Raw genomic sequence first — 115,343 nt, 5'->3', positions numbered from 1 at the left:
CTCAAATGAATATAAGCAAGACCATCGAATTACAAATTACAAATATCGTCACACACGGAAACACGGCAGCAACGAATGGAGTTATAAAACTTGAGAACGACAAAAGTTATGCTTTTTGTACTATGTATGTGTTTAGCAGCGCCTCCAAACAAGCAAAAATAAAAGAAATGACCTCATATGTAATTGAAGTATCATAAACTCTAAGAGAAACTTTCCAACGGCTTCACAAGTTTTCTCCAGTTCTCAGGTAATCCATTATCATGATCAGCATAAATGACCTGTACATATTGATTAAGATTAATAACTTGGTCTTTGAACAGCAGCTCATGTATTTCAGAAGCTTTCACAGGAACCGTGTTATTCCGTTTTTTCTGGAATTCATCTAAAGAAAGAAACATCTCTAAACTTTTCTTATACTTGCAGCTCTTTGGAAACCTTGGTGAACTCCCCGAATCGTATTTGGACAATTTAACGGCCGAATAATGATCCATCAATAATGGAAATGCTTCGAACTGTAAAATAACAAATGCTTCATCCTGTTCTCTTCGTTTGTATGTATCCAACATTTTGCGACAATCCTTTAATGTGGGCCAAAAGAACACATGTTGATCAAGATAAGCCCGAAATTGTTCATGTGTACAATTCGCATCCATCATACTCTCAACAATCCTTAAATGCGCATTAATGACAACCGTATGTTCAAAATATTTAACTTCTTTGACCTCTGATCGCCGCTCGCCGATATGAAATGGATAAAGATGTTTGCTCGACCAAAGTGCATTATGATGTACGATCGCAGGCAAGTTCCTTACTCGTGTAAAATGGTAAAGGCTTTTCCTGCCTTTTGATTTTGTTATCGCTGAAACGATCGCTTTCTTATCCACTATGCCCCCACCTTCTGCCCATATGATTTCACGAATCCGATTGAATCATTCCCATCATTAGAATAAGAACATAGATACAAAAAAAAGGTTGCCGATGGCGACCTTTTTTAAGAACCAAATTTATTATGAAAATCAATTGATTAATATCGAATTTTTAGCTAGTTATACTTTCATCCGCTGCAAACGAAGTGCATTTAACACAACGGATACGGAGCTAAGTGCCATAGCAGCGCCAGCGACCCATGGGGCTAACAATCCGATTGCTGCAATAGGAATACCCAACGAGTTGTAAGCCAGCGCCCAAAATAGATTTTGTCTAATATTGCCCATCGTTTTACGGCTCATAAAGATGGCATCCGGGATGCTATTCAGATCACCGCGCATTAGTGTAATATCAGCAGCCTCCATCGCAACATCTGTACCTGTACCAATAGCCATTCCAATGTCCGCCATTGCTAAGGCCGGTGCATCATTTATCCCATCACCAACCATCGCTACTTTTTTGCCTTGTGCTTGTAATTTTTTCACTTCTTCAGCTTTACCTTCTGGAAGTACTTCTGCCAGCACATGATCAATGCCAACTTGCCGTGCGATAGCTTGGGCAGTACGTTCATTGTCACCAGTAATCATAACGACTTGAATCCCCATTTGCTTCAAACGAGAAACGGCTTCTTTCGAAGTCTCCTTAATGGTGTCAGCAACAGCTACCATGCCTGCATATTGACCATCAATCGCGAACAACATCGTTGTTTTTCCTGCTTGCTCTAGGTTGGACATTTGTTCAAAAGCATGCTCTGCTTGAATATTATATTTCCCCATCAGCTTCCGAGTTCCGGCTAAAATCTCTTTGCCATCCACAATTGCCCGAATACCATACCCAGGAATCGCTTCAAATTCATCAGCGTTTGGAAGCTCAATGTCTTTAGCCAATATGCCAGATACAATTGCTTCCGCAAGCGGATGCTCTGAATTTTTCTCAGCAGCGCCGACGAGACGCAAGAAAGCATCTTCATCCATCGACTCCACAAATACATCCGTTAATTCGGGTTTGCCTTTAGTCACCGTTCCTGTTTTATCCAAAATAATTGCATCAATTTTATGCGTTGATTCGAGATGCTCGCCGCCTTTAAAGAGAACTCCGAGCTCTGCAGCACGACCAGAACCTGCCATAATCGACGTAGGTGTTGCGAGACCGAGAGCACACGGACATGCGATGACAAGAATCGCGATCGCAATCTCTAAAGCATTAGCGAAATCGCCAGGACTTATCCAGAAGTACCATACAACAAAAGCTGCAAGTGCGATTCCAACAACAATCGGTACAAAGATACCTGAGATAACATCAGCAACACGCTGAATTGGTGCTTTTGAACCCTGCGCTTCTTCTACAACTTTAATAATTTGTGCTAAAGCCGTTTCTTTGCCGACCTTTGTCGCTTTCACTTTCAACCGACCATTTTTGTTAATCGTCGCTCCGATTACATGGTCGCCAATTTTTTTATCCACTGGAATGCTTTCTCCAGTCAGCATGGACTCATCCACCGCTGATGTACCTTCGATGACTTTACCATCCACCGGAACCTTCTCACCCGGTTTTACCAGCACAAAGTCTCCAGTAAGCACTTCCTCGACAGGAATCGTTAGCTCTTGACCATCACGAATGACTAACGCCGTCTTGGCTTGCAATCCCATTAGTGTCTTGATTGCTTCAGAAGTACGCCCTTTCGCCAAACCTTCAAATAATTTACCGAGAATAACGAGTGTAATTAAAACTGCGCTTGTTTCATAATACATGGATGGACTGTGGTGCATATTTCCAGACATCGTTGCCCAATCTATTGTCAGGTATAGGCTATAAAAGTAAGCAGCTGACGTGCCTAGAGCTACCAGAACATCCATATTGGCACTATTGTTGCGTAGTGCTTTGTAGGCTCCAACATAAAAATGTTTTCCGACATAAAATTGAACCGGAGTGGCAAGTGCAAGCTGAAACCAAGGATTCATAAAAATTTCTGGCATCCAAATCCATGATGTAAATGAAAAATGAGTCACCATGGACCAAAGCAGCGGCAGCGACAAGATGGCAGATATGAGAAGCTTGCGCTTTTGTTGTTTAATTTCTTTTTGACGATGCTCAGACGGATCGCCAACCTCTTGTTTTGGCACTGCTTTGTACCCGAGTTTCTCGACTCGTTTTTGCATATCTGACAAAGTTACATCTGAAGGATTGAATTCTACATGAGCAGTTTCTATTGCGAAATTAACGGTAGCATTCGTGATACCAGGCAGTTTATTCAATGCTTTCTCGATTTTAAGTGCACAAGCTGCGCAAGTCATCCCAACTAGCTGCAAATCAACGCTTTCTTTAGCAGTGCTGTACCCAAGCTTCTGTATGCTTTGTTCCATATTTGCAATGTTTGTTTTGCTTGGATCATAAATAACGGTAGCGCGTTCCATTGCAAAATTTACATTCGCTTCCGAAACACCTTCAAGCTTATTTAATCCTTTCTCAATCCTATTCGCGCAAGCTGCACAAGTCATTCCAATAATTTGCAGGGAAGTTTGCTTCGTATCTGAGCTAGTCGCTTCCATGATGATCACCTCTTTTTTTCTCGATTAATGAACTTCATATCCTTGTTCTTCTATGGTTTCCTTGATCGTTTCAAGTGTTAGCTTACTTTCGTCGAACACAACTTGAACCGATTCACTCGCCAGATCCACTTTTCCTTGTGCACCTATCGTCTTTAATGCTCCTTCGATGGAATTAACACAGTGATTACAAGACATTCCTTCAACATTTAATGTTACATTTTTCATTGTTCATATCTCCTTTATGTGAATCATTTATTTTTATCTTCGTATTGAAAATACAATGTTTAAGAAGTTTATTGCTCTTTCTCATAAACACACTATACCCCCCTACCGTATATTGTGTCAATCATTTTCTCTATTTTCTTTCTATATTGTGTCATTGAACATTTGCTTACTCCTTCTGAAACAGAGAAATTTGCACAAAATGCATAGTATGTTATCCATTTCGATTAATTCATTTAAAAGTTAAACTGGAAGAAATCAATAAAACGCTTCTAATCTAAGCACCATGATGTAATGCCAAACCCTGGCTGCTTTAAACCTTTTGCAATATCCTCTTTCGATGGCTTCCATTTGTTCACGATAACATCATGAGCTGATGGCTTAGGCGCCTGCGGTGTCATCCAAAATAAAATAGCAGTCATGAAACCAACCTTACCGTCCGCTGCGACGATTTCAGATTGCTAAGAAGGACAATTTTGTCTCCATAAATAATAGAGCTGAACAAGCCGTAGTTGAAATTCCAACTCAACATGATCGGTCCACGTCCATAATAACGTTTGCCCGTTACGCCCGGATAGAGAGCACTGCTTGCTTCATCCACGAAAGCGGATTCATTTACACCCGTTCTTCCAGCAATATTTTCATTCCAGAACAGTCCCCACTTCAGTTCACCGCCAGGTGCTGTAGCCCAGCCTCCGCCAGTCTCATGTGCAAGTTTGGCAAGAAATGCGGCGAGCTCACGCTTACGATCTTTCTTAAAACCCTCCTTGAGGAATGTGCCAAAATCGATGATAACCGTTTCAATTTCTTTCTTCAAATTGTCTGGCGAATTAAACTCGGCCGAACGGGAGATCAATGTCTCGATTCTAGCATCCTTATCCAATCTATGTATTTCCTGAGCGCTGTTGTCTCCTTTGCGTGTGCTAACCTTTAACTTATGATTTGACACCTCAGTTACAGCAGCGATCAAATGATCATAAGAGAAATAATCAGATTGGTCTTCTTTAAAATACTCCTTGCCTTTAGCTACTTTATACCATTCAGGAGAACCTAAGCGGTTTGGAAACAGTTCTTCGTATATTTTTTGAGGAAGAACTGCTTTAACCGCGTCTACAGCTTTTTCAGGCGTATATTCTAGATCAATTCCATCCCATGCCCTTTCAATCTCCTTTAATGATAAAAAATGGTTTTCACCAACCGCAAGTGTGCTTCCTTTGTAAGGAATAGCATTATGAATCGATTGTAAATAGTTCTTGCCTCCTGTACGAAAATGATTTCGTTGATTATTTATGATAATTATTTTAAAACAGCTTGATTTTTCAAGTGTTCTGTCAGATTAAATCTTTGTCATGGATAAAAAAGTTGGCTTCAGGAAACATTAATCGACGAAAGCGATCAAAGATTTTTCACATGCAATTCATAAAGAAACAAACGAATTTAAAAACAATAGTTGGAGGTTCTTATGACTTACCTGTATAGCTTCGCGCTTTTATTTGGAGGATTGTTTGTAGTTAATTTTATTTTTTCTTATCAAGGGAAACATATTGAGCCCCAATTTTGGTCAACTTTAAAGTTTCAATTGCTAATGTTACCCTTCTTTTTAATGGCTAATTTATCTATTGGTTATGGTGTAAAGTATGGTCTCAAATCTTCCGGGAATCTTAGCTTTACTTTAGTAGCCGCTAAGTGTTTGGAAATTTTGATTTCGTTAATTATGGGGTACTTGTTTCTAAAAGAATTCCCCAATTGGAAAAACTGGGTTGGCTTAGTGATTATCGTTATTGGGCTGTTCCTTGTTAAACAAAAGTAGCCACTTCCATAAAAAAGAAAAATTTATGACTTCAATAACAGGAAAATGGGGTTTTCTGTCGAATTGTAATGACGTCTATGGAAGAGGAGGAGATTTTCATCAAACAATTTATGATCGGGCAATACGGAGGATTCGATGACCGTAAATATGAAAAGGATTTTAGAGATAGTTTTTACGGGATTGAAGCATGTTTGTTCCATACCCATGAAGATTATTTAAAGCTTGTTGAAGAAGCAAAAAAAAGAGGGTTTCATATCGGAGTACATTTTCCTATGCGAGCTAATGCTTCAAGACTAAGAGATGCATTAATTTTATCCTTAGATGATAAGATTAGAACTGACGCATTCAACAATATCGAAGAAGAGCTGAATTATTTAGCAACAGCCCCACTTGATTATATTTTGTTCCATTATCCTAAACCAGTCCTATTGGATGACAGCGTCAACTGGGATACATGGAAATTTACGAATAGCACGGAATACATTTTAGAAAGCAATTATTGTTTTGAGCAATTTGTTGAAAAAAGCGAATACCTTTTCAACTGGCTTACGGAAAAAAGCGAGCAATATCATTTCACCCCATTACTGGAGTTTGACGCACTAAATAAGTATATCTATGATACGGATTTCTTGGAAAATTTGCTTTTAAAGTACCCGAAAATTAAGCTGTGCCTGGATACGGCAAGACTATTTCATCAAGAGAGGTTAGATCCTTCGTTAGATGCAAGAAAAATATTTAGAAAGTATACGAAATATGCTGCTTCGATTCATTTGTCAAACATGCAAATTAACGATACCATTCAAAATAGACATCATCCGGCACTCCCCGAACTCAGTCCCGTTGAGGGATGGGCACCGATAGAAGATTATTTGAACATTATTAGAGAAGAAAATAATAAAGTAAGGATCATGTTCGAGCACAGGTCTGATCGTATTAGCGAACAACAATTAGAAAGCTGTTATTTATGGGTAGACAGCATTCTCAATAAATAAGATTCACCTATAAGCTGCCATACTAATTAGAGGCAGCTTTTTCATTTCCTTATGGAATGACATATGTACGCAAATTGAAAACCTGACTAGAAGCCATCGTTATTTTCAGCATCTGCCGTGAAATTTCTTCCTCGGTTTGCCGCATGCCATTTTGCAGCCAGTATTTATATATTCCTATAGCCCCTCCAACAATCCAGTTCACAAGCAGGTCCGATTCAATTTCCGGATTCTGCTGCCCCATCCGGCGTACTAATTGAAGCAAAGATTCAAACATTTGATCATGAAGTCGATCCGAGAAGTTAAGAACGCCATTTCCAAGCAGCATGATGCTATAGAAATCGGAATGTTTTTTTATATGACCAACGGATAGCCTGATCGTCTTCATATATTCAATGGACGGTCGCTTTGACGCTGGAAATTCTGTAACGCCTTCAATAATATCGGCGTATTCAGTTAGCACGTCTTCAATAAGCTCCATAAGGAGCTCATCTTTCGTTGAGAAATGATCATAGTAGGTAACGCGGTTTACACCCGCTATTTCTGTAACTTCTTTAATTTTTATTTGGTTATAGCTTTTGACAGCCATCAGTGATAACAGCGCTTCTTTGAGAAATGTACGGGTGCGGACACCACGTACATCTAAGGTATTGTACACTTTTGTCATTTGCTCAGCCCCTCGTTCATTCACATGCTTGTTGAACTAATTTATACCTTAAACGACATTTTGACTCGAAATGTCATAGTAATAATCACTTAACTTGTTATCCTAAGTATATACGACAGGACGTCGTCAAATAAAGAAAGAACCAATCTGCCTAGTCGAGAGGATGATACAAATGAAATTACAAGGAAAAACAGCCGTAATCACAGGCGCAGCGTCAGGTATGGGCAAGGAAATGGCATTATTATTCGCACAAGAAGGTGCTCAAGTAGTTGTAGCCGATATTAATGAAGCGGCAGTAACTTCTGTTGTTGAGGAAATTAATTCATCTGGTGGACAAGCCAAAGGCGTAGTTACAAACGTTACAAAGGAAGAAGACGTTGCTCGAATGATTGACACTGCAGTAAATGATTTTGGCAAACTTGATATATTAGTAAATAATGCAGGTATTATGGATCAAATGCTGCCCGCAGAATCCGTTACCGATGAAATGTGGAACAGAGTAATGGACATTAACGTGACTGGTCCTATGAGAGCTATTCGCAAAGCTATTCCCCTCATGTCGAAGCAAGGCCATGGCGTCATTATTAACACAGCCTCTGTCGGCGGTCTATTTGGTTCACGCGCAGGCATTGCTTACACGGCTTCCAAGCATGCTGTTGTTGGCATTACCAAAAATGTAGGGTTCCAATATGGCAAGCTCGGCATTCGATGTAATGCTATCGCGCCTGGCGCTGTTGCTACAAACATTGGTGCAGGTATGACACATGCTGATCCATTTGGTATCGAACAAGCTATGGCTGGTATGTCCTTACAACGCGGAGAAGCGGCAGATCCGAAACAAATTGCGAGCGTTGCTTTATTTCTAGCTTCAGATGATTCTAGCTTTATCAACGGCACTGTAGTTACCGCAGATGGCGGTTGGTCAGCATACTAAAACACTTAATGAACAGCAAAGGAGCCATCACTTGTGATGGCTCCTTATTTTGTTATTAACGATAGATATGAAGATTACGAAATTATGTTTACTCTAGTACACCTTAGTTAAACCCAGGAAAATCAGATAAATCGGATAGTCGGATAAAAAATAGTACAAATGATAAAACACCTACGAGGATGATCGGGAAAGTTTGTTTGAAAGAATCTTTTACACGTACATGAGTTAATGTACCTCCGATAGCTGTAATGCCAAGCAATAACGCGCCAGCTGCTGCCCAGCTGTGCTCCCAGTATCCAATAATTAAAGCAATGGCAGCGATTAATTCAACAACACCCGTTACAACTCGGAACCATTGCGGCAAGCCCCATTGTTTAAAGCCGTCAACGTGCATCTTCGACCCCGATACTTTACCGAATCCCGCCATCAAAAACATCAAACCTAATAGTCCCTGCAATACCAACGCTAATATTTCCATTGTAGACTCTCCTTTTTTTCTCGGTTAATGCAACCTATGAAGGCACATTATAAAACAGACTATTCTTTTCAAATATTTAATGCTTACTGTTGTTATTTCCGATTTAGGTCATACCCCCATAATCTTCAAAGTTAACTGTGCTTGTAATAAGCACATATAATACAAAAATAAAAGTGCAGTTTTAACTGCAACTCATTTAAGCACATTATAATTCGTTTCAAAACGTTTGACTAGTACTTTGTTGAAAAAATTAAACGACAAAAAAATCTACACGCTCCATCACATCATTAATAGTATACTGACGAAGGTAATCAATCGTTTTTTGCTCAGCTTCAAACAGAATTTTTTCCAGCTCTACGTCCAGTTTATGGCCTGTTTCTCCACAATTACCATCACCTTCTGGTTCAGCTGTACATGTATTTACTGCCGCGTAAATGTCGCCTAATGTAATTTCATTCGCCGTTTTTCTTAAAATATATCCGCCTTCTCTACCGCCCTTTGACTCCACAATGCCGGCTGCCGCTAATGCTTGCATAACTCTTCTCATAAAAGTTGCATGCGAATTCACCTGATTTGCAATCATCGCACTTGATAAGATGCTGCCGCTCTGCGCTAACCAGACAATGGAATGAACCGCTATTTTAAATCTAGGAGGTCCGATATTAACTCCACGATTTGCAGTACTCATATCAATCACTCCTTCAGCCACTTATGTGGCTTAAACATCATATTATGAATTGTATTTCTATTAAGCACATTATAAAGTAATGCATTTTCATGTTCAAGTTTGTCACCCCCAAGACAGTCATACTTCTTTTTCGCTTCTGTCTAACTTATAACTAGGCTTATGACATGATTCATTTAGCTAGGTAACAAACACCCAATCAACAAATACCCATCCAGCATAAATTACACAGTACACAGAACGTAAGGAGGTGCATTGAAAAATGTCTGGTCACGTTGGTGGAGCTTTCTCGAGCTTAGGGATCATCTTAGTCCTCTTTATTCTCTTGGTGATTATCGCTTGCAGTTGCGGATTTGGCGGAGTTGGCGGATACGGTGGATATGGTGGAGTTGGCGGAGTTGGCACTGGTCATGGTAAAGGATACTAAAAAGAAGGTCTAACCCGTATCGGTGCGAGTATATAGACGTTTATATTATCCACAAGGACCATTTCGTGGGCCTTGTGGTCTTCCTTTTTTCCATTACATAAATCAATAATAATAAGGAATTAATTCCATTTTATTAGTCTGCTGTAGCCTTTTATCATGTACAATAAAAGAAATACCGATCAACTATTTTTAACTTTCTTAATTCCTTCATTTAATCGCGAATACACAAATAAGGGGCTGATCCTTGTGGTATTGTTTGTTATCCTATTTGTCATCATTGCATTCCTTAATATCTTCTTCCCTAAGTTCGGTTGGTACATGAGATACGGCTGGATGGTTAAAGGAAATTCAGAACCTAGCGATGCTTACATACTAATGAGCCGGATAAGCAGTATCATCATTCTTATTGTTTTTCTATTTGTCATCCTGCCTAATCTTTTCTAAAATAACATCTTAAATTTTCAAAAAAAATTTGATTCCAGACCATCTAATGATACAATTGGAATGAAAATATTGGAGCAATAATGAGCCAATAATCATGAAGGAGTGAATAAAATGGCAGTTGATGTTTATTTGAATTTCAATGGGAATTGTCGTGAAGCGGTCGAATATTATGCGCAAGTGTTTGGGGCTGAAATTACAAATTTCACTACTTTCAGCGATATTCCACCAAACCCAGAATATCCCCTTCCTGAGGAAGCAAAAAACTTAGTCATGCACGCTCGCTTAAACATTTTAGGCAGCAATGTTATGTTTTCTGATGTATTCCCTGGAATGCCCTTTATTGAAGGAAACAATATAAGCCTTTCGATCGTCAGCAAAGATAAAGATGAAGTAACATCACTATTTCATAAGCTGAAGGAAAACGGTACGGTTCTAATGGAACTCCAAGAAACGTTCTGGAGCAAATGCTACGGCCAAGTAAAGGACAAGCTTGGCATCTTGTGGCAACTGAACGTTGAAGATGAGGCAGATAACGGTTAACAAACATTAAGGTTAAAAAGGATCGGGGTCTATTCTTTTCATAAGAATAGTACCCTATCCTTTTTTTTCGTTCTAACACTGTACTTATTTTAATGCTTTTGCCATCGCATCAAGCTTCATAATTGTTTTCCAGTTTCGAGCTGTAGCTGGCAGTAAATTTTGAAATTTTTTGGGCAGCTTGGAATCAAGAATACTGTTTCGATAAAGCACATAAATTTCTTTGCCGCTTATGTAATATTCATCATTGCCTAGGTCTACATCAGGCAAATTATTAATTTGTTCTTGTGTAGGCGCCTCTTTTAGTAAAGTGAGATGTATACTCTGACCTTCGGTCAACTCAGCCGCATTGAATGGTGATTTATCAATAATGCTTACAAGTTCATCCGACGTCCTCAGTATTACAGCGATATTAAATCCAAACACTTCACTAATCTGCTTCTCAATTGTCTCTTCTAGTTTGTTTGCATTCTCGTTTGATTCGAAAATGACATTCCCGCTGTTAATATACGTCTGCACACGTGCAAAGCCAAGCTCCTCAAACATTCGTTTAAGCTCAGCCATTTTTATCATATTATTGCCGCCAACATTAATTCCTCGTAAAAGCGCAAAATAAATGCTCATCTACAAACATCCTTTCTTTCAACTGCTGATGTTATTTGACATTTATAGTATAACTGATTTCACCATATATCAAGTACGCCATTATTCGTCAAACAATCCTATAAATCGTTCCTACCGTTTGACATACTTTTCTGATAAAATCGTATATTCTTGTCTTGTTCTTATGCGAGCATACACGCTAATATGACAATTATTTTTATAAAGAAAGAGGAGATGAACCATGTTGATCAAAAAGAAAAATGATATTGCATTTATTTTAGAAAACTTCAAGCAACTAGCCCAGTGGGATGCAACCGGTCAAAAATTTTATTTTGTATTCGCAGATCGCAAACGTGGAGGACAATGGACTCTAATGAATAACAGTGAGGATCGATTCAGCGTACATGGATTAGGTGAAGATTACATGGATGAGCAGGAGCATTTCTTTGATGAGTCAAGCCAAATTCACTCATTCTTATGGGAAAATCGTGCTGCTTTTAATGCCGCCTTAAAACCTGCCACGATGTGCAGCTAGACGTAGATTAACATAAATAACACAAAACACACCTTTTTAAGCGTGTGTTTTGTGTATTGATTCTATAGATTATTTCTTAAAGCTCAGCCGCTGCTGAAGCAGCGCAGCAAGCTCCCCCGCATCATCCCATATCATTGGCCTAATGGACTCCGGCTGAACGCACAGCTCGTCCTCCTGTGTGCTATTCATCGTCCACACGACCTCAACATTTGCGCCAAGCGCATACCCAGCTGCAAAATAAACCTCCGGTGAATGGCTTGTAATATCCGCAATGATAAGCTTGCTTTCAGCTAGCTTCGTTATGGAATAATTTTCATTGCCGCCTGTATCTGATTGTTGAAACATAAACGGCAAATAACCAAACTGCTCTAATTTCGGAAATACATGCTCAAACCATTCCGCTCGCAATGGCTGATTGTCTGGGAGCAGCACACCGCAGGTTTTCAACTTCCTTCCCCCTGCTCTTGCTGCTGCTTCGTTCCATCCCTTCTCCGTAAGCTTAAAAGTAATCCCTTCTCTAACAATCAATTGAGCTTCCCTTAGTTTCTCCACAATGTACACGAGCTCTTGCAGGTTTGGAGAATAAGTTAAATTAAAATTTTGCGAAAGCGGCTGAATGACGATCGGTTGTCCAGGATCATCGGAATGACGATATAAATATTGAAGAAGCCGTGCTTCTTTATCTTCAATTGTTAGCGGAATATGTGGTGCTTTCTCAATCGTTTCCAAGTCATCAATTGTAAGAGTAATCTTTTCACCACAATCTAATTGTTCTCTAATGTACCCCGATATAATGGGAAAACGTTTATTTTTTATAGGATAGGACAATGAGTTAATAGCAAGGTAACTATCTCTTAATAAACTGTAATAACTTCCCGGTGCGCAGTTGCAGCCCAAATAGCGCTCATACTCACCTTTTTGTTCGATGGGTACGATCTCAGAACAGAATAAGCAGCGTTTCTTTTCCATGATCATATAACCTCCCTGTTTACATATCTTTCGCATATCTTATATGAATTCAGGGGCATAACGTCATTAATATTTATTAATATGGCTGGTAATATTTTCTGATCATCCATTTCACTGCTTTTCCCATTCTAATCATCATGCCTATTTCCGCACTTATTCTGCTTGCATGCTGCGCATCGTTCAGTACGATCCTCCGAGTAATTAGCTTGTTCACGATTTCGAATCATGCGGTATAATGCCTCAGATTCCCCATTCCAACAATCAATTTCACGATAAATGTCCACAAGTGGTGGCGGCGATTCTTTTTCATATGACCACTCACTAAATATTTCGGTTTCTCGCCTATCTAACTGATATTCATGATTACCTTGTGATAAAGAATGCGAGTAGCCGCTAATTTTCACAATAACATGAAGGATCAACGCAGAAATAAGCATAACCATTCCGGATTTCACATTATCCGTCAAGCATAGCACCAGAATGGAGAACAAAATTGCGGGAAAAATAAAAAGAAGCGAAAAGAGATTTAAGATCAGCTTCAAAAATAAAGTCCCTGCATTATGCATCGCATGCTCCTTTGAACGAATTTTTGCTCGTTATAGGATATGCGGCAACAGGTTATCCTTATTTTCAAAACAATTTACCACCTTGAATAAGAAAAACTGCTGTAATCAATTACAGCAGCTTAGTGAAACCAATTATGCGTTTACCAGTCCGAACCCCAAGCAGATTCGTAACCTTTATTAATGGAATGCTGTGGGACTGATTTGGATTGCGTTTCTTTAAAAGCATAATCTGTTCCCATGTAGTTGGCAAAATGCTTACTCTCTTGTCTTCGTATACGTCTTGCCTCTTTCCTATCTGGTGCAGTAGAGAACAATAGCCGCTCTTCATCTGATTCGGCTAATACGCCAGGCACTACTGTTGGTTTATCGTCATCACCTAATGCAACAAACGTCAGGAATGAGGTAGCGCACACCTTGCGACCGCCTGTAAGCAAATCCTCCGTCACTACTCGGACAAACACCTCCATAGACGTTTTATGTGACCAAGTAACGAAAGCTGATAAGCTTACTGCATCGCCTTTTCTTACTGGATGAAGAAAATCAACGGAGTCCGTAGAAGCCGTAACGACGGGACGACGAGCATGCTTCGTTGCGGCTATCGTAGCCACATCATCTATATATGCCATAAGCTTTCCACCAAAAATCGTTCCGTGATGATTGGTATCTGGCGGCAGAACAATCGATTCCTTAATGGTTAGTGATGCTGATGCTGGTCTTGATGATAAAGGGACAACTAATTTTTCTAATACGTTCATGGTAACACCTTTTTTCTTCATAAAATTTTTCGATAACGCTAAGTTTACACCCATCTTATATATAGGTAAAATACATATATCGCATAGTTTTCATTCCTTTTCACTATAGGTGCTCATAAAGCAGATTATCAATTGATTCCTGCTCTAAAGCTGAAGGAGCAATATAAATGGATCTTAAACATTTAAATTATTTTGTCGCGGTTGCTGAAGCGGGCAGCTTCACACAAGCCGCACGCAAGCTGCATGTAACCCAGCCCTCATTATCAAAAATGGTACGGTTGCTTGAAGAGGATCTTGGTGCACAGCTGATAGATCGCTCCTCCAAGCAGATCGAATTGACGGATGCTGGCCTATCGATTCTCCGTTCAGCGAAACAGATTATACAATCCTTTGAGGATATGTCGAGTGAACTTGAGGAAGTTGTAAAATTAAAAAAAGGAACGCTGCGCTTAGGCATTCCTCCCATGGTAGGCGGATATTTTTTACCGCTCATTATTGAGAAATTTTTGTCTCATTATCCTCAAATTCGATTGCATGTCATTGAACAAGGCGGGAAAAGCTTGGAACAAGATATTCTCCATGGAGAACTGGATTTCAGTATGGTCATTCTTCCCGTTAAGGACGTGGAACGGTATCATGTCCTTCCCTGCATCAACGAGAATTTACGCCTTGTTGTTCATGCTGAACACAAGCTTGCTGGTCAGAGCATGATTGAGATGAAGCAGCTAGAATCAGAGCCATTTATTATGTTTCGCAAAGATTTTACGATCCATCATTTAATTAAAGAACATTGTGAAGCAGCAGGCTTCGAGCCCAAAATCGTGTTTGAGAGCTCGCAATGGGACTTCATGACGGAAATGATTGCAGCAAAATACGGTGTAACGCTTTTGCCTGAGGGCATATGCAGGCAGCTGGACAAAAAACGTTTTGCTTCGGTTTCCGTTGTTCAGCCTGTAATCCCATGGCAATTGTCGATGATATGGCGCAAAGACAAGTACTTATCCTTCGCTTCGCGCGAATGGATTCGTTTTATAGAAGCAGAGCTTCAGAAGAAATAAGAAAAAAAGTTCGCAGGGTATTCACTGCGAACTTTTTTATGCTTTTTCGATTTGATTGCCTTTCCATGAGAACTGCCTTACTTCGGTTGGTGTCTTCCCCATCTGCTTTTTAACCATCCTTGCAAAATGGAAAGTTGATTTAAAACCGCATCTAATTGCAATCTCAGTAATGGATAAACCAGTATGGGTTAAATATTCAACAGCCTTTAACACCCGATAATGCCACAGGTACTTAATCGGAGTCGTTTTTTCGCTCATTCGAAACAATCGAACAAGATGTTCTGGCGAGACACCTGCATGCTCCGCGAGCATAGTCAAAGTTATCTCCTCGTGGTAAGTACTATGAATCAGACTTTTCGCTGTTAGAATAGACGGATGAATTTCCTCAAGTGCTCGAGTCCGCGACATTTCAGAGACATATAACAGGATCGCCGACATACCCAAGCTGCGAAGCAGATCACTTTCGGATGGATGAGCATATTGCACTGAAAGCATTAAATCTGTTAATCGATTCATCTCCTCCGAGATGCGCTGACATAGCGGAAGTTCCTCGAAGTACTCTTTTTCCGTCTCAGATAAGTCCTCAATATGAATAGATATCCAGCGATGCCAGGTTTCACCCTTCCTCCAGAATGTAAACTGTTCATGGTGCCCTGGCTTTAGCAGCACGACAGACCCAGGCGTTATCTCATGAAACTCATCATCAATCTCAATGCTCATCTCGCCCGAATGCAGCAGTACGAGCTGTATATCCTCTTGTACACGAGGACCATAACGACCGTTAGCCGGATAAATAACTGTGCCTGCGTAAGCCGATCTGATTCTGTTGATCGATACAGTATTAGCCATTAAATCAACGCATATTTCTCGCGCAGATCTTCACGCAATGTAACTGCTGAATCCTCACGAATGTAATGACAAACATAAGAACGACGCCAGCGGTCAGTGCTCCGATTACGGTTAGAGGAATGAATTAACAGCTCATGGAAGAAAAGAATATCTCCTTTTTCCATAATAACAGGAATCTGTTGATTTAAATCGATGCCCTCTGTCTCGTCCGTCCATTCTTCATGCTCATCGATATTTTTCACTTTGCCATGCGGCAGAAGCCCAAGCTTATGCGTGCCAGGAATAACCCATAAGCAGCCGTTTTGTACATCTACCTGCTCTTCCATCGCAATCCAAGCGGCAACCATGGTCATTGGATCGTTTTTGATATAGTAGTAGTCCTGATGCGCAGCTTGACCAGGCGAACCCGGCTCTTTATAGAAGAACATACTTTGTACGCAAACGGCCTCCTTTTTCATCACCTGAGCTAGAGCACCCCTAACGATCGGAAGCTTCATCACTTGTCGCGAGAAGCTGTCATGCTGGTGCGGGTTGAATAGACGAGTAGAATAGCGTGCTTTCTCGGAGGTGCGTGCCCAATCCGGCGTTTCATCAAGCGGCGTAGAACGCAGTTCATAAATATGTCTATTAAAAGCATCGATTAAATCCGCACTGCAGCCTTTTTTGATAATAACAAATCCGTCTTTATGATATTGCTCCAGTTGTTCGTTAGATAGCGGCTTTAAAAGTTCGCTTTGTGTTGTAAGCATAATGATAATCCCCTCTCCATTATTCGAGTGTGATTGACGCTGCTTGCAGATGTTTTGCTATACTTGTATATTACTGCGCCAATCCATCTTCAACAATGGCTCTGATTATCATCTTTGTGTCTAGAATTGATATATACGTCATTATAAAAAAGACTGCTAACCTCAGCATTACCTGCATGGTCAACAGTCCTTGCTTATTTGACTTCAAATTTATAAGCGTCTATTTCTATTCCAACCGCTTTCTTTCACTGAAATCTGAAAAAAAATCGTTTATATTTCAGCAACCGCTTCCACATTGTAAAATGCCAGCATCGGCAAATAAGTCCCCGTATCAATCAGCATCTGAGATGCCGGATTCGTCTGATATGCACCATGAACACTAAGTTTGCCGCTAGGCTTTCTCGATAATTTAAGCAACACTTCATTGCTCGATATAATGGTCCAGCCATTCAATAGAATAGCACCCTCTTCGTCCTCTATACCAAACAAATCCGCTTGTGGATTTATCGCAAATAGTCGTTCCGATACATGCTTAAAGCGCAGCTTAATGGCATGTGAATTCGATTCATGTTCCTGTATGTAAATGGCATGTTCCAAATTAGGCGAGTACGCCTGCCGCTGTAAACCATAAACCGCTTGCAATGCTATATTCGCCGCACGGCTCCCAATTATTAAATTTCCTGCAGGGCTGTTGTGAATATCGTCAGACATTGGACAATCAAGTGAAGGTATGACAGAAACCGAAGGTATGGATATTGCAGCTTGCCGCTGTGCTTCGCGCACCTTCCCCCATTGTTTGTCGTGATGCTCTTTGTCTTCTTGAATATTGGTGAAGCGGTTAAGCTGGACCGTTATAAAGGGAAGCTCAGTTATGTTCAAATCCTTACGCCAATATTGAACAACCTTTGTAAAACGCTCCAAGTAAGTATCGGCGCTTTCAGAATTGCAGTCGGAACTGCCTTGGTTCCATACCACGCCAGCCACTTTGCCGCCGCAGCGCTGCACCGTTTCGATCATATTTCGATAAAGATGACCTTCTTCATCAGGATTCCAAGCACGAAGCGCAGAACCGCCAAGAGCCGTTTGTACGAAACCAATAGGATAATGGAGCTCATTTTGCAACAACTTGCCAAAATGCAGCCACGGACTATGTGCTGGATTTACCCACTCCATATTCACCTCATGGATCGTTGCCGTGGAGTCGTTGAACGGATGCGTTGCGAGATCCCACAATCCGTTATTTCTTAGCAAATGAACCCCTAGCATCGGACTATCTTCTACCGTTCCTCTTCCATAACCTGCCGCATTGCTTTGACCGGCTATGATCCATAAATCTCCGACACCGATATGATGGATCATATCTCCGCGTATCGCTCCTGAACCAAGTACCGCATTCTGATCATGCTGCAAGCAAGTTTCCAAGCGGTATAAACCACCAGTCGGAACATGTAAGGTAACTCGCCATCCATTCTCACTCACCATTTCACATGGTGTCCAGCTTAATACATCTCTACCGTTATTCTCATGAACCACTCTTGCAAACACTTGGAATGGACCAATGTGCACTGCCTGGTCCACTTCCCAAGTGCCCGATAACGCAAACTTACCTCTTCCGTCTACTTGCTGAATAATTTCCCAAGCCACAGGACCTTTCTCCAAAAAAACGCCAAATGACATGATCAACAAAACCGCCTTTCCTATTTCGTTCTCCTTACAATAGTACTCTTCTTCTTGAATGACTTATATAACAAGTTGGCAATTATTTATTCATTAGCTATTTTTTTATGCGCGGCCAAAAGTTTCGAAAAAAAAGTGAAACAAAAAATGGAAATTTATCGTTTAGAATGTAACATACATCATCGGCATCTATACATTAGGACCAATTAAATACCCATTCAAACAATTGTAATCGCCTAAATGCAAAAAAAGGAGTGCTAACCTTTGAAAAAACGTATTTTCACGAAAGTATGCCTTGCGGTTTTATTAGCATTATCACTAACACCTCTCAGTAATTTAAAGGCTGCAGAAAGCAGTTCCAATTCGCTCACAGGATTTACTCAGGTCGAAATGGCTGGTAACGTAGCATTAGCGTTAGACAATCAAGGAATGGTATGGGCATGGGGCAATAACTTTGCTGGTCAACTGGGAGATGGAACAATTGGTTTCAAATCGGCTGCGGTACCTGTATTCAGTGACGTTGCTAAAGTTCAAGTCACAGGCTTTTACAGCCTCGCACTCAAAAAAGATGGTACAGTGTGGTTCTGGGGCGGGAACGGTGATGGCGTAAGCGGTTTTGATACCTATGATACAAACGCACAAGCTATTGTAACAAAACCTAAAATGGTTAATGGTCTTACAGATGTCATCGATATTGCTGCAAAAGAAGACCATAATCTAGCATTAAAGTCAGATGGCACGGTATGGTCATGGGGGAACGGCGGTTTGGGTCAATTGGGTCGCATGGACATCAGCGCCTATAAGCCTGAAGATTATCGCAAACGCGTCAGTGAACAAAATATTCCAAAGCAAGTTGCTGGACTAAAAGATATTGTCTCCGTCCACGCAGGAAGCTTCCTTTCAGCAGCAATTAATGCGAAAGGAGAAACTTGGATTTGGGGTCATTACAATGGATGGGGCAGCGATACAGGAGATTTGATGAGTCCATTTAAGCTACCTGGCATTTATGCTAAAAAAGTTTCTGCCACATGGGAAAAATCGATTGTTCTCGACATGGATGGTACAGTGTGGGAAATAAACAAAGGTTTAAAACTCAATAAACTTCTAACATCGGCTTCTGATATAAGCTGTGGAACATTTAGCTGCGCAGCACTTCATTCCGATGGAACGTTATGGGGTTTATATAATAATTCTAAAGATTTAGTTGATCCATCACCCATTGCAGGCATTTCAAATGTGAAACAATTTGCGATCCATTCACTTAATCAAGATTTTTTTATTATTTTGAAGGTAGACGGAACTCTATGGTCTAAACAACCATTCGGATATGGAACAGGCAGTGAAACCATTATGGACTATTACAATCAAATGAATATTCCTTCAAGTGAAATGGTTTCAAAGCTGCGCCAAGTGAAGAAAGCCATAACAGTAAAGCTCGACGGAAAGACGATAACGCTCACTTCTAATCCCTATATTTACAAAGGCGTTACTTTCGTTCCGCTTCGCAGTACATTTAATGAACTAGGCGCAAAAGTGGAATACGTAAAAGGGAAAATGACCATATCGAATGCTAACCATACACTGAATCTCACCATTAGAGAGAAAGAAGCGTTTATCGATGGCAAGCAGATAACGTTAGACTATCCTCCGATGATTATTGATACAATGACCATGGTTCCCTTGCGTTTTGTTATTGAAGGCCTTGATCGTAAAATTGATTGGGATCCTGATAATCGAGTTATTTCCATAAGCAAATAAACAAAAGCCACCAGACCTATTGATCTGGTGGCTTTGATTTTCCATTGTCGTTACTGTAAATAAAAAATGCTAATTAATTTGGTCTAACAATCCTCTTCGCTTTCGCAGCTTCCAACCAGCTCGGAAATTCGTTTAATAGCTGATCATACAATAATTCATCAGATACAGCTGCTATATCATCCAAATGTATAAAGTTTGCGTTATCGACAATCCGGCCTTCCATGGTGTCTAGATGCTTCAACACCTCAAAATCGGAATGACCAATGCCAACGAACTGCCAGAAAATCGGCTGAACCGCTGCGGCAGTAATGACCTTTTTAATCGGTTTTACGACTCCGCCATCATTAATGAATATAATAAATACTGGCGTGGCCGCTTCCTCTTCCACCGTATATTTACGAATGACATCTTCCATAACTGGAGGTTCATTGTTGCGCCCAAACTTATGTATGTTGTTATTATCCAATATTTTTCGTTGGACGTATTGATCAAAATCTTTTTCTGAAACAGAAGGCAATCGGCTAAAATGAGTATCATAAACCCAGACATCGAGCATCCCGTTATCATTAAATTTACTGGCAACCGCGAGAATTCGTTCCACTACTTCCTGCACGGTGCCATTTCTGTATAATGACTGCATAGAACCTGAAATATCAAGTACAATACCTACTCTAGCCGCAACACTCGTTAATTTTTTCTTCTCCAACGTAATTTGGACGATCTTTTTCCGCAAATCAATGGATGATAAAGTCATTTCGGCTGCAGCAGCTGCTACCTCTGCTTCTTCCCTCTCAATCTCTAGACCAAAGCTTGTACATAACGCTTCAAGCCCTCCGTAAAAACCGCTCCCAATTGCATTAAACTTCCACTCACCGTTATATCTATACAATTCACCGACAACTACAGCCGTTTCCTTTGTAAACGCCAAGCCATAATCAAATCGGAACAACTCTTCATCTGTACTTCCATTTACTAGTCGAATATATAAATGCGATGCGTTTTGCATAAAATGGCCAAGCCGTTCGCCCTCATGAATCGTCACTGTAAAAGCTATTTTTTCCGTATTTTTACTCAGCCGCTTCAAGTGTATCGTGATTGCCTCCTTATCACCGCTCTTCTCTGTCACATCATGCGAAATCGAACCATCGTGTGCTTGTGGATTGCCATAAAATATAAAATGTTCATCTCTCTCGCAGATATTTCGATCAGATAATAGAAAAGCAGCAGCATCGATGCTCATCGATGATTCTCTAGACGTCCAACCAAATTGAACTCTCACAGATGTAAGTTCGCGTCCTCTAGTGATATCTACCTTTTGACCCTTCGACAATAACATACATCCCGCTCCATTTCGATTTAACTAGTATTCTTCACTCTATTATCTACGAAACTATGGCTAAAGTCCTCCTCCAAACTATCCATTTTTTTCAAAATGTTCGTTTACAAAAGGATATAATTATTATAAAATTCTTTATAACGAACATTAAGTTCGCAATTAGAGCGGGGACGGGAGGTGTTGATGTCATGTCCAAATTCAAAAAAATCTTATCACTTACGTTGCTGATCACCATCTGTATGTATCCTGCTTCCGCATTTGCTGCATCCAGTAAAGAACCATACGATGAAAAGAAAGGTTTCTTATCAAGTATCTTGTCTGTGTTCTCCATTACGAAAAGTACAATCAACAGCAACAACAACAGCAACAACAGCAATAATAATAAGCAAAACAACAACAAGAATACTAATAACAATAATCATTCAAACCAACCAAGCAAAAATAAGAACGACAAAGATTGGGACAAGAAAGGCTGGTTTGACTGGTTCGACAATGATGATTGGTTCGACAATGATGATTGGTGGGATGATATCTGTTGGTGGGATAAGCATAAGGACGATTCATTCAAAATTTGGGAGCGTTATTATTGTTATTGATACCAGCTTGTCCGGTAACCGTTGGTTAAAACCAGCGGTTATTTTTTATTTATGCTCCTTAAGGAAATTTATATGGCATTTATTGTCGAAATAGATTCGCTTAAATCGTATAAGCTTTCCGATAAGAGGACGGGTTCATGCCAAACGATTTCTTGAAGCTTTTGCTCAAATGATGCTCATCCGTAAACCCGCACTGCTCTGCTATTTGCGCAAGCGTTAATGAAGAATTAACTAACATAAGCTTAACCTTATCCATTCTTAGATTAGCGGCGTACGAACTTGGTGTCGTTTGAAATTCCTGCTTAAACAGCCTGGTCAATTGCACTTGGCTGAGGCCAAGCTCCATCGCGATCGCCTTCAAGGAAACGCCCTCTTCCGCTTGTTGCTGAAGCATATGTACCGCGCGCTGCAGGACCTGGTTCTCGCTATATAAATAATTTATCTTACGATTCATGCTTTCAATCTGATAGACATACATCAAATCCCTTAACAGATGTTGCTTGTATTTCAGCGCCAGACTATCCTTCACATAACGAGCTTCGCGAAGCAACGAAAGTGTAGAACTCATTCTTTTTTTGTTCAGCAGAATAAGCTTTCCTGTAGGGGGCAATGTGGTGTTGTCCTCCCCGGCAGCGCTATCTGCATTCCGCCACTGAAACCCGATGAGATGAAATGACAAGCCATCTGTTTTACGGTAAAAGGTCATATGGGGCGGACAAAGCACCATCTCCCCTTTTACAGCTCTCTCGCTCCTCGAATTTCCCATTCTATACTCAAAGCCGCCTTCTTCAACAATGAATAAAGCCCAGTGATCGTAAGTATCCTCTGTCTTCTGAAAATGCGCAGCATCCTTCACGAACACATGGTAAATCAGCTCGGGCTCGCGAAACCAAGGCTTGTCCAATTCCATCATCCCTTTTATGAAATTATTTACAAGAAAGTTGATTAATCTATACATTATACAACGAAAATTTGTCGCATATAATAAAATTAATTACAAGAAGGAGGAGAGGCTAATGCGTACAGCTTCGCTAAATATTCCAGAATTAATGAGCCGTTTTCATGAACAAGGATACTTGGTTTTACCCGATATACTTTCACAGAAAAAGGTATCCCTCCTGAATTCAGCTATCGATGAGGTCCTTGCAGAGGAGGAAGATACGTTCGCTCATAATATTTATAACAGCGTCTCTCGGCACACTGAAATTGCCTCATTGATCGATCACGAAGAAATCCTTCCCTTAATCGTTAATTTGCTTGGACATAATATTCAGCTGCATATTTCTCATCTAACCGTGAGAAAACCTAATCCAAATGATATAAAGACGGCTTCCCACAGCTTTATCGATTGGCATCAAGACGGCCCTCATCCACAGTTTCCGGTTATTGCAGGCTTAACAGCTACTTATTATATAAAAGTCTGTTATATTTTGAGCGATATGGCACAGCCGAACCGCGGCAATACAAAGGTTATTCCGGGCAGCCACAGGCAGCCCTATAATCCGAACCATAAGGATGTGCGCCAGCAATTGGATGGCGAGGTACAAGTGTGCGGAAAGCCGGGTGATGTATTTATTTTCGCACAAAATTTATGGCATGCCGGATCGATCAATCAATCCGAATTTACAAGAAGGCAGCTCTTTCTCGGCTATAGCCCGATCTGGATGCGTCCAATTGACTATCATCAGGCAGACGAGCATCTATTAAAGGATGCCGATCCGATCCGCCGTCAACTGCTTGGACAAATCAGCGACAATAAATTCAAATTTTATGTCCCGGAAGAATCGATGGTACCGCTCAAAAAGATGGTTATCGACAGCGTCTGATAAAGCCGAAGCTGGGCACACATAAGGACCGTTTGCTCACCTCATCGTGATGCAAACGGTCCTTTAACAATCAGCTTGAGATGTCCGATAGCTCCGACAGCAGCATAAGTACGAGTCCCTGCCCATAAAGCGTTGGATAACAAGCGATCTCATTGTAAGCTTCGATTGAAGGCATGATAGGCGTCCCGCCGGACACGCCCATGACTTCCCCGCTCGGCTTTATTTTAAGAAGAATAGCATCTGCCGCAAGGTAGGCAGCATTCAAATAATCAGCATCGAGCAAGCCTTGACGTACCGCTTTCACAATGCCGCAAGAAATGCCGGCGCTGCCCGACGTCTCCGAATAAAATTCAGGACGGTCAAGCACCGTTGCCCATAGGCCTTCCTCATGTTGAAAGCGAATAAGGCTGCGCATGAGCAATTGATAACGTTCGAGTGTTTCCTTCGGAACAACTGCTAAACCTTCCAGCTCAACTACTATCATTGGCACCGCCACCGCTATCCACGCATTAGCTCTCGTCCAGCGGGCAGCCGAAAGATGGTTCCGTGCCTCCGAATTCCAGCCATGAAACAGCACACCCGTATCCTTATCTTGCAGCAGCGTTAAATGCAGCTCCACCTGACGTACGGCCTCTTTCGCATAATCCACATTCCCAATGAGTTTCGCAAGTTTAGCCAAGAACAAAACCGCCATAAAAATAGTATCCGCCCATACCTGCTCCGGGAATTTCACATTTTCCGTAACCGTATGCTCGAAGGCACCTTCCCTTGTACGGGGCGCCTCCTTCATCATCCATTGTCCAATTCGCTCTGCTGTCTCCAAAAAAACATTGTCATGCGTATGCTCATAAAGCGCTGGAAAAACCGTATATGGCGCCATCGCATTGATGACTCTGACCTTCTCCGCAAGGTGTAAATTATTTTGCGACCATTTTATTAACTCCGTCATCGTCTCTGCTTCACCTGTGAGCTCATAATAAGACAGCATGGCAATGACGCCGACTCCCGGCACCCAGTCCCAATGGTTCAAATCCATGCCCCAACTACCGGAATGATCCTCCAGCATATAGTGATATACACGATCAGCCGCCTGCTTCACTATTTCCCGCGATAACTTCGTTTTCATGCCTGCTCCTCCACCTCCATAAAATGATGCAGCTTCACCGTTTTATGCTGATGGTGATGCTGCAGGCTTCAATGCTAAGGATAGCTTAATAGGATCATCACTGGTTGCGGCAGCATTCTGTTTGCTTGAAAATCTAGCTGCTACAGCATCATCATAGGTCTCTACTATAATTTCCGGCTCTGCTTCACCAATTACTAGAGAAAAAAGAAAAGCTGCTTTGCCCATCTTCTCAAAATCAATTGTACTGTCCTCTACTGCATGTAAAATATGGTCGAAGCAAAAGCTGCTGCTGTTCCTCGCGAGCTCCCACTTCCAATTGTCTTTTTGTTTATCGTCATGCTCCTCCGTCCCTGCACCAAATGCCGTAAACAAAATACGCAGAGCAACTTTGCAGTCACCGATTCTAACCTCCGCTCTTTCCCCGCTCACTTCCGCGTCTACATTATCCAAGCAACCGCCAAGCTCTACCCGAATTCGCAAATCAGATGCAGCTATGCAGCCATTTATTCGATCAAGGCTCGGATGAGTATCTCCTCCATCAGTTAGAAAACGGATACCGAGCAGCAGTCTGCTCCCCTCTACTCTACTGTTCAGTACAGCTGAGCAATAATCATAGCCGTCATGCAGGACACGCAGCTTCAAATAGGCCGCCTCTCCACCATTATCTAAGAAAACAAGCAGCGGCCTTGTTTGATTCCACATAATTTCCTCGCTGGACACACCAATCGCAAAGGAAGGGGTCATGTAGGTTGTTGCCCACTTTTCCTGCCCAGTCTGTTCATTTCTAGAATAGAGCTGCTGGAGCAGCCTTTCCTCAGACTGTGTGAAGAACGGATCATACTTGTGCGGACAGCAAATCCCGCTCCCAAACCACTCCGCATCATACGGCTGTTCATTCTTAAATGTAAACACAACCCTATTGTTTGTAGCGATTTGCAAAAACGACTTCGCCATATCCGTTAGCAGCGTACTGTAGCTCCGGCTGTGCGGGCCGGACCACTGCTTCGTCGCCGGATGAAAATGCTCTGCTACCATGCGCCATGCGCTATCGAGCAAATCTTCCGCAAGCGCTTTAGCCTGAGCGCTCGCCGTCATCGTATAAATTTTGGACAGTTCGGTGATGGCGATAACCGTATAAGTCGGACTGTTAAACTCATGAAACGTCCCTAGCTGATTCGTAAATGCATGGAGCTTTTCCAGCCTTCGAATACCATAATCGGCCAATTCTGGCTCAGCGTATGCTTCGCCCGCGATAAGCGTGACCAAAGCACCCATTAGTGCGATATTCGTATAATTTGGACCTACATCCCGCTTCATAATGGCATCGCATGCGCAGAATACAGCCTGACGGATCAGCTCTCGCAGTTCCATAGGTAATCTGTCCCCATGCCGGACTTCGATTTGAACGAGCTGTTTCCCGCAAAAATCAGCCCAGTTCCAATCTGGCGGGGACATTTTCGCAAGCGGCTCCTCGTAAAACCATGACCATATGCCATAGGTTTTGTGTGCAGGATTTTGGTCTTGCAGTGAAATCACTTTGCGTATGACTTCATAAGCTCGTGTGTTATAATCCGGCAAACCGCTGTCAAGCAAAGCCAGTGCATAAAGAAGAGAAGGATATGTAGGGTGAACAAGCGGGAACTCCTCAGCCGTAAGCGTCGTATGGTAGCCGGGACTATGAAAGGGCAGCTCAAGCATGTTGACTTCCGAGTCAAAAAACGGCTCCCAGTGATGGATTTTTCCGAGCAGCAGCAGCTTATGATCCATTGGATTGTTCGTCTTATCCATATATCCCATCCTCTCAATAACGGTATCCTAGTTGGCGCCAATGAAGTAACAGAGAGCAGACCGCCATTAAGGCGAACTGCTCATCTCCTGCCTTTCAACCTGTATCTATTAAGCTCCGTTCTCTGGCGCTTTAGTCAGTTGGCGCTTTAGTCAGTTGGCGCCGGAGTCACTGGATTCGGAGCAGCTTCAGAGCTTCCCGGCTCTGGCGTTTCACTAGGTACTGGCACTTCCGTTTCACTTGGTTCTGGCGTTTCTGTTGACCCCGGCTCCACGATTTCAGTAGGCACAGGTGTCCCAACCTCCGGGTCAACAACTGGAGCAGCTGTGACTGTAACGATGCAGCTGGCTGTAAATAAACCATCCATCGTCGTTACCGTTATCGTTGACGTACCCACTCCGACAGGCGTAACTTCCCCTGCATTTATTGTCGCAACATTCGGATCGCTTGTTGTCCACGTTACCTCTTTACTCGCAGCATTCACTGGCGTCACCGCGGCAAGAAGTGCAACTGCAGGGTCACCTGCAGTCATCTCAAGTAGGCTTCTGTCAAGCGTCACACCGCTAACGCTTGCTGATCCAGCCCCGCCGATCAACATAGGCTTAAATAGTTTAGACTGTTTATTGGACCCGATGCCTCCGCCCCACTCCAGCCATCCTTTGCGTCCATTGCCGTCATTCTCATTCACAAGAGCAGACAAGCTTAAAATCCCGTCACTCGGAGCAATCGGCGACAATTCCTTCCAAGGCAATGCGAGCCGGTAGATCGTATCCTTGTTTGTTTCATCTCTCGTAATCTGGAGCTGGCGATTTGTAACCGGTCCGGTCAATACGCCACTCATCGCCATCCACCGATATAATTCCGGTCCATCTGGTGTCAGCGCCATTCCGTATTCATACCATTCCGCCGCCTCTCCCGGCGTTCCCAAAGAAATAGCGAATTGAATGCTGTCTCCGCTCCAAATCGCATCTCCTGATTTGGTTTGCGAGAATAGATCGTCATGGATCTTTGCTGATAGATAGAGGTGGTCATTATCATACGTAACCCACAGCTTACCGCTCAAATCCTCCGGCCCATTATGCGGCACCACTCTTGAATGGCCTTCCTCAAACAGGTTGATGCCAGGGAGATCGGTTACATCGTCCAGCGACCCATCCACCTGCACTGTGCGGTTAACGATGGGCGTCATACTTGCGACAGCGATATTGTTCAAGTTGCCTGAAGAAGACAATACGGTGCCATCATCCAAATAGACGGTAAGCTGGTGAGGCGTTAAAGTTCCATCGGGCAGTGCCGGTATTGGAAGATCAATTGTATAATCCGTAAAACCAGGCAGCACCGTATTATAAGTTTCTGATTCGGTGTTTGCACCCACCTGCCAATCGATCTGTGTCAACCGCCTATCGACCGGTTTTGTATTATCGATTCGAACTCTCAGGAAGTTGCTGCCCTCCTTCAGCACATGTTTGACAGAAAGCTCCTCCGATTGCTTGATCACCACTGTATTTTTTAACGCTCCGATTTTTTTGCCGCCAACGACAAGCTCCGCCGTCGCTGTGTAGCTGCCAGGTTGACCTATTCCTAGAAATACGACAGGATAGGTGCCGACCGAAGAAGCCTGTATATTTTGAATGGATCCTTGCAATTGAATGCGGGCGCTTAGCGGATTCCAAGATGATGCTTTGTATACGGATAACGTTACGCTGATAGGATCACCGGTAAAGGAAGGTTCGCTCTTAAGCCTATATTTGCTTCCTTGAATGACTTTATCGATTTTCCCTTGGATGAATAGAGGCTCGCTTGAAGCCGTAATGTAAATTTCCCCGTCCTTCGGTGTATAGGTAGCTGAACGGCCCATCATGTCCGTTACGACCAGCGGTCCATTTGTTTTCAAAGTCAGATCGGTTTCGGTATCCGTCCCTGACCAAAGCACATGAATCGATTTCTGGTCCTTCTTAAATTTATAGCGATAGATGCCGTTCGTAATCTCCTGACCGGTTAAGCTTGCGCCAGTCAACTGCCGCGCTACCGTCGCTAACGCCACATAACCCGGTTTTGGCGTATACGCGCCGAGCGGATCACCGCCATTATGAATAATACCGAAGTTATGCTCGTTATATTTCTTATCCGTTCCGTCGTCCATCAGATCGTACCAGAAGATTTTCTCCACTCCTGCTGCCATGCCAAGTACATAGGTGCGAATCAAATAGGCAGCCTGCATCTTCTCATCCACCCCGCGGGGGTCAAGCTGCGTCGGCCATCCAATTTCCGAGAACCAGATGGGTTTCGTCTGTCCGTTGTTATAGGTTTTCACCAGTTGATTTAACGAGTTTACCTCGTTAAGCAGTCCTTCCGGCTTGTCGGGATAACGGTAAGGATGTACGGATAAGGTGTCCATGTAGTTTAACCCTCCGAGCTGGAACAAATCTTCAAGCCACTCGGTTGGAATGCCTGCGGTCGCGCCTCCAAGCACATTCAGATCAGGGCGCACCGATTTGGCAGCCTCATAACCTGCTTTCATTAGATTGAAGTATACATCGGGCTGTGATGCAGCCGGCCCATTCCCTCCAAATCCGGGCAGGTTGAACTCGTTCCACATCTCGCCCCATTTGATTTGGCCGCCGAATCGGTTCAGTACGGATTTCGTATAATTCGCATAGGCGGCGTGAGCTTCTGCCGAATAAGGCGTTTGAAAATTATCATAAAATTGATTGGAAAAAGCGAAGGTCATCAGCGGATCGATGCTGTTCTCCAGCAATCCTTCCATATAGAGTGTAAATTTCGGGTTATAGGTGTAGATGCCTTTTTTTAGCTCGATCTCAGACCAAAACATCGCATCCCTCACGCTTTTGGCTCCTGCATACTTGACCAAAGGAAGCATCTCACGGTTCCAGCTATGTGCAAAATGCGTCTGTACGCCAAACGGTGATGCCGTCACTGCTGCCAAATCAAACGTTGGCACAGCCGCGAATGTCGTCTCTGTTGTTTTAAGCAAAGTTCCCGCTTGATAAGTTGATAGTTTTAAACGATAATAGCCATCTGATTGTACCGGCACCTCAAGCCTGATCTTGCCTCCGGTAACCGGCGCGCTTCCAGTTGAACCGGGCTCTCCCCAAGCATCATAGGTTTGCCATGTGACGGTGTCTCCCGTCGTTAATACATCAAAAGTGCCTTTGTTTGCACCAGCAAATACGTTGCCAACCTGCGTTTGAGCGATGGCTAAATCAGGTACAGTCACCATGATTCGGAGATCGTCAAGCCATACCGAGCCGCTCTTAAGCCCCGTGCGCAGTCCCGCCCGTGCTACCTTGATCGTCATCTTCTTAAGTGACGGATGAAAGGCTCCGTCATTGGCGCCTCCCCAGTGCGTATATTCGCTGCCGGCATTAAAAGCATTCACGGTAACTTTCTGCCAATCCGTTGTCGGCTGAAGCACCAGCCTTTGCGAGTGGTTTTGGTTCGTTCCGTCCATTAGTACAATATAAATCGATGCAGCATCCGCAGTTTTCACCCAAAAGGATAAGCTTACCGCATCCGCCGGAACTATTCGTTTCGTCAGATACCGCTCCAGTGCAACGTAAGAGCCGCCGCCATTAAAATCGCCAGTCACCTTGGCCGCAGAAAGACCTGTTTTGAATACAGACTGATCTCTTGTAAAGCTTCCTTGCGCCCCGGGAAATTCGGCGCCCAGCAGGAAGTCCCATACTTCGTCGGAGCTTTCATAATCGCCTGCTTGCAGCTCTGCGACCACCGCTTCTGCAGCCGCTGCATGTTCATTTTTGCCAAGCGTACCAGATGCTGTCATGATCAATGCAAAGACGAGGAATAATGAAAAAACTTTTTTCATGGTCATCATTTTCCATCCATCCTTTGCTACTCGGATCGGCGATTAACCCTTCCCGAAAAAGTAACTCCCGCATTCGGGAAGGGCCTTCCCCTCTACTTCAGATGCTCTTTGTTCGTTTCATACCACTCCTGCACTAACTTCTCTACATTTTCACCGCCCAAACGATTCCATTCCTTGCGAATATCCTCCATTCCAGCCTGCGGCGTAAGCGCGCCTCCTCCAGTTACGATCTTGGCTTCAATTTGCTGCGCAATCGGAGCGAAGGTAGCAATCAGTTGGCTTACCTCAGGCAGATCAGGATTATAGGCAATATCCCGTCTGTATTTATTTTTCATTGCAATCTCAAGACCAGCTGCTTTAAGCACGGCCTGCTCTTGAGAAATCGGATCCTGCGCCGCCATCACCGCATACCATTCTGGCTTCGGATCCCATTCGTTCAAGATCGCATACTCTCTAGCATAAAACACTTCCTTCTTGAACTTATCAGCGTCGGTCTTCTGCGGAACTTCTCCCACGAGCTTATAATGAACGTCCTTCTCTCCGATTCTGAGCGGCTCCCAGCCCTTCTCCAGCATCCAGTCCAAAAATTTGACGCCTGCTTCGATTTTGTCCTCTTTCATATTCGTATTAAAAGCGATATACATATTGGCCGGAACTTCCTGATAAAGGCCATTTTTTCCATACTTCGAAGAGACAGGCTCCAATGGCACCACTTTTGCATCCGGCACATTTTTCTTCAAATCAACAAACTCTGCGCCCATTGACCATGAGCCAAGATAAATACCCGACTTGCCTGTCGTCCAAAGCTGCAGCGAGCGCTGAAAATTCGTATCCGTAATGTATTCCTTATCGATTAACCCTTCGTCAAAAAGCTGCTTCTGCAAAGCAAGCGAATCGGTATATCGATCCAGTATCCGTCCGAACGTGAGCTTGCCATCTTCCAGATACCATTGGTTCTCGTTATTGAAGAAAAGGGCTCTTAAAATTTGCACTCCGTTGTAATTAAAGGTGATTGGAACCGTGTCTGCCGTGCCGTTGCCGTCCGGATCGCCCTCTTTGAACTTTCGTGCAACCTCAATTAATTCTTCAACTGTTGTCGGAGCTTTCAAACCTAGCTTATCCAACCAATCCTGACGAATCATAATGCCATGATTGGCTATCGTTTCTTGTCCACGCGCACTTGCAACCGCATACATTTTTCCATTTATCGTTAGGAAGGGTTTAAGTTCTGGATGCTTAGCCAAATAAGCTTTGTACGTTGTGCTGTATTTTTCGATATATTCGTCGATCGGCTGGATCGCGCCCTGCGCAGCGAGCTGGCTGATATAGCTGCGGTCATATTCCCATATGAAATCCGGAGCCGTGCCCGATGCAATCAGCGTGTTTAATTTTTGCTGTACCTGCGTACGCGGCACGGGTACCCATTTCACCTTTGCAGGAGCATTCTCATTGATCCACTTCGTCCAGCGGTTGTTTTCATAGCTGCCTTCCTCCGATGACACTTCGCCCCGATCAAGGATAGATACGCTAATCTCTTTCTTTTGCTCTACCACTGGTGCTGGCGCATCAGTCTTATTCGGTGCAGCAGAAGGTTTAGTCGGCTCGGATTTCCCCGTGCAGCCAACCAGCAGTACAACAATTAAGCTAGCCATCATGATCAAATTACGAATTTTGTTCCATTTCATCAAATACATCATCCCCTTTTCCTTATTAACCTTTAACCGAACCGATCAAGACACCTTTTACAAAATGTTTCTGAAGGAACGGATATACGCATAGAATCGGCGTGACCGCAATGACGATGGCCGCAGCTTTGATGCCTTCGGGCGTTAACAAGATTTGCCCCGCACCCTCGCTTCCCCCAGTATTGTTAAGCAGGCTTGCATCCACTTGATTAATCATCTGATACAGCTTCACCATCAAGGACTGTGACGTCGTTTTTGTTATATAAAGAAGAACGCTGAAATAGGAGTTCCACCAGCCAACGGCGTAGAACAGCGACAAGGAGGCGATAATCGGCTTGCAAAGCGGAAGCATGATCTGCATTAAAACCCGCCAATCTCCAGCTCCGTCCATAGCAGCCGACTCTTCAATTTCATCCGGAAGGCCTTCCATGAACGTTTTCATCACAAACATGTTATACGTGCTGATCAGCCCTGGCAGCCATAATGCCCAGTAGGTGTCCATTAAGCTCAGTGTCTTGACGAGAATGAAGCTCGGAATGATCCCAGAAACGAATAACATCGTGAACGTAACGAACATTAGCAGTCCGCTGCGTCCCATCAAGCGGCGTCTTGAAAGCGGATAGGCAGCCAGTATCGTCATGATCATGTTCAACGCGGTACCAACAACCGTGATCAAGACCGTATTTCGCAAGCCGATCAAAATTTGTCCGTCATCAAATAGCCGATCGTAAGCATGCAGATTGAATTCAATTGGCCACAGCATCACTTCTCCGGCTGTAATTGCCCGGCTGCTGCTAAAGGATGCCGCCACCTCATACCATAGCGGGAACAGGGCGATTAAGGACGAGAGGCCAAGAAACGTATAAAGGATGATTTTGCTAATCGATGACAGCACAAAAGCTGCGGCAGCATTCCTTTTCACAGTTACCATAACCCCCTTTCGCCGAACTTTCGGATGAGCCCGTTAACGCCTACGACTAGAATAAACCCAATCAAGGACTGGAATAATCCAAGCGCTGTCGTGTAGCTGTAATTCATATTTTGCAAGCCGACCCGGTATACATAGGTGCTGATGACATCCGCTACATCCAGCACGGATTGGTTTTGAAGCACCAGCGTTTGTTCAAGACCAACATCCATCATATGCCCCATCCGAAGGATCAATAAGATAGCAATCGTGCTGCGAATGCCGGGAAGTGTAATATGCCAAATTTGCCGCAGCTTGTTTGCACCGTCGATTTTGGCTGCTTCATAAAGCTGGGGATCAATCGAAGCCATCGCTGCTAAATAGAGAATCGTCCCCCAGCCCGCTTCGCGCCAAATACCGGATAACGTATACACAACAGGCCACCAAGTCGAATCCGCCATAAAATAGACGGGCTCGATGCCAAATTGTTTTAGAATCAGATTCACGACGCCTGTGCTCGGCGATAGGATCGCAATAACGATACCGCCCAGCACAACCCAAGAGATGAAGTGAGGCAAATACAACAGGTTCTGGACCGTCCTTTTGTACCATTCTCTGCGCACCTCGTTAAGCAGCAAGGCAAGGAGGATAGGTACCGGAAAACCAAACACGAGACTATAGATGTTCAGCAGCAGTGTATTTCTAAGAATTCTCCAAAAATCCAAGCTTGCGAACAGCATTTGAAAATGATGAAAACCGGCCCATTCGCTTCCCCATATTCCATCAATAAACCGGTAATTTTTGAATGCGATAATTTCGCCCGCCATCGGTGCGTATTTAAAGATGACATAAAACAAGATGACAGGCAGAAGCATCAAATATAAGTGACGATCCCGCTTAAGCCGTATCCAAATCGTCCTCCCCCCCCTTTATGTTCCGTCTACAATTCGATCGTACACAAAGCTCGGGAAGCTGAATATAGACATGTTCTGTGCCAGGTGTCTTTTATTGTGAAATGGCCCAGTCACCTTTCTTGACCAGGTTCATTCTTTTGCTGTGACACGAAAGAAATCCCGCCATTACAAGTAAAAACCCCTTCAACTTCTGGATGTTGAAGTAGCTTTGACGGAGAAATGTAAGCCTTTTATAAGCTAACAAACTTATAGATTCTTATAGTACAAGGAAAAAACCGGGGCAACGCCTCCGCTTAGGAAGTGTGCCACCGGTCTTACGTTCGCTCTGTGCCTTGCCCTGTTTGTTTGCTGATGGCATGTTCTCGGTACTCTGTAGGTGTCATCCCTGTAAATTTTTTAAACGTCCGCAAGAAGCTGCGGGTATTCATATATCCAATCGCTTCGGCGATATCGTTCACTTTTTTATCCTTGTTAGCGAGCAGTGCTTTCGAGGCGTCAATTCGAATTTCGATAAGATAGTCGATAAAATTTCGCTCGGTGTATTCTTTAAACTGCTTGCTAATATAGGTTGGGCTCAAATGAAACTGTTCAGCGAGCCGATCGAGCGACAAATCATTTTCATGGTAATGGGCTTGAATGTAGGTAAGCATTCGCTCAATCGTGTCATTTTTCCCTCTCAGGCTTCGTTTGCTCGTAAGCTTAGCAGCTAGCTCCTCAAGAACAGCGAGGACGAGGGCCTCTGCTTGCTTCCAATCCTCACTGTGCTCAATCTTCTCATAAATGCTATCCAAGTTGCCCATCGACTCCTCGGGACCGATTCCGATTGCATCAGCAACCTGCAGCGCCTTCACGATTAAATCGAACGAAAACTGGCGGATGAGGTCAGGAGGCAAGCCTAGTCCCACCGCCTTCTCAAAGGCTTGGTGCACATCCTCCTTTATTTTATCCGTATCCGTCTGTTTGAGCGCCTCCATAATTCGAGTTGCCTTCCGATTCAAACGGTAATAGTCTTGACTGTCCGGCGGTTGCAAATCCTCGATTGAAATGACGGAATGGCTGCCAAAAAGCATCTTGTAGCGGAGCGCCTTGCGCGACTCGCCGTAGGAGCTTTGAATATCGCCGAGTTCCTTGACTCCTCTGCCTACACCCACCGTAGCGACTAATCCGAATTGCTTCTTAATCACCTCAAGTATCCATTCCAAAATTGCGAGCGCGCGCAAATGGTTTTGTTCCGCTTCGCCTTCTGCGAAGCTAAAGACAAGCGCCGCTCGTCCGCCGCCTAAATCGATTGCGACTCCAGCATCCTCTTTGCCCATCATCTCCTCCGCCACGTTGCAAAACACATACGTATACAACGTTTCATCACGCAGGCTTAAGCAGCCTTCTGGTTTCGCAATTTCTGCCGTACATACAAGGTAGCGCTCTGAATAGAGCTTAATGCCTGTAAATTCAAAGTGATGCCGCAAAGCTTGGTAGTCCGTTCGGTAGCCGGTCAGCATATCCATAATCAGTCTCCATTTGAGCACGGATTTGGAATCCCGCACATGCTTCTCCAAATGCTCCCGATCCTCCATCATTTGCTCAAACACCGTCTCCAAATAAGTGAATCCCGCCGTATCAAATCCGCGCTTCTTATCTGGCTGGTAGGTCCCTGAAAGCTTGCTGACCAGTCGATCAAGCGGCTTAAAGGTTAATCGATTGATGTAGAACAATACAATTAGCGCTAGAACGATCATTACGCCAGCCAATATAAATAAAAGATTGCGGGTAATCTGAAGCGGCTCGTAAATTTGTGATTCCGGCATGATGCTGACCATTTTCCACCCCGTATAGGCGGAAGTCCTGTAAAAAACAGTTTGCGGGATCCCGTCCAGCTTGACTGATAGGGAGCCGCTGCCTTCTGCTGAGAGTACGTTTTTCATATAGGGTAATTGCTTTAAATTTTGGTAAAGGAGCGTTTTGTCATCGTGGCTGACGACTTTTCCATCTGCGTCGAATATAAACAGATGGCCAGCCGAGCTTTCCTCATAGACCGATTTAATCATATCGTAGAGAACAACCTCGTTAATGTTAACGGCAACGATGCCGTTGCGATAACCGGGACTGCTGAGCGTCGGGTAGGAGCGCACCAGTGTCACAACGTTTTGAGTTGTCGTTCCATCCCACACCGGATGGGTCGTCATCCACTTGAAGTAACCCGGCATGTCCATATAATCAGCTAGCCAGTTGTCTACCGATGAAATATCATTCATATAAGCCTTTTCGGTCAAAATATCGCCGTTTACAGCAGAGTAAACAAAAATGGATGAGAATGTGGGATTCGCGTTAATAAAGTTTTTTAATTTTGTCGTAAGCCCATAATAGTTGCTGTATTTTTGGGCATCGTCATTGTAGCTATCCAGCATGAAGTAGACAAATTCGAGTTCTTCCATAAGCGCGAGCAAATCTTTCTCGGTTTGACGGAACGCCACTTCAATCTTTTGGTCTACTTGCTTGAGTAGCGCGAGATTCGTATTGGTCAGATCCGCCTCAAGCGGACCAACCGTACCCCGATAGGACAACCAAAAGGTTAAGACAATAATCAGCAGAAATGTGCTTCCGTAAATGACCATCACTTTTCCCGAAATGCTGGATTTCATTCAAAACCTCCTCACGGGATGCAGCTTGTTCATTACTATATGCATCATATGAGTTTGGCATTATACATTCATAGCCAGTATCATCATTTCTACTAGTGTGCTTCTCATATTCATTATGACTTTCTCGTCTACTGCGTTAATGATGATATTTATAAAAATTGTATTATCAAAATATGAAGATACCATTTTATTATTGTTAGCAACTGCGGGTGTCGCATCAGGTATCATCTGGGGTATCATCAAATCCACTGGATTAATAAAAATCGGCTAATACCCTTTTGATATGCTTGCTGCTTTTCTCAGATTTGCTGCTTATTGGTTTAAGCGTTATTTTCAAAATGCCGATCGTATGATCAAGCTTGCAAAAGGCTGATAAAACGAAAGATGATTTTTGGTGAATACTTCTTATGAGCTGCGAACTCCCCTGCGAGACGCAATCCATCATGGAGCGCTCAGATCAGGCTGCCGATCACAAAAATACGAATCAATTTGTATCTATTGCACATGAGCTAGAGCTCGTTCAAGCTTACTTGTATATCGAGAAGGAACGTTTTGCTGAACGTTTAGAGATTGTCTGGGAAGTACATCGAAATATCGATTGCAGATGATGGAATCAGAATGGACGAAGAAGAATTGGGGCAACTGTTGAATGGGAAGTATAACGAACAAAGTGGAATTGGTTTATTGAATACGGATCGTCGATTAGAACAGTTATATGGCTATGGGCTTGTCATTACAATCAAACTTAATTTTGGAACCACGGTATCATTCCAGATTCCCTAAAATGAATAAATAAAAAAAGCGACATTGCCCGCCAAGGGTAAGTCGCTTTCTGTTTATTTGCCAAAAGTACCTGGTTTGATTTTTTTTACATCATACATATTTACCGATGAATCAACGATATATGAAGGACGCTGCTCATCTTTTTTGTTCCGATGGCCAGCAATATGGACGGGATCTTTCTCCCAATTTTTCCAAGCTTCATCAGACTCCCAACGGATCATAATAAAAACTTCTTCCGTTTCTTTTGCTTTTCTATTCACCATAATATTAATATCGATAAGACCTTCCTTGCCGTCAATATAGCCCTCTTGCCCAAAATTGTCGACAACTTGCTGTGAATTTCCCTTTTCCACTACAATTGATCTCAATTGAATGAACACAGAAATCCCTCCTATATCATTTTAAAAACTACCATTTAACTATATCGATAACGATTCTCATTGTCAAATAAACATTGTTAAAATGTTCCTATTCAGGTGGCTTATTTTTCTCCCCTCCCCTTCTTATTTAAATAAACGACTAAAATTTTATTAATCGTCAGCAAGTAACGACTAACATGTCAAAAAAATGATAAAATAGATGATGATAATACCAAAAAGGCGGAGATTACATGGGACATCCATTCATTATTGAACCGATATCGTACATTAGCTTCGAAAACGAGGCAGAGCAAATAGAAAAATGCAAGGAATGGGGTTTGCTTTCTGAGAAGGCTGCCAAAACAAAAGTATTTTTCTATAAAGGAAACGGCGTGAATCTCGAATGCACTATTATTGGATATGTGGATAAAATGACTGCTGTCATTTCATTTGAAAATGAACAAAAGCATTGTATTCACCCTTCCTACTTAAAGGAAATGCAAGCTTCTAGTTATGGCCAGAAGACTTCCAATGCAGTTGAAGAGATTGCACCTGCACAAGAGATTGAAGCTGATAAAAATGACGTTCTGCTAGAAACATCACAAAATAATGATGCAGCAGTGATTTCGGAGACGATACCAGCGCCTGATTCAGTAGAAGAAGTACATAAAGAACCTAAAACAGCAGCAGCTCCAAAGGAAAAAACAAAAAAAGAAAAGGCGCCAAAACTGCAGCTTCCTGAAGATAAGATCAAGATGGTCGCAACAGTAAAAGAATTTACGACTGTACCTAACAATTTTTCTGATACAGATGACGAGGTTGTTATTTACAATGCTGTAGCCATTCAAGATCCTGCTTTGGAGATCGGCGATGCGTGGTCTAGCCATAGTGCTACCCTCAAAAAGCTTGAGCTGGAAATCGGCGACATCCTTCATTTTGAAGGAAAAATAGTCGCTAAAAAGCTTACTAAGCACCCTATTCCTTACAAAATCAATAACCCTGCGAAAATTCAAAAAGAAAAATCAGAATAAACCCATTCATAGTTGAGGTATACCATGAGCTTTGCTTCTAACCAATAGGAGTAAAGCTTTTTTCTGATCGAACTTTATAACTTTAAACTATAAAGCAGATAGGAATAATATATTTTACTTATATACAATCTTTGTGTGAGAATAGGGTTACCAATAGTTAGGGGATGATATTATGCCTTCCGGCCAATTTTGGAAAACCGAATTATATGACAACAAACTGGGTTTTGTATCTGAGTACGGGAAGGAAGTTGTTGAATTATTAAGTCCTGCCCCAGGCGAGAAAATATTAGATGTAGGGTGTGGCACCGGAGATTTGGCCTATGAAATATCGAAAACGGGAGCAACAGTTGTAGGCATGGATTTTTCTACGGAAATGATTGAAAAAGCACGAGTGAAATATCCAACCATTCATTTTTTCACTGGAAATGGTGAACAGTTTCAGTTAGATGAATCATTTGATGCTTTATTCTCTAATGCGGCATTGCATTGGATGAAAAATGCGAAACAAGTGGTTGAAAATGTGTGGAATGTGCTAAACAGCGGCGGCAGATTTGTTGCTGAGTTTGGCGGCAAAGGAAATGTTAATCGAATAGTAAAAGCAACAACAGCTGTGCTTGATGAGGATTATGCTATTGATGCAGAAAAGTTAAATCCTTGGTTCTTTCCGAGCATTTCAGAATATAGCGCTCTACTTGAACAACAAGGCTTTCGAGTAACTTATGCCGTTCTTTTTGATCGGCCTACGAAGATGGAAGACGGTGAAGAAGGACTAAATCACTGGTTATCTGGTTTCGCAAATCATTTTTTCGCTAATGTATCGGAAGAAGATAAAAAGTTGCTATACGCTAAAATAGCCGCAAGAGTAAGAAATGATTTATTCCATGATGGTACATGGTATGTGGATTATGTGCGGATTAGAGTAAAAGCTATTAAGCCATAACTTTAAAGCCCCTATAAATAGAGAAAAAGACTGCTGCTTAACCTTGTACGGTTTTAAGCAGCAGTCTTCTCTATTAAGAAGCAATCAGATGATAGGATGATTAACGAATACGATAGCTGAGATCGTTCCAACGAAGCTCGTTGCGAACACTGCGTACCGTTGAATGCTTATCGATTACTACGGTTTCAATGCCAACTTGATCCGCCCAGTCTACAAGCTGCTCAGTCGTTACGACATATGAGAATACGGTGTGATGAGCGCCGCCAGCGTAAATCCAGCTCTCTGCTGCATCTCGAAGCGATGGTTCTGGTTTCCACAACACACGAGCTACTGGAAGCTTCGGCATTTCATGAGTAGGCTTCACTGCATCCACTTGGTTAATGATCAAGCGGAAACGATTGCCTAGATCGATGAGTGAAGCATTAAGCGCAGCACCAGAGCGTCCATCGAATACAATCCGTGCTGGATCCGCTTTGCCGCCGATGCCAAGCGGATGAACTTCGATTTTTGGACGGCTATCCGCGATTGTAGGACATACCTCAAGCATATGTGATCCAAGTACGAGCTCGTTGCCTTCTTCTAGATGATAAGTATAGTCCTCCATAAATGAAGTACCTTTGTTATTGGCAATCAACTTCATCATGCGAGTAAGTGCAGATGTTTTCCAGTCGCCCTCGCCGCCAAAGCCGTATCCTTGCTCCATCAAGCGCTGAACTGCAAGACCTGGAAGCTGCTTCATGCCATGCAAATCTTCAAATGACGTAGTAAATGCGGAGAAACCGCCCTCTTGTAAAAATGCTTTTAAGCCAAGCTCAATGCGAGCTTGCTCGCCAATGGAAGCCCATGAAGCCGCATTGCCTCGTGTCTCTGACGAGATATCGTACTGCTCGTTATATTCCTCAAGCAGCTGCTTCACTTCTGAATCTGAAACCTCATTCATACGAGCAACAAGATCACCAATACCATAACCATTAATCGACCAGCCAAACTTGATTTGCGCTTCAACTTTGTCGCCTTCCGTAACCGAAACTTGACGCATATTGTCACCAAAGCGAGCTACTTTAAGATGACGGCCTTCGTTTACTGCAATTGCAGTACCCATCCAGCTAGCAATGCGCGAACGAGTAACGCCATCCTCCCAGTGACCCGTAACGACTTTGCGCTCAAGGCCTAGTCGGGCGAAAATATGGCCGTATTCTCGGTCGCCATGCGCGGATTGATTCGTATTCATAAAGTCCATATCAATCGTTTCCCAAGGAATATCACGGTTGAATTGAGTATGAAGGTGTAGTAATGGCTTACGCAGCTCAGACAAACCATGAATCCACATTTTTGCCGGTGAGAAGGTATGCATCCAAGTGATGATGCCTGCACAGTTCTCATCCGCTTTCGCTTCTAAGCAAAGCTTATAGATTTCTTCTGGAGTTGTTACTACAGGTTTAAATACAATTTCGGATGAAATAACAGAATCATCATTCAACGCCGCAGCAATAATACGCGAATGCTGTGCAACCTCTTCTAATGTTTCTGGTCCGTACAAGTGCTGGCTTCCGGTAACAAACCAAAATTGATAGGGCTTAACTTGTAACATGGAATGGTTCCTCCTCAAGTTTTGCGAATGCAAAACAGCTACGTAAGCATCCGCTTCAAGTTTTGCGAATGCAAAACAGCTATGTAAGCATTCACCGAGTATTAAACGTATTTTTAGAGATAACGCCTCTTCTCAACTTGTACGGACATTAGCGCTAGTTATCACTGGTATGACGATGCACTTGTACATACAACTTGACTCACGTTTATCATACTCCGAACCATAAATGTTTTCAATATGCAGCCCCTATAAAATTTCTAAAGAAAATCAAAATTGTTCCAGTCGGTATGTATAGCCGCAAAACGAACAACGAAATAATACGCTTTTATCGCCTACTTTAATAGTAAGCCTCTCGTCGTCCTCGATTTCAATATACTCTCTGCCCTGCTCGTCCCGATCTCCCGTAGCAAACATTACTGTTTTATTCCCGCACTCGCACTCAAAACTCATCATGATATTGTTGCTCCTCTATTATTGTAGATTTACTAAATTATGCTCTTTTTTACACTGATTTTTGCTCTGTCAGCAACAGCATTTACTTATTTGCTGTAATAAACAGCCATTTTCATAACTTACGAATAAATACCAGCCTCTAAATGCGTCGGTTTCATTGCTTCATTGTGTTAGCTTCGATATAATTATCGTTGACATTATTATATTACAAAAACAAGGTCAAGGAAGGGTTACGAATAACATGTACATAGCAGATAAATGGGTAGACTACGAGGTTATAGATACAGGAGACGGAGATAAGCTCGAACGTTGGGGCAATTATACACTCCGCCGTCCAGATCCACAAATTATTTGGCCGATCACAAATGAAACAGGTCTTTGGAAAAAAGCCGATGGCCATTACCATAGAAGCAATTCCGGTGGCGGTCAATGGTCGATGAGCGAATCATTGCCTGAGCGCTGGACCATTTCTTATGGCGAACTAAACTTCCATATCAAGCCGACAAACTTCAAGCATACAGGATTATTTCCTGAGCAAGCCGTTAACTGGAGCTGGATGATGGACAAAATCCGTAATGCAGGACGTCCTATTCGTGTCTTGAATCTCTTTGCCTATTCGGGCGGTGCCACTGTTGCAGCCGCAGCAGCAGGCGCTGAGGTATGCCACGTTGACGCAGCTAAGGGTATGGTCCAATGGGCAAAAGATAACGCCCAGCTGTCTGGACTTGAGTCCGCTCCAATTCGCTATATTACGGATGACGTGTTCAAATTCGTTCAACGCGAACAACGCCGCGGCAAGCAGTATGATGCGATTATTATGGATCCACCTTCTTATGGACGTGGCACGAATGGTGAAACATGGAAGCTCGAAGAAAATTTGTTTCCATTCTTACAATCCTGTACATCGATTTTGTCTGACAATCCATTGTTCCTACTCATCAACTCCTATACAACTGGATTATCGCAATCTGTTCTGCACAACCTGCTGCATATGACAATGAATGCCAAGTATGGCGGCGAGATCAACTGTGGAGAAATCGGATTGCCGATTACGAAATCCGGCCTTAATTTGCCGTGCGGAATACTGGGACGTTGGGAGTCTAAGTAATGACGATCAAGGTTCTGTTCGAGGACAATCATGTAATAGCTGTCGTTAAGCCGCCTGGCGTCCTCTCACAAGAGGATGACACTGGCGATGCTGATATGCTTACCCTGCTTAAACAGGATATAAAGGAACGATACAACAAGCCGGGAAACGTCTTTCTCGGCCTCGTTCACCGTCTTGACCGTATGGTTGGCGGCGTTATGATTTTTGCCAAAACCTCAAAAGCTGCGTCCAGATTATCCGAATCGGTTCGCAGTAGACATTTTGGCAAAACTTATGTTTGTGTTGTACAAGGTACGCCAAAACAATCTCAATCGCGTTTGACTCATTATATTGTTAAGAACAGCAAACAAAATCAAGTAACCGTCTATAACAAACCCACGAATGAGGCTAAAGAAGCGATTTTGGATTACGAGGTAGCAGCTGTATCTGGCCGTTATTCATTGATTGCGGTGAAGCTGCATACCGGAAGGCCTCATCAAATCCGTGCACAGCTGGCTCATATCGGCTGTCCGCTCGTAGGCGACCTGAAATACGGCGCGAAACCAACAAGCGGCATATCCGAAATTGCGTTATGGTCAACCTCGGTTTCAGCCCCTCATCCTATAACAAAGGAATGGATGAGTTTTCGTTCCGTCCCAACCGGCTCTGATGTTTGGAATTGGTGGACTAGTTCGCAGCTTGAAGACGCCTCCAGTATGCTGAGCAATACGTAACAAGGAAGGACGAAATACTAATGCGCCGTAAAAGGCACCGAAAAACAAATTCTATACTATTATTACTAAGTTTACTTGGCTTACTGGTTATTTTTTTAATGCCCTCCATTTACGAGAGGGCTTCTGCACCTGCCAGCTCGCTTCCTGCAGCTTCAATTGACCCCACTCCTACTGAGCAAGCAGTCGTAACCCCTTCACCATCTCCTAAACCGACAGCACCACCAGAGCCTGTTTTTGCCGATGCCGTATGGATGGCCGTAGGCGACATCATGATGCATACGCCCCAGCTGCCCGGAGCTTTTGACAAGAAGACGAATCGATATAACTTCAAGTCGTTTTTTGCAGAGGTTAAACCGATTTTGAAGCAAGGAGATTGGGTTATTGCCAACTTAGAAACACCAATTGCTGGTGTGGAATATGGCTATACTGGATATCCAACGTTTAATGCGCCAACCGAACTTGGAGAAGCAATCAAGGATGCTGGATTTAACTTAATAACAAATGCCAACAATCATTCACTTGATAAAGGTGAGTCAGGTGTGCTTCGCACTCTTGAGAATTTAAAGAAACTTGGTCTTCCAAGCAAGGGAACAGCCGCATCGCAAGAAGAAGCAGACCATCCTGTCCTATCCGAGAAAAATGGCATCGTTATGGGATTGTTAGCTTACACCTATGGTACAAATGGCATTCCAATTCCAGAAGGCAAACCTTACCTCGTTTCGCTTATTGATGAAGAGAAAATTAAGGCAGACATCATTCGGCTGCGTGAAGCAGGTGCTGACTTTATTACTGTTTCTCTGCATTTCGGAACTGAATATCAGATTATACCGAATGAAGAACAAAAACGTCTCGCTCGTTCGCTTGTCGCTGCGGGTGCTGATATTATTGCCGGTTCTCATCCCCATGTTGTCCAGCCATATGAAGTGCTTGAAACAACCGATGAGAATGGTCATGTAAAAAAGGGACTTATTATTTATTCTATGGGAAATTTTATTTCTAATCAGCGGGGCGAATCGAAGGATTACGGAGTTATTTTTAAAGTTAATGTTCGTAAAAATATGACAGAAGGCACAGTTACTATTACTGATGTTGAATCCATTCCGACATGGGTGCATCGCTACAAGCCTGATCGTTCCTTTCGATATCGCATCTTGCCAATCGAAGAAACATTAGCTGCTTCAAATGATACCTTGCTAACGCAAGCCGACTACGAGGTGCTCCAAAAAAATTACGATATGCTGCGCAATCGGCTCGATTCTATGAAATAAGCGTTGAATGGCGAAATCAGATTACAGATTTGCTACTTTACCCAACAAGTAAACCAGCAGCTGCTGGTTATGAGAGGAAATGCGGTCCAGCGATTGTTCGATCATTTGAGTCCGAATCGTTGTACCGCGCTCCGCCTCAGCTTTGCCCTTCTCCGAAACAGAAACCCACACAATTCTTCGATCATGATCATCTCTAGTACGTTCAATGAGCTCATTTCTTTCCATTCGATCCAACAATGTTGTAATTGCAGCAGGCGTAGTCGCTAAATATTGGAGCAGATCAGATGGCTTCATCGGTTGGTGCTGAAGCATCAGCTCTAATACATTCAGCTGCCCTTCTGTCAAAGGAGCTAGCGATTGTTCCAAGTTGTTTTTCCATTCACGCGAAAGCTTCGTCCATAGTCGAGTAAATTCTCCAGACACCATACTCCCACACTCGCTCTCTGTCAATTTCCATCTATTTGCTATTTATTATAGCAGTCTTTATTGTCGAATAAAAGATTAACCCAATTAATAATTTGCGCTATTAATCGATATATTGTTGAACATTATGACAGCGTTAGACATACAATAAGGCGAAAGCCCAGCGCTATGTCTATTCATGCTTAAATAGTAAGGAGCGTGCACCCAGTGGAAGAAAGAAAAGCTGTAATCATTCAAAAAATTAAAAATTATGGCATTATAAAAGACCCACAATGGCTGGACCGCCCGGATGAGCTGGTACCATTGTGGGTCATGCTTGAAGCTATTTTGGAAGTCATTGAACGGTTTGATCCGCCTAATCGACCTTTTGATTAGTGTCTGTTATGGAACGTGCAAGCGTGCTCGTAATAACGTCGGTTTTCTCTACTGGGAAAATAAGCTTGCCTATCGATTTGCGATCTTCAATTGGTGCTTTCTCCGATGTAGCAGAAAGCTTCGCTCCAGATGAGGTAATCGCTACGATCTCTTTGGCTGCCTTGCAATAATAAGCCCCAATCAGTGACGAACCGTTTGGACGCACTCGTTTGCCTTCTTTAAATTCGAACGTTTGTACACCCTTGCCGCCTCTGCCCTGAATTGGATAATCCAGCAGCAAAGTACGTTTGGCGTAACCGATATCGGTAATGACGAGTAATTCGCCTTCATCCTCAGCAACCCATTCCGCGGTGACAAGCTCGTCTCCATCCTTAAGCTGAATACCTCTTACGCCTGTTGCAACTCTACCCATCGAATTAACTTCGGATTCTGTAAACCGAATACTCATTCCCTGCTTAGTAATAAGCATGATTTGCTTCGAACCATCACTCAAAACAACCCGAATGACTTCGTCGCCCTCTGAAACTTTGCAGGCTGCAACCGCAGTGGATCTTGTAGTTGCGTATTCCTTAAGCTCCGTACGCTTGACTTGGCCACGTTTCGTTACGAAAACAAGTGATGCTGTAGATGCCAAAATATCTTTAATTGGAATGACGCTTACGATCGAATCATCCTTCGGAATAGGTACAACATTCACTATCGCTGTTCCGGTATCCTTCCATTTGAATTCTGGAATTTGATGGACCGGCAGCAAATAATATTGACCTTTGCGTGTAAAGAGCAGCAAATTGTCAATCGTATTGACTTCAAGCAACTCTCGTACGAAGTCACCTTCCTTGACGCCTGCGTTTTGCAGCTCGCCTCCCGATCTCGTAAACGAGAGCATGCTTGTCCGTTTTACATAACCATCCTGGCTTAATGTAACTAGAACATCCTCTGGTGTAACAAGAACTTCGAGGTTAACTTTCAGCTCTTCGATTTCACCGCGCAGAACAGAACGGCGATCAATGCCATATTTGGTTTGAATCTCAAGCAGTTCATCCCTAATAACACCAATCAGCTTCTTCTCGCTAGCCAAGATCGATTTCAAGTAAGCAATCTTCTTCATCGCTTCCTTAAGCTCTTTCTCAAGTGTCGTAATTTCCAAGTTCGTTAAGCGATAAAGCTGCAAAGTAAGGATGGCATCTGCTTGACGAGCGGAGAAATCGAACTTCGCAACCAAGTTGTCTTGTGCATCCCCGCGATTTTTGGATGCTTTGATCGTCGCTATAACTTCGTCTAATATGTTGAGCGCTTTGACAAGTCCTTCTACAACATGAGCGCGATCTTCCGCCTTCTCAAGATCATATTTCGTGCGGAAAGTTACTACTTCCTTCTGATGATCGATATACGCCGATAATATTTGTTTAAGACCAAGCTGCATCGGTGTTTTGTTCACGATTGCGACCATATTGAAGCTGTAAGCTACCTGCAGATCCGTTTTCTTGAACAAATAAGCCAATATACCTTGTGCATCGGCATCCTTCTTAAACTCAATGACGATGCGCAGACCATTGCGTCCGCTCTCATCACGCACCTCCGCAATGCCTTCGACCTTTTTCTCTAGCCGAATGTTTTCCATTGCGGTAACCAACCGTGATTTAACGACCTGATATGGAATTTCAGTAATGACAAGCTGCTGCTTACCTCCGCGCATATCCTCGATAGCCGTCTTAGCACGAATGTATATGCGGCCTTTACCTGTAGCATAAGCGTCTCGAATGCCTTCTTCGCCCATAATAATGCCGCCAGTAGGGAAATCCGGACCTTTCACATAGGTCATAAGTTCTTCTTGCGTCAGCTCTGGGCTTCCCATAAGGGCGATACACGCATCAATAACCTCACGCAGGTTATGAGGCGGGATTTCCGTGGCAAAGCCGGCAGAGATGCCGCTGGTCCCGTTTACGAGCAAGTTGGGGTACCGCGACGGCAGCACAACCGGCTCCTTCGTTGTATTATCGAAATTATCCTTGAATTGTACCGTTCTTTTCTCTATGTCACGAAGCAGCTCCATCGCAATTGGCGATAGACGCGCTTCCGTATAACGCATAGCTGCTGCTGGATCATCATCCTGAGAACCCCAGTTTCCGTGTCCATCAACGAGCGGATGTCCCATTTTCCAAGGCTGTGCCATCCGTACCATACCCTCATAAATCGATGAGTCACCATGCGGATGGTAATTACCCATAACGTCACCGACAGTTTTAGCCGATTTGCGGTATTGCTTGTCCGGTGTGTTTCCTGAATCATACATCGCATATAGAATACGACGCTGCACGGGCTTCAAACCATCGCGAACGTCAGGAATGGCACGGTCCTGAATTATATACTTTGAATAGCGTCCGAAGCGGTCGCCTACCACTTCCTCCAAAAACGCCGGTAAAAACTGTTCCAGCATACTCATGCAGAAATCCCCCTATTCCTCATATTCCATAAAATCGACATTCTCGACAATCCAACGTTTACGCGGATCTACCTTATCTCCCATAAGCGTCGATACTCTGCGTTCTGCTTTGGCTGCATCCTCGATTTGAACCTGAAGAAGCGTTCTTTTCTCTGGATCCATCGTCGTTTCCCACAATTGATCAGGATTCATCTCACCAAGCCCTTTATAACGCTGAAGCTCATAATTTTTACCGTATTCCTTCAAATAGTTTTGAAGCTGCTCATCTGTCCACGCATATCGAATCGTTTCCAGCTTGCCAGATTTACGTGTAATTTTGTAAAGCGGCGGCTGAGCGATATAAACGCGTCCCAAATCGATTAACGGCTTCATATAACGGTAGAAAAAAGTAAGAAGAAGCACTTGGATATGAGCGCCGTCTGTATCCGCATCGGTCATAATAATAATTTTATTATAGTTGCATTCCTCAGCGACAAACTCAGAACCCACACCTGCGCCTATCGCAGAAATAATGGCCTTGTACTCGTCGTTTTTCAAAATATCGATGAGCTTGGCTTTCTCTGGATTCATCGGTTTTCCCTTAAGCGGCAGCAGCGCTTGATATTTCGAGTCACGGCCCTGCTTAGCTGAACCGCCAGCTGAATCCCCTTCCACAATAAACAATTCCGTGCGAGTAATATCTTTTGACTGCGCAGGAGTTAGTTTGCCATTTAGATTAGAGCTCTCGCTCCGCTTCTTGCCGCTGCGGATTTCTTCACGCGCTTTGCGCGCTGCTTCTCTCGCTTTCGAGGCTTGAAGTGATTTTTTTAACAGCATTTGTGCGATTTGAGGGTTTTCCTCAAGAAACACCTGCATCTTCTCCGAAACAATTGCGTCAACAGCGCTTCGCGCAGATGAGCTTCCGAGCTGGTCTTTTGTTTGTCCGACAAACTCAACCTCAGACATTTTGATATTAATAACGACCATCATGCCTTCGCGCAAATCGTTGCCTTCAAGGTTTTTGTCTTTCTCCTTAAGCATCGCTGCTTTACGGGCATAGTCGTTCATGACGCGAGTATAAGCGGTTTTAAAACCGGTTTCATGCGTACCGCCGCCGCGTGTCGGAATGGAATTGACGAAGGAAGCGATCGTCTCCGTGTATCCGTCATTATATTGGAGGGCTACCTCCACCTCAATATCATCGCGCTCACTGGCAAAGTGAATAACATCATGCAGTACGGTCTTTTCTTCATTCAAAAACTGAACGAATTGACGAGCGCCGCCTTCATAATGAAAAACATCCTGCTTACCGCTGCGGTCGTCTTTAATTGTTACCTTTAATCCAGAGTTTAGAAAAGCAATCTCTTGCAAACGCTCTGCCAGCGTATCATAACTTAATGTTGTGCCATTCTGGAACACGCGGCCATCCGGCTTAAAAGTAACCTTAGTGCCTGTCCGATTCGTAGTGCCAATAATCTCAAGTCCGCGTACCGGCTCACCAACATGCTCACGTCCCGCTTCATCGATCCAATATTCAAAGCGTTGTCTGTGAATTTTGCCGTCTCGGTAAATATCAACCTCAAGCCATTCTGACAAAGCATTTGTAACGGATGCGCCAACGCCGTGCAGACCGCCGGATTTCTTATATCCGCCGCCACCAAATTTACCGCCCGCATGCAAAATCGTAAATACGACTTGCGGTGTAGGAATACCGGTCTTATGCATGCCGGTAGGAATACCACGCCCGTTATCGTGTACCGTTACTGCTCCGTTCTTGTGCAGCGTCACTTCAATGGCCGAACAAAATTTAGCCAAATGCTCATCGACTGCATTATCGACAATTTCCCAAACGAGATGATGCAATCCCGAACTGCTTGTACTTCCTATGTACATGCCCGGTCTTTTACGAACTGCTGTTAACCCTTCAAGCACCTGTATATCATCGGCCTCATAATTTCGGTCTGCGGCCGCTGTATTTGCGAAGAGATCTGTTTGCTCAGACATGAGCGTCCCCCTATCTTTAATCACGTTTCCGTATCTTCAAGCTATTTTAATTCAATTTGTCATGTTTCGTAAAGTCTCCAAAAAAAACGATTAGTGCAATTACACGATCTTCAAGCCTTATTTTGCTAATGGTCATAAGAGATACATTTAAGGATAACACACTATCCTTGCTTAACAGAACCTTCCAACGATTAGTTTGGAGGGGTTCTATAGTTTCCTGTCTTGTTTCAACAGCAGCACTACTTATTCATAACCTACAGCTCAGCGTATGTAATAATCGGAATAAGCGCAAGCATAATTAACACAATAACAAAAAAACTTTTTTTGTTCCACAAATTCTACAACTCATTTTCAATAAAACGCTTAAAGTTATTCGTGTGTATCCACGCTTTGAGCGTTTCTACCAGCTTCGACCACGAAACATTGCGTTATACGCTTGTCGTACATGTAGAATTTACTGCAATGACATTAGCTAAATCCTTCGAAAATAAAATGGAATGCACATACATCGCTTTAATAACTGTTGTTAGCATGTTTTGCAGAATCATTAGATTTATGTATGCGTGGTAACAATTTGTATTAAAAAAGGCGATTGTGAGGCACAGCTTTGCCTATTTAATCGATTAGGATTGACTTTAATGCTCAACCTTCGTAATATGGTTTACGATTCAAATTCACACCCAAAATCATATTCGAGGTAGCCGAATGAATACGAATGAACGCATTGATTGTTTGAAATGCAAACATTATTTTATTACATGGGAGCCAAGTGCACCTAAAGGCTGCAGAGCTTTTGGATTTAAAACAAGCGTACTGCCGAGCATAATGGTTTTTCGCTCATCTGGCAAACCCTGCATGCATTTTGAAACAAAAGAAAATCATAAAAAATAAGATTATATCAAAAGTTTTGAAATTAGTGAATTAGGGATATTCCGAACAAAAAAAAGCACCCTAAGGTGCTTTTTTGAGAACAATGCGAACTGAGACTTTCTTCCTATTACTTATGCTTCGACCAGTTAGGGTCGCTATTCTCAAGCAAATAAGAAAAATCGTTTTCCAAACGCTTTTGCTCCTGCTTCTTCTTTTCTTCTTCCTGTTTGCGAAGCTCTTCTTTACGTGATGCTTCAGCCTGCTTCATATCATCCGCTTGTGCTTTTAGCTTGCCAAGCACCTCATTGCTTAATAAATCCTTGAGCGTCAAGCCGTTTTCCGACTCATTTTTTGGAGCATTTTTTGATGATGATCTAGGAGCTGAAGACGTTATTTTTTTCTGTTTTTTACCCATTGCTGCTGCACCTGCCTTAAAATAAACTTTCTATTCGTTAGTATACGATACGTAAAGAGCTTCTGCAGCTTTACGAGCTAAATCTCGTGCTTGTTCTACATCAGGAGCAGTGCTCAGCGCAACGGCCATTCTTCGTCCAACCTTCGTTTCTGGTTTTCCAAAAACGCGAACCTGTGTATTAGGAACCGACAAAGCTTCTTCAATACCGCCAATGCGGAAATCGGAAGATTCACGGTCTGCTTTCAACGTATGTGATGCACCATGTGACAGCAACCGAATAGTTGGAATTGGAAATCCTAAAATAGCTCTTACATGCAGGGCAAACTCTGAAAGATCCTGAGTCGCCATCGTTACCATGCCTGTATCATGTGGACGCGGCGATACTTCACTAAACAAAACGCCATCCTTTGTAATGAATAGCTCCACACCGTAAATACCAAAACCGCCCAGCTCATCGGTGATGCGTTGCGCTATGGACTCTGCTTGAGCAATTTGGGCCTCAGTCATATGATGCGGCTGCCAGGACTCGATGTAATCGCCATCCTTCTGCACATGTCCAATTGGCGGACAATAGCTTGTACCCGAAACCGATCGTACAGTAAGCAATGTAATTTCAGATTCAAATGTTACAAAGCCCTCCACGATAACACGCTGCTTCTTGGCACGTCCACCTTCCATCGCATAGCTCCAGCATGCTTCAAGCTCCGCTTCAGATCGGCAAACGCTTTGTCCTTTGCCTGAGGAGCTCATAATTGGTTTGATGACACATGGGAAACCAAGCGTTTCGGCCGCAAGAGCAAGCTCTTCAAACGTGTCTGCAAATCGATATGGCGCGGTAGGCAGCTCCAATGTCTCAGCAGCTAAACGGCGAATGCCTTCGCGGTCCATCGTCAACCAAGCCGCGCGTGCTGTAGGAATAACGCGATGTCCTTCCTTCTCAAGCTCAAGCAGCGTTTCTGTAGCTATTGCTTCGATTTCCGGAACAATATAGTCAGGCTGCTCCTTCTCAATAATACGGCGAAGCTCTGCCCCATCCAGCATATCTGTTGTATAACTGCGATGTGCAACCTGCATAGCTGGTGCTTGATCATAGCGATCTACTGCAATGGTCTCGATGCCAAGCCGCTGAGCCTCCAATACAACCTCTTTACCAAGCTCACCAGAGCCTAGCAGGAGCAACTTGCGAGCATTCGTTGTTAAGGGTGATCCATACATAAAGAAAAAGAACCTCCTGGAAGCAAATCGAATCGTCAGCTCTGTCCTAAAGGCAGAGACTAGCGTTTCGGTTCGTTTTTTCTTCCATTGTGGAGGTTCTAAGCTTAAAAATCAACTATTTTATAAGCATTTGCTGAAATGAATTGTGCTCACGTTTTAAAGAAAACGGTACTGTGCTTCGATCAAGCCGTTGTACACGCCGCGCTTTGCAAGCAACGCTTCGTGATTGCCTTGTTCAACGATTTCACCGTGGTCAAGCACGATAATTTCATCCGCGTGACGAATCGTCGACAATCGGTGAGCAATCATAAAGGATGTACGGCCTGCTAGAAGAATTTTAAGAGCTTCTTGAATTTTCAGCTCCGTTTCAGTGTCAATGCTGGCTGTTGCTTCATCCAAGATAAGGATTTGCGGATCAGCTAGCAATGCTCTAGCGAACGATAGCAGCTGACGCTGACCCATGGAAAGTACATTGCCTCGCTCTTCAACTTGCGTATCATAGCCATCTGGCAGCCCCATGATGAAATCATGCGCGTTAACGGCTTGAGCTGCTGTTACGATCTCCGCATCGGTTGCATCCAAGCGTCCATAACGGATATTGTCACGAATCGTGCCTGCAAAAATAAACGTATCCTGGAGCACGATGCCAACCTGTGAGCGCAGGCTTTCAATCGTCACATCACGAATATCGATGCCATCAATGAGGACACGGCCTTCAACCGGATCATAGAAACGGCATAATAGGTTGATGATTGTACTTTTTCCTGAACCAGTATGCCCTACGAGCGCTATCGATTGGCCTGCTTTTACATCGATCGTGATGCCCTTGAGTGCTGGCCTTCCCTTCTCGTATTCGAACACGATATGGTCGAACTTTACGGCGCCAACAATTTTCGGAAGCGGCTTTGCAACCTTTAGTTCCGCTACCGTCGGTTCTTCATCAATAAATTCAAAAATCCGTTCTGATGAAGCCATCGCAATAAGCAGCTGAGAGTACATTTGTCCTAGTCGGTTGATCGGGTCCCAGAAGTTACCGATATAGTTGGCATAACCAACAAGCAATCCAACGGTAATCGCACCTACTTGAATGAGGTGGGAGCCATACCAGAATAGAATAAAAGTACCGATTGCTGAAGTGATCTCGATTACAGGGCCGAACGTTTGGTTAAGCGATGACGCTCGGTTCCATGATTTATTGTTGATTGTATTCATATGATCGAAGAAGCTCATATTGTCTTTCTCTTGCACGTACGCTTGCGTTACCTTCATCCCTTGAATACTCTCATTTAAATGAGAGTTAATACGGGACTGCTTAATGCGCACATCCTGCCATGCAAAACGAATCTTTTTGCGCAGAGTCGTCGATACAATGAACATTAACGGTACGGTTATCATGACCGCAAGGCCAAGCTTAAAGTTCCATACGAGCAAAATAATGACGATACCGAACAATTGCACACAGTCCATCAATAAATTGACGACACCGTTTGTAAACAAATCCTGCAGCGCATTTACGTCATTCGTGACACGAACGAGTACAGAACCTGCTGGGCGCTTGTCGTAAAAACGGAAGCTTAGCTTTTGAATATGCTGGAATAAATGATTTCTGAGATCGTATATTACCTTTTGTCCAATGATATTCGTATATTTGATCCGGTACGTATTGGATGCCCATTGAATAACATATAAGACCAGCATGATGCTTGCGATCGTAATTAACTTCGGTACACTTGTTTCACCTTGCTCAGGAGCAATCGCTTCGTCAATTGCCAGAATGACGAGCGCCGGCACGCCTAGGCGTGTCAACGTACCAAGAATCATCATAACGATGACAGGCATTAATTGTTTTGTGTAAGGCTTCATATATCCGAATAGGCGGCGCAATTGCCCCCAGTTAAAGGGCTTTTCAATCAGCTCATCGTCTTGGTATATGAAACGTTCATTTTTATTGCTAGCTTTTGCTTTGGCACTCGTACTCATTATACGGTACTCCCTTTCCGCTCATTCGCTTGCGCAGCTATAGCAGCATCATCAAGCGGATAGTCAGCATATTGAATGTTGTAGGTGTCGCGGTATGGTCCTTGCTGCTTAATCAGCTCTGCGTGTTTACCACGCTGAACGACATGGCCCTTGTCTAACACGATGATTTCATCGGCATGTCTAAGCGAAGAAATCCGATGTGCAATAATAAAGGTCGTGCGGCCAGCCATCAGCTCCTTGAAGCCCGCTTGAATTTCATGCTCGGTTTCCATATCTACCGCGCTTGTTGCGTCATCCAAAATTAAAATTCTAGGATTTTTTATAAGTGCTCTAGCAATGGCAATCCGTTGTTTTTGTCCACCGGACAAGCCCATTCCTCTTTCGCCGACAATCGTATCGTAGCCTAGCGGCAGCTCCAAAATGAAGTCATGCGCTTTAGCCAGCTTAGCTGCGTGCTCGATTTGCTCTGGTGTTACATCCCGCACGCCATAAGCGATATTATCGCGAATCGATGCCGAGAATAAGAACGTTTCTTGAAACACGGGAGCTATTAATGAACGAAGGCTTGCGACATCCAAATTTTTAATATCGATGCCGTCTAGCGTAATTGAACCTGTTTTTACATTATAGGCTCTCATTAACAATTGAATAATCGTTGATTTGCCTGAGCCTGTCGCACCAAGAAACCCAATGACAGAGCCTGCTGGCGCATCAATGACCAAATCGGTTACCGCCGGCGTTTTGTCAGGATAACTGAACGTAACATGATCGAAGCGTACATGGCCTTTTACGGTATCGCTGCTAACCTCAATCGCGTGCTCAATATTTTTTACATGAACATGTTCATTCAGCAGTCCTAGTACACGCTCTCCTGAAGCTTTGAACTGCGTGTAGTTATTAATATGGAACCCAAGGCCCCACATCGGACCGATAATGTACCAAATCAAGCTGAAAAATGCGACAAATTCACCGAGCTGCAGTGATCCGTTAATGACAAGAATACCGCCTGTTACAAGCAGGATTACTGCGCTTAAGTTCGCTACAAGCTCCATTACAGGGAAAAATTTCGCCCAAATCTTTGCTGCGCCAACCTGATTCGTTTGATAGGCTTCACTGCGTATGGAAAATTTCGATACCTCATGCGATTCACGTGCAAAAGATTTAACCGTGCGTACGCCCGTAATATTCTCTTGAACCGCTGTCGTTAAATTACTCATCGCTTGACGCATTTCGCGGAACGCTGGATGAATATTGCGTTCAAAACGAATGGCTGCGAAGCCTAGCAGCGGTATCGTTACTAATGTAATCAAAGTTAGCTGCCAATGAATAGAGAGCATCATTGCGCCGCCGAACAAGATCATCAACACCATATTCAAGATTTGTGCAAAGCCAAAACCGATAAAGTTGCGAATAGCTTCTAAATCAGCCGTTAAACGTGACATCAAATCGCCTGTTTTTGCTTTGTCATAATATTGAAACGACAGCGTCTGCAGCTTGTCGTACAAAGCATTCCGCATGTGGAATGCCACTTTGTTACCAAGTCGTGCACCAAAAAAACCATGTAAATACTGCATGCATCCTTTAATGATAATGACTCCGACTACTGTAAAAGAAAGCGTTGGCACTAACTCGAATTTTTTTGGAGTAATGACATCATCAATCAAGAATTTCAGTAAATTCGGATAGACAAGTCCGAGCGCCGTAGCGCACATTAAGCAAAATATCGAGGTGAACATAAACTTTCGTTCCGCCCAATAAAATGCTTTCAACTGCCTTAGTACGTCCAAGTAAATCCATCTCCCCGTATCTATTTTGTAAGCATGAATGAATATTATCAGCATCATCAAATGCGAGCAAACAGTATAAATATGCATATACCTGTTATAAACCGCTTATTGACTCGTTATCTAAATTGGAAACGGTTAATACTCCCAATTGGTCGCAAATCATGACAAATATGTGCCTATTACTCAATTTTTGCACAAAAACACACTAAATTAAAAAAAGCTTTTGCAAGCGTTTTACACGCTCGCAAAAGCATTCAGCTGTTAATGCGATAGAACAATCCGTATTCATTGACAATTAGATATGAATCAATTGATTATACAGCTGCTTCAGCTCAGCCGTGTCCGCACTGCCGGACAACGAGATTCGTTTGCCGCTTTCATAGGCAAGCATATCGTCTTGCAGCTGTTTACCAGCTTGATCAGCGGCTTTCTGCCAAATTTGCTCGTAAAGCGATGTCCACAAGAACGTTTGCTCAGACATCCATCCATTTAATGAAGGAGCAAGCAGCGCTTCAAGCTCTTTGCGAAGAATCGACTTGCCCTCGCCTTCAAAAAATTGACGCGGTGATTTGAAACGGCTCCAAAGCAGCTTCGCATCAACGTTATCCGCTTCCCAAGCGGTCGGCTCATCTGGCGTTGGCAAAGCAGCTGGCGCATAAGGAACAGCACTATATGCGGAAATTGAATTTTCTAAACGCTGCGCAGTATGAATATATTGCTTTTGCAGCTGAGTATGAATGCCTCGTTCCATCCGAAGCGAGGTTGCCAGCATCTCCTGTGACAGCTCCAGTTGGACGAGCCGCTGCAGCTCCAGCCAAGATGTCCAAATGGCTTTGCGCAAGTCACGTCCATCATCCTGCAAGGAGGCCGGATTAAAGGCTAAGTTATAAAACTCACCAAAACGGTATTGGATACGCTGAACGACATAATACAATAGCTCACTAAGCTCCTGCTTTAGCTGCTCTGGTATCGTTCCGGTTTGAAGCGCTGATATATCGATCTTCGCTTCGTTCACCGCTTGCAGCAGTGCTATAAGCTCAGCTTCACGCCCGGCTGCGTCGCCCTCTGCACTTTGAAGCCAGCCTGCAACTGTCGCTGCCGCTCGTTTCAAGTCCTGCTCTGCGGCATCAATAGCTAGCCGTCCGAGATCGTTCTGAATAAAGGAAAGGAATGATTGCTCGAAAGCTTCAATGCCGGAGCGTTGCAGCAGCTCTGCATTTCCATCTAATTTACCATCCAGTGCCTGCAAGCTCGATACAGGAAATAAGCGAGGCGAGCGAATCGCATGCTGCAGCAGATTCGTCTCAACATGCTTTAACACACCTGTAAGCTCCTCCTGATCTGCAGCCAAATCGGCAGCGTTAACAAGGAAAAACATTTTATCAAGCTCAAACTGATCCTTCACCCTGCCAAGCTGCATCAGAAATTGACGATCAGCTTGCGAGAAGGCGTGATTGTAATACGTGACAAACAAAACAGCATCAGCGTTTTTAATATAATTGAAGGCTACGCCCGTATGTCTAGCATTTACAGAATCCGCTCCTGGCGTGTCAACGAGCACGATACCCTGCGCCGTCAACGCGCAGTCATAATGCAGCTCGATTTCACTCACGAAGCACGAACGAGATTCCTCAGCGACGTACTTTTCGTATTCCGCTTGATCGACCGACAGCTGCTGACCGAGCAGCGGTTCATGCTTTGCCCAGCCTGCGCGGGCTGCGCGCAGGAAGCTGAAATGCGGGCGACCGCCAGCTCCGATGGAATCCGGAGATAGGCGATCAATCGCCCGCATGAGAGCAGCGTCATCAGACTGCTGCTCTTTTTCACCGAGGAGCGCTAGGGAATAGCGCACATCATCGATAATGGCAGCGCGCGTCTTCATGACAATGCGCGCTGTACCATGACCGTGCTCCGCCGTAGGGGGCACGAGTCGGTTGATCGCTGCCGTCGTCGGATTAGGAGAAACCGGCAGCACCGGTTCTCCGATCAGCGCGTTCGCAAGCGATGATTTGCCGGCGCTGAAGGCGCCGAATAATGCGATGGTGAAGCGGCTGTCCTGCAGCCGCTTCGCCTTATCGCTCATCGCTTGCGCAGCAGCCGCAAGCGCAGCATGCGGCGCCAGCAGCTCCGCGGCGCTGGCTAAGCGCGCTGCAGCACTGTGCTGCTGCGCCAAAGCTGCACCGCCAGCTAGGGCGCTTCGCCCCGCTGCCGCATGATGCTGCCCCTCTCGCGCGCTTCGCCCGCTCTCGCTCGCAAGCACACCCCGCGCTTCAGCAGCGTCGCCGCCAGCTTGCGCGGAAGTGCCACCGCCAGCCACAGCTATACGCGGTGCTGGCAATGCCGGCCTTGCCGGCGCCTCAGGCAGCGCGGCAGTTAGCCGCGCCTTATGCTCCTCGGCGCGCTTCGCCAGCGCCGTGAGCGCATGAAGTGCACCAGCCTGCGCGCGAAGCGCAGCAAGCTGTGACTCTGCCTCAGCGGCGGCGGCTTCGCCTACCGCCGCTGCATGATCTGCCAGCGCATCGATGATCTCAAGCGCGCGCTGGCGATAAACGGCCTTCACATCCGCGGCTAGATCGCGGCTAAACGTCATCGTATATTCGTTGCTGATGACGGCGCCGGGTTTCACTCTCGCGATAAGCCACTCCGAATCCGGCAGCCAAGCCAAGTTCCGCGCGAGCTCCGATTCCAGCAGCTCGCCATCGTATGATATACGCTCTGCTTCCGTACGCAGCAGATGCTTCACATGCCAGTCGATCGAAGCGCTGATTAAACTGTTTAATTCCTCGCTGAACGCCAGCAAGCGCCGTTCCTGCTCAGCAGCAGTCTTAGCTGCCGCAAAAAGCAGCCCTGCTTTAAAACCAGGCTTACGGCTCTCCAGAAACGTTTGAGCCAAATCACGCAGTCCCGCTGGCGTAATATTCGCATTATCCAGAAGCGTTTGCAGTTCTTTGCGAAGCTGCGCGCGGTAAACCTCTTTCTGCTCCGAAACTTGCCTAATCTTCTGTTTCAGCTGATCCATTTGTGTTGTGACAAGGGCAACAGCCTCAACGCCGCCTGCCTCAGCAAGAAGCCGTTCACGTTCAGGCTCCGCTTGCTGCTCACTCCATTTCAAATGTCCATCAGCTACATGGCGCAATGACGCATCTACACTGTACACACAAAGCGGTTTGCGGATCGTTTGCAGTTTATCTAGCAGCTCAAGCAGCTGCTCCCACTCTTGATGAGGGTGTTCTGGCTCGCGCAACGACAAATAAACGATCCCCGCCGGCTCCAAGTGCCAAGCGTGAAACGCATCCTCAACGCTTTGACGATAGCTTGCGAAAGAAAGCTCGCGATCACGATGCTTATCAATCTGATTCACAATAAAATATAAGGGCTTTCCCCAATCCTTCAATTGCTTCGCAAAAGAAAAATTGATTTCAGACTGCACATGATTATAATCCATGACATAAAAAACAACGTCTGCAAGATGCAATGCGGATTCGGTTGCCATCCGGTGCGCATCATCAGTTGAATCAATGCCAGGCGTATCGAGGAGCACGGTATGATCTCCTAAAAGCTCAGACGGATACACGATCGATACAGAAGTAAATTGCTCGCCATCGACACAATAGCGGTCAAGCTGGTCGATTGGAACTTCCGCTTTGGAAGCAACACCATTCTTTACGGTTTCAACAGCTGCATAAGCCCGATCCCCGCCGCGAATAGACACAACGTTCGCGCTTGTAGGAATTGGACTAGAAGGAAGTAGCTTAGTCCCGCATAAACGATTAATGAGAGTTGATTTGCCAGCTGAAAAATGTCCACAAAAAGCGACAGTAAGCCGACCATCGGTCAGCTTACTGTTTAGCTCCTGTGCTTGCTTGGCATGTAATGTATCTCCTGCAGCTGACATTAAACCAGCTGCTTCGGATATAGCTCCTGCTATGCTTTGCACGGTTGTTTCTGTCATTTGCTTCTCCTTAAACGGCTTGCTCTTCTTCAGACGGCAAACAAATTTCAAATACGTTGCCATGTTGCAAGATCATAATGTTGCGCTCTTTATCTCTCATCACAACAACCTCAGGTTTAATGCGCATACGCTCGATGTATTGATCAGGCACGTCGCCTGAGCCGCTAACTGTAATGCCTTCTACAAGGATATCCTCGTGCTCCTCTGGCGGAGACTCAAGCACTTGCTCATAAATATCAGAAAAAAGCTCAAAATTGTTTGTGTACACGGAAATACAGTTCATGTTCATCATCCTTCACTGGCTATTTTAGGTTTTATACTCTTATTTTTGGTTTTAAAACCTGGCTTCATACGTTGTTTACCTTCTTTGCACAAATCAAGCAGCGGACAAATTGGACACTGCGGGCTTTGCGCTTTACAGTGATAGCGGCCGAAAAAGATGAGTCTGTGGTGGGTTAATGTCCACTCCTCGCGCGAAACGAGTTTCATCAGCTTCTTCTCTACCTCTAGGACACTGTCTTCGGCCTTAGCGAATCCCAGTCGCTTCGTTACACGATCCACATGCGTATCGACAGCGATGGCAGGCACACCAAATGCATTAGACATCACGACGTTAGCCGTCTTCCGCCCTACACCTGGCAGCTCGGTAAGACCTTCATGACTTTCAGGCACTTTCCCGTCATATTTATCTATGACAATACGGCAAAGCTTTTGTATATTTGATGCTTTACTTCGAAACAAGCCGATGCGGCGAATGTCCTGCTCTAGTTCTTCCAGCGGTACGCTCAAATAATCCTCGGGGCACTTATACTTTTGAAATAAGTTCACCGTCACCTTATTGACCGTCTCATCCGTACATTGCGCAGACAGCAGTACTGCTATTGTAAGCTCAAACGGATTGCTGTGATTAAGCTCACAGTGTGCATCTGGAAACATGTCCGCAATAATGTCTAGCACATGACGCATTTTTTGTTTCGCAACCATCGTCCTCTCCCCTAATCAAACACTATCGTTCAAAGTGTAGCGAAATTTGTCACGCTTCGCAACCGTAAACAAGCATATTCTATAAAAAAACTGCCCCTAAGGGCAGTTTTTTCACAAAAAATGAATATCTCAGCCTATAATTGATGAAAATTTCGTTAAACAGCTACTTGACGATTGCAATTGCATAGTTTCTAAAGCCATAGATTGTAATCGTGTCGCCTGACTTGAAAGCTGTAACTGAAACCGAATTTCCATTTAAAATGTATTTGGTCTGGCTGTTTACATTAAAATAATTCCGGTTATCCGCATCTGTTGTTTTTTCCGTCCACACTTGTGATGCAGTCGCATTGAAGTTCGTAAATACGCGGCTCTCGCCAACTGCTACAGTCAGTTGTGTTTTGTTGCCTTCAAGCTTCTGAACCTCAACATAGTCCCCCACAGTAAGCAGGCTCGTTGCTGTTCCTTGCGTGGCTCCTTTTACGATTACGAACCCAGCATCGCCATTATAAGCAACAGTTTGACCTACAAGGTCTACAATAGTGACACTGTTTGCTGATATGGATTGTACTTTGCCATAAGTAACAGCTAAAGTACGGGCTCCCACTACTTGCCTACCTATATAACTTACGCTTATTAGGGAACCTGGTGTAATTTGATCAATTGAAATCTTAGCCCCAGCTTCGTTTGTAAGCTCTGTGTCCACCATGTTTATTTCAAGTGGGGAGGTCATTGCATTTTTAACACGAATTTTCTTGCTGTTTACATCAACAGAAATTACTTCATATTGTGCATTCGAATGCACCTTGATCGTCGAAACACGATCTTGGTTCGCATTTAAATCCAGCGTAAGCTTATCGCCTGTCCTAAGATCGCTTGTTGTTGCATTCGCAATCGTGGAGTGCTCTACAGATGCAGTATTATAAGGCAGTGACAATGTAGCTCCGTTATCTAATCGAATGTTCATCAAATTGCCAGATGAGTTCATTGATACGAGTGTACCCGTATATTTAGTTAGGAACTGCAAGGATACGATAGTATTGCCAGTATAACTAATTACTATTTTCCGGTTTGCTGTCAAAAGGTTTGTAGCAGACGCAAGTGATAATGTGTTACCGCTGAATTCAATGCGAGTTTTATCCGTAAAATAAAGTGCCTCGCCATTGTTGCCATTGGCATCAACAATAGTCAACAGCTTTTTGTCGTAAACGTAGCCGACTATCTGTGCACCAGCTAACATTTTGACATTTCGGTTAACCACTTTCACTTTTGTTACAACATCTTCAGCGTTAAGTGTCAATTCCACTTGGTCAGCTTCTTTAATCAATTCATTTACTGTTGCACCGACAAAGCCATCAATTTCCACGTTTACCGTTTCTGACATTAATTTAGTAACAAGACTTGTTCCTTCTTTAATTGTGATCAAATCACCGCTCGCACCATAAAACGTACCCTTTAAGCTCGTTGCCGCCGCCTGAGTCGATGCAATAATTTTTAATGTTGCCGGCGCATCACGGAAGCTGTCTTGTACGATGCTTATTTGGCTGTCTCTCTTAATTGAGGTTAATGCTAGCGGTTTGCCATCCGTATCAACGACTACTACTGAATCATTATAGAAAAATTCAACAGGCTTATTGTTAATCCATACATATAACTTCTTCTCATCTGCGATAACACGATCCAACGTTCCAGACGTCGTTTTAGTGTAAGTCTTATCGCCTTTCACTTCAACGTAAAGCGCCTTTCCATCCTTCGCAATGACCGTTACATCTCCGTATTCTAGAAGCTGCTGTCTCGTAATCGGTGTTTCTGTATTGTAGTGATAAAATAAAGTATCTGAATTAATGCTATAGTTGATTTCCTTCTTGTCACTGTAAACAGTAATTTGAGTATCTGTTATTTTAGTTGCAATCCCGTTTACTTGACCTTCATATGCAACCGGGAACAGCTTCTCAGCACGGCTGAACATCGTAGCCAGACTCGCACGATCCACATTCGCTTTAGGAACAAATTTGTCTGCTGTTACACCCTTTACGAGCTCAAGCTTGGAAGCGGCATTCACATAACCCTTATAAATAGAAGTGATTTGCGCTGCATCCGCGAAAGTCGAGGCTGTATTTTGCAAACGTACCGCTTCTTCCTCTTGCTGGATTGCACGAACCATAAGCTTCGTTACCCATTCACGGGTAGCTGGCTTAGTCCCCCAGGCGATTTTAGGATCTTTAGCTGCGAGTCCGAACTCTTCCACCTGATCAAGCAGGCCTTCTTGGAAAGCCAACGTTACATAAGGTTTAAAATAAGTGCTTACGGAAAAAGAATTAGGAAAACCGATAATTGCATCTTTATCTGCCTTTTTATCCAATCCTGCGAATCGAAGAGCCATAAGCACAGCCTCTTGCTGACTCACATTTTCTTTCGGACGGAATATAGCAGCTCCGCTTGATGTCTTATTTCCTTCAATAATTCCTTGCAATGCAAGCTTAGCTATATGCTTCTCTGCCCAATGACCACTGCTTACATCGGTAAATGGTGTTGTATATCCGGAGGCTGCTGAGGCATATGAAGCAGGTATGATTACACCGCTTCCTGCAACTAGAGAAAACGCTAGCGCTCCAATCAAAATCTTTTTGCTCGCAAATTGCATTGTCATAAGTAGATATTCCCCCTGATTAGTATGTAATAACTCATGCAGAACGGCTTCGCCAACCTATTGCTAGGATGGAACGAAGCCATTCATAATTTTTGCTTATTGCTTATTCATTGGATATTCGAGCTCGACATGACCCATGAGCGTTTCAACCTTTTGTCCATCGACAAGCAGATCGATTGATTTTACAGCATCGAATTGAAACAATGTTTTTTGAAGCGTCTGAATGACAAACGTCTCGCCTGGCGCACCAAGCCGCGCTTCATCAGGCAAATGAATATCCAGTGTAACAAGCCCATCTGATAGTTGTACGGATTTAACCTCAATTCGTTTCCATAAAGATAATTTATTCTCGTCAGCATCTTTTTGCAGTTCAGCAATTGCTGCTTTGACCAGATCAAGATCCGTTTCATAGGTTAGCTTGACTGGATGCTCTACTGTTTCAGTTAGCTCAGCATCGGTTAAATAAATAATAGCATCTTGTTCGTTTAATACGGGAGTTGGCTCAGGAGAAGGCGAAGGTGAAATTGTAGGCGATACCGTGCTGCCTGGTTGATTTCCCTGCTTATCCTGAACTCCGCATCCTGCAAGCGCTGCGGATAATATAATGACAGCAAGCAGCCCGCGTGCTTTGAAAGTTTTCATAACACTGAACACCTGCTTTCTATTTTACATTTAGGTACTCTTTGATGCCTGCAACCAGTTCAGCAGCTATTTTGTTTTGTGCCGCATCATCAAATAACATTTTTGCATCGTTTGCGTTGGATAGGAAACCTGCTTCGATTAGTACGGCTGGCATCGTCGTTTGTTTGATCACTTTATAAGCTTCTTTCTTGACACCGCGGTCTTTAAGACCGGTTGCCGCAATTAGATGCTTGTGAATGACACTAGCAAACGCTTTGCTGTTATCGCGATAATAGTAGGTTTCAGTTCCTGTTGCGGAGCTTACACCACTATTGGCATGAATAGACATAAATAAATCAGCTTTTATGCTTTCTGCAAACTTGACGCGATCATCTAAAGTCGGGTAAGTATCCCCCGTTCTAGTTAAATGAACTTTAATTTTGCTTTCTTTGTCAAGCAACGCTTTCATCTTAAGTGCGATACTAAGCGTAAATTCTTTCTCTGGTTTCTTCAATACACTCGCTGCACCCGGATCTGAGCCGCCATGTCCCGCATCAAGAACAACGTTGTAGACTTTGGATGATGGAGGAGTTACTGGATCTGTAATCGGCGGAGTACCAGGAACGTCTGCAGCAGACATTAAGCTAAACTGAATTTTTCCTGCTTCCTCAGTCATCACATAGCCGGTATTATCGCCAATAAGAATGACTAAGCGAGCGGTAGCCGGCGTGTTCGAAAATAGGGAATAACGATAACCTTGCAAATAAGTGCTGTCTGTTACATTAACCTCAACTTGTCCATTCAAAAACTGTGAAGATAAGTTTGATGAATAGTTAGCATTCGGAAAATCGAACACAATGCGCTTTGGGTTCTCGAGCAGCATTGGCTTGTTGGCCTTAACTGTTCCTTCATAATTAAGGGTCATGCTGCTTCCGCCAGAGTAATAAATGTCTGTTATCTGGCCTGCTGCTTCCACAGGAAGATTCGGGTCTGGATCAATAGGTTCTGTCGGATCTGTTGGTTCTTTGTTCTGCTCGTACATATGTACTTCTTTCTCAACAGCTTTCCATTCAAAATCCAATCCAAACTGCTCACCAATAAAGCGAAGTGGAACTAAAGTGTAGCCTTTAATGATAGAAACTGACGTGTCCATTTTAACCTTTTTGTCATTGACTACTGCCATATTGTCATTCAGCTTTAGCTTTATGACATTATTGGCATGTGTTACTGTCGCTGTTTTGGTCGTGTTATCCCAATCAATCAGGTAGCCTAATCCTTCTGATACCGTCCGCACAGGTACAACGGTTGCATTATTAATGATTTGCGGATTAACATCAGATTTCAATTGCTGACCATTCAAGAAAAGCTTGGGTACGACCTCTGCAGCTTGTCCTACTGCGGAGAACATCGTGAAAAAAATCGACATAAACATTAATACGGATACAAATCTTTTCATTTCCCACCTCGATGACTGAAATTGCCCGCATCGAATGAGTGCATTCGACTTTAACAGACGCAAATATAGACGCAGCTTGTCAGAAAAAGTTGCGTTTAAAGGAAAAAAGAGGACGAATCATCCGGAGTGGCTGATTCGTCCTCTTCATTTCGTTTTAATTACACAAGACGAGCAATATGTTTTTGCTCATAAGCTGTAATTTTGTCTTCATGTTGAAGAGTCAAACCGATATCGTCAAGACCTTGCAGCAAAAATTGACGACGGTGCTCATCAAGATCAAATGCGATCGTTAGTCCATATTCATCCGAAAGCTGTTTGTTTTCCAAATCAACAGTAAGCTTGTAACCATCATGCTTCGCTGTACGCTTAAATAGCTCTTCCACTTGCTCTTCGCTAAGCTTGATAGGCAAAATACCGTTTTTGAAACAGTTGTTATAGAAAATATCCGCATAAGACGGAGCGATAATAACTTTGTATCCATAATCAAGAATAGCCCAAGGAGCATGCTCACGGGATGAGCCGCAGCCAAAGTTAGCACGGGAAACAAGTACAGATGCGCCCTCGTACCGCGGTTTGTTTGGTTCAAATTCAACGTTCACATCACCATTTTCGTGAAAACGCCATTCGAAGAATAGAAATTGGCCAAAGCCGCTGCGCTCAATACGCTTCAAAAATTGTTTCGGTATAATTGCATCAGTGTCGACGTTGACCCGGTCGACCGGGGCTACGATGCCTGTAAGTTGTTTAAACGGTTCCATATCTTATATACCCCTCTCGCGTTCAATTCGTTCTACACTACGGATTTAATTTCCCAATCGCGTACATCTGTGAAATGACCTTTTACTGCTGCTGCAACTGCCATTGCTGGCGATACAAGATGCGTGCGTCCGCCGCGGCCTTGACGTCCCTCGAAGTTACGGTTAGATGTTGATGCACAACGCTCGCCCGGTTTCAATACGTCAGGGTTCATTGCAAGACACATCGAGCAGCCAGCATCACGCCATTCAAAGCCCGCTTCAGTGAAGATTTTGTCCAAACCTTCTTTTTCGGCTTGAATTTTTACGCGGCCTGATCCTGGTACGACGATAGCCGTTACACGATCGCTAACTTTGTAGCCTCTAGCGATTTCAGCTGCTGCACGCAAATCTTCGATACGGCCATTTGTACATGAACCGATGAATACATAATCAATTGGGATTTCGTTCATTGGTGTTCCAGGCTTAAGATCCATATATTCAAGTGCTGCTTCAGCAGCTTTACGCTCGTTCTCCGTTGGAAGATCAGCAGGGAAAGGAACTTTAGCTGTGATGTTGGTACCCATACCTGGGCTAGTTCCCCAAGTCACTTGCGGGATTAGAGCGTCAACGTCGAAGTGAACGACTGTGTCATACTCTGCACCTTCATCCGTAGTAAGCTGTTTCCAAGCTTCAACTGCTTCTTCGTAGTTAGCTGGCGCATATTGACGGCCGCGAAGATAGTTGAATGTTGTTTCATCTGGCGCGATGAGGCCAGCGCGTGCGCCTGCTTCGATTGACATATTACAAACTGTCATCCGCTCTTCCATAGTCAAGCTTGTGATGGCTTCGCCAGTAAACTCAATAACATAACCTGTTGCGAAATCTGTGCCGTATTGAGCAATAACGCCAAGAATCAAATCCTTTGCTGTTACGCCTGGCTTGCGAGTGCCGTTAAAGCGAACCTCAAGCGTTTTTGCTTTCGATTGCTGCAAGCATTGAGTAGCCATAACGTGCTCAACCTCACTTGTACCAATACCGAACGCCAATGCGCCGAAAGCACCGTGAGTAGATGTGTGGCTGTCTCCACAAACGATTGTTTTACCTGGATGCGTTAGACCAAGCTCAGGACCCATTACGTGAACGACACCTTGGTCAATGCTGTCAAGATCAAACAACGTTACGCCAAAGTCTTTACAGTTTTGTGTAAGCGTGTCAATTTGTTGTTTAGAAATTGGATCTGTAATGTTGAAGCGATCTTTCGTTGGTACGTTGTGATCCATCGTTGCGAAAGTAAGATCAGGACGACGCACTTTACGGCCTGATAGACGCAAGCCTTCAAACGCTTGCGGAGATGTTACTTCGTGTACAAGCTGCAAATCGATATAAATGACGCTTGGCTTGCCTTCTTCTTGATTAATGACGTGATTATCCCAGATCTTTTCAAACATTGTCTTTTTCGTCATTATGTTCACCCCACCGTTTCATTAAATCTTCTGCTTTTCTTAACTGAAACTACTATAACATTTCTTTCTTCATTGATCCAAGATATAATATCTATAACGTCTATAGGTAATAACTATAATAGTTATTCCTTACATAATAAACAGTTGAAAGGAAAATTTATATGGAATTGAGACAATTAAATTATGTTATTCAAATCGCCTCAGAGAAAAACTTTTCAAGAGCAGCGGAAAAGCTTCATATCGCTCAGCCTTCGCTAAGTCAGCAGCTCTCCAAGCTTGAGCAAGAAATCGGCGTACTTCTATTCCGGCGTACAACAAATTCTGTAGAACTAACGCAAGCTGGACAAGTATTCGTTCATAAATCACAAGCAATTCTTGACGCTGTTGAGCAGTTAAAGCAGGAAATGGACGATATGGCGCAAATGCGGCGCGGACGACTTGTTGTCGGTACATTGCCGCTAACTGGCTCACATATACTGCCGCTTGTTTTGCCAGTATTCGGTGAACAATATCCGCAGATTGAAGTCGTTCTAGTTGAAGAAACAACTGCAAAGCTTGAGCAGCTTACTGCGAGCGGCGGTACCGATTTAAGTCTGCTCTCGCTGCCGCTTATTGACAACTCTCTCGCTTGGGAACCATTCTTGGAGGAAGAAATCTGCTTAGCCGTCCCTCCACAGCACCCTCTTGCACTAAGAGAAGGCTCAATCTCGATTTCCGAACTAGATAAAGAGCCGTTTATTGGACTTAAGCGCGGACAAGGCTTTCGGCAAATTACAGTCGAACTGTGTGAGCAATCAGGTTTCACTCCGCAAATCGTATTCGAGAGCAGCAATATGGAAACCATTCAATCCTTAGTGGCAGGCGGAATGGGAATAGCCTTTGTCCCGCAAATGCTTACGCGAGTCAAAGGCTCTGATTTTATGCCTGTTTACCTTCCCTTGTCGTCCAAGCCTACAAGAACATTAGTCGTGGCGAGCCGCAAAGGCAGATATTTATCCAAAGCTGCTGAAGCATTTATCCGTACACTCAATATGACTATAAGTAGCTATCGGTAATCAAGCTTCATAAATAGAAGGTCTGCGATCTTCAAAAACAGGAATTTTTGTGCGTACAGCATCAACTAAATCCAAATCGATGTCTGCGTATATAATCGTTTCCTCTTCGCCCGCTTCCGCTATCGTCTCTCCCCAAGGATCAAGCACGAGCGAGTGACCAAAGAAATTAGTGTCACCGCTCGAGCCCATCCGGTTGCATGCGATCACGAACATTTGGTTTTCAATTGCACGTGCCGTAAGCAAAGTACGCCAATGATGAAGTCTTGGATTCGGCCATTCTGCTGGAACGAATAGCAATTTGGCTCCATCCAGCGCAAGCTTGCGAGCTAGCTCAGGGAAGCGGATGTCATAACAAATCATCATACCTGCTTTTGTCCCTTCTATCTCAAGCTTGCCAAGCTTATCTCCTGCAGCCAAATATTTCTCTTCATCCATAAGACGGAATAAATGAATTTTTGAATAATCGGATACAACATGGCCTGAACGATCAAATGCATACATTGTATTCAGCACTTTGTCTTCCTTAAGTTCCGCGATTGAACCTCCAATAATATGAACGCTGTGCTTCTTGCTGAAATTAGATAAAAAAGCACGAGTGCGTTCGCCTTCACGATCTGCAATCGTTTTTATTTCAGTTAAAGCGTAACCTGTGTTCCACATTTCCGGAAACATAATGACATCCGGTTTATTCGTTTGGCTCACCGCTTCTTCAAGCATGCTCGCCAGCTTCGTGAAGTTAGCTTCTGGATTTCCTGCTTCTATATGCATTTGCAGCAATGCAAGCCGCAATGGTTTACTCATATGCCGTTCCTCCTGTTGATCCTTTTTTCACCTAATGATACCCTGTCATGGTTCTGTGTCAAGATGGGAAACGTAACAACGAGGGATTTACTACTTTACGAACATAAAGGAGAATGTCTGTTATGCTTCCAAAACGAATAGCTGCAATGCTTCTTGCTTGCTGCTCGATTTTCCTGTTTGCCAACTTCGCTTCTGCTCATCAAGCACTTAGCGGCGCTCCTAACCCAGAAACAGGGCTTAAGCCAGTTCAAGTATTCGATGTAGCCGCCGGTAAAGTAACAAAGACAATCCCAAATGACGCCAAATATCAAGAAATGGCTTCTTCATGGGTTGGTTCCATCACTGGTCTTGCACCACAAATGACAAATGATTCAAGCTGCAGCTATGTGTATCGAGTTCCTCTTGAGAAGGCCGTTACCATCAAAGCAAATGACGTTTCCGTTTCATCCGATGATCTTTTTCTCTTTTATTGTAAGGAAAAGCCTCCTCTCTTGCTCGTGTTTGATGAGAAGCGCAGACCTTTTTTATTCCTGTTCAAAGCCGATATTAAACCCTTTATTGACAGGGTAGGCATTCCGGCTGCATAACCAGCCGCTTCTCATCTCCCGCTATTCATGCTACATTAAAGCTATTGCCTAAATAGATAGCGATTTTGTCATGTGGAGTGTGAGGTATGGAAACACAAATCGGTCAACACCTTATTCAACCTGCGGAACGGATGAATGTACTTCCGACGCAATTTTTTGCCAAGCTGGTCGCCAAAGCAAATGCTCAAACGGCCAAAGGACGCGATGTCATCAATTTGGGACAAGGCAATCCGGATCAACCGACTCCTCCCCATATTGTTGCGAAGCTACAGGAAGCTGCAGCTAATCCGATGTACCATAAATATCCACCCTTTAGCGGCTACCCTTTTCTAAAGGAAGCCGTGGCGAAGCGGTACAAAGAGGATTTTAACGTAGATATAGATCCCACTACTGAAGTCGCTATCCTCTTCGGAGGAAAAACTGGCCTTGTCGAAATTAGTCAATGCCTGCTTAATCCCGGCGATGTCTGTCTCGTGCCGGACCCTGGTTATCCTGACTATTGGTCTGGGGTGGCGCTTGCAGGTGCCGAGATGTCATTTATGCCATTAACAGAACAAAACAGCTATTTGCCAGACTATAACGCCATAAGTCCAGAAATAGCCGAGCGCGCAAAGCTAATGTTCATGAATTATCCGAACAATCCAACAGGTGCTGTTGCTAATGCGGAATTTTATGCACAAACGGTGGAATACGCAAAAAAGCACGGTATCGTTGTTGCAAGTGATTTCGCCTATGGCGCAATTGGCTTCGATGATAATCAACCGATCAGCTTCTTGCAGACGCCAGGCGCGAAAGAAGTAGGCGTTGAGTTTTATACCCTATCCAAAACTTATAACATGGCTGGCTGGCGTGTTGGCTTTGCGATCGGAAATGCTCAAATCGTCAAGCTAATCAATTTAATCCAAGATCATTATTATTGCAGCCTATTCGGTGGCATTCAGGAAGCAGCCGCACTTGCACTGACGGGGCCACAGCAATGTGTCGCTGAACTTACAGCAATGTACGAAAGCCGTCGCAATGCCCTGTTTACTGCCCTTGACCAAATTGGTTGGAAAGCCGCTCGACCAGGAGGATCTTTTTTCTGCTGGCTGCCTGTACCTGAAGGCTATACATCAGAATCGTTTGCGGACCTTCTGCTTTATGAGGCTGATGTTGTTGTCGCTCCAGGCGTAGGGTTTGGTACCCATGGTGAAGGCTTTGTCCGGCTTGGTCTTCTTACAAGTGAAGAACGCCTGCAAGAAGCGATTGAACGGATTGGAAAACTAAATTTATTTTAGAATATATCCGCCATTTACCTTGCTTTACAGCAGCATGGGATCGTGATATGCTTGTAGGAATTGAACATGAAACGTGATGACGGGACAATTAAGCAAGATGGGTCGCGATCAGAGAGTAAATTCCATGGGCTGCAAGAATTTACCGAAGGCCGCTTGCTGAACCTACCTCCGAGCGGCCGGCTATGAACCGGACAGCGCCTTCTGTTATAGGCTTAAGCTGGATAATTCTATCTAAGGATTATCAACAAAGGTGGTACCGCGGAAGCAAAGACTTTCGTCCTTTATGGACGAAAGTCTTTTTTGTTGTCACCAAACAAGCATAGGATGGGATTAATGATGACGGAACGTATTGTCGTAAAGATTGGCAGCAGCTCGCTTACCTCGGAAGAAGGCGGTCTAAACCGCGAGCGTATTCAATATTTCGCATCAGAGCTCGCTTCCTTGCATAAAAAAGGAAATGGCGTGATGCTCGTAACTTCAGGTGCTGTTGCAGCTGGCTTTCGTCAAATCGGTTATGCTGCAAAGCCAAAAATCGTTCATGAAAAACAAGCAGCCGCTGCTGTAGGGCAAGCGCTGCTTATGCAAGCCTATCAAGAAGCCTTCAACGGTTATGGCATAGTAGCTGCACAAATTTTGCTTACGCGTGCGGATTTCTCCAATCGCCGCCGTATTCAAAATGCACTTATGACAATCGAAGAGCTTCTGCGGCTTGGCATCATACCGATTATTAACGAAAACGATACGGTGGCAACCGACGAGCTTGTTCCTAAATTCGGAGATAACGACAGCTTATCAGCGCTTGTCGCTGCGATGACGAAAGCTTCACAGCTGATCATCATTACCGATATGGACGGCTTATACACAGAGGACCCTCGTAAAAATCCGCAAGCGGTCAAGATCGAGCGCGTCGATCAAATATCTGAAGATATTATGAAGCTCGCAGGCGGAGCTGGCTCTTCCGTCGGAACAGGCGGCATGCGTTCCAAAATCGAAGCAGCACGCATCGCCATGCGCGGCGGCGTACATGCTTTTATCGGTAAGGTGCAGCAAGAAGGCGATCTGAAGTTAGCTGTGGAAGGCAATGGCCGCGGTACATATTTTGATACGAAGCTAAACAGCCTTCCGATGAAGAAGCAATGGCTTGGCTTTCACTCTATGCCGCTAGGCAAGGTTTTTGTAGATGAGGGCGCTGTTCAAGCCTTGCTGGAAGGCGGCAAAAGCCTCCTCCCTGCCGGCGTAAAAGAAATTCAAGGCGATTTCCATTCCGGAGATGTCGTCGAAGTCATTAATCCACAAGGCCAAACCATTGGCAGAGGCGTTGTCAATTATGCAGCATGGCAAATTCAAGCTGTGGCCGGCCTTACTACTGAAGAAGTTAAACGTAGAGTCGATGTATCCCGTATCGAATTTATTCATCGAGACGAATGGATTACATTAAAATAATAAGGGGGATTCCGCTATGATCAGTGAAGTGAGAACAAAAGCAACTTTAGCTCAAGATGCAACTGCCATTATGAATCGTTTGTCCACAGAACAAAAAAATAAGGCTCTATCTCGTATGGCTGATGCATTAATCGCCGAGACTAACGCAATTATTACTGCGAATGAGCTTGACCTGCAACGAGGTCGCGAGCAAGGCACAAGCCATTCCATGCTCGATCGCCTTGCCTTAAATAAAGATCGTGTAGCATCCATTGCTGAGGGACTTAGACAAATTGTTGAGCTTCCGGACCCTGTTGGTGAGCTGCTTGAGCATTTCGATCGTCCTAACGGACTAAAAGTAAATAAGATCAGAGTTCCAATCGGCGTCATTGGCATGATCTATGAAGCTCGTCCCAATGTTACTGTCGATGCGGCTGGCTTATGTTTAAAAACGGGCAACTGCGTCGTGCTTCGCGGCGGATCAGCTGCTATCGAGTCAAATCGTAAAATCGTAGAGGTATTAAAAAATGCTCTTTCAGATACGGCAATGCCAGCTGATGCCATTCAGTTAATAGAGGATTCAGATCGTGCCTCGGTTAACGAAATGCTGAAGCTTAATGGCTTGCTTGATGTTGTCATTCCTCGTGGAGGCGCATCGCTAATTAGAAATGTCGTAGAAAATGCCACTGTACCGGTTATCGAAACAGGAGCTGGTATTTGCCATACCTTCATAGATGCCAGCGCTGACTATACGATGGCTGTCGAGATTGCCTTTAACGCCAAAGTACAACGGCCATCGGTTTGCAATTCCATGGAAACCCTGCTCGTTCACGAAGCTTTTGCAGAGCAGCATTTGGCTGCACTTGCTGATCGTTTTGTTCAAGCAGGCGTTGAGCTCCGCGGCTGCGAAAGAACAGCTTCCCTTCTCACAGGCATCAAACCAGCAACAGATGAGGACTATAGTACAGAATACAATGATTATATTATGAATATCCGCGTCGTTTCAGATCTTGACGCCGCGCTTGCACATATCCGCCGTTTCAGTACAAAACATTCCGAATGTATTGTGACTGAAAACTCTGAGAACGCTGAGCGATTTATTCAAGATGTAGATGCGGCTGCCGTTTATCATAACGCCTCTACTCGCTTTACTGACGGATTTGAATTCGGGTTCGGAGCTGAAATCGGCATTAGTACACAAAAGCTTCATGCACGCGGTCCAATGGGTTTGCCTGCATTGACGTCTACTAAATATCTTGTTTATGGAACTGGACAAATACGGGGCTAACAGGACGAATTCAGTCCAATATCAATGGAACAACGGAGGAATACTTCATGACACAGCTTACACAAACTGCAATTGCCAGTCAGCAAATTTGCTTCTATGGTGCTGGATCGATGGCGGAAGCCATTGCGCGAGGTCTAATTAACAAAAACCTCATTGCACCTAATCAGATTTCAATGCTCAATCGACAAAATAAAGATCGGCTCTCTGAGCTAAATGAGCTATACGGTATACAAACCATCGTGCAAGGCTCCTCTAATGAAGCTTATTTAAAAGAGGCAGACATTATTTTTCTAGCCATGAAACCTAAGGATGCTGCTGAAGCGATCGCATCCATTAAGCCGTTCATTTCCTCTAAACAGCTTATTATATCGGTCATTGCCGGGTTATCGATCAAAGCAATCGAGCAGCTGCTTGGTGGGCAGGCTTCCGTCGTACGCGCGATGCCGAACACATCCAGCACAATTGGTCTAGGAGCAACTGGAATTAGTTATTCAGATATTGTGACTACTTCGCAAAAAGCACTTACAGAAGCGATTTTCAGCTCTGTTGGCATTAATGCAATCGTAGACGAGTCACTCCAGCAAGCTGTCACAGGCGTGTCTGGAAGCGGCCCAGCTTATGTCTATTACTTTATGGAGTCGATGATCGATACCGCAATCCAACTAGGCTTTTCGGAGACAGCAGCAAAGGAGCTTGTCGTTCAGACGGTTCTTGGCGCAGCGGAAATGGTTCGTCATACCGGCGAAGAGCCAGCAGAGCTGCGCCGCAAGGTCACATCGCCAAATGGGACGACGCAGGCAGCTCTTGAGCTGATGGCCGAAAATCATTTTTCAGAAACAATCAAGAAAGCTATCCATCGCTCAGCAGAACGTGCAGGCGAGCTTGGAGAAGCTATCGAGAGGAGCATTAACGAATGATTGGAGTTTGTATCGCAACGTATCGTTCTTATGATGATCGAGCGGATTTCAATAAAAAGGCGCTTTCGATCGCTGTTGGCTTAACCGTCGGCAGCTGGACTGAGCTTCCTGAAGCGCAAAAGGCGAATATGGAAAAGCATCTTGGAAAAGTATTGTCCGTTACTGTCCATGAGCCCGAAAATGCATTGCCCGGTGAGCGCTATGCCGACATTCGAATTGCTTACCCAGACATCAACTTCAGCCGTGACCTCCCTGCTTTGCTAGTAACTGTATTCGGCAAGCTGTCCATGGACGGCAAAATCAAGCTTATGGATCTCGACGTTTCTGAAGATTTTGCATCTGCTTTCCCTGGTCCTAAGTTTGGACTAAACGGTGTTCGCGATTTGCTTGGTGTGCATGATCGCCCGCTGCTAATGAGTATTTTCAAATCCGTTGTAGGATACGATCTAACCAATCTTCAAGATCAGTTCTATAAGCAAGCGCTTGGCGGGGTGGATTTAATCAAGGATGATGAAATCCTATTTGAGAATCCACTTACCCCTCTGGAGAAACGTGTCGAAGCTTGTATGGATGCAGCGCGTCGCGCTGAAGCAGAGACCGGCCAAAAGCTGCTTTACGCCGTTAACTTGACGGGGCCTACCTCAGCTCTTGCTGCGAATGCTCGAAAAGCGATTGACGCCGGCGCCAACGCGCTTTTATTTAACGTTCTTGCTTATGGCTATGATGTGCTTCATGAGCTTAGCAGTGACAAATCCATTAATATCCCTATAGCAGCTCACCCTGCAATGGCTGGAGCGATGTACCCATCGCCTCATTATGGCATTAGCGCTTCTCTTCTTCTTGGGAAGTTAATGCGTCTTGCAGGTGCCGATCTTGTGCTCTTCCCTTCACCTTACGGCTCGGTTGTTATGCCAAAGGAAGAGAATTTAGCAGTTAAGGAAGCTTTGCTTGCGCCGCTTCACGGGCTGAGGACGAGCTTCCCTGTACCATCGGCGGGCATTCATCCTGGACTAGTACCTCTCATTCTAAAAGATTTCGGTACCGACGTGGTTGTAAATGCTGGCGGCGGTATTCATGGTCATGCCATGGGAACTGCAGCTGGCGGACAAGCATTCCGTCAAGCGATTACTGCAACATTAAATGGAGTACCTCTTCGCAATGCCGCTGAGCAACCGGGCAATGAAGCGCTGTTGGCAGCAATTGAAGCATGGGGGATCAAAGAATAATGACTGAAATGAATACAACTAAGAAACGCATCGTGTTTTGTGATTTTGATGGAACGATTACCGTTAATGACAACATTATCGCAATTATTAAACATTTTAATCCAGCAGGCTGGGAAAACATTGCAGAGCGAACGATTGCGCAAGAGATTTCAATTATGGATGGCGTTGGACAAATGTTCCGCCTCCTTCCTGCTTCTATGCAGAAAGAAGTTATCGATTTCAGCATTTCCAATGTACGCATTCGTGAAGGCTTCGCTGAATTTCTAAACTATTGCAAAGAGCAGCAGATTGATTTTTACGTAACTAGCGGCGGCATTGATTTTTTTGTTTATCCTATTCTTGAAGCTTTCGACATACCAAAAGATCATATTTATTGCAACGGCAGTGATTTCAGCGATGAGCAAATTGAGATTTTGTGGCCAAATCCGTGTGATGCTCATTGCACCAACAACTGCGGCATGTGTAAAACGACCATTATGCGTCGTTTCCCTGAAGAGCAATACGAGCGCATCATTATAGGCGACAGCGTAACCGACTTTGAAGGCGCTAAGCTTGCTGATATCGTCTATTCCCGCTCCCACCTTACGGTGAAATGCAAGGAGCTCGGACTGCCACATCACGAATACGAAACATTCCACGATATTATCAACACTATGAATGCTGAAAGGAAGTCAACAAAATGAGTTTTGAGCAAATTGCTTTAGAAGACAAGCAGCGCGCTTTATCTGATCTTCGCGACGTTAAGGAGCTGTTCGCTTCACGCGGCTGGTTCCCTGGCACCAGCGGCAATTTATCGATCCGTGTAGGCGACTATAACCCCGACGAATTTCAATTCGCTATTACGGCAAGCGGTAAGGACAAAACGATTCATACACCAGAGGATTATTTATTTGTTGATCAAGATGGCAAGCCATGCGAAACAACACGCTTAAAACCATCCGCTGAAACACTGATCCATTGTGAAATTTACAAATTAACTGGGGCTGGCGCTATTTTCCACGTGCATACCGTATTTAACAGCGTAATCTCAGAGTATTTCTGGGATCGCAAGTCTGTGCCGGTAGATGGCGTTGAACTGATCAAAGGGTTTAACATTTGGGACGAGGAAGCACACATTGATATTCCAATCGTTTCGAACTTCGCACATATCCCTTCTATCGTACCGGAAATAACGGAGCGTATCGTGAAAAACATTCCTGGCATCGTGCTGCGCAAGCATGGCATTTACGCTTGGGGAGCAAACGCATTTGAGGCAAAACGCCACCTTGAAGCATTTGAATTTATTTTTGAATATGTATATCGTTTGGAATTGCTGCAGCGTGGTAAAGCTTAAGCATTTTCCAGCTTGATCATTTCATAGATTAGAAGGATTTTCTCCCGTTAATCAGCGTTTTTCAGGTTTCAAAGCGCTGATTAGCGGGAGGTTTTCCAGCTAACTTATAACCCACCTAAAAACAAGACCATCAAAATGATAACTCCTCCTGAACGATAGGCAATCCTCGCTCTTCCCTTCTCGATCAACTGTTATTGGATAACTGTTCCAGCAGCATACTCCCGCCTTTCTCTCGACGTTTCATTAATCCAAACCATTAACTCATTTTTGCTAATATAAAATTTCTCACCAACTTTTATGTAGGGGAACATAACGCCAGAAAAGGACCCTGCTGTAGTCAGCTGAATTTGCTCTGTATGAATGATTTGTTTAATTTCATTTTCCGATAAATGCAAATAATTTGCTGCCTCTTCTATCGTTAGCAAAGGTTTTTCCACGCTTATCGTAACGTCGGACTGCTCTTTATTAGGCACGTCGTTTTTCTCCAAAAACATACAACCCACTATAAAAGATACTCCGAGAATAAAGCTTGCTGCTATCATTGATTTACCGTTTGAAATAACCATCTTCCTCCTTCGTTGTAAACACACTCACTCTTTTCCATAATAAAAATAAACTTGTCCCGCAGTCTCTGATATCCGTTCGTTTTTAAAATAAATGCCAGAAGCATCATCTATCCCATAACCCGTTGACAAGTTGGTTTTGGAAAGTGCAGCCAATAAGTTCTTTTCTTCATCCCATTTTGAAAAATGTGCACTAATGACGCAATGATTTATTAATCCAAGACCTTTGAGGAAAAGGTGCTCATTCGCTCTGTTGTCGATGGGTGGAATTACACATACATTAGGACTGATTAAGGCGCCAGCCGAAAAACCTGCAACTGGCACGCCTTCTGTGTATAATGCTTTTATTATTGTGCCGAGCTTTGTTTCCACGATATAATCTCGATAAAGCTCAGTATCACCACCGCTTATAATCACTCCTGTAGCTGATTGAAGCTGTTCCAATAAATCGGTTGATGGTGATGCATCCAAGGCGAAATACACAAACTGATCAATATCATGAAAACCTATTTGATCGGTATATTTCGTCATGTATTCTTGCCAACCTTCTTGCTCAATAAATAAGATAACTACTTTGCTTAACCCTTTTGATGCCAGAGCTCCAAATTTTTTTGCTAAGCTTTCATTGAACGGCGCTCCACCACCAAACAAAAATAAATGTTTATCTGACATAAATATCCTCCTTGTAGTTAATGCTTCAGCGGGATTTAGTCGAATCACTTTTATCGTAACCTAACTATAAACTATTTTTTAAATGTTTTACCATATTTATCTGCTTATATGAGTAAACTCGGAACAATTTGTTGTCTATAACCATCATGTTAAATTCCTCATTTAACATAAAAAACGGAGTCAACTATATTGACTTTAACGTAACGTAAACGTTCATAATGGCAAGAGGAGGTGGCTCTATTGAAGGTGCATGAAGCTGCAAAACAACTCGGTGTCACGCCGCGTACACTTCGTTTTTATGAAGAAAAAGGTCTAATTCATCCATATAAAGCAATAGAGAATAAATATCGCGACTATTCCATTGAGGACGTCATTCGGCTCCGCTGGATCATATCGCTAAGAGAATTGGGCTTATCCGTATCTGCAATACAGGATGCTCTAAACGTGATCAATGAGCCGGACGCTTTTATTCGAAGTGTGGATGGCGCTCGTGCATTGCTGTATGAGCAATGGATCACAGCAACAAAAGCGCTGCAAGCGCTTGATGAAACGATTTCGGCATGGCACAGAAAAGGAGCAGCTGAATTGACACATGCAGAGCTGGCCGCTGAAGAAATTAAACAAAATCGGCTATCGCGAGCCTCTTGGAGCGATCAATGGAATTACGATGAGATAGCGATTCAGCACGGATATAAAGCACCTATCATTACACTTAGCGGTATTCTTTCGGAGGAGCAATACAATATGGCACTGCTGCGAACCGTTGAATGGCTTGATCCGCGGTTCGATGAGCTTGGCTTAGAAATAGGAGCAGGCAGCGGCAATCTCTCCAGCATGCTAGCTGCGGCCGGCACGAAGCTTACCGTTGTCGAGCAATCGACTGAAATGCTCTCGATCATAAGAGAAAGGCTCCCTGCCATTGATGCAAAACAAGGCAATTTGCTCGCACTGCCTCTCGCCCCATCCAGTTATTCTTTCATAGGCTGCAGCTTTGCTATGCATCACTTGAATCGTTCACAACAGCTTCTGGCACTAGAAGAAATGGACCGCGTTTTAGTAAATGGGGGACGGCTTGTGATTACGGGGTTAATGGATGAGGACGTGGTTGACGATGATAAAATACATTCTGAAGAGATAAAAACAAAGCTTGCCATACCGCCTAACTGGCATCTTTCCTCTGTATCCGAACATCTGAACTGGTTCAACAAACGTGGATATTCCACTGTCATCAACCGGCTTACCCCATATGTTGGTTTACTCTACGCGATCAAACCTTAGCTATATATAATAATGTGACCCTTTTACATAAAAAAAAGAGCTAAGCCGCATGGCTTAGCCTCTTCCTCCACGAAATTTTTGCGCATGTGCGCGAGCCTCGTCTGCATTCGTTACTCGATTGCGGCTCCACTCGATAAGTATCCGATCAATATAACGCAAGCTAAGCTTGCCCGCAAAGACGGCTTCTTTTAGAGCAAAACGAATAATTTCGTCTGTATATCGATCATGATCAAGCCAGCCTGAAATTGTCTCGCATTCTATTGGAGATAATAAGCGTCCAAACTCTTGCTCGAATACACTGAATAAGTCCGATGATGGCGCGGCTTGCTGCTTGACTGGCTGACGCTCTGCCTTTCGCGATTCACGCTTCTGCTCTGCAGTTAACGCAGCTGCCTTAAGCAGCCAGCCTGTCCAGTTATAACGCTCTGACTGCATCCCTGTAGAACTGTCAACGTACTCGTCAATCGTAAGAAAATCTTCTTTCATCAACCGGCCAAGGGATTGTCCAACTTCTCTAACACTCAGGCCCATCCGCTCAGCCAATTGCTCTGGCGTCGGGAAATCATTCATGTCCGCTTCCATATAAACCATGATTTGCAGGAGCAGCATCGCTTCTGTATCCGACAATTCCAGCTGGCGGTAAGTTCGCAGAAGCATCGCCGATACATAGACGCCGCCTTCCTGCAACGCAGCAGCCATACCATGCGAGTAAGCTTTCCATATCTCGTTGTTCACTGCCAGCTGCCTCCTATACGACTACGCCTGTGCAGACGTATCCTTTTGCTTAACTAAGTTATAAGTGTCTCTTGCGATGAGAAGCTCCTCATTCGTAGGAACAACTAAAACTTTAATGCGTGAGCTGTCCGTCGTAATCTCACGAATATCTTTGCGACGCTCTGAATTGCGCTCTTCATCTAGCTCAATACCCAAGAATGAAATGCCTTCGCATATCGCTTTGCGTAGAGCAACAGAATTTTCACCTACTCCAGCAGTGAACACAATCGTATCTACACCGTTCATCGCCGCGGCGTATGCGCCAATATATTTTCTAACACGGTAAGCATACATGTCAAAAGCAAGCTTTGCGTTCTTGTCGCCTTCAAGCATCGCCTCTGTTACCTCACGCATATCGCTGCTAATACCGGAAATAGCCAGCATACCGCTATGTTTGTTCAGCATAGAATTTACTTCATTTAAAGTCAATTCCTCTTTGTTCATAACAAATGGCACGATCGCCGGATCAATATCTCCGCTCCGGGTACCCATCATAAGACCTTCAAGCGGGGTCATTCCCATACTTGTATCAAAGGACTTGCCGTTCAAAATGGCTGTACAGCTTGCACCGTTTCCGATGTGGCAAGTAATCATTTTGATTGACTCCAATGGTTTTTGCAAATACTCGGCTGCATGTGCGCTCACATAGGAATGAGACGTTCCATGAAAACCATATCTGCGAACCTTGTGACGACGGTACAGCACAGTAGGAATTGGATATAAATACGATGTGTTCGGCATGCTTTGATGGAATGCCGTATCGAATACTACCGCTTGAGGTACATCAGGCAAATTTGTTTCTACCGCCAAAATACCCATCATATGAGCTGGGTTATGAAGCGGCGCCAAATCAAACAATCGACGAATCTCGAGCTTGACCTCTTGTGTTACAAGCACTGAACTGCTAAATGCCTCGCCGCCATGAACGATACGATGGCCTACAGCTTCGATTTCGTTCAGATTAGCGATCGCTCCGAACTCCGGGTTGGTAAGCATATTGATAACCTGCTTAACAGCAGCAACATGATCCAATATTTCACTAACTTTACGAACCTCGGGCTTGTCAACTGGTTCATGAGTAACAATCGAAGAATCCATTCCGATACGTTCCACGCGTCCACTTGCCAGAACTGATTCGTCACGCATGTTGTAAAGCTGATATTTTAAAGAGGAACTTCCTGCATTAATTACGAGTACTTTCATTTAAATCCGATCCCCATCCGTATCATATTTGAAGAAGCCGATTCCTGATTTGGCTCCGAGATGTCCTGCGCGCACCATTTTTTTCAGCACGATCGAAGGACGGTATTTCAGCTCGCCATACTCGCGGAACATTCTCTCAAGGGCTGCCAACACGGAATCAAGACCGAAACGATCACACATCTCGAAAGGTCCATGCTGGAAGGAATAGCCGATACGCATAGCGCTGTCAATATCCTCAGCCGACGCGACCCCTTCCTCGAGTACATGCAAGGCTTCGTTAATAAATAAGCAAATGAGTCGTGTAGTTACGAAACCAGGAGATTCAAATACCATAACTCCTTTTTTGTTAATAACCTCTTCCACAAAATGTTTCGTACGCAGAAATGTTTCTTCTGACGTCTTCAGACCACGAACAATTTCCACGAGATCAATCTTGGATACTGGATAAATAAAATGCATGCCAATTACGCGGCTCGGCTGCTTCGTAAAGCTTGCTAGCTCAGTTAAGCTTAGAGTAGATGTATTGCTCGCTAAAATAACATTTGGACCGCAAATTTGATCAATTTGTTCAAATACAGCTTTTTTCAATTCCAAATCTTCAGTTATCGTTTCAATAACAAGCTCACAATCCGCTAACTTCTCGTAGCTTGTTGTCGCCTCTATTCTATTCATAATCAGCTTCTTCTCGGAATTCGTGAGCGCCCACTTCTCGATTTGTTTATCCAAGCTTACTTCAATCATTTGTTTACCATAATCTAGGCGATCGTCCGAACGCTCGATAATGATAACATCCAATCCTTTGGAGGCCAGCATTTCCGCGATCCCTTGACCCATCGTGCCTACTCCTACAACTCCAACTGTTTTGATATGCAATGTATTAGCTCCTTTAGTGTGGGGAGAATTCTTCTTAAAACATAATAGAAGTTTTCTCTGCAAAGATAGTTCAATCTTATTATAACGAATTTCATCAAAAAAAGAAGGCGGACGACAACTCCGCCTTCAAATTGTAATATTGTAAACGCTTCATGCTGCTGTATTGGAAGAAAAGAGCTTTCTAAACTCATCTCCGCTCAATGTTTCCTCACGCAGAAGCGTCTGAAGAGACTTGATAAACACTTCTCTATTCGACTCAAGCAGACCTTTTGTTTGCAGCATCAGCTCATCCAAAATGGTTCGATTGATGCTTGCCCATCCATCTTTTGTCATCATCGAAGAATCAATAATGCCAAGTTCAGTCAATCCCGATTCCACTAACGTTTTGACTATATTCATTGATTGTTCGAAGTCACCTCTTGATCCAGTGCTCCGATCACCATAAAACATTTCCTCCGCTGCAGCTCCGCCTAACGCAATCATAATTTGACCGTTTAGGAACTGTTTTGTGTACAAATATTGATCCTGCTGCGGATTGTGACGAACATAACCTAACGCTTGACCGCGCGGAGACAAGGCAACCTGTGACACGCTGCCTGGACGCATCAGTTCTGCCATAATTGCATGTCCGAGCTCATGAAGCGCAATCCGTTCGCGCTCTTCTTTTGATGCCTCGCGATCCGTTTTTTCACCCATCATAACCTTATCAATAGCCATCGATAAATGCTGTTCAGCGATGGTTTCACTGCTCTCACGCATCGCATAAATCGCCGCTTCATTCATGACGCTCTCCAGCTGCGCACCGGAGAAACCAAAGGATTCACTTGCAATGCGTTCTAAGTTCACGCCTGAGCGGATAGGTTTATTTTTCGCATGGATGTTCAAAATATGCAATCTGCCCTTTTTATCAGGAAGTTCAACACCGATGTGCCTGTCAAAACGACCTGGACGGAGCAATGCGCTATCGAGCATTTCCTTACGGTTAGTAGCCGCAATTAACAAAATACGCGGTGATTCATTTGCATAAATACCGTCCATTTCGGTTAATAGCTGATTCAAGGTTTGATCATACTCGCGCTGCTGACCGCCATCTCGTTTGCCGCCAATGACTTCAATCTCATCAATAAAAATAACAGCGCTGCTTTTTTTCGCTTTATTCGCTTTTGTACGCGCCTCTTTGAATAGGTCGCGAATACGTCCTGCGCCTACACCGACATACATTTCTACAAACTCACTGCCGGATGCAGCCAAATAAATCGAATCTGTATATTGAGCAGCTGCCTTAGCAAGCAGCGTCTTTCCTGTTCCTGGAGGGCCTGACAGCAAAATGCCTTTTAACGGCCGAATGCCAAGCTTAGCAATTTGTTCTTGATGAACGAGAAAATCAAGTGCCTCTACAAGCTCCTGCTTGGCACGCTCCTGACCTCCTATTTCCTCAAAGGTGAGTGGTGTCATTTTCTCTTCAGAACGCCGCTTCTGGCTAGACAACGCGGTCAGCTTGCCTCTACCTCGTGCTGCATAAACTACGACAAAGCCTAACACGCCCAGCAATACGATGGGAACTACATTTTGTCCAATATATATAAAAAAAGCAATAAGTACAGGAAGTAAGCCTATCGCAATTTCTTTACCATATTTCATCATATTACCATGCCTCCAATTGGTTTGGCGTGCGTGGCAGGACGATATATTTTACCGCTTCACTATTTTTAATCGTAATATACACATTCGTATCATCCATTTCAGTCGTCACGGTGACATCTTTCATGGATTTTGCTGCTTCTTTCATCGCATCTGGAATATGAGAATAGGTTTTGCGCTCCATCGCCTCTGCAACTTCAAACATGGAAGCATACCACAGATCTTCAAGCTGCTTATTCGATTTTTCTTCTATATTAAGCTCAAGCTTACGGTCGCCAACTACATCTTTTCCGTTAGCTGCAATACTTTCATAGATGTCCCGGAGATTCGCATCCGGCGTTAATTCAAGAGAAATAGCTATTTTATTGCGATCCATAACTGGTTTTTCTGAAGAAACAATACCTTGAATGCCTTTTGTAACTTTCTCTAATGGAGCTGCTACAGCCACTTGATTATATACAGCCCAGCCTCCGAATAAAACGGAAGCGGAAATTGCAGCAGTAATCACGATTGGTATCACACGTGGTTTCATCATTATGAAAATCCCTCCTGCAATAAATTTATGAACACTCCGTATATCAACTCCGCTATACGAAAGTATATCATGAAATTATGCAAGAATCGTCCCTCAATAAAAGGAAACGGAGCCTTATGGCCCCGTTTTTGCTGGTAACGTATAAGAATCAATGAATGCACCGTCATCAAAACGGTAGAAATCATATCGGTAATGATCAGGCTTTTCACCGTCATTATAATAGATTTCCCACACCGTTTTGTCATCAAGCAGTCCCGGCTGAATTCTCTTGATTTCTGCCAATGGCCTCTTGCTGATGAAATCATCTTTGAGTGACTTCTCAGAAATGCCTTCCGTCGCTTTCATGATAACTGGTTGTTGCTCCTCAGTCAGCCATACGTATACATGTTCATCTTGTTCATTAATGCCTTCAACGACCCAACTGTTTTTTTGCCATATATGATGATGTACCTTTTCTATCTCCGTAAGATCAGCTGCTTTTGTCGCTTGTTCCTTCGCCGCATTAATTGCTGTCCACTCAGGCGACTGAACTTCACGGAAATAGATAAAGGAAACGGTTAGAAGCAGCAAGAGGAATGCTGTAATTAACAACAACCATCGCTTAAGTGTCATAAACGGCTTTCGTTTCCTTGCTGTTGCTCGCATTAAGCTTGCAGCAAGCGATCAAAGCTCGCTTGTGCCTCGTAACGAATTTTCTCCTCATCAAGCCAAGTGCATTCGCCGTTTTTCAATACTTGTCTTCCATCAATCCATACATGCCGCACATCGCGGCCTGAACCAGAGTAGACCAAATGTGATACGATATCCGTCTGAGGGTAGAAATGCGGCTGTTCAATATCAATAGCGATGAAATCTGCCTTCATGCCTACTTTTAGACTACCAAGGCTCTTCTCTTGCCAAATGGATTTTGCCCCACTCACTGTACCAAGTTTCAATGCTTCCAAAGCAGGGATAGCAGTAGGATCTCCAGATACACCTTTATGAAGCAAAGCCGCGAATCGAATTTCCTCAAATAAATCAAGATTGTTGTTGCTTGCCACACTATCTGTTCCAAGCGATACCGTAACACCTGCGCGAATCAAATCAGGAACGCGTGCAATGCCGCTAGCAAGCTTAAGATTACTTACAGGATTATGTGAAACCGCAACTCCTTTAGCAGCAAGCAGCTCGATCTCAGCATCATTCAGATGTACGGCATGCGCAACAAGTGCAGGACGTGAGAAGAAGCCTAACCGATCCAAATGCTCGACCGGACGAAGTCCATAATCACGCACGTTTTGCTCCACTTCAGCAATCGTTTCCGACATATGCGTATGCAAAGGCAAATCAAAATCATGAGCCGCTTGTACAAAACGTTCAATATACGCTGGCGGACATGTATAAGGGGCGTGTGGAGAAATCATCGTCGTAATACGTCCGTCTGCCTTCCCGTTCCAATCACGGGCAAAAGCGATTGCCTCAGCAAGCTTAGCTTCCTGTACATCTGGTGGACATAGTCCGATAACGCCTCTTGTCAAAACACCGCGGATCCCGCTTTGCTCAACCATTTGCGCAACCTGATCCATGCGATCATACATATCAACAAAGGCTGTTGTACCTGATTTCAGCATTTCAACGATCGCTAGAGCACTTCCTGCACGTGTATCTTGATCAACATATTTGCCTTCCATTGGCCACATTTTCTGTTCAAGCCAAACCTGCAAATTTTGATCATCGGAATATCCACGAAGCAAGCTCATCGCCGCATGTCCGTGAGTATTAATAAGACCTGGCATAAAAGCCAGCTTGCTGCCGTCTATTTTTTGCACCGTGTCAGAAAGCTGCTCAGGAACAGCCGTACCTATATAACTAATCCGATCATCGGATACGACCATATGTCCTCTAAATGATGGATTTTCGTCATCCATCGTTATAAACAAACCGTTTTCAATCCAAATCTGACTCATCCTGCGTCTCTCCCTCTTTGGCTAAATAATAAGCTAAACTAAGCAATTCCCTTGTGAAATCAGCATTATGTATTCGCATTTCATCCGGTACTCGTAGAATAGCAGGGGCAAAATTCAATATTCCTTCTATGCCTGCTTCGACAAATTGATTAGCTACATTTTGTGCTTCAAATGCTGGAACGGTAATGATGCCAATCCGAATATTTTGCTCTGCAACCGTTGCAGCAAGCTCACTCATCGGCATTACAATCAAATTATTAATGCTCGTTCCGATTTTGCTCGGATGTACATCGAACACGGCGGTAATCTGCATATTATCCTTGGAGTATTTATTGTAATTGCATAAGGCATGACCTAGATTGCCCGCTCCAACCAACGCAACCTTTATCGTCTGATCAACCTTTAAAATTTGACGTATCTTCTCAATTAAATATACAACATCGTAGCCTACGCCTTTCCGTCCAAACTCTCCGAAATAAGCGAGATCTTTACGAATTTGAGCAGGATTTAAATCAAGCTTTGTGCCTAAATCCTGCGAAGAAATGGTCTGAATCTCACGATTAAGCATTTCATTTAGTACTTGCAAATAAACGGGAAGCCTTCTGACGACAGCCTCCGATATTTTCGTTTGCTTCATCGTTTTTCCTCCTCTTCGCTAGACACAGCTTGATTTTCCTGCGGCAATGCTGCATTTTCATCCGTTAACCATTCTCTCATTCGCACGACCATTTGATCCATATGCATCGTTTCGATTTTTGGTCCTGGCAGTGAATATAAGAAGTGTTTACCGTAGTAAGTGTCGATTACTCTTGTATCATATATGATTACGATCCCTTTGTCTTGTGAAGTCCTTACTAGACGCCCAAAGCCTTGTTTAAAGCGAATGACAGCTTGGGGAATCGACAATTTCATAAAAGGATTTTGTTTCTGCCGCTGCAGCATCTCGGCTTTTGCTTCCACTAAGGGATGGTTAGGCGGTTGGAATGGCAAACGAACGATGGCAAGGCAAATCAGAGCTTCACCTGGTATATCTACACCTTCCCAGAAGCTGCTCGTGCCAAGTAAAACCGACTCAGGCGTTTGACGGAAACGTCTTGTAAGCTTCGTGCGATTGCCGCTGTCTATTCCTTGTCCGAGCACTTGAATACCTGCAACGCTTAAAAGCTCTTTAAGCGGCTCGTAGACCTGCCTCAGCATGCGATAGGACGTGAACAGTACAAGCATTCTGCCCTTCGTTTCCTTTGCAGCATCAGAAAGTGATTTTACAAGCATATCCAAATAGGTGTCATCTACAGCTGCTCCCTTGAGTACTGGGAAGTTGCGTGGAATGACAACTAATGCCTGTTCCCGGTAATTAAACGGTGAAGGCAATTGAACGGTTTTAAGTCTGCCCTGCTGTTCATATCCAGTTAACCCAAGCTGCTCCTCTGCGTATTGAAAAGATTTTTGCACAGATAACGTTGCCGAGGTAAGAACGATACTTTCTTTGACATCAAAAAAATATTTTTGCAGCTGAGCGCTTACATCTACTGGGACACCGTATAACTGTACAGATCTGTAGCGGTATACACTGCTTGCCTCGATCCAAAATACGGATTCCGCGAGCTCTAAGGTGATAAACGTTCTAAGCTCATCCTTAAGTCGAGACAAATCTCGTACCGCGCCATTTAAATCCGTTATTATCGCTTGAACACCGGAATCGTCAACACGGTCTTTAATATCGGTAACCATTTTATCGACGGTTCGAATGACTCGGTTAAGTTCAGTATGGATATTTCCTTCAACCGTAACACCGTCCTCCCAGCCTGCTGGAAGCTCGTTTTTCTTTAGCCGGCATACCGACTGACCATTCTCGGTTGGTCCATCCGATGAAGTTGACGTAAAGCTATAAAACATTTCAAACAGCTTATCCCAGTGCTCCTTAATCTCTTGGAAAATAGGAATAACGGTATCAATCGTCTCCAACCAGGAGGCTTGATGTGCGTCATCCTCATACATAAGCTTCTGGCGAAGCCCAGGCAATAATCCAGAGCGCGCATCTTTATAAAGCCGAAGAACAGCCTGCGTCAAAGAGAAGTAGTTAATTTGCATACCTAGATGCTTGCCGGCAACCTCTTCCACATGATGTGCTTCATCAATAATGAGATGAGTATAGGAAGGCAATAAACGATGATCTGCTTGAACATCCGTAAATAACATTGAATGATTCGTTATCGTAACATCAGCAATGTTTGCTTCATGCTTCGCACGATGATAAAAACATCTTTTGAACCAAGGACAAGCTCGATTTAGGCATGAATCCGTATCGCTCGCTACCGTAGACCAAAACTCAGCACCCTTGTTGCCGAAGTTAAGTTCTTCCTGATCGCCAGTTTCCGTTTCTCCAAGCCATACGACCATTTGAGCAGCCGTAACCGTATCCTCAATCGGCGATACAAGATCTTTTGTGTTGATTTTGCCTTCAAATTTGCGCAAGCATAAATAATTCCCTCTGCCTTTAAAGATCGAAGCTCTAAACTCAAATGGCAGTATTTCCTCAAGCAATGGCAAATCGCGTTGACGAAGCTGCTCCTGCAAATTGATTGTATGCGTACTAACGACAACTTTTTTGCCGTTCTGAATGCCATAATAAAGCGCAGGAATTAAATAACCAAGCGACTTCCCTGTTCCTGTACCTGCTTCTATAAGTAAATGCTGATTCTGATTTAGAGCGCTGTACACCTCTTGAAACATGGCTACCTGCGCTTCTCTTTCCTCATAATTCTCAAATTTCTGTTCAAAGCGTTGTCTTACATCAGTTAAATAATTGTCAAACGAAACATCCGTTAATGGCAGCACACTTGTACCGCCTGAACGCGGAGGCTGTTCATCGCTCCATTCGCGAACCTTCAATGCAAATTGATTAAAATAGTCATATTCATTCGATTCGAATACAGTACTATATTCCATCTGCTGCCCGGTATGCTTGATAAACCAGCTCAAATCGCTGCCGTCATCTACAAGCGTGGAAAGCCGCTGCAAAGTAAGCAGCGGCAATTTGCGAAGCTTTTTTACCGTTTCAATTAGCAGTAGCGCAGTTGCATTTGCATCGCTGTCCGCGCGGTGATGTTGATCATGCGGTATTCCAAAGAGCTCAGAAACAGCTCCAAGCTGATACGTATTAATTGTAGGATATAAAATTCGTAATAATTCAATGGTATCCAGCCTGCGACCTGCAAAAGGGCGCCGACCGCATCGTGCTAATGCCTGGTTTAAAAAACCGGCGTCAAAGCCAACGTTATGAGCGACCAAAACGGCATCATCCAATAACGGAACCAGCTCTGCAATAACCTCTTTGAGAGTTGGGGCATCCGCAACAACCGTTTCATCTATGCCTGTTAATTGTGTAATGAAGGCCGGTATCGGGATATTAGGTCGAACAAAGGAGCTATACGTATCGATAATTTCAAGCTCCTCTGAAACGATGACTAGCCCAACCTGCAAAATATCATCATCCGAGCTGTGTCCCGTCGTTTCTAAATCCAATACTGCAAATTTCATTTATTCCCCGATCCTCTCACAAACAGCACAGCTCCGTGCTTCCGAAATATAACGATAAGTGCTTGGGTGTTTCTTGACATGATTTCAAATTGTTTAACGGATCCTTGAAGCTGGGACAGACCTCATAAGCTTTCATAAATAATTGCTCTGCTTGTGCCAAATTCATTTGCACCGCTTGAATGCATCCTAGCGCATTATAGCCCATTGCAAGCCATTTGGGGAAGTCCGTCAATACAATCAGCAATTGAAAATGCCGCTGAGCTTCACTCCAGTTCTGGAGGTGCATCTGAGTCATGCCCAAAAACAGTCTAGCCAAATTACATTCCGGCGATTGTAAAATAGCCGCTTGAAATTGCACTGCTGCTTGCGAAAACATAAATAGCTTGTAGTAGCCCTGCCCTTTGGAGATGACCGCAGCAAGCTCGTCCGAGATTTCAAAATCTGAAACTGGACTGCTGACTGCGATACTTACAGGTACACTTGATTGAACCGCCCCTTCTGGGGCTTGTTCTTGAACTTGCGATACTGCTGCTTGATCGCCTTGCTGCTCCTTGAACTCAGAAAACTTCTCTTCAAATTCAAGCCATTGTTCAATAAATGTGTCACTTACTTTTTTGAGCTCAAGCATTTGCTGTTCGAACTGCTGCTTTTCACTTGCACCTGCACCATCGTACTGTTCAATAATTTGATCAAGCATTTCGTTCATGGATGAAAACATATGCTGGAACATACCGCATCCCGCCTTCGCCAAAGAATTAAGGAGTGTTATGTTCATTTTTTGTTTCAACGCCGCTTTTCATACAGCATCCCATTCGTTACATAATACAGGGATTAACGTAGTGAAAGATCAAATTACAGGATTGTCGCGTGCAGCTCTTCGTTTAAAATGGTCAAGGGACGATTGTTCGCATCCAAAATCGTTACAATCGGTTTGTGTACTTTAGCATCAGCGTCAGTCATCATCGCATAAGAAATGATAATCACCTGATCGCCTGGCTGAACTTGTCTAGCGGCTGCGCCATTCAAGCAAATTACACCAGATCCGCGTTCACCTGTTATGACATAAGTCTCAAAGCGAGCACCATTATTATTGTTAACGATTTGAACCTTTTCATTTTCCCATATGTTAGCCGCATCCATCAAATCTTCATCTATTGTAATGCTACCGACATAATTCAGGTTCGCTTCCGTTACTGTTGCCCGGTGCAACTTGGATTTCATCATCGTTCTGAACATGCTGGTTCACCTCCGCTGTCTGTAATATCCGATTATCTATAAGCCTTGTTGCGCCAAACTTTACAGCTAATGCCAAAATTAACGGTTGCTGAATCGTATTTAATAAAACTTTTGCATCCAGCACCTGCAGGGATGGATAGTGAAGCAGCTCCACATAATCAATTACAGCTTCACTTGCTTTCACCAATTGCAGCTTCACTTTAGCCTCCAGCCGCTCAGCAGTCATATCAGGCTCATTCATCCAATCATAAGCCTGCTGCAGCGTTTTGGACAATACGACTGCCTGCTCACGCTGCTCCGCATTAAGAAATACGTTTCTTGAGCTTAAAGCAAGACCATCCGGTTCTCGAACGATTGGACTTGGCACTATTTCCACTGGAAAATTAAGATCTCCAACCATTTGCTGAATGACAGCAACCTGCTGAGCATCCTTCATGCCAAAATAAGCACGATCAGGAGCAACCAAATGAAATAGCTTGCTAACTACCGTTCCCACCCCGTCAAAATGTCCAGGTCTGGAAGCGCCGCATAAACGATCCGTTACCTGATTGACAATGACCATTGTCAGCGGCTTATTCGGATACATTTCTTGAACGGAAGGAATAAACACAATGTCGATCCCGCATTCTTCTGCAAGCGCAAAATCACGCTTCTCATCTCGCGGATACCGATCCAAATCTTCATTAGGTCCGAATTGCAGTGGATTAACAAATATGCTAAGCACAGCGGTATCATTTTCGGCATGTGCTTGGCGCATTAAGGAAGCGTGACCTTCATGCAAATAACCCATAGTTGGCACAAAACCAATGCTTTTATTTTCCTTGCGCACAGCAGTTAACTGCTGCTTTAGCTCAGCTTTCGTGCGGCAAATGATCATTTCAATTTGACCTCCTTGTTCGCGAGGTCCTTATTTTCAGTTATGTTAAGATTGCTGCTCTCAGATGAGTCGCCATACAAAGAAGGAATATGGGCAGGTTGTGCATTAAATACATGCTCTTCTGCAGGAAACTCGCCTGTTTTTACATCGTCTACATAAGATTGGATCGCATTTCTAATGGTTGTTCCAATATCTGCATAGGTTTTTACGAATTTTTTCTCAAAATAAGGAGATGAATATTGCAAAATATCATGATATACAAGCACTTGGCCATCGCAGCCGCGTCCTGCGCCAATTCCGATAATCGGAATGGAAAGCATTTCGCTGATCATTGTAGCGATTGGTTCAGTTACTAGTTCAAGAACGATACTGAAAGCACCTGCTTCTTCCAGCGCCTTCGCATCTTTGACTAGCTGCTCCACTTCGGCATCTAATTTACCTTGCACTTTGTACCCGCCAAGCTGATGAACCGATTGTGGCGTCAGGCCGATATGCCCCATAACAGGGATGCCAGCTTTGACAAGCGCGGATACATCAGATGCAATTTCAACGCCACCCTCCAGCTTTACAGCCTGAGCACCGCCTTCTTGCATAATTTTCGCAGCATTGCGCAGTGTTGCTTCACGTCCAATGCCATAAGTCATGAAGGGCATATCAGCAACGATAAACGTTTGCTGGGCACCTCTAGCAACTGCTCTTGTATGATAAACAATGTCATCAATGGTTACCGGGATGGTAGTCTCATATCCAAGTACAACGTTCCCGAGTGAATCTCCAACCAAAATGACATCAATTCCAGCTTCTTCAGCAAGCTTGGCTGAAGGATAATCGTAAGCTGTCAAAACGGAAATCGCATTGCGGTCCTGCTTCATCTTCTTAATTTTTGTAATCGTCAGTCGTTTCCTCATCAGCTTTCATCCTCCCGTTCAATGATAGGATAAACACAAAAAAACCTTTTAGCCGCTGCCAAAAAGGTCCCCAAACTGAAAAGGAAACGTTTGCTTGTTGTGCTTCCTTCTGTCTCGGTCCCTACGGCTCAGAGCAGAGTGTGCATTCCCAACCATTTACATCGTATTTTTTATCATCAGTGCAGCTTCCTGAGAATACCGCCTGATGACTTTAGTTTACCAAACTTTCTTCATTACGTAAACGACTTGTAATGCGTTATAGAGGTTCGCCCATCTCTGCAGAGAAAACAGGCTTAATGGAGCCGTCCTCCAGTTGAATGCGAATAGCGCCGCTCTCTTCTAGTCCAATCGGAATTCCAACCAATTCGCCTTGTGGTGTTGTAAGGCGCACCGTTTTGCCCAAAGATACAGACAAAGCTTCCCATAACGTTACAATCGGGCTAAACCCTTGTTCTTGATATAGGAAATACAACTGCTCCCATTCTTTAAGAAAATCAGCAATAACCTCTTCTCTTGACCATTTCTGCTGACCGCTTATTCGAAGTGAAGTTGCTTTCTCCAGCAATTCCGCAGGGTAATCAGCTTCTTCTAGATTTACGCTAATCCCTATCCCTGCAATAACATATCGAAGTCTTTCGTCTTCTGCGGCTGATTCAAGCAAAATACCGCTAATTTTTTTACCTTCAATAAGCAAATCATTGGGCCATTTAATTCCAATCGGCAGCCCGGTTAAACGCTTCAAGCTGCGGCATAACGCTACCGCTGTCAATAAGGTAAGCTGCGGAGCAAAATGAATGGGAACGGAAGGTCGAAGCACCATGCTCATCCAAATGCCTTTGCCGCGCGGCGAAATCCATCCTCGTCCCATGCGGCCGCGGCCTTTGACCTGCTGCTCTGCAACAAATAAGGTACCCTCCAAGGCGCCTTCTTCTGCTGCAGCACGAGCAAGGTTTTGAGTGGATTCCACCGTTTCAAAATAATGAATATGCTGTCCAAAAATATTGCCTGGCAGCTGATTTTTAATTTTTTCAACAGACAATATGTCCGGTATGCTTAGAAGTCGATAACCAAGCCGCCTTGAAGCTTCAAATTGATAACCAGCCGCTTCAAGCTTGCGAATATGCTTCCATATCGCCGTTCTGCTGACGCCGAGCTCTTGGCTAATGTTTTCTCCTGACACATATTCACCTGGTTTATCTACAAACAATTGAAGCAAGAGCTCCTGATTCATCTGCGCGTGCCTCCTCAAATAATGCAAAACAATCTGCTGTGAATGTTATTGTTCATCGCTCGAGCGACGCTTGCTCAAGCAAAACATTTCGTTCATTCTCAATTTCACCAAGTGCTGTTAGCAATAGTAATCTGCTTAACATTTCACTAACCCATGGTCCAGCATCTCGTTGCAAATGATTTGTTAGATCCTTGCCGGTCACTTTAAGCTGCTTAAGTGATGAAACGGTCATTAAATCAATCCAGTTCTCCAAACGTCTTAGAAACGCAGCAGTGAAGGCTAGCTCCTGCTTCTCTAGCGTTCGCATAACATGAATCCATTCGCCGCAAATCCCTTTTCCATAACGAATGACAAGGCATAACCAGCTCGAGTGAAGTTCACGCTCATTAGTTTGAGTACAGACAACTAGCATTTCTTTATGTATCGCTACTATTGTACTTATGGTCTTACTGCGCGTATTTGAAAATTTCAACACTTGCAGCGCCTGCTGCACTGCCTCAACAGATAAATGCAACCCTATTGCCAGTGCCGCCCAGCGAGAATCAACAGCTGTCAGCTCATGCAAGCGAGAATAAATCGTTTGTGCTTGGTCTCCATGTCCCATCTCTTTCAGCGATAACAATGTTTCTTCATGGAAGGACTCCTTCAAATGAAATAAAAGTCCGCTTGCAGCAACAAAATGCAGCGCTCTTTGCGGAGCAGCTCCAGCTACTATTTTATCTAGTTCGACGTGCACACGCTCCATCGCAATATACTTTAACAGCTCGCGATAACGAATGATTGCTTTCCATGTTCGCAGCGAAGGAGTGAGCCCGTAGACGCCAATAAATCTGACCGCTCTTAACATACGAAGCGCATCCTCTTGAAAACGAGCGTTCGGATCGCCGACTGAGCGGAGCCTCTTGGACTGCAAATCATAAATTCCGCCATATGGATCATAAAGCGTGCCATCGCTATAAAGCGCCATCGCGTTCATCGTAAAATCACGGCGCAGCAAATCACCGTCAAGTTCGGTAATATAAAGGACACTTTCTGGCTTGCGATGATCCTCATATGCGGATTCTTGCCTAAACGTCGTCACTTCATATGTGATGTTGTCTTGTATAACCGTTATCGTGCCATGCTGCAAGCCTGTTGGTATGCATCGCTCAAACAGCTCAAGCACCTGCTCTGGACGAGCAGATGTAGCGATATCAACGTCTTTGATTGGTATATCTAAATACGTATCACGAACTGCGCCTCCCACAAAAACGGCTTCGAAATGATGCTCTCGAAGCCGCTCAATGATAGGCAATGCAGCTATGATCGGTGTTGATAATGAAAGCTGCATGTCATACACCTCTTCTTGCAGGGGAAATGATTAGCTATCGCTGCAAACAGCGATTGGCAAATCTGCCTCTATGCCGAGTACCCGATAATAGATCTGCTCATATTGTGTTGTAATTACGTCATTACAAAACTCGTTTCTTGCTCTAAACATACAAGCCTGCTTAAACTGTTCATGCAGCTTCTCATTCGTAAGCAGTCTTTCCGTATTTTTAGCCATATCTTCGACATCGCCGATCTCTGACAAAAATCCAGTTTCTCCATGAGTAACAAGCTCCGGAATACCACCAGCGTTAGAACCAATAGTTGGTACGCCGCAAGCCATTGCCTCAAGCGCAACAAGCCCAAAGCTTTCTTTCTCTGATGGAAGCAACAGCACATCTGCCATTGAAATGACTTGTGCAACATCCTCTTGCTTGCCCAGAAAATGGACACGGTCTTCAAGGCCAAGCTGGCGAATGCGGCATTGAATTTTTGAGAGCTCAGGTCCTTCACCAACTAAGAGAAGTTTCGAAGGAACCTTCTCGGAAACGCGAGCAAATATTTCAACTACATCCCCAACCCGTTTAACCGGACGGAAATTAGAAATATGCATCAAAATTTTCTCATTAGGAGCCGCATAATCAGCTCGCAAGGAAACCGCATCGCGTGGATAATAAACACGTTTATCAACAAAATTATAGGTTAAATCAATTGGTGTCGTAATATCAAGCAGTTGTCTAGTCTCTTGAATCAGATCCTTTGAAACGGCAGTTACAGCGTCGCTTTGATGGATCGCAAGACGAATTAAAGCTTTTAACGATTCATCCTGAGCCAGCACCGTTATGTCCGTGCCATGCAGCGTTGTGACCGTTTTTAAGCCATCGCCATTCATCTGCTTCGCCAAATAGGCGCAAACCGCATGAGGCACCGCATAATGGACATGAAGCAAGTCAAGCTGCTGCATTTTTGCTACCTGTGCCATCTTGCTAGCTAAAGCTAGATCATAAGGCGGGTAACGAAACACATAATAATCATTAACTTCTACCTCATGATAAAAAATATTTTTATTAAAGTGTCCCAATCGAAAAGGAATACTGTGTGTAATAAAATGAATTTCATGACCACGTTCTGCCAGTAATTTACCTAATTCGGTTGCAACTACGCCCGATCCGCCCAAGGTAGGATAACAGGTAATACCAATCTTTAATTTTCTCGCCACTGTTGTCGCACCTCCTGTGTTCGTTACGTATAACTATTGTATTACACAAGAGCTGTACGAATTGTCAAAAATATTGTATGGCGTGAGGACGCTTAATTGCGAAACCCTCTGCATATGCCCAGCCTCTTGCTTGTCCAAGCAATGAATCACGTGCTTCTACTCGTTCTATGTAATTATTCGTTAATGGCGTAGCCACTCGGTCGGAGCCTGCTGCCGCATCGAATTGTGAACGGTAAGCAAGCAGCGCGTTTCTTTTGGTTGCTTGAAAATCACTAATATCAACGGTTAACGATACTTGATCCACATCATTTATATAGTAATAAATAAGCTGTGATACCTGTACGGCAGGCAGCTCCGGCATATAGCGGCGCAGCTTGGCGTTAAACACAGCTTCTTCAATTAATCTACTGCAAGCCACATGATCGGGATGACGATCTACCCAGTAAGGGGCAAATACAACCCGCGGCTTAAAATAACGAATTTCTGCTACAATACGTTCGATTTGATCGCGTGAAGGCTCCAAACCCCGATCAGGCAAACCCAAATTAGTACGAGCCTGCAGTCCAAGCACTTTGGATGCTTGATCCGCTTCTTGTTTCCTCAGCTCAACCGTTCCGTTTGAAGACATCTCTGCCATCGTTAAATCACATATGCCGACCTTATAGCCAGCTTGTACATGTTTGGCGATGGTACCGCCCATTCCAATTTCAGCATCATCCGCATGAGCGCCAAAAACGAGAATATCGAGTTCTGTCGTCATTATTCAATACCTGGTTTATATTTATGGACAAGCTCTCGCCATGCAAAATCACCGCGTTCAAGTGCTTTAACCAGCAGTTCAGCAGACGCTACGTTAGTAGCAACCGGTATGCCTTGTACATCGCATAAACGCAGCAAAGCAATAATATCCGGCTCATGAGGTTGTGCCATTAATGGGTCGCGCAAGAAGATAATTAAATCCATTTCATTTTGGGCAACCATCGCACCGATTTGTTGATCGCCGCCGAGCGGGCCTGACATGAACCGATGAATGGACAAGTTCGTTTGTTCCATTATCCGTGTTCCCGTCGTGCCAGTAGAGTATAGCTTATGCGGTACAAATACTTTCTCATAAGCGATTACGAAATTAACGATTTCTTCCTTCTTCCGATCATGCGCAATAAATGCAATATTCAACATGCGGTTCCCCTCTCCTGCTGCCTAATAATCTAATCCATAATATGTTCAAATCCGTAAATTAAACCGCTGTATGTCATTACCTTCTTCACAGCCACGTTTACACCAGGCATATAGCCTGCGCGATCATAGGAATCATGACGAATTTTGAGCGTTTGTCCATGGCCGCCAAACACAACCTCTTGTTGAGCAAATACACCAGGAAGTCTAACGCTATGTATACGGAATCCGTTGTAATAGCCGCCGCGCGCACCTTCAATGACTTCTTCCTCATTCGGGTTGCCCTGACGGAACTCTTTACGCACTTGTGAGATCAACTCCGCTGTTTTTATGGAAGTCCCCGAAGGTGCATCCAGCTTTTGATCTCCATGATATTCTATAATTTCAACATGAGGCAAATATTTTGATGCTTCTGCAGCGAACTTCATCATCAGAATCGCACCGATGGAGAAGTTAGGGGCGATTAAACCGCCGATTCCTTTTTCGAGGCAAAGCTCGTCCAGCTCCACGATCTGTTCAGGCGTAAAACCCGTTGTCCCCATAATAGGACGTACTCCTAATTCAATTGCCGTCTTCGTATGGCCATATGCCATCTGAGGAATGGTGAAATCAACGAGTACATCGGTTTGAGCACCTTGAAGTGCTTCCTCAAGTGTTGCACTAACTATAACTCCAGTATTTGCTTTCCCAGCGAATATACCCGCATCTACAGGACCAGCAGATGGAGCGACGGCCGCCACCAATTGAAGCGACTCGTCCTCCAGCACCATTTTTACAACTTCGCGTCCCATTCTTCCACTCGCACCAGCTACTGCCACGCGTATTTTTTGTGTCGTCAACTTTATCACCTGTTCCTTTTTCTTTTTGCATCCAGTTGAAATCGCTGCATACGCCTCTTACGATTAACGTCAGCAAATAGCCTTCTCGCTGCCGAATGGCTGGGATCGAGCCTCATTGCTTCCCTCGCATTAATGACCGCTTTATCGTATTGGCTAAGCGATGCATACAAAACGCCAAGCGTATAAAATGCATCAAAGCTTAATGGGTCAAGCAGTGCTGCTCTCTCAAGTAAAGGTGCTGCCTCATGGAGCTCAGGCGGTACTTTGGCCAGCAAAAAATTAGCCTCCGCTTGCAAAATTCCGGCTTCTACGGTTTGAAGATGATATCTATACTCCGCAAGCTCGGGCGCCAGCCTAACGGCTGATTCTGCATGCTGCTTCGCTTTTGTCCATTTACCGCTTCGTGCGCAAGATACGGCGCATGTATGATAATAGAATGCATTTTCCGGTTCAACCTCAATGGCTTTCTCAAACCAATATATCGCTTGCTCGAAATCACTATTAAAGATGAATTCATAAGCCTTTTTCATGCAGCTCTCTCCATCCATCCGCCCATCCTCCTTGTACACAGGTTGATGGTACAGCATATGTATGGAGCTTGTTTACTGTTCGGTTATTTTCTTCGTCCACCGATTCGCGTCGCGAGTAGTGAATTTATGCATAACCTTATTATGCGCTTCGGTTAAATCTATATTGAGGGAATTAGCGAAGCAAGAAAGAATAAATAAAATATCACCAAGCTCCATTTCAACGGAATTATCCGCTTCATCGGCTTTTTTAGGTTTTTCGCCGTAGAAATGGTTTACTTCACGAGCAAGCTCGCCCACTTCTTCGGACATTCTAGCCATCAAAGCAAGAGGACTGAAATAACCTTCTTTAAATTGAGAAATATAATCATCAACTTCTCGCTGAATATCTGATAACGTTTTTTCCGACATCTGTACATTTCCTTTCTGTCGATAGCTATACATTCATATGTTAACTTAAAGACGCAAATAAAATCAATGTTTTTAAATTGCTTTCTTTAGATAGCAAAAAAGTCGTCTATTGCATCATTCAGCAGCAACTAATTTGGCTGTTAAAAATGAATGTGCGCAATATCGACTTTCATGTCTTTATTCTAATCATTGCTTCAAAAAAACAATGCATTTACATATCATTTAGGATCTATCATCTACCCATTAGGAAATAGGCTTGACTCCAAAAGGATTTTCTTTATATTTTCTCCAGCCTGTGTAAGTAAGAATGGCTGAAATAAATGCGCCTAATAAAAGTGTCCAGCGCAAAGGATTAGAAATAGGCACTGCTGCTACAACGGGAACATCCGCTTCTAATTGATTCTGATTAAACATTCGAGTGAGTGTATCCTTTAGTTCCTGCACTGATCGATTAATGCTGGCGACATTATTTTTATCTTTGCGAGATGCTTCCAGCAGTCGATTCGTATACTGAATTCGCTCCATCAACTCTGTTTCATGCTTGCTCCCGTACATCATACTGACAGCAGGTTTAATACGATCTGCATGTTTTTCCAAGCTTATCATTACAGCTCGTGCTGCTATAGCTCCATCATCAGTTTGGCGCTTCCAAGCTTTTTCCACACGCGAAATATCATCCTGCATGATCTTCTCATATTGCAGCCACAAGGCATTATTAGGCCTTGCAAGAGCATCAGCAGTTAATTTAATTCGGGCTGCCTCTACAAACCAGCTTGTCCCAAGTGAGCCTTTAACGAGCGATTTCTCAATTGTATTGGCATCTCGTTCAACAGCTTGCCACCCTTCGGCATTACCAGCTGCATATTTAAGTTCTCCATCAACCAATTGCTGAAGCTGTTGGACATATTGATAAGCTGCTTGTCGATTATTTGTATAAGCTGCTTCATATAATGAGCTTGCAATATTATCCATACGTTGAACCTGTTTACTTGGATCTGGCGTCAGCCGGGTCGCAAAAGCTTGAAGACTAGCTCCGCTGCCCCAGACTAAATTAGCATAACCTATCGTCATGACGATACATACGACGAATGGAATAATAAAACGTATCTTCATGGACATCCCCCCATAATACAACTTATGAAGGGATGTCCATCGTTATACCTTCTTTCTAAAACGCCATACGAGTAATCCAGCTGCCAAACTAAAGAAGGATAAACCGTAGGTAAATGCGCGAACCGCATCCAAATCATCGTACAATTGTTTGGCAAGATATGGAAATATCCCATATGTATAATCAACCGTGTCATTAAGAAGAAGCCATCCTGTAGCTACAATAAGCGAGACAGCTCCTGCTTTCATAAATCTGAAAAAAAGCAATGCCTCAAACGCCATTCCAAGATGTGATGCCATGAGCATATAATGCTGCCAGTTCAGCTCAGACCCCTGCCATGCTCCCGCTACAATCATCGATACAGCCCATATGCCGTATTTGACTGAGCATACAACAGCCAAACCTTCAATAATGTACCGCAAAACTGTTACAAGGCCGTTTGAACGCTTAGGCGGAAACAAAAAATAAAGTAGAGCAATCGTAAAAAACAGACTTGCTGTAGGTGAATCGGGTACAAAAACAATTTGCCATAAGGGGTGGCTATCTAACGTTTCAGCTAATTGTGACTCGTACCAGATGTAGCCATAAACCGTTCCAAAAAAATTAACAATAAAAAGCAACCATAAAAATGGTCGGCTTAGTAAAAATTCACGGCTCCAAAAAATAGCGAGCATGATGAATCACTTCTCCTTCGCTTTATCATTAAAAAGGACTTATATTCGAAGAAAAACCTGACCGTGTAATACGATCAGGTTTTTTTCGATGATTTATTCTGTTGCCGCTTTTTGTTTGGACAGCCAAGTAGTCAGCTGATCAATTTCTTCGGCAGATAAAGTATCAGCGAAAGCTGGCATGCCGTTACGACCATTCGTAACTACTTCTACAAGCTGTTCTTTCGACAAAACGTCACCAACGCCAACCAAGCTAGGAACAGATCCTTGGCCTTTTAGGTCAGCTGCATGACAGCTGATACATTTTGCTTGCTCAGCAATTTTCATTGCTGGATCATTTGCATCAACAAGTGATGCTTCTACTGCTGGTTTCGTGTAGTTCGGACGCTCTTGGCCTGCTAGTGCAGCCTCACGCGCCTTCTCTTCACGCTCAATATGTTCCGGTACTTGTCCGTTAATTTCAAGCTGATGCTGGTAGTGATCCCAAGAAACAACTGTCAAGTAAACGCAAGCTACAAGTGTTAGCCCCATCAATGAAGATGCAATCGGACGACGGTAGAAGCGGCGTTCCTTGCCAGTGTCGAGGAATGGTGCTAGCAACAATGCGCCAAACATGACTCCGGGAATACCTACTGTTCCGAGCAAGATGTAATCTTGCGAAACATATGGGTATTTCAAAAATTGATACAAGAACAAAAAGTACCAGTCCGGCATCGGTATAAATGCCGCATTCGTTGGATCTGCTGGATAACCTAGTGGTGCTGGCTCAGCAATAACCCATACAAGAAAACCAACCAAAACGACACAGCCGACCATCCATTCCTTAAGCAGGAAGTTTGGAATAAACGCTTCCGATTTACCTGGAAAAGACGTGTAGTCCGGAGGAATGTTCGGATGGTTGTTTTTCTTAACACGCGAGTCGCCTACATAGACAACCTTCTCGTTCGAATTATGACCATGCGCCATAAGTATGCCTCCCTTCGCTTAAAGTGGTCCCGAAATACCTTGTTTCCGAATCATGATAAAGTGCGCTGCCAACATTGCAATCAAAGCGCCAGGTAAGAAGAATACATGGATCGCGAAGAAGCGAGTTAGTGTTTGTGCGCCTACGATATCGCCGCCGTAAAGGAATGAAGCGAGATACGGTCCGATTACCGGTACGGATTCAGCAATTTGGACACCAACTTTTGTTGCGTAGTAAGCTTTGTTATCCCAAGGAAGCAGGTAACCTGTAAATCCTAGGCCTAACATGATGAAGAAGATGAGCATTCCGACAACCCAGTTCATTTCCCTCGGCGCTTTGTAAGAACCGGTAAAAAACACTCGAAGGGTATGTAAGAACATCATAACAATAACTAAGCTTGCCCCAAAGTGGTGCATGCCTCGAACGATTTGTCCGAATGCAACCTTGTGCTGCAGGTAATCAACGCTTGCATATGCGTTGATAATATCCGGAACATAATACATCGTCAAAAACATACCGGACAAAATTTGAATAACAGTGATAAAAAACGTCAGACCGCCGAAACAATATACGAATGCGGAAAAATGATGCGCTGGGTTAACGTGCTCAGGCACTTCATGGTCAGCCACATCTCTCCACAGAGGCGTAATGTCAAGACGCTCGTCGATCCAGTTGTAAACACTTTTAAACATCTGCCATACGACCTCCTTATTTCATTCTTGTATTCGGCATTACTGGACCCAAGTACACGAAGCCGTCTTCAAGCTTCACTTCGTACTCATCCAATGGGTTCGGGGCAACTGTAATGTTTTTCCCGTCTTTCGTGTAGCGCGCATCGTGACAAGGACAATCGTATTCATTTTGACCTTTTGTGTTCCATCCGATCGTACAACCTAAGTGTTTGCAAACTGGTGAAAGTGCAAAGATCTTGCCATTTGCATCCTTCGAAATCCAAGCTGCAAGCTCTGGGTCACTTACGTACCAACCGTCGATCTGATGAATTTTAAATTTGAATTCTTGCGGTTCGTTCGTAATTTTGCTCTCTTCCACAACTTTTACGTATGTACCCTCGCCCTTTTTCTTAAGGAGTGGATCCACTGCGAAACGAACCATTGGTAATACCGCGCCGCCCATCATAAATGCAGTTGTGCCACCAAGCGTATATGACAAAAATTGACGCCGGGACATTTCTTTGCGCTGAACCGGTCGATGCGCGGTCTCGTGTTGTTCATGGTTACTCATCTTCTGTTCTAACCCCCTTTGCCAACCATATCTCGCGTCTTGCCGCAGGGCAAAAACACATGACGAACTAGGACATAACTTATAATAGCCTAGGTGCTTGGGAGCGTCAAGAATATGGCTTCATATTTGAACGTTTATCAAATTATCGTTCAATAATTTGTTATCATTTTGTCACATTTGACCTTGTCTGGCATTTGTTTTCCCCGAAATCTAACTATATTATACGACAATTTTATGAAATTCATGTAGTCTGTCCACTCCATAAACTCCGTATCGCATTAGAAACATCAGATTGCTGCGGAAACTCACCATCTTGATTCGGACCAAACCATAAATCCACTTCTGGACACTCGGCAATCAATTGATTATTTGCAGTTACCGCAATAACATAACGAAACCCGCCGCGCTTCGCCGCAGCACACCACTCATTTAAATGCTCTGAGAGACGCTCGCTGTCGGAGATGTAATGCCATGCAGGATAAGTGACCACCCTCCCTTTAAAAGGGATTTCAATTAAATCCATTATGTCCCTAAGCTGCTCAAGCCATTCTGTTGCCTCATACGGCTTTGCTGCATTCGGCATTCCAGTCACAGGAAGCAGGCAAGTATCCAAATATGGACTTAACTCATCCCATTGCTCTTTTGTTATTTCACTAAATTTCATCGTTTACATTCTCACTCCTTAACATAATTGCAGCCTATATCAACATCACTGCTTCTATGTTAACTCCATTTCCGCTCCTTGCCAAACCAAATGTACAGAAAAAAGCCTCCCTGTGTCAAAACCGAACAGATTCGTTCGCATTTAACTGGGAAGCTTCCTCGCTCAATCGTCATTTTTACAAAAAAGACGATACGCGTTATTTTTTTAAAGCATTTAGCTGTTTTGCGAGACGGTAAAACGTATCCTCGTCACCAGCGGCCAATGCTTTGTCAATTGCCGTATAAATTTGGTTGGTTTGAAATTTCAATACCGCTTCGTCAAGCACAAACTCTGCGGCCAAACCTAGCATGGCTTCATACGTTACTTTCATTTTGTCCATAGGATACACCTCCAAACCGGCGTTAAGAGATCCTATATTCTATTCCCTTTGTCACGTAGCTCTCCATCGTTTTTTTCATACGCAGTAAATCGTCCTCTGTTAACTCTCTTACGACTTTGGCGGGTGATCCGATAGATAGAGTATAGGATGGTATTTTTTTGTTCTCTGTAACAATCGAACCGGCTCCTATTAAAGCATATTCACCAATGTCTGCGCCGTTAAGTACGATTGCCCCCATTCCAATTAATGTGCCTCTGCCTATCGTACAGCCGTGTATTATAGCGGCATGGCCGATAGACACTTCATCAGCTAGAATCAAAGGTTGATTCACATTCAAGTGACCGACGACTCCATCTTGAATATTGCAGCTATGACCGATTTGTATAGGTGCAAGATCCCCTCGCAGTACTGCATTAAACCAAACGGTGCTTTTCTCAGCAATCGTTACGTCACCAATTATTTTTGCACCTTCAGCTATGTATACATCTTCATGAATCTTTGGCATTACGCCTTTGTATGGGATCAACAATTTTCTTCAGTCCTCTCCAAGCGATCAAATATAACAAGCCATTTCTATCGTATTCTTATACTGTAGCTTATATTTGATCTTACTCCAAGAGTACGATTCCCAAAATCAATGGACCACTATCGGACCTGATTCCTCAAGGCTCACGCCAGCAACTACAGCTCGTCCTGCCTTGGTCATACGGACTACAGCCCCATAAATCGGATGCTCCCCAAGCCGAAGCAGCCCCAAATGAACCATCATAGCCATAATTCTCTGTTCCAAAATCGTATTTGCATCATCGTAAAAATAAGGCTTAATGAACGGAACAAGTACCGTTCTGAGCGACTCAACCGTAACCCATTCCACAGCGAGGGTGTTAATCCAATGCACGAGCGACAGTAAATGTGTAATTGGTCCCTTGTATAGCTTCAACCAATATCGATAGATTTGCTCTGCTTCGCTTGAAGGCCTGCTCTTCATGCGCTCTTCACCTGGACCCGTAACTGTCAAAAGCGTCTGATTTTCATTGATATACTTTGCGTGATAACAGTAATCGTATACGAATGAGAAACGATTCGGATATTGGTTAAAATGTCTGCCATATCCAAAACGCCATGCTCCTTTTGCAGGCAGCTCCTCTTGCACGCCAAAACGATCAAGCAGCTGCAGCGTAAATCGCTTGTACATCGACCCATCAGCTGTTAGCTGGATTTCATTATGGTACGTGTAATGAAGCAGATGTGTAATATCGTCGTGAATAAGCATTTGCTCATCCCGGTAAATAGGCGGCTCATCCGTATACTGCAGATCAGCGGCAAACCTCCTCGCAAGCGTATCGCGGAAGCGCGTCTTCAAATCGTTTGGAACCTGAAAGAGATATCTGCTTGGACCACTGAAGCCATTGAACAACCAACCGTGATGCTTGAATTTAGCTATCATTTCTCGCGGGCTAAGCTGCTTTTCGACTGCTTCTGTCTTTTTTTTGCTGCGTTTTGTTTTTTTCGGCGGGTCTAACTCCGGTTTGATGATCTCTTCCCCAAATCTGCTGTGCTGCACCCGAGCGAGCAAATCCTCTAAACTAAAGGAGTTTCTTGCTTCGAATAGCAAAGAGTTGAGGAATCGTAAATCCTCCATCTTCATGCTGCTTATTTGCGCTTCAAAAACATCATTTCGACTTACGGTAGAGAGAATGGATTGGATCAAATCGTTTTTGGAATGTCCATTGCATTCGCAACGGTAAACATCTGCAATTCTGCTAAGTTGTTGAATATCCGCGTACCCTAGCATATCCGATAAATTCATAGCTCTCTCCTTTCTACAGAAGCCGCCTTATCACTCGGGCGCCCCGCTTCGTAAGGGTATTGTGTAATGAATAAGCGTCAGTTGATATCATTATGGGAAAATATCTATTGTTTTATAACCTAGATTACAAGGAGTTTATACAAAAAAAGCCGCACCTTAATAAATAAAGGCGCAGCTCGTATGCGATTCCTATGCTTCATTTAAATGGATCGTGCAATTATACAGCTGCGGATGCCATTTCTCATCACGCAGCTCCAGGATAGAGTAAGACAAGTTGGATAAATATTGATCCTCGAGATCCGAACATAACTCTTCCATGATTTGAGCCAAAAAGCTGCCATGAGAAACGACAAGCAAGTTGCGCTTTGGATACTTCAGCTTCCATTCATTAATTGCGCTCAAGCCTCTTGCTCTGACCTCATCATTAGACTCTACACCTTCAGCAATTTCTCGCCAATTCGTTCCCCAGCGTTCGTGACGCTCCTGCTCCCTCGTGCCTTCAACCTCGCCAAAATACCTCTCTCTCAAGCGCGGCTCACTTTCAAGCAAAGGAATATTTAACTTCGAAGCGATAATCTGTGCTGTCGCTTGAGCCCGCTGCAGATCACTTGATATAACAGCATCCCATATCTGGTCTTCACGGCTTAATCGCTCTGCCAATGCTTTGGCTTGTACAATACCTACTTCATTCAATGGAATATCCGTTTGCCCTTGAATCTTTCCTTGTTCATTCCAGTCCGTCTTACCGTGGCGCACTAATCCAATCAACAAGCCGTATTCAGCTCCTTTATATAGTAGACATAACAAAAGCTCCCTAGGGAGCTTTATCATACATCAACATTAGCTTCGTGTTCTAGAGAGCCAGTTCAAAATCAGCAGCGTCATAATAAGACCAAGCAAGGACAATGCAACATAATATTGCGGGAAGGCCGGCATAACCTTTAGAACGAATGGCTCGCTAATGCTGGCAACCGGAACCTCTGCATAAAATCCTGCTGTAATTAAACCATCACCAGACGCATTTGCTGTGTCCATCAATCCGCTTAGCTCGGCAATTTCAGCTTGTGAAACACCGCCATCATTATCAAATATGAATACAAAGAATGCACTTGCAAACAAAGCCATACAAGCTGCAACGATCAGCGCGATATTACGGCGAAACGACTTCGAAAACTGATAGCTTTTGTGCGGAACAGGCATTAACCAAGATTCCTCAGCGTAAATGCGATCCATCACATTTCGATTCACATGCTCCATAGGACCGAGGCTCTCATCTTCCTCCGATAAGAAACGAATGATATCCTCGCTTTCTTCCCACAGCTCAAACTGCTCCGCACATGTCTTGCACTCAAGCAAATGAGTGTCTATTGCTATCCGCACTTCATCGTGATCAGCTAAATCCCAATATTCGCCGAATTTGTCTTGCGCATCGTTGCAATTCATCTCGTATTCATCCCTTCGAATTCCTCCATCAGCGGCGATTGTCCGAAATACGGCTCCAGCTGCGTTTTTACGCTTGCTCTTGCTCGGAATAGCAGTGATTTAACAGAACTGACCGTTTGTCCTAAAATATTAGCAATTTCTTGATAGTCCAGCTGGTCATATTCCCGAAGAATAAGCGCTGAGCGTTGTTTTTCTGGCAAGTTGTTTATCGCTTCTCGCACCATCGCCATACGTTCATTTCTTAGCACATGCTGCTCAGGAACCGCATCAAGCGCTGCGACAGGCTCGAATCCCGATTCATCAAGCGACACATGCGCTGATTTTTGCTTGCGAAGCTCGCTAAGTACTGTATTTCGCGCAATCGTATATAACCACGTCGAAAAAGAAGCATCCAATTCGCGAAACGAATGAAGGCTGCGGTAGGCTTTATAGAAGGTCTCAGAACACAAGTCTTCGGCCATAAGCTCGAGCTTTGCACTCTTCAGCATGTGATAAATAAACGCTAAAATTTTTCGTTGGTAGCGCCGCATAAGCTCGGAGTACAGCTCGACATTGCCATCCTTTATCTCTCGTATCAACTGGGAATCAGTCATGACAGGCGAACCTCCTCCACCTGCGGATTATTCCCGGACCGCTATATATCATTGTACCGTCCCGGGAACGAAAAGTTGCGGTGTTTATCATAATTAATTCAAAAAACACGAATATACATATAATTCGTGTTTCGAGGGCAAATTCCTGCCTCTTTCGACAAAAGGATAAAATACAATATTTTTACAAATGTGGATGCGCAAATATACGTTTTGGACTCAAGCTGATCAATAACTATGTATTGGAAATAAAGTTTTATTCTACTCGCCTTATAGAGTTCTTGCAATATAAATCGCTTTCTTTAAGCTGGGAAAGGTTCACATTCATGATTTTTGACTCCAATGGGGAACATGACTATGCACAATAATTTAAACAACAACTTGGAGGTAATAACCGTTATGAAAAAAACAATTATCGCCGTTTTCTCAGCATGTTTAATCTTTAGTGCAAGCTCTGCTGTGTACGCTGCTGCTCCTGTATCTGAAAAAGAAATGCATATGAAGAAAGTGGAAGAAAAGAAAAAGCATCAAATGCATGTAAAGAAAATGGAAGAGAAAAAGAAACATAAAATGCATGCTAAAAGCCTTCATGCAAAAAGCATCCATGCAAAAAAAGCTCATGAAAAAAACCTACATGCTAAAAGCATGAAAGCAAAAACATTGAAAGCAAAAAACTTGAGAGCAAAAGAGATTACTAAAATGCCGAAAACCGGCTTCGGCGGCGCCAGCGAACAAGCTGAATAAACAGTAAAAAACGAGGGGATCTACTCTCCCCTCTCTTACTAACTTTGAAAAAGTTTATATTGCAATTGATAGCTGCAGCTATTTTTGCCGGGTGTACAGCCTGCAGCTACTCAAATGATCAAGATCATGGTATTAAGCCTCAAATAACAACAACAAAATCTGAGTATAATGAACCCTTTGTAAAAGCAGAAACCATGCCGAGTCCACCGCCTACAAATCATAATCAAATCATTCCGAATACAATTTCTAAAGTAAAATTAGAGGGAATCGTACCCATTAAACTTTCCATTCCCGCTCTAGAAATCGATGCGATCATAGATCCAGTCAGCATAACAGAAAACGGCCAAATGGATGTTCCATCAAGCACCAAGAGGGTAGGGCTATTATCTAATGGCATTCTTCCTGGCATGGTCGGCAATTCAGTTATAGATGGACATGTTGACAGCCATACAGGACCAGCCGTATTTTACAGATTAAAGAACATAAAATTAGGTGACATGATTTCAATAAAAAGTAAAGAGGACTGCACCATCGATTTTAAAGTGGAATCGATTGAAATATTCAAAACATCCGAGGCTCCACTTTCGAAAATTTTTGGTCCCGCGGATGAGTCTCGTTTAAATTTAATTACATGCACTGGTAAATTCAATCGTAAAAATCAAGAATACTCAGAACGGCTCGTCGTTTTTGCAAAACGGCACTCCGATAAAAAAATATGCAAATCTGCAAGCTATAACCCATGATCTGATTCAGTTGTATAGTGGATGTCAAAACGACGCCATTAATTGAATCATTGATGGGTTTTTTCTATCGTATTCATCCTTCTAACCGCATATGTACTTTTACTTTTTTATCATATCCCTCCCCTACCTATTTCTTTCTAATAGTCACATGACATAGAAACTATGCCTCTGTAACAAACACACAAACACTTAAATAGATACATACATATCTTATATAGCAGTCAAATAAGAGGAGGTTTTTAAATAATGGCTCATAATATCGGTATTATCCTCGTTCTTTTCATTCTTTTGGTTATTGTCGCTTGCAGCTGCGGTGTCTTCGGCCGTAATGAGAGAAACGATGACAGAGAAGAAAACAACGATGTACGCAGCAACGAAAACAATAGAGTAAGCGACAGAGGTTACAACGGCGGTTGTGGAGTAGGCTATTAATCCCTCAATTCAGCTTCAGACATGGATAATTTGTATTTCCCTGCCAAACAACCAATAACTATACGGCATCCATGTATAACTTACTTTCTAAACAGCAGCAAGGAGGTGAATTTCTTATGTCAGGGTCAGTTGGCGGTGCTCACAATAACATTGGTTTTATTCTCGTGTTGTTTATTTTGTTAGTCATTATTTCTTGCAGCTGCGGTATTTTCGGTGGCAGATACTAGTCGTATATAAGATCCAGTTTAACAAGCTTCCATTAGATTATTTGCTCTATCTTCATTTACTAGTCTAATGACATTGAAACTATGTCTATGTAACAAACACACAATCAAAAAATGAGAGTCAATCATACGTTATATAGTAGTTAAATAAGAGGAGGTTTTAAAATAATGTCTCATAATATCGGTACGATCTTGGTTCTTTTCATCTTATTAGTCATTGTTGCTTGTAGCTGTGGCGTATTGGGCCGCAATGAAAGAAGAAATGAAAATCAAGTTGAAAGTGTCAACGAAAAAAGAAATGACAGAGTGAGCGACAGAGGTTACGGCGGCTGTTGCGGAGGCTACTAATCCTATTTTCACCACTCTGCTCGCTCTATGAGATGGATAAACATACTCTATCTACCCATTATCCTGTCTTATAGCTATAGCTTTAACTAACTTGCTCTATAAGATAATACAAGGAGGTGAATGTTTTATGTCAGGATCAGTTGGCGGTGTAAATAATAATATTGGTTTTATTCTTGTACTCTTCATTTTGCTCGTGATTATCTCTTGCAGCTGCGGAATTTTCGGTGGTAACAACTACTAATCATTAGCGATTGGATATGACTTATTCACTTGTCCTACAGACTGCAGAGTATCCTTAACGGTCTTCCCTATACAAAACCTCTAATCCCCTATTATAGGCTAATGATACTGGGCATATGTCACCCCATGACAAATATCCAGTCACTAAGCTTTTGCAATGCATACCTTACAATGTATTCAAGTCGCAAGGAGGTGGATGTTTAATGTCAGGATTCGTTGGTGGTGCTCATAATAATATTGGTTTTATTCTGGTACTGTTTATTTTGTTGGTGATTATCTCTTGCAGCTGCGGTATTTTCGGTGGAGGTTACTAATAAATAATAATTGAAGGGCTTACTGCTGCTCTCACGCATTCAAAATGCTGAATACACTTAAGCCTCTCCAGAAGACCCATTATGTGGGTCTTCTTTTTTTATCTTGAATCTAATCCTTGCTTACATAGTCAAAAAATGTCTACATATGCTCTTTCAGATGTAGCCCTTAATTGAATTACCTTTTTTTATGAAAGTATTGACAAAATAGTAAAACCGCTAAATAATAAAATAAATACATTAGTTAGTAAATTAATTAATTTGAGGAGGTCTTTTATTGAAAGTATTCATTACAGGAGTTACTGGGTATGTTGGCTTAGCAGTAGCTAAACAATTCCTATCCCAAGGTTATCAAGTTTCCGGATTAGTTCGAACACATGAAAAAGCTGATCAATTAATAAAATTAGGCATCTCCCCTGTAATAGGCGATCTTGCTGATCTGGCTTTGCTGGCGGAATGTACTCTTGCTGCTGATGGTGTCATTCATACTGCTATCTCGCATAGTTCTGACATGGAAAAATTAGATGTTCTTGCAGTTGATGCCATGTTAGACGGTTTGGAAGGCACTGGCAAAACATTCGTATATACGAGCGGAACGTTAATCTATAACGATACGCTTCATAATGTCGTTGATGAGGATTCGGCTGTAAATCCATTGCCGTTCTTGCAATGGAAAGCAAATCAGGAGCAAAAAGTGCTGACAGCTGCTGAGAGAAACATTTGTACTGTCGTTATTCGACCAGCTCTCGTTTACGGAGGTGGTGGCGGTTTAGTTGGGGCGACTATTCAAAGAACGAAGCTCACTCAATTCGCCAAATACGTTGGTGATGGACTAAACGCATGGTCAACCATTGATGTAGACGACTTGGCAAACCTTTATGCATGCGCTTATACATTTGCATCTCCTGGGGCTTTATATAACGCTGCTTCCAGGGAACTCATTACGACCAAAGAGCTCATAATAGCAATTGGCAAAATTGCCGGCGTCGCTGAAATTGAATCGTGTAGTTATGAGGAAGCTGTTCATGTTTTGGGCCCTGCTGCTTGGGGAGCGAGCATTAACCAAAGAATATCTGGTTTGCGTGCTGAACAGCAGCTGCAATGGAGCCCCTCTGCCAACTCGATCGTCAAAGAAATGGAGGAAGGTTCTTACCAAGCTCTGGCAAAAATAAAACGATAGTCCGTTACCGGACTATCGTTTGGATGCTTCGCTATCTTCATAAGTATTCAGAAATTTTATGGATTTAGCTAATATTCGTATGAGTTGCTCGGCGTCATCTGCACCTAGATGTTCTCGCAAGTGCTGAAAACGTTCAAATAGCTCTGTCTCCCTTGCTCCAACAAATTCATGTCCAGCTTCAGTTGCTGTAACAAGAATGGATCTCCGATCACTTGCATCCATCGTACGAGTAATATACCCGATCTGTTCAAGCGATTGTATGACATGCGTCACAGCAGCTGAGGTTATTTTCAACTGTTTGCTTAGATCGGAAACTTTAATGCCATTAGAACCCGGCGGACATAAATACGTCAAGTAAACAAGCAAATTGGATTCGCTCTGCCGGAGCTCCTTAGAAGGACTAAACACATGCCCGACACGCTTCAATTGACCGAATACGAGCGCAAGTTCCTTCGTTAAGTGATCTATATTCGTTCCTTGAAAGTTATCGTCATTACTCATACCATTATGAGCCCCCATAAGCTTTTTCCAATTTATTTTTAAATTATTTACTAAATTAATAATGGTGTCAAGATGGAAAGTCAAGCTTCATTTTTTATGGATGACTCAAAGTTAATCCATTCCTTATCTTTCATTTAACGGTTTAAACGTCCTGCCCGCGATGAGTATGTACTGTAATTCATTTGGCTGAATGATCGTGCCTCCACCTGCGTTTAATTGTTTTTTGATGATGGCATCCTTTTTAACAGCTGGTCTTGGCCTATCCTTAATATCCACTGTAGAATCATCTGCATCCATGATGGATGAGTGTTCAAAATATACGATAGTATGCAGATCCTCTTGTCCCTCCGGTATATCTTTCCCTGTACTATTTTTGGCAGTTACGGTTAGATCAATGAGCGATACTTTATTTTTCACAAAGACATTATATGAAATTTCTATTGGCTGGAACGCATTGGGGTCTGCTGTTCTTGCTATCCCTACTCGGTCATCATCAGAAAGATACTTCAGTTTTCCTTGCTTTAATAATCGTTCGTCATTCAAAGTGATCACATTATTTTCATTCGTGACTTTAAAAGAGAAGGAATCAAAAAGTATTCGAGCTGGAACGAGCAGAAAACCTTTCTCCACTACTGC

At 43.7% G+C, this 115,343-nt stretch carries 119 protein-coding genes and 1 pseudogene (2 of these 120 only partly in view); 38 read left to right on the top strand and 82 right to left on the bottom strand.

The window, feature by feature from the left end; all coding sequences use genetic code 11:
* Window positions 1-197, top strand: the final stretch of a protein-coding gene (locus AB4Z50_RS03030; RefSeq protein WP_441875501.1) for a nuclear transport factor 2 family protein. 217 nt of this gene lie to the left of the window's left edge; 197 of the gene's 414 nt are visible here — the last part of the coding sequence; its start codon lies beyond the left edge, outside the window; the stop codon is at window positions 195-197.
* 3 nt (window positions 198-200) lie between these two features.
* On the opposite strand, the gene AB4Z50_RS03025 is transcribed toward AB4Z50_RS03030, so the two are convergent.
* The 5 genes from AB4Z50_RS03025 to AB4Z50_RS03005 all read right to left on the bottom strand — a co-directional run bounded on the left by AB4Z50_RS03025 (window position 201) and on the right by AB4Z50_RS03005 (window position 4,647).
* Window positions 201-884 (bottom strand): DUF7002 family protein, encoded by a 684-nt coding sequence (locus AB4Z50_RS03025; RefSeq protein WP_441875498.1) that lies wholly within the window; start codon window positions 882-884, stop codon window positions 201-203.
* Window positions 885-1,046: 162 nt separating this feature from the next.
* Window positions 1,047-3,476, bottom strand: a complete 2,430-nt coding sequence (locus AB4Z50_RS03020; RefSeq protein WP_441875495.1) for a heavy metal translocating P-type ATPase — start codon at window positions 3,474-3,476, stop codon at window positions 1,047-1,049.
* Between the two features lie 24 nt (window positions 3,477-3,500).
* Window positions 3,501-3,701: a copper ion binding protein gene (locus tag AB4Z50_RS03015; protein WP_076265772.1), complete on the bottom strand. Its 201-nt coding sequence runs from the start codon at window positions 3,699-3,701 to the stop codon at window positions 3,501-3,503.
* A gap of 269 nt (window positions 3,702-3,970) precedes the next feature.
* Window positions 3,971-4,120 (bottom strand): glycoside hydrolase family 19 protein, encoded by a 150-nt coding sequence (locus tag AB4Z50_RS03010; RefSeq protein ID WP_441875492.1) that lies wholly within the window; start codon window positions 4,118-4,120, stop codon window positions 3,971-3,973.
* Window positions 4,117-4,647 carry a chitinase gene (locus AB4Z50_RS03005; RefSeq protein WP_441875489.1) on the bottom strand — a complete coding sequence of 177 codons (531 nt, stop codon included), beginning with the start codon at window positions 4,645-4,647 and terminating at the stop codon, window positions 4,117-4,119. Before AB4Z50_RS03005 ends, AB4Z50_RS03010 begins: the two co-directional genes overlap by 4 nt.
* Window positions 4,648-5,160: 513 nt before the next feature.
* On the opposite strand from AB4Z50_RS03005, the gene AB4Z50_RS03000 reads away from it, so the two are divergent.
* Window positions 5,161-5,508 carry an EamA family transporter gene (locus AB4Z50_RS03000; RefSeq protein ID WP_441875486.1) on the top strand — a complete coding sequence of 116 codons (348 nt, stop codon included), beginning with the start codon at window positions 5,161-5,163 and terminating at the stop codon, window positions 5,506-5,508.
* 77 nt (window positions 5,509-5,585) lie between these two features.
* On the top strand, window positions 5,586-6,500 hold the full coding sequence (locus tag AB4Z50_RS02995; protein WP_441875484.1) for a sugar phosphate isomerase/epimerase: 915 nt from the start codon (window positions 5,586-5,588) through the stop codon (window positions 6,498-6,500).
* A 49-nt stretch (window positions 6,501-6,549) separates the two neighbouring features.
* Here AB4Z50_RS02995 and AB4Z50_RS02990 read toward each other — a convergent pair whose 3' ends face one another.
* The gene (locus tag AB4Z50_RS02990; protein ID WP_076265770.1) at window positions 6,550-7,164 is read right to left on the bottom strand and encodes a TetR/AcrR family transcriptional regulator; all 615 of its coding nucleotides are present in this window, start codon (window positions 7,162-7,164) and stop codon (window positions 6,550-6,552) included.
* Between the two features lie 172 nt (window positions 7,165-7,336).
* Between AB4Z50_RS02990 and AB4Z50_RS02985 the strand changes: the two genes are divergently transcribed.
* Window positions 7,337-8,098, top strand: a complete 762-nt coding sequence (locus tag AB4Z50_RS02985; RefSeq protein ID WP_441875481.1) for an SDR family oxidoreductase — start codon at window positions 7,337-7,339, stop codon at window positions 8,096-8,098.
* A 103-nt stretch (window positions 8,099-8,201) separates the two neighbouring features.
* Here AB4Z50_RS02985 and AB4Z50_RS02980 read toward each other — a convergent pair whose 3' ends face one another.
* On the bottom strand, window positions 8,202-8,576 hold the full coding sequence (locus AB4Z50_RS02980) for a DoxX family protein (RefSeq protein WP_441875478.1): 375 nt from the start codon (window positions 8,574-8,576) through the stop codon (window positions 8,202-8,204).
* A gap of 250 nt (window positions 8,577-8,826) precedes the next feature.
* Window positions 8,827-9,264: an RrF2 family transcriptional regulator gene (locus AB4Z50_RS02975; RefSeq protein WP_441875475.1), complete on the bottom strand. Its 438-nt coding sequence runs from the start codon at window positions 9,262-9,264 to the stop codon at window positions 8,827-8,829.
* Window positions 9,265-9,523: 259 nt separating this feature from the next.
* Between AB4Z50_RS02975 and AB4Z50_RS02970 the strand changes: the two genes are divergently transcribed.
* The 3 genes from AB4Z50_RS02970 to AB4Z50_RS02960 all read left to right on the top strand — a co-directional run bounded on the left by AB4Z50_RS02970 (window position 9,524) and on the right by AB4Z50_RS02960 (window position 10,672).
* On the top strand, window positions 9,524-9,688 hold the full coding sequence (locus AB4Z50_RS02970) for a hypothetical protein (RefSeq protein ID WP_441875472.1): 165 nt from the start codon (window positions 9,524-9,526) through the stop codon (window positions 9,686-9,688).
* Between the two features lie 156 nt (window positions 9,689-9,844).
* Window positions 9,845-10,132: a DUF6199 family natural product biosynthesis protein gene (locus AB4Z50_RS02965; RefSeq protein ID WP_441875469.1), complete on the top strand. Its 288-nt coding sequence runs from the start codon at window positions 9,845-9,847 to the stop codon at window positions 10,130-10,132.
* A 111-nt stretch (window positions 10,133-10,243) separates the two neighbouring features.
* Window positions 10,244-10,672 carry a VOC family protein gene (locus tag AB4Z50_RS02960; protein ID WP_441875466.1) on the top strand — a complete coding sequence of 143 codons (429 nt, stop codon included), beginning with the start codon at window positions 10,244-10,246 and terminating at the stop codon, window positions 10,670-10,672.
* 84 nt (window positions 10,673-10,756) lie between these two features.
* Here AB4Z50_RS02960 and AB4Z50_RS02955 read toward each other — a convergent pair whose 3' ends face one another.
* Window positions 10,757-11,293: a DUF1697 domain-containing protein gene (locus AB4Z50_RS02955; RefSeq protein WP_430058754.1), complete on the bottom strand. Its 537-nt coding sequence runs from the start codon at window positions 11,291-11,293 to the stop codon at window positions 10,757-10,759.
* A 220-nt stretch (window positions 11,294-11,513) separates the two neighbouring features.
* Between AB4Z50_RS02955 and AB4Z50_RS02950 the strand changes: the two genes are divergently transcribed.
* Complete coding sequence (locus AB4Z50_RS02950) at window positions 11,514-11,807, top strand: hypothetical protein (protein WP_441875463.1); 294 nt, start codon at window positions 11,514-11,516, stop codon at window positions 11,805-11,807.
* A 69-nt stretch (window positions 11,808-11,876) separates the two neighbouring features.
* On the opposite strand, the gene AB4Z50_RS02945 is transcribed toward AB4Z50_RS02950, so the two are convergent.
* The 3 genes from AB4Z50_RS02945 to AB4Z50_RS02935 form a co-directional block, all read right to left on the bottom strand.
* Window positions 11,877-12,776 carry a hypothetical protein gene (locus AB4Z50_RS02945; protein ID WP_441875460.1) on the bottom strand — a complete coding sequence of 300 codons (900 nt, stop codon included), beginning with the start codon at window positions 12,774-12,776 and terminating at the stop codon, window positions 11,877-11,879.
* A gap of 128 nt (window positions 12,777-12,904) precedes the next feature.
* Window positions 12,905-13,342, bottom strand: a complete 438-nt coding sequence (locus tag AB4Z50_RS02940) for a hypothetical protein (protein ID WP_441875457.1) — start codon at window positions 13,340-13,342, stop codon at window positions 12,905-12,907.
* 140 nt (window positions 13,343-13,482) lie between these two features.
* Window positions 13,483-14,097 (bottom strand): acyl-CoA thioesterase, encoded by a 615-nt coding sequence (locus tag AB4Z50_RS02935; protein ID WP_441875593.1) that lies wholly within the window; start codon window positions 14,095-14,097, stop codon window positions 13,483-13,485.
* A gap of 167 nt (window positions 14,098-14,264) precedes the next feature.
* On the opposite strand from AB4Z50_RS02935, the gene AB4Z50_RS02930 reads away from it, so the two are divergent.
* Window positions 14,265-15,155 carry a LysR family transcriptional regulator gene (locus tag AB4Z50_RS02930; protein WP_441875454.1) on the top strand — a complete coding sequence of 297 codons (891 nt, stop codon included), beginning with the start codon at window positions 14,265-14,267 and terminating at the stop codon, window positions 15,153-15,155.
* 36 nt (window positions 15,156-15,191) lie between these two features.
* Here AB4Z50_RS02930 and AB4Z50_RS02925 read toward each other — a convergent pair whose 3' ends face one another.
* The 3 genes from AB4Z50_RS02925 to AB4Z50_RS02915 form a co-directional block, all read right to left on the bottom strand.
* Window positions 15,192-16,004, bottom strand: coding sequence for a helix-turn-helix domain-containing protein (locus AB4Z50_RS02925; protein ID WP_441875451.1), 813 nt, complete (start codon window positions 16,002-16,004; stop codon window positions 15,192-15,194).
* A complete protein-coding gene (locus AB4Z50_RS02920; RefSeq protein ID WP_441875448.1) occupies window positions 16,004-16,753 on the bottom strand; it encodes a phytanoyl-CoA dioxygenase family protein in 750 nt (249 codons plus the stop codon). The genes AB4Z50_RS02925 and AB4Z50_RS02920 overlap by 1 nt, the downstream gene beginning before the upstream one ends.
* Window positions 16,754-17,023: 270 nt before the next feature.
* Entirely contained in the window at window positions 17,024-18,430 is a 1,407-nt protein-coding gene (locus AB4Z50_RS02915; RefSeq protein WP_441875445.1) for a sialate O-acetylesterase, read from the bottom strand.
* A 264-nt stretch (window positions 18,431-18,694) separates the two neighbouring features.
* Between AB4Z50_RS02915 and AB4Z50_RS02910 the strand changes: the two genes are divergently transcribed.
* Window positions 18,695-20,188 carry a stalk domain-containing protein gene (locus tag AB4Z50_RS02910; protein ID WP_441875442.1) on the top strand — a complete coding sequence of 498 codons (1,494 nt, stop codon included), beginning with the start codon at window positions 18,695-18,697 and terminating at the stop codon, window positions 20,186-20,188.
* A gap of 73 nt (window positions 20,189-20,261) precedes the next feature.
* Here AB4Z50_RS02910 and AB4Z50_RS02905 read toward each other — a convergent pair whose 3' ends face one another.
* Both AB4Z50_RS02905 and AB4Z50_RS02900 read right to left on the bottom strand, forming a co-directional pair.
* The gene (locus AB4Z50_RS02905) at window positions 20,262-20,942 is read right to left on the bottom strand and encodes a vWA domain-containing protein (protein ID WP_441875590.1); all 681 of its coding nucleotides are present in this window, start codon (window positions 20,940-20,942) and stop codon (window positions 20,262-20,264) included.
* 63 nt (window positions 20,943-21,005) lie between these two features.
* A pseudogene (locus AB4Z50_RS02900) lies at window positions 21,006-21,524 on the bottom strand (TerD family protein); the annotation flags it as partial.
* Between the two features lie 188 nt (window positions 21,525-21,712).
* Here AB4Z50_RS02900 and AB4Z50_RS02895 point away from each other — a divergent pair.
* Window positions 21,713-22,120, top strand: a complete 408-nt coding sequence (locus AB4Z50_RS02895; protein WP_441875439.1) for a hypothetical protein — start codon at window positions 21,713-21,715, stop codon at window positions 22,118-22,120.
* A 100-nt stretch (window positions 22,121-22,220) separates the two neighbouring features.
* Here AB4Z50_RS02895 and AB4Z50_RS02890 read toward each other — a convergent pair whose 3' ends face one another.
* Window positions 22,221-23,078: a helix-turn-helix domain-containing protein gene (locus AB4Z50_RS02890; protein ID WP_441875436.1), complete on the bottom strand. Its 858-nt coding sequence runs from the start codon at window positions 23,076-23,078 to the stop codon at window positions 22,221-22,223.
* A gap of 58 nt (window positions 23,079-23,136) precedes the next feature.
* Between AB4Z50_RS02890 and AB4Z50_RS02885 the strand changes: the two genes are divergently transcribed.
* Window positions 23,137-23,946 carry a phytanoyl-CoA dioxygenase family protein gene (locus AB4Z50_RS02885; protein ID WP_441875433.1) on the top strand — a complete coding sequence of 270 codons (810 nt, stop codon included), beginning with the start codon at window positions 23,137-23,139 and terminating at the stop codon, window positions 23,944-23,946.
* A gap of 70 nt (window positions 23,947-24,016) precedes the next feature.
* On the opposite strand, the gene AB4Z50_RS02880 is transcribed toward AB4Z50_RS02885, so the two are convergent.
* From AB4Z50_RS02880 to AB4Z50_RS02850, 7 genes are all read right to left on the bottom strand, one after another.
* Window positions 24,017-25,072, bottom strand: a complete 1,056-nt coding sequence (locus tag AB4Z50_RS02880) for a glycoside hydrolase family 88/105 protein (RefSeq protein ID WP_441875430.1) — start codon at window positions 25,070-25,072, stop codon at window positions 24,017-24,019.
* A 42-nt stretch (window positions 25,073-25,114) separates the two neighbouring features.
* On the bottom strand, window positions 25,115-26,860 hold the full coding sequence (locus AB4Z50_RS02875; protein ID WP_441875427.1) for a hypothetical protein: 1,746 nt from the start codon (window positions 26,858-26,860) through the stop codon (window positions 25,115-25,117).
* A 146-nt stretch (window positions 26,861-27,006) separates the two neighbouring features.
* A complete protein-coding gene (locus tag AB4Z50_RS02870) occupies window positions 27,007-30,714 on the bottom strand; it encodes an Ig-like domain-containing protein (RefSeq protein WP_441875424.1) in 3,708 nt (1,235 codons plus the stop codon).
* A gap of 83 nt (window positions 30,715-30,797) precedes the next feature.
* Window positions 30,798-32,390 (bottom strand): extracellular solute-binding protein, encoded by a 1,593-nt coding sequence (locus AB4Z50_RS02865; RefSeq protein WP_441875421.1) that lies wholly within the window; start codon window positions 32,388-32,390, stop codon window positions 30,798-30,800.
* Between the two features lie 25 nt (window positions 32,391-32,415).
* Window positions 32,416-33,312, bottom strand: coding sequence for a carbohydrate ABC transporter permease (locus AB4Z50_RS02860; protein WP_441875418.1), 897 nt, complete (start codon window positions 33,310-33,312; stop codon window positions 32,416-32,418).
* Between the two features lie 2 nt (window positions 33,313-33,314).
* The gene (locus AB4Z50_RS02855) at window positions 33,315-34,172 is read right to left on the bottom strand and encodes an ABC transporter permease (protein ID WP_441875587.1); all 858 of its coding nucleotides are present in this window, start codon (window positions 34,170-34,172) and stop codon (window positions 33,315-33,317) included.
* 353 nt (window positions 34,173-34,525) lie between these two features.
* Window positions 34,526-36,850: a helix-turn-helix domain-containing protein gene (locus AB4Z50_RS02850; RefSeq protein WP_441875415.1), complete on the bottom strand. Its 2,325-nt coding sequence runs from the start codon at window positions 36,848-36,850 to the stop codon at window positions 34,526-34,528.
* A gap of 443 nt (window positions 36,851-37,293) precedes the next feature.
* On the opposite strand from AB4Z50_RS02850, the gene AB4Z50_RS02845 reads away from it, so the two are divergent.
* Together AB4Z50_RS02845 and AB4Z50_RS02840 are read left to right on the top strand one after the other, a co-directional pair.
* Window positions 37,294-37,458, top strand: a complete 165-nt coding sequence (locus AB4Z50_RS02845; protein ID WP_441875412.1) for a histidine kinase — start codon at window positions 37,294-37,296, stop codon at window positions 37,456-37,458.
* Window positions 37,459-37,468: 10 nt separating this feature from the next.
* On the top strand, window positions 37,469-37,633 hold the full coding sequence (locus AB4Z50_RS02840; protein ID WP_441875409.1) for a hypothetical protein: 165 nt from the start codon (window positions 37,469-37,471) through the stop codon (window positions 37,631-37,633).
* A gap of 53 nt (window positions 37,634-37,686) precedes the next feature.
* Here the strand turns inward: AB4Z50_RS02840 and AB4Z50_RS02835 are convergent, their stop codons facing one another.
* Entirely contained in the window at window positions 37,687-38,013 is a 327-nt protein-coding gene (locus AB4Z50_RS02835; protein WP_441875406.1) for an antibiotic biosynthesis monooxygenase, read from the bottom strand.
* Between the two features lie 230 nt (window positions 38,014-38,243).
* On the opposite strand from AB4Z50_RS02835, the gene AB4Z50_RS02830 reads away from it, so the two are divergent.
* Complete coding sequence (locus AB4Z50_RS02830; protein ID WP_441875403.1) at window positions 38,244-39,023, top strand: hypothetical protein; 780 nt, start codon at window positions 38,244-38,246, stop codon at window positions 39,021-39,023.
* A gap of 172 nt (window positions 39,024-39,195) precedes the next feature.
* Window positions 39,196-39,963: a class I SAM-dependent methyltransferase gene (locus tag AB4Z50_RS02825; RefSeq protein WP_441875400.1), complete on the top strand. Its 768-nt coding sequence runs from the start codon at window positions 39,196-39,198 to the stop codon at window positions 39,961-39,963.
* A 100-nt stretch (window positions 39,964-40,063) separates the two neighbouring features.
* Here AB4Z50_RS02825 and araA read toward each other — a convergent pair whose 3' ends face one another.
* On the bottom strand, window positions 40,064-41,554 hold the full coding sequence (gene araA, locus AB4Z50_RS02820) for an L-arabinose isomerase (protein WP_339202805.1): 1,491 nt from the start codon (window positions 41,552-41,554) through the stop codon (window positions 40,064-40,066).
* Window positions 41,555-41,821: 267 nt separating this feature from the next.
* Window positions 41,822-42,007: a hypothetical protein gene (locus tag AB4Z50_RS02815; protein ID WP_441875396.1), complete on the bottom strand. Its 186-nt coding sequence runs from the start codon at window positions 42,005-42,007 to the stop codon at window positions 41,822-41,824.
* A 241-nt stretch (window positions 42,008-42,248) separates the two neighbouring features.
* Between AB4Z50_RS02815 and AB4Z50_RS02810 the strand changes: the two genes are divergently transcribed.
* Window positions 42,249-43,115 carry a class I SAM-dependent methyltransferase gene (locus AB4Z50_RS02810; protein WP_339202809.1) on the top strand — a complete coding sequence of 289 codons (867 nt, stop codon included), beginning with the start codon at window positions 42,249-42,251 and terminating at the stop codon, window positions 43,113-43,115.
* Window positions 43,115-43,828 carry an RluA family pseudouridine synthase gene (locus AB4Z50_RS02805; RefSeq protein ID WP_441875393.1) on the top strand — a complete coding sequence of 238 codons (714 nt, stop codon included), beginning with the start codon at window positions 43,115-43,117 and terminating at the stop codon, window positions 43,826-43,828. Before AB4Z50_RS02810 ends, AB4Z50_RS02805 begins: the two co-directional genes overlap by 1 nt.
* Window positions 43,829-43,937: 109 nt before the next feature.
* Here the strand turns inward: AB4Z50_RS02805 and AB4Z50_RS02800 are convergent, their stop codons facing one another.
* On the bottom strand, window positions 43,938-44,099 hold the full coding sequence (locus tag AB4Z50_RS02800) for a hypothetical protein (protein ID WP_441875390.1): 162 nt from the start codon (window positions 44,097-44,099) through the stop codon (window positions 43,938-43,940).
* Here AB4Z50_RS02800 and AB4Z50_RS02795 point away from each other — a divergent pair.
* Window positions 44,098-45,096 carry a CapA family protein gene (locus tag AB4Z50_RS02795; RefSeq protein WP_441875387.1) on the top strand — a complete coding sequence of 333 codons (999 nt, stop codon included), beginning with the start codon at window positions 44,098-44,100 and terminating at the stop codon, window positions 45,094-45,096. The two genes, AB4Z50_RS02800 and AB4Z50_RS02795, sit on opposite strands and share 2 nt — an antisense overlap.
* A 21-nt stretch (window positions 45,097-45,117) precedes the next feature.
* Here the strand turns inward: AB4Z50_RS02795 and AB4Z50_RS02790 are convergent, their stop codons facing one another.
* Window positions 45,118-45,522, bottom strand: coding sequence for a MarR family winged helix-turn-helix transcriptional regulator (locus AB4Z50_RS02790; protein ID WP_076265740.1), 405 nt, complete (start codon window positions 45,520-45,522; stop codon window positions 45,118-45,120).
* Window positions 45,523-45,726: 204 nt separating this feature from the next.
* Between AB4Z50_RS02790 and AB4Z50_RS02785 the strand changes: the two genes are divergently transcribed.
* Window positions 45,727-45,894, top strand: coding sequence for a hypothetical protein (locus AB4Z50_RS02785; RefSeq protein WP_179089723.1), 168 nt, complete (start codon window positions 45,727-45,729; stop codon window positions 45,892-45,894).
* On the opposite strand, the gene gyrA is transcribed toward AB4Z50_RS02785, so the two are convergent.
* The 14 genes from gyrA to leuC all read right to left on the bottom strand — a co-directional run bounded on the left by gyrA (window position 45,875) and on the right by leuC (window position 68,447).
* A complete protein-coding gene (gene gyrA, locus AB4Z50_RS02780) occupies window positions 45,875-48,337 on the bottom strand; it encodes a DNA gyrase subunit A (RefSeq protein ID WP_339202815.1) in 2,463 nt (820 codons plus the stop codon). The genes AB4Z50_RS02785 and gyrA overlap by 20 nt on opposite strands.
* A gap of 12 nt (window positions 48,338-48,349) precedes the next feature.
* Window positions 48,350-50,320, bottom strand: coding sequence for a DNA topoisomerase IV subunit B (gene parE / locus AB4Z50_RS02775; RefSeq protein ID WP_076265738.1), 1,971 nt, complete (start codon window positions 50,318-50,320; stop codon window positions 48,350-48,352).
* 997 nt (window positions 50,321-51,317) lie between these two features.
* The gene (locus tag AB4Z50_RS02770) at window positions 51,318-51,605 is read right to left on the bottom strand and encodes a YqkE family protein (RefSeq protein WP_339202817.1); all 288 of its coding nucleotides are present in this window, start codon (window positions 51,603-51,605) and stop codon (window positions 51,318-51,320) included.
* A 30-nt stretch (window positions 51,606-51,635) separates the two neighbouring features.
* Window positions 51,636-52,820 (bottom strand): formate-dependent phosphoribosylglycinamide formyltransferase, encoded by a 1,185-nt coding sequence (gene purT / locus AB4Z50_RS02765; RefSeq protein ID WP_339202818.1) that lies wholly within the window; start codon window positions 52,818-52,820, stop codon window positions 51,636-51,638.
* A gap of 156 nt (window positions 52,821-52,976) precedes the next feature.
* Complete coding sequence (locus AB4Z50_RS02760; RefSeq protein WP_441875380.1) at window positions 52,977-54,800, bottom strand: ABC transporter ATP-binding protein; 1,824 nt, start codon at window positions 54,798-54,800, stop codon at window positions 52,977-52,979.
* Window positions 54,800-56,587: an ABC transporter ATP-binding protein gene (locus tag AB4Z50_RS02755; protein ID WP_441875584.1), complete on the bottom strand. Its 1,788-nt coding sequence runs from the start codon at window positions 56,585-56,587 to the stop codon at window positions 54,800-54,802. Before AB4Z50_RS02755 ends, AB4Z50_RS02760 begins: the two co-directional genes overlap by 1 nt.
* A gap of 295 nt (window positions 56,588-56,882) precedes the next feature.
* Window positions 56,883-60,602 (bottom strand): dynamin family protein, encoded by a 3,720-nt coding sequence (locus AB4Z50_RS02750; RefSeq protein WP_441875377.1) that lies wholly within the window; start codon window positions 60,600-60,602, stop codon window positions 56,883-56,885.
* On the bottom strand, window positions 60,550-60,822 hold the full coding sequence (locus AB4Z50_RS02745; protein WP_076265731.1) for an NAD/NADP transhydrogenase alpha subunit: 273 nt from the start codon (window positions 60,820-60,822) through the stop codon (window positions 60,550-60,552). The genes AB4Z50_RS02750 and AB4Z50_RS02745 overlap by 53 nt, the downstream gene beginning before the upstream one ends.
* Before the next feature lie 5 nt (window positions 60,823-60,827).
* Window positions 60,828-61,523 (bottom strand): endonuclease III, encoded by a 696-nt coding sequence (gene nth / locus AB4Z50_RS02740; protein WP_441875374.1) that lies wholly within the window; start codon window positions 61,521-61,523, stop codon window positions 60,828-60,830.
* Window positions 61,524-61,686: 163 nt separating this feature from the next.
* Window positions 61,687-64,170 (bottom strand): S-layer homology domain-containing protein, encoded by a 2,484-nt coding sequence (locus tag AB4Z50_RS02735; RefSeq protein ID WP_441875371.1) that lies wholly within the window; start codon window positions 64,168-64,170, stop codon window positions 61,687-61,689.
* A 96-nt stretch (window positions 64,171-64,266) separates the two neighbouring features.
* Window positions 64,267-64,812: a GerMN domain-containing protein gene (locus tag AB4Z50_RS02730; protein WP_441875368.1), complete on the bottom strand. Its 546-nt coding sequence runs from the start codon at window positions 64,810-64,812 to the stop codon at window positions 64,267-64,269.
* Between the two features lie 19 nt (window positions 64,813-64,831).
* The gene (locus AB4Z50_RS02725) at window positions 64,832-66,247 is read right to left on the bottom strand and encodes an N-acetylmuramoyl-L-alanine amidase (protein WP_441875365.1); all 1,416 of its coding nucleotides are present in this window, start codon (window positions 66,245-66,247) and stop codon (window positions 64,832-64,834) included.
* A gap of 158 nt (window positions 66,248-66,405) precedes the next feature.
* The gene (leuD, locus tag AB4Z50_RS02720; RefSeq protein WP_076265726.1) at window positions 66,406-67,005 is read right to left on the bottom strand and encodes a 3-isopropylmalate dehydratase small subunit; all 600 of its coding nucleotides are present in this window, start codon (window positions 67,003-67,005) and stop codon (window positions 66,406-66,408) included.
* 32 nt (window positions 67,006-67,037) lie between these two features.
* Window positions 67,038-68,447, bottom strand: a complete 1,410-nt coding sequence (leuC, locus tag AB4Z50_RS02715) for a 3-isopropylmalate dehydratase large subunit (protein ID WP_076265725.1) — start codon at window positions 68,445-68,447, stop codon at window positions 67,038-67,040.
* Between the two features lie 161 nt (window positions 68,448-68,608).
* On the opposite strand from leuC, the gene AB4Z50_RS02710 reads away from it, so the two are divergent.
* Window positions 68,609-69,502: a LysR family transcriptional regulator gene (locus AB4Z50_RS02710; RefSeq protein ID WP_076265724.1), complete on the top strand. Its 894-nt coding sequence runs from the start codon at window positions 68,609-68,611 to the stop codon at window positions 69,500-69,502.
* Here the strand turns inward: AB4Z50_RS02710 and AB4Z50_RS02705 are convergent, their stop codons facing one another.
* Complete coding sequence (locus AB4Z50_RS02705; protein WP_441875361.1) at window positions 69,503-70,303, bottom strand: carbon-nitrogen family hydrolase; 801 nt, start codon at window positions 70,301-70,303, stop codon at window positions 69,503-69,505.
* Between the two features lie 122 nt (window positions 70,304-70,425).
* Between AB4Z50_RS02705 and AB4Z50_RS02700 the strand changes: the two genes are divergently transcribed.
* The 8 genes from AB4Z50_RS02700 to mtnB all read left to right on the top strand — a co-directional run bounded on the left by AB4Z50_RS02700 (window position 70,426) and on the right by mtnB (window position 78,353).
* Complete coding sequence (locus AB4Z50_RS02700) at window positions 70,426-70,890, top strand: hypothetical protein (RefSeq protein ID WP_441875358.1); 465 nt, start codon at window positions 70,426-70,428, stop codon at window positions 70,888-70,890.
* Window positions 70,891-70,976: 86 nt separating this feature from the next.
* Window positions 70,977-72,167 (top strand): pyridoxal phosphate-dependent aminotransferase, encoded by a 1,191-nt coding sequence (locus AB4Z50_RS02695; RefSeq protein WP_441875356.1) that lies wholly within the window; start codon window positions 70,977-70,979, stop codon window positions 72,165-72,167.
* Window positions 72,168-72,503: 336 nt separating this feature from the next.
* Window positions 72,504-73,610, top strand: coding sequence for a glutamate 5-kinase (gene proB, locus AB4Z50_RS02690; protein ID WP_441875353.1), 1,107 nt, complete (start codon window positions 72,504-72,506; stop codon window positions 73,608-73,610).
* 16 nt (window positions 73,611-73,626) lie between these two features.
* Window positions 73,627-74,877 (top strand): glutamate-5-semialdehyde dehydrogenase, encoded by a 1,251-nt coding sequence (locus AB4Z50_RS02685; protein ID WP_441875350.1) that lies wholly within the window; start codon window positions 73,627-73,629, stop codon window positions 74,875-74,877.
* A 47-nt stretch (window positions 74,878-74,924) separates the two neighbouring features.
* Window positions 74,925-75,794, top strand: coding sequence for a pyrroline-5-carboxylate reductase (proC, locus tag AB4Z50_RS02680; protein WP_339202838.1), 870 nt, complete (start codon window positions 74,925-74,927; stop codon window positions 75,792-75,794).
* Window positions 75,791-77,020 (top strand): 2,3-diketo-5-methylthiopentyl-1-phosphate enolase, encoded by a 1,230-nt coding sequence (locus AB4Z50_RS02675; protein ID WP_441875347.1) that lies wholly within the window; start codon window positions 75,791-75,793, stop codon window positions 77,018-77,020. Before proC ends, AB4Z50_RS02675 begins: the two co-directional genes overlap by 4 nt.
* Window positions 77,021-77,028: 8 nt before the next feature.
* On the top strand, window positions 77,029-77,703 hold the full coding sequence (locus AB4Z50_RS02670; RefSeq protein WP_441875581.1) for a 2-hydroxy-3-keto-5-methylthiopentenyl-1-phosphate phosphatase: 675 nt from the start codon (window positions 77,029-77,031) through the stop codon (window positions 77,701-77,703).
* Window positions 77,700-78,353 carry a methylthioribulose 1-phosphate dehydratase gene (gene mtnB, locus AB4Z50_RS02665; protein WP_441875344.1) on the top strand — a complete coding sequence of 218 codons (654 nt, stop codon included), beginning with the start codon at window positions 77,700-77,702 and terminating at the stop codon, window positions 78,351-78,353. The genes AB4Z50_RS02670 and mtnB overlap by 4 nt, the downstream gene beginning before the upstream one ends.
* Window positions 78,354-78,544: 191 nt before the next feature.
* Here mtnB and AB4Z50_RS02660 read toward each other — a convergent pair whose 3' ends face one another.
* Both AB4Z50_RS02660 and AB4Z50_RS02655 read right to left on the bottom strand, forming a co-directional pair.
* A complete protein-coding gene (locus AB4Z50_RS02660; RefSeq protein WP_441875341.1) occupies window positions 78,545-78,919 on the bottom strand; it encodes a helix-turn-helix domain-containing protein in 375 nt (124 codons plus the stop codon).
* A 24-nt stretch (window positions 78,920-78,943) separates the two neighbouring features.
* Complete coding sequence (locus tag AB4Z50_RS02655) at window positions 78,944-79,588, bottom strand: Type 1 glutamine amidotransferase-like domain-containing protein (RefSeq protein WP_441875338.1); 645 nt, start codon at window positions 79,586-79,588, stop codon at window positions 78,944-78,946.
* A 246-nt stretch (window positions 79,589-79,834) separates the two neighbouring features.
* On the opposite strand from AB4Z50_RS02655, the gene AB4Z50_RS02650 reads away from it, so the two are divergent.
* On the top strand, window positions 79,835-80,866 hold the full coding sequence (locus tag AB4Z50_RS02650) for a MerR family transcriptional regulator (protein ID WP_441875578.1): 1,032 nt from the start codon (window positions 79,835-79,837) through the stop codon (window positions 80,864-80,866).
* Window positions 80,867-80,920: 54 nt separating this feature from the next.
* On the opposite strand, the gene AB4Z50_RS02645 is transcribed toward AB4Z50_RS02650, so the two are convergent.
* The 33 genes from AB4Z50_RS02645 to AB4Z50_RS02485 all read right to left on the bottom strand — a co-directional run bounded on the left by AB4Z50_RS02645 (window position 80,921) and on the right by AB4Z50_RS02485 (window position 109,987).
* A complete protein-coding gene (locus AB4Z50_RS02645; RefSeq protein ID WP_076265712.1) occupies window positions 80,921-81,601 on the bottom strand; it encodes a DnaD domain protein in 681 nt (226 codons plus the stop codon).
* 21 nt (window positions 81,602-81,622) lie between these two features.
* Window positions 81,623-82,843 (bottom strand): acetate kinase, encoded by a 1,221-nt coding sequence (locus tag AB4Z50_RS02640; protein WP_339202846.1) that lies wholly within the window; start codon window positions 82,841-82,843, stop codon window positions 81,623-81,625.
* On the bottom strand, window positions 82,844-83,779 hold the full coding sequence (locus AB4Z50_RS02635; protein ID WP_441875334.1) for a 3-hydroxyacyl-CoA dehydrogenase family protein: 936 nt from the start codon (window positions 83,777-83,779) through the stop codon (window positions 82,844-82,846).
* Window positions 83,780-83,866: 87 nt separating this feature from the next.
* A complete protein-coding gene (locus AB4Z50_RS02630) occupies window positions 83,867-85,360 on the bottom strand; it encodes an AAA family ATPase (protein WP_441875331.1) in 1,494 nt (497 codons plus the stop codon).
* Window position 85,361: 1 nt separating this feature from the next.
* Window positions 85,362-85,892: a hypothetical protein gene (locus AB4Z50_RS02625; RefSeq protein WP_441875328.1), complete on the bottom strand. Its 531-nt coding sequence runs from the start codon at window positions 85,890-85,892 to the stop codon at window positions 85,362-85,364.
* A 114-nt stretch (window positions 85,893-86,006) separates the two neighbouring features.
* Window positions 86,007-86,537 (bottom strand): cell wall elongation regulator TseB-like domain-containing protein, encoded by a 531-nt coding sequence (locus AB4Z50_RS02620; protein WP_441875325.1) that lies wholly within the window; start codon window positions 86,535-86,537, stop codon window positions 86,007-86,009.
* Window positions 86,537-87,838 (bottom strand): amidohydrolase, encoded by a 1,302-nt coding sequence (locus tag AB4Z50_RS02615; protein ID WP_441875322.1) that lies wholly within the window; start codon window positions 87,836-87,838, stop codon window positions 86,537-86,539. The genes AB4Z50_RS02620 and AB4Z50_RS02615 overlap by 1 nt, the downstream gene beginning before the upstream one ends.
* Window positions 87,819-88,475: a redox-sensing transcriptional repressor Rex gene (locus tag AB4Z50_RS02610; protein ID WP_076265706.1), complete on the bottom strand. Its 657-nt coding sequence runs from the start codon at window positions 88,473-88,475 to the stop codon at window positions 87,819-87,821. Before AB4Z50_RS02610 ends, AB4Z50_RS02615 begins: the two co-directional genes overlap by 20 nt.
* Complete coding sequence (gene dinG / locus AB4Z50_RS02605; protein ID WP_441875319.1) at window positions 88,472-91,378, bottom strand: ATP-dependent DNA helicase DinG; 2,907 nt, start codon at window positions 91,376-91,378, stop codon at window positions 88,472-88,474. Before dinG ends, AB4Z50_RS02610 begins: the two co-directional genes overlap by 4 nt.
* A gap of 16 nt (window positions 91,379-91,394) precedes the next feature.
* A complete protein-coding gene (locus AB4Z50_RS02600; protein WP_441875316.1) occupies window positions 91,395-92,153 on the bottom strand; it encodes a hypothetical protein in 759 nt (252 codons plus the stop codon).
* A gap of 77 nt (window positions 92,154-92,230) precedes the next feature.
* On the bottom strand, window positions 92,231-92,614 hold the full coding sequence (gene panD, locus AB4Z50_RS02595; RefSeq protein ID WP_339202856.1) for an aspartate 1-decarboxylase: 384 nt from the start codon (window positions 92,612-92,614) through the stop codon (window positions 92,231-92,233).
* A complete protein-coding gene (panC, locus tag AB4Z50_RS02590; RefSeq protein ID WP_441875312.1) occupies window positions 92,541-93,491 on the bottom strand; it encodes a pantoate--beta-alanine ligase in 951 nt (316 codons plus the stop codon). The genes panD and panC overlap by 74 nt, the downstream gene beginning before the upstream one ends.
* Entirely contained in the window at window positions 93,488-94,399 is a 912-nt protein-coding gene (panB, locus tag AB4Z50_RS02585; RefSeq protein WP_441875309.1) for a 3-methyl-2-oxobutanoate hydroxymethyltransferase, read from the bottom strand. The genes panC and panB overlap by 4 nt, the downstream gene beginning before the upstream one ends.
* 256 nt (window positions 94,400-94,655) lie before the next feature.
* The gene (locus AB4Z50_RS02580; protein WP_441875306.1) at window positions 94,656-95,630 is read right to left on the bottom strand and encodes a biotin--[acetyl-CoA-carboxylase] ligase; all 975 of its coding nucleotides are present in this window, start codon (window positions 95,628-95,630) and stop codon (window positions 94,656-94,658) included.
* Between the two features lie 52 nt (window positions 95,631-95,682).
* Window positions 95,683-96,960 carry a CCA tRNA nucleotidyltransferase gene (locus AB4Z50_RS02575; protein WP_441875303.1) on the bottom strand — a complete coding sequence of 426 codons (1,278 nt, stop codon included), beginning with the start codon at window positions 96,958-96,960 and terminating at the stop codon, window positions 95,683-95,685.
* A 30-nt stretch (window positions 96,961-96,990) separates the two neighbouring features.
* Window positions 96,991-98,157: an N-acetyl-alpha-D-glucosaminyl L-malate synthase BshA gene (gene bshA / locus AB4Z50_RS02570; protein WP_441875300.1), complete on the bottom strand. Its 1,167-nt coding sequence runs from the start codon at window positions 98,155-98,157 to the stop codon at window positions 96,991-96,993.
* 64 nt (window positions 98,158-98,221) lie between these two features.
* Window positions 98,222-98,917 carry a bacillithiol biosynthesis deacetylase BshB1 gene (gene bshB1 / locus AB4Z50_RS02565; protein ID WP_441875297.1) on the bottom strand — a complete coding sequence of 232 codons (696 nt, stop codon included), beginning with the start codon at window positions 98,915-98,917 and terminating at the stop codon, window positions 98,222-98,224.
* Entirely contained in the window at window positions 98,917-99,336 is a 420-nt protein-coding gene (locus AB4Z50_RS02560) for a methylglyoxal synthase (protein ID WP_339202866.1), read from the bottom strand. Before AB4Z50_RS02560 ends, bshB1 begins: the two co-directional genes overlap by 1 nt.
* 29 nt (window positions 99,337-99,365) lie before the next feature.
* Window positions 99,366-100,181: a 4-hydroxy-tetrahydrodipicolinate reductase gene (gene dapB / locus AB4Z50_RS02555; protein WP_441875294.1), complete on the bottom strand. Its 816-nt coding sequence runs from the start codon at window positions 100,179-100,181 to the stop codon at window positions 99,366-99,368.
* Window positions 100,178-100,720: a tetratricopeptide repeat protein gene (locus tag AB4Z50_RS02550; protein WP_441875291.1), complete on the bottom strand. Its 543-nt coding sequence runs from the start codon at window positions 100,718-100,720 to the stop codon at window positions 100,178-100,180. The genes dapB and AB4Z50_RS02550 overlap by 4 nt, the downstream gene beginning before the upstream one ends.
* Before the next feature lie 54 nt (window positions 100,721-100,774).
* Window positions 100,775-101,110, bottom strand: coding sequence for a nucleotide pyrophosphohydrolase (locus AB4Z50_RS02545; RefSeq protein WP_076265695.1), 336 nt, complete (start codon window positions 101,108-101,110; stop codon window positions 100,775-100,777).
* A 243-nt stretch (window positions 101,111-101,353) separates the two neighbouring features.
* On the bottom strand, window positions 101,354-102,223 hold the full coding sequence (locus AB4Z50_RS02540) for a sporulation protein YpjB (protein WP_441875288.1): 870 nt from the start codon (window positions 102,221-102,223) through the stop codon (window positions 101,354-101,356).
* A gap of 42 nt (window positions 102,224-102,265) precedes the next feature.
* Window positions 102,266-102,898, bottom strand: a complete 633-nt coding sequence (locus AB4Z50_RS02535) for a DUF1405 domain-containing protein (RefSeq protein ID WP_441875575.1) — start codon at window positions 102,896-102,898, stop codon at window positions 102,266-102,268.
* 90 nt (window positions 102,899-102,988) lie between these two features.
* Window positions 102,989-103,858 (bottom strand): menaquinol-cytochrome c reductase cytochrome b/c subunit, encoded by an 870-nt coding sequence (locus tag AB4Z50_RS02530; protein WP_076265692.1) that lies wholly within the window; start codon window positions 103,856-103,858, stop codon window positions 102,989-102,991.
* Between the two features lie 18 nt (window positions 103,859-103,876).
* The gene (qcrB, locus tag AB4Z50_RS02525; protein ID WP_053376377.1) at window positions 103,877-104,548 is read right to left on the bottom strand and encodes a menaquinol-cytochrome c reductase cytochrome b subunit; all 672 of its coding nucleotides are present in this window, start codon (window positions 104,546-104,548) and stop codon (window positions 103,877-103,879) included.
* A 16-nt stretch (window positions 104,549-104,564) separates the two neighbouring features.
* Window positions 104,565-105,098, bottom strand: a complete 534-nt coding sequence (locus AB4Z50_RS02520) for a ubiquinol-cytochrome c reductase iron-sulfur subunit (RefSeq protein ID WP_339202870.1) — start codon at window positions 105,096-105,098, stop codon at window positions 104,565-104,567.
* Between the two features lie 241 nt (window positions 105,099-105,339).
* The gene (locus tag AB4Z50_RS02515) at window positions 105,340-105,762 is read right to left on the bottom strand and encodes a DUF2487 family protein (protein WP_441875282.1); all 423 of its coding nucleotides are present in this window, start codon (window positions 105,760-105,762) and stop codon (window positions 105,340-105,342) included.
* A 196-nt stretch (window positions 105,763-105,958) separates the two neighbouring features.
* Complete coding sequence (locus tag AB4Z50_RS02510; protein WP_076265688.1) at window positions 105,959-106,141, bottom strand: IDEAL domain-containing protein; 183 nt, start codon at window positions 106,139-106,141, stop codon at window positions 105,959-105,961.
* 22 nt (window positions 106,142-106,163) lie between these two features.
* Window positions 106,164-106,670 (bottom strand): gamma carbonic anhydrase family protein, encoded by a 507-nt coding sequence (locus tag AB4Z50_RS02505; RefSeq protein WP_339202874.1) that lies wholly within the window; start codon window positions 106,668-106,670, stop codon window positions 106,164-106,166.
* A gap of 105 nt (window positions 106,671-106,775) precedes the next feature.
* Complete coding sequence (locus AB4Z50_RS02500) at window positions 106,776-107,951, bottom strand: hypothetical protein (protein WP_441875278.1); 1,176 nt, start codon at window positions 107,949-107,951, stop codon at window positions 106,776-106,778.
* Between the two features lie 189 nt (window positions 107,952-108,140).
* Window positions 108,141-108,722, bottom strand: coding sequence for a histidine phosphatase family protein (locus AB4Z50_RS02495; RefSeq protein WP_441875275.1), 582 nt, complete (start codon window positions 108,720-108,722; stop codon window positions 108,141-108,143).
* Between the two features lie 69 nt (window positions 108,723-108,791).
* On the bottom strand, window positions 108,792-109,394 hold the full coding sequence (locus AB4Z50_RS02490) for an anti-sigma factor family protein (protein ID WP_430058651.1): 603 nt from the start codon (window positions 109,392-109,394) through the stop codon (window positions 108,792-108,794).
* Window positions 109,391-109,987, bottom strand: a complete 597-nt coding sequence (locus AB4Z50_RS02485; RefSeq protein ID WP_076265683.1) for an RNA polymerase sigma factor — start codon at window positions 109,985-109,987, stop codon at window positions 109,391-109,393. Before AB4Z50_RS02485 ends, AB4Z50_RS02490 begins: the two co-directional genes overlap by 4 nt.
* Window positions 109,988-110,383: 396 nt before the next feature.
* On the opposite strand from AB4Z50_RS02485, the gene AB4Z50_RS02480 reads away from it, so the two are divergent.
* From AB4Z50_RS02480 to AB4Z50_RS02445, 8 genes are all read left to right on the top strand, one after another.
* On the top strand, window positions 110,384-110,728 hold the full coding sequence (locus AB4Z50_RS02480) for a hypothetical protein (protein WP_441875271.1): 345 nt from the start codon (window positions 110,384-110,386) through the stop codon (window positions 110,726-110,728).
* 44 nt (window positions 110,729-110,772) lie between these two features.
* On the top strand, window positions 110,773-111,471 hold the full coding sequence (locus tag AB4Z50_RS02475) for a class F sortase (protein WP_441875268.1): 699 nt from the start codon (window positions 110,773-110,775) through the stop codon (window positions 111,469-111,471).
* A gap of 246 nt (window positions 111,472-111,717) precedes the next feature.
* Window positions 111,718-111,903: a hypothetical protein gene (locus tag AB4Z50_RS02470; protein ID WP_339202884.1), complete on the top strand. Its 186-nt coding sequence runs from the start codon at window positions 111,718-111,720 to the stop codon at window positions 111,901-111,903.
* A gap of 116 nt (window positions 111,904-112,019) precedes the next feature.
* Window positions 112,020-112,130 (top strand): YjcZ family sporulation protein, encoded by a 111-nt coding sequence (locus tag AB4Z50_RS02465; protein ID WP_441875265.1) that lies wholly within the window; start codon window positions 112,020-112,022, stop codon window positions 112,128-112,130.
* A gap of 165 nt (window positions 112,131-112,295) precedes the next feature.
* Window positions 112,296-112,475, top strand: a complete 180-nt coding sequence (locus AB4Z50_RS02460; protein WP_430058644.1) for a hypothetical protein — start codon at window positions 112,296-112,298, stop codon at window positions 112,473-112,475.
* A 127-nt stretch (window positions 112,476-112,602) separates the two neighbouring features.
* On the top strand, window positions 112,603-112,716 hold the full coding sequence (locus AB4Z50_RS02455) for a sporulation protein YjcZ (RefSeq protein ID WP_083681477.1): 114 nt from the start codon (window positions 112,603-112,605) through the stop codon (window positions 112,714-112,716).
* Between the two features lie 202 nt (window positions 112,717-112,918).
* Window positions 112,919-113,029 (top strand): YjcZ family sporulation protein, encoded by a 111-nt coding sequence (locus AB4Z50_RS02450; RefSeq protein WP_441875260.1) that lies wholly within the window; start codon window positions 112,919-112,921, stop codon window positions 113,027-113,029.
* Window positions 113,030-113,303: 274 nt separating this feature from the next.
* Window positions 113,304-114,206: an NAD-dependent epimerase/dehydratase family protein gene (locus AB4Z50_RS02445; RefSeq protein ID WP_441875257.1), complete on the top strand. Its 903-nt coding sequence runs from the start codon at window positions 113,304-113,306 to the stop codon at window positions 114,204-114,206.
* 12 nt (window positions 114,207-114,218) lie between these two features.
* Here the strand turns inward: AB4Z50_RS02445 and AB4Z50_RS02440 are convergent, their stop codons facing one another.
* Both AB4Z50_RS02440 and AB4Z50_RS02435 read right to left on the bottom strand, forming a co-directional pair.
* On the bottom strand, window positions 114,219-114,707 hold the full coding sequence (locus AB4Z50_RS02440) for a MarR family winged helix-turn-helix transcriptional regulator (RefSeq protein WP_339202888.1): 489 nt from the start codon (window positions 114,705-114,707) through the stop codon (window positions 114,219-114,221).
* Between the two features lie 123 nt (window positions 114,708-114,830).
* A protein-coding gene (locus AB4Z50_RS02435; protein ID WP_441875254.1) for a copper amine oxidase N-terminal domain-containing protein crosses the window boundary here: on the bottom strand, window positions 114,831-115,343 show its 3' portion. 333 nt of this gene lie beyond the right edge of the window; only the last 513 of its 846 coding nucleotides appear in the window; its start codon lies beyond the right edge, outside the window — the gene reads right to left on this strand; it ends in the stop codon at window positions 114,831-114,833.

The organism is Paenibacillus sp. 2TAB26, from assembly GCF_052115145.1.
Taxonomy (GTDB): domain Bacteria; phylum Bacillota; class Bacilli; order Paenibacillales; family Paenibacillaceae; genus Pristimantibacillus.
Note: the sequence above shows the minus strand (reverse complement) of the source record. Positions and strands in the feature narration are given on the sequence as shown.

Bases quoted from the DNA above. Each gene is read 5' to 3' on its own strand.
- AB4Z50_RS02560 (WP_339202866.1), bottom strand. From the start codon at position 99,336: ATGTTGAATATTGCATTTATTGCGCATGATCGGAAGAAGGAAGAAATC.
- AB4Z50_RS02895 (WP_441875439.1), top strand. From the start codon at position 21,713: ATGTCCAAATTCAAAAAAATCTTATCACTTACGTTGCTGATCACCATC.
- panC (WP_441875312.1), bottom strand. From the start codon at position 93,491: ATGATCATTTGCCGCACGAAAGCTGAGCTAAAGCAGCAGTTAACTGCT.
- AB4Z50_RS02580 (WP_441875306.1), bottom strand. From the start codon at position 95,630: ATGAATCAGGAGCTCTTGCTTCAATTGTTTGTAGATAAACCAGGTGAA.
- AB4Z50_RS02980 (WP_441875478.1), bottom strand. From the start codon at position 8,576: ATGGAAATATTAGCGTTGGTATTGCAGGGACTATTAGGTTTGATGTTT.
- proC (WP_339202838.1), top strand. From the start codon at position 74,925: ATGACACAGCTTACACAAACTGCAATTGCCAGTCAGCAAATTTGCTTC.
- AB4Z50_RS02460 (WP_430058644.1), top strand. From the start codon at position 112,296: ATGTCTCATAATATCGGTACGATCTTGGTTCTTTTCATCTTATTAGTC.
- AB4Z50_RS02795 (WP_441875387.1), top strand. From the start codon at position 44,098: ATGATGCATACGCCCCAGCTGCCCGGAGCTTTTGACAAGAAGACGAAT.
- AB4Z50_RS02970 (WP_441875472.1), top strand. From the start codon at position 9,524: ATGTCTGGTCACGTTGGTGGAGCTTTCTCGAGCTTAGGGATCATCTTA.
- dinG (WP_441875319.1), bottom strand. From the start codon at position 91,378: ATGAAATTTGCAGTATTGGATTTAGAAACGACGGGACACAGCTCGGAT.
- purT (WP_339202818.1), bottom strand. From the start codon at position 52,820: ATGTATGGATCACCCTTAACAACGAATGCTCGCAAGTTGCTCCTGCTA.
- AB4Z50_RS02890 (WP_441875436.1), bottom strand. From the start codon at position 23,078: ATGTATAGATTAATCAACTTTCTTGTAAATAATTTCATAAAAGGGATG.
- AB4Z50_RS02825 (WP_441875400.1), top strand. From the start codon at position 39,196: ATGCCTTCCGGCCAATTTTGGAAAACCGAATTATATGACAACAAACTG.
- AB4Z50_RS02875 (WP_441875427.1), bottom strand. From the start codon at position 26,860: ATGGATAAGACGAACAATCCAATGGATCATAAGCTGCTGCTGCTCGGA.
- AB4Z50_RS02885 (WP_441875433.1), top strand. From the start codon at position 23,137: ATGCGTACAGCTTCGCTAAATATTCCAGAATTAATGAGCCGTTTTCAT.
- AB4Z50_RS02675 (WP_441875347.1), top strand. From the start codon at position 75,791: ATGATTGGAGTTTGTATCGCAACGTATCGTTCTTATGATGATCGAGCG.
- AB4Z50_RS02655 (WP_441875338.1), bottom strand. From the start codon at position 79,588: ATGTCAGATAAACATTTATTTTTGTTTGGTGGTGGAGCGCCGTTCAAT.
- AB4Z50_RS02830 (WP_441875403.1), top strand. From the start codon at position 38,244: ATGGGACATCCATTCATTATTGAACCGATATCGTACATTAGCTTCGAA.
- AB4Z50_RS02695 (WP_441875356.1), top strand. From the start codon at position 70,977: ATGGAAACACAAATCGGTCAACACCTTATTCAACCTGCGGAACGGATG.
- AB4Z50_RS02640 (WP_339202846.1), bottom strand. From the start codon at position 82,843: ATGAAAGTACTCGTAATTAATGCAGGAAGTTCCTCTTTAAAATATCAG.
- bshB1 (WP_441875297.1), bottom strand. From the start codon at position 98,917: ATGACGACAGAACTCGATATTCTCGTTTTTGGCGCTCATGCGGATGAT.
- AB4Z50_RS02995 (WP_441875484.1), top strand. From the start codon at position 5,586: ATGGAAGAGGAGGAGATTTTCATCAAACAATTTATGATCGGGCAATAC.
- AB4Z50_RS02920 (WP_441875448.1), bottom strand. From the start codon at position 16,753: ATGCTTACAACACAAAGCGAACTTTTAAAGCCGCTATCTAACGAACAA.
- AB4Z50_RS02725 (WP_441875365.1), bottom strand. From the start codon at position 66,247: ATGAAAAGATTTGTATCCGTATTAATGTTTATGTCGATTTTTTTCACG.
- AB4Z50_RS02625 (WP_441875328.1), bottom strand. From the start codon at position 85,892: ATGATGAAACCACGTGTGATACCAATCGTGATTACTGCTGCAATTTCC.
- AB4Z50_RS02935 (WP_441875593.1), bottom strand. From the start codon at position 14,097: ATGAACGTATTAGAAAAATTAGTTGTCCCTTTATCATCAAGACCAGCA.
- AB4Z50_RS03000 (WP_441875486.1), top strand. From the start codon at position 5,161: ATGACTTACCTGTATAGCTTCGCGCTTTTATTTGGAGGATTGTTTGTA.
- AB4Z50_RS02770 (WP_339202817.1), bottom strand. From the start codon at position 51,605: ATGGGTAAAAAACAGAAAAAAATAACGTCTTCAGCTCCTAGATCATCA.
- AB4Z50_RS02985 (WP_441875481.1), top strand. From the start codon at position 7,337: ATGAAATTACAAGGAAAAACAGCCGTAATCACAGGCGCAGCGTCAGGT.
- AB4Z50_RS02575 (WP_441875303.1), bottom strand. From the start codon at position 96,960: ATGCAGCTTTCATTATCAACACCGATCATAGCTGCATTGCCTATCATT.
- AB4Z50_RS02905 (WP_441875590.1), bottom strand. From the start codon at position 20,942: ATGACTTTATCATCCATTGATTTGCGGAAAAAGATCGTCCAAATTACG.
- AB4Z50_RS02500 (WP_441875278.1), bottom strand. From the start codon at position 107,951: ATGAATTTATCGGATATGCTAGGGTACGCGGATATTCAACAACTTAGC.
- AB4Z50_RS02530 (WP_076265692.1), bottom strand. From the start codon at position 103,858: ATGGCGCATGGTCATAATTCGAACGAGAAGGTTGTCTATGTAGGCGAC.
- AB4Z50_RS02925 (WP_441875451.1), bottom strand. From the start codon at position 16,004: ATGGCTAATACTGTATCGATCAACAGAATCAGATCGGCTTACGCAGGC.
- AB4Z50_RS02750 (WP_441875377.1), bottom strand. From the start codon at position 60,602: ATGGCAACGTATTTGAAATTTGTTTGCCGTCTGAAGAAGAGCAAGCCG.
- AB4Z50_RS03015 (WP_076265772.1), bottom strand. From the start codon at position 3,701: ATGAAAAATGTAACATTAAATGTTGAAGGAATGTCTTGTAATCACTGT.
- parE (WP_076265738.1), bottom strand. From the start codon at position 50,320: ATGTCTGAGCAAACAGATCTCTTCGCAAATACAGCGGCCGCAGACCGA.
- AB4Z50_RS02940 (WP_441875457.1), bottom strand. From the start codon at position 13,342: ATGCATAATGCAGGGACTTTATTTTTGAAGCTGATCTTAAATCTCTTT.
- AB4Z50_RS02930 (WP_441875454.1), top strand. From the start codon at position 14,265: ATGGATCTTAAACATTTAAATTATTTTGTCGCGGTTGCTGAAGCGGGC.
- AB4Z50_RS02745 (WP_076265731.1), bottom strand. From the start codon at position 60,822: ATGAACTGTATTTCCGTGTACACAAACAATTTTGAGCTTTTTTCTGAT.
- AB4Z50_RS02520 (WP_339202870.1), bottom strand. From the start codon at position 105,098: ATGAGTAACCATGAACAACACGAGACCGCGCATCGACCGGTTCAGCGC.
- AB4Z50_RS03020 (WP_441875495.1), bottom strand. From the start codon at position 3,476: ATGGAAGCGACTAGCTCAGATACGAAGCAAACTTCCCTGCAAATTATT.
- leuC (WP_076265725.1), bottom strand. From the start codon at position 68,447: ATGACGAAAAAGACAATGTTTGAAAAGATCTGGGATAATCACGTCATT.
- AB4Z50_RS02945 (WP_441875460.1), bottom strand. From the start codon at position 12,776: ATGGAAAAGAAACGCTGCTTATTCTGTTCTGAGATCGTACCCATCGAA.
- AB4Z50_RS02705 (WP_441875361.1), bottom strand. From the start codon at position 70,303: ATGAGTAAACCATTGCGGCTTGCATTGCTGCAAATGCATATAGAAGCA.
- AB4Z50_RS02800 (WP_441875390.1), bottom strand. From the start codon at position 44,099: ATGATGTCGCCTACGGCCATCCATACGGCATCGGCAAAAACAGGCTCT.
- AB4Z50_RS02450 (WP_441875260.1), top strand. From the start codon at position 112,919: ATGTCAGGATTCGTTGGTGGTGCTCATAATAATATTGGTTTTATTCTG.
- AB4Z50_RS02485 (WP_076265683.1), bottom strand. From the start codon at position 109,987: ATGACTGATTCCCAGTTGATACGAGAGATAAAGGATGGCAATGTCGAG.
- AB4Z50_RS02660 (WP_441875341.1), bottom strand. From the start codon at position 78,919: ATGGTTATTTCAAACGGTAAATCAATGATAGCAGCAAGCTTTATTCTC.
- AB4Z50_RS02815 (WP_441875396.1), bottom strand. From the start codon at position 42,007: ATGATGAGTTTTGAGTGCGAGTGCGGGAATAAAACAGTAATGTTTGCT.
- AB4Z50_RS02915 (WP_441875445.1), bottom strand. From the start codon at position 18,430: ATGTCATTTGGCGTTTTTTTGGAGAAAGGTCCTGTGGCTTGGGAAATT.
- qcrB (WP_053376377.1), bottom strand. From the start codon at position 104,548: ATGTTTAAAAGTGTTTACAACTGGATCGACGAGCGTCTTGACATTACG.
- mtnB (WP_441875344.1), top strand. From the start codon at position 77,700: ATGAGTTTTGAGCAAATTGCTTTAGAAGACAAGCAGCGCGCTTTATCT.
- AB4Z50_RS02865 (WP_441875421.1), bottom strand. From the start codon at position 32,390: ATGAAATGGAACAAAATTCGTAATTTGATCATGATGGCTAGCTTAATT.
- AB4Z50_RS02960 (WP_441875466.1), top strand. From the start codon at position 10,244: ATGGCAGTTGATGTTTATTTGAATTTCAATGGGAATTGTCGTGAAGCG.
- AB4Z50_RS02855 (WP_441875587.1), bottom strand. From the start codon at position 34,172: ATGCTTCTGCCTGTCATCTTGTTTTATGTCATCTTTAAATACGCACCG.
- AB4Z50_RS02670 (WP_441875581.1), top strand. From the start codon at position 77,029: ATGAATACAACTAAGAAACGCATCGTGTTTTGTGATTTTGATGGAACG.
- panD (WP_339202856.1), bottom strand. From the start codon at position 92,614: ATGTTCAGAACGATGATGAAATCCAAGTTGCACCGGGCAACAGTAACG.
- AB4Z50_RS02710 (WP_076265724.1), top strand. From the start codon at position 68,609: ATGGAATTGAGACAATTAAATTATGTTATTCAAATCGCCTCAGAGAAA.
- AB4Z50_RS02540 (WP_441875288.1), bottom strand. From the start codon at position 102,223: ATGAAGATACGTTTTATTATTCCATTCGTCGTATGTATCGTCATGACG.
- AB4Z50_RS02620 (WP_441875325.1), bottom strand. From the start codon at position 86,537: ATGCGAGCAACAGCAAGGAAACGAAAGCCGTTTATGACACTTAAGCGA.
- gyrA (WP_339202815.1), bottom strand. From the start codon at position 48,337: ATGAGTATGCTGGAACAGTTTTTACCGGCGTTTTTGGAGGAAGTGGTA.
- AB4Z50_RS02760 (WP_441875380.1), bottom strand. From the start codon at position 54,800: ATGAGTACGAGTGCCAAAGCAAAAGCTAGCAATAAAAATGAACGTTTC.
- AB4Z50_RS03010 (WP_441875492.1), bottom strand. From the start codon at position 4,120: ATGACTGCTATTTTATTTTGGATGACACCGCAGGCGCCTAAGCCATCA.
- proB (WP_441875353.1), top strand. From the start codon at position 72,504: ATGACGGAACGTATTGTCGTAAAGATTGGCAGCAGCTCGCTTACCTCG.
- AB4Z50_RS02600 (WP_441875316.1), bottom strand. From the start codon at position 92,153: ATGAACATAACACTCCTTAATTCTTTGGCGAAGGCGGGATGCGGTATG.
- AB4Z50_RS02950 (WP_441875463.1), top strand. From the start codon at position 11,514: ATGTTGATCAAAAAGAAAAATGATATTGCATTTATTTTAGAAAACTTC.
- panB (WP_441875309.1), bottom strand. From the start codon at position 94,399: ATGAGGAAACGACTGACGATTACAAAAATTAAGAAGATGAAGCAGGAC.
- AB4Z50_RS02440 (WP_339202888.1), bottom strand. From the start codon at position 114,707: ATGAGTAATGACGATAACTTTCAAGGAACGAATATAGATCACTTAACG.
- AB4Z50_RS02685 (WP_441875350.1), top strand. From the start codon at position 73,627: ATGATCAGTGAAGTGAGAACAAAAGCAACTTTAGCTCAAGATGCAACT.
- AB4Z50_RS02990 (WP_076265770.1), bottom strand. From the start codon at position 7,164: ATGACAAAAGTGTACAATACCTTAGATGTACGTGGTGTCCGCACCCGT.
- AB4Z50_RS02630 (WP_441875331.1), bottom strand. From the start codon at position 85,360: ATGATGAAATATGGTAAAGAAATTGCGATAGGCTTACTTCCTGTACTT.
- AB4Z50_RS02545 (WP_076265695.1), bottom strand. From the start codon at position 101,110: ATGTCGGAAAAAACGTTATCAGATATTCAGCGAGAAGTTGATGATTAT.
- nth (WP_441875374.1), bottom strand. From the start codon at position 61,523: ATGGTTGCGAAACAAAAAATGCGTCATGTGCTAGACATTATTGCGGAC.
- AB4Z50_RS02550 (WP_441875291.1), bottom strand. From the start codon at position 100,720: ATGGATGGAGAGAGCTGCATGAAAAAGGCTTATGAATTCATCTTTAAT.
- AB4Z50_RS02955 (WP_430058754.1), bottom strand. From the start codon at position 11,293: ATGAGCATTTATTTTGCGCTTTTACGAGGAATTAATGTTGGCGGCAAT.
- AB4Z50_RS02735 (WP_441875371.1), bottom strand. From the start codon at position 64,170: ATGACAATGCAATTTGCGAGCAAAAAGATTTTGATTGGAGCGCTAGCG.
- araA (WP_339202805.1), bottom strand. From the start codon at position 41,554: ATGTTACAAGTTAAGCCCTATCAATTTTGGTTTGTTACCGGAAGCCAG.
- AB4Z50_RS02805 (WP_441875393.1), top strand. From the start codon at position 43,115: ATGACGATCAAGGTTCTGTTCGAGGACAATCATGTAATAGCTGTCGTT.
- AB4Z50_RS02700 (WP_441875358.1), top strand. From the start codon at position 70,426: ATGCTTCCAAAACGAATAGCTGCAATGCTTCTTGCTTGCTGCTCGATT.
- AB4Z50_RS02515 (WP_441875282.1), bottom strand. From the start codon at position 105,762: ATGAAATTTAGTGAAATAACAAAAGAGCAATGGGATGAGTTAAGTCCA.
- AB4Z50_RS02840 (WP_441875409.1), top strand. From the start codon at position 37,469: ATGGACGAAGAAGAATTGGGGCAACTGTTGAATGGGAAGTATAACGAA.
- AB4Z50_RS02810 (WP_339202809.1), top strand. From the start codon at position 42,249: ATGTACATAGCAGATAAATGGGTAGACTACGAGGTTATAGATACAGGA.
- AB4Z50_RS02870 (WP_441875424.1), bottom strand. From the start codon at position 30,714: ATGATGACCATGAAAAAAGTTTTTTCATTATTCCTCGTCTTTGCATTG.
- AB4Z50_RS02610 (WP_076265706.1), bottom strand. From the start codon at position 88,475: ATGAAGCAAACGAAAATATCGGAGGCTGTCGTCAGAAGGCTTCCCGTT.
- AB4Z50_RS02845 (WP_441875412.1), top strand. From the start codon at position 37,294: ATGGAGCGCTCAGATCAGGCTGCCGATCACAAAAATACGAATCAATTT.
- AB4Z50_RS02480 (WP_441875271.1), top strand. From the start codon at position 110,384: ATGAAAAAAACAATTATCGCCGTTTTCTCAGCATGTTTAATCTTTAGT.
- AB4Z50_RS02455 (WP_083681477.1), top strand. From the start codon at position 112,603: ATGTCAGGATCAGTTGGCGGTGTAAATAATAATATTGGTTTTATTCTT.
- AB4Z50_RS02790 (WP_076265740.1), bottom strand. From the start codon at position 45,522: ATGGTGTCTGGAGAATTTACTCGACTATGGACGAAGCTTTCGCGTGAA.
- AB4Z50_RS02975 (WP_441875475.1), bottom strand. From the start codon at position 9,264: ATGAGTACTGCAAATCGTGGAGTTAATATCGGACCTCCTAGATTTAAA.
- AB4Z50_RS02965 (WP_441875469.1), top strand. From the start codon at position 9,845: ATGTACAATAAAAGAAATACCGATCAACTATTTTTAACTTTCTTAATT.
- AB4Z50_RS02510 (WP_076265688.1), bottom strand. From the start codon at position 106,141: ATGGACAAAATGAAAGTAACGTATGAAGCCATGCTAGGTTTGGCCGCA.
- AB4Z50_RS02490 (WP_430058651.1), bottom strand. From the start codon at position 109,394: ATGAATTGCAACGATGCGCAAGACAAATTCGGCGAATATTGGGATTTA.
- AB4Z50_RS02850 (WP_441875415.1), bottom strand. From the start codon at position 36,850: ATGAAATCCAGCATTTCGGGAAAAGTGATGGTCATTTACGGAAGCACA.
- AB4Z50_RS02730 (WP_441875368.1), bottom strand. From the start codon at position 64,812: ATGAAAACTTTCAAAGCACGCGGGCTGCTTGCTGTCATTATATTATCC.
- AB4Z50_RS02470 (WP_339202884.1), top strand. From the start codon at position 111,718: ATGGCTCATAATATCGGTATTATCCTCGTTCTTTTCATTCTTTTGGTT.
- AB4Z50_RS02880 (WP_441875430.1), bottom strand. From the start codon at position 25,072: ATGAAAACGAAGTTATCGCGGGAAATAGTGAAGCAGGCGGCTGATCGT.
- AB4Z50_RS02615 (WP_441875322.1), bottom strand. From the start codon at position 87,838: ATGAGTCAGATTTGGATTGAAAACGGTTTGTTTATAACGATGGATGAC.
- leuD (WP_076265726.1), bottom strand. From the start codon at position 67,005: ATGGAACCGTTTAAACAACTTACAGGCATCGTAGCCCCGGTCGACCGG.
- AB4Z50_RS02465 (WP_441875265.1), top strand. From the start codon at position 112,020: ATGTCAGGGTCAGTTGGCGGTGCTCACAATAACATTGGTTTTATTCTC.